The organism is Sphingobium sp. FW306-1B-F04DB, from assembly GCF_058781925.1.
Genome location: NZ_JBYSXE010000001.1, coordinates 319581 through 431225, shown reverse-complemented (window position 1 = coordinate 431225; position 111645 = coordinate 319581). Strand labels below are relative to the sequence as shown.

General features: G+C 65.0%; 115 protein-coding genes and 2 other RNA genes (2 of these 117 running past the window's edge). 70 read left to right on the top strand and 47 right to left on the bottom strand.

Annotation, left to right across the window (positions count from 1 at the left end):
• The 4 genes from ilvD to AC3WJD_RS02085 all read left to right on the top strand — a co-directional run.
• Positions 1-477 carry the end of a dihydroxy-acid dehydratase gene (gene ilvD / locus AC3WJD_RS02100; RefSeq protein WP_492744054.1) on the top strand. It extends 1245 nt beyond the left edge of the window, so 477 of the gene's 1722 nt are visible here — the last part of the coding sequence; its start codon lies off the left edge, out of view; its stop codon occupies positions 475-477.
• A complete protein-coding gene (locus AC3WJD_RS02095; protein WP_492744097.1) occupies positions 464-829 on the top strand; it encodes a hypothetical protein in 366 nt (121 codons plus the stop codon). Before ilvD ends, AC3WJD_RS02095 begins: the two co-directional genes overlap by 14 nt.
• A gap of 8 nt (positions 830-837) precedes the next feature.
• Positions 838-2214: an NAD(P)H-hydrate dehydratase gene (locus tag AC3WJD_RS02090; protein WP_492744052.1), complete on the top strand. Its 1377-nt coding sequence runs from the start codon at positions 838-840 to the stop codon at positions 2212-2214.
• Between the two features lie 93 nt (positions 2215-2307).
• On the top strand, positions 2308-3510 hold the full coding sequence (locus tag AC3WJD_RS02085; RefSeq protein ID WP_492744051.1) for a class I SAM-dependent RNA methyltransferase: 1203 nt from the start codon (positions 2308-2310) through the stop codon (positions 3508-3510).
• A 27-nt stretch (positions 3511-3537) separates the two neighbouring features.
• Here AC3WJD_RS02085 and AC3WJD_RS02080 read toward each other — a convergent pair whose 3' ends face one another.
• The 5 genes from AC3WJD_RS02080 to AC3WJD_RS02060 all read right to left on the bottom strand — a co-directional run bounded on the left by AC3WJD_RS02080 (position 3538) and on the right by AC3WJD_RS02060 (position 9182).
• Positions 3538-4560 carry a bestrophin family protein gene (locus AC3WJD_RS02080; protein WP_492744049.1) on the bottom strand — a complete coding sequence of 341 codons (1023 nt, stop codon included), beginning with the start codon at positions 4558-4560 and terminating at the stop codon, positions 3538-3540.
• Positions 4561-4717: 157 nt separating this feature from the next.
• Complete coding sequence (locus AC3WJD_RS02075) at positions 4718-5143, bottom strand: MAPEG family protein (RefSeq protein WP_492744047.1); 426 nt, start codon at positions 5141-5143, stop codon at positions 4718-4720.
• A gap of 167 nt (positions 5144-5310) precedes the next feature.
• Positions 5311-6516, bottom strand: coding sequence for a type III PLP-dependent enzyme (locus AC3WJD_RS02070; RefSeq protein WP_492744045.1), 1206 nt, complete (start codon positions 6514-6516; stop codon positions 5311-5313).
• Between the two features lie 172 nt (positions 6517-6688).
• Positions 6689-7861, bottom strand: coding sequence for a carboxynorspermidine decarboxylase (locus AC3WJD_RS02065; protein WP_492744043.1), 1173 nt, complete (start codon positions 7859-7861; stop codon positions 6689-6691).
• A 115-nt stretch (positions 7862-7976) separates the two neighbouring features.
• Entirely contained in the window at positions 7977-9182 is a 1206-nt protein-coding gene (locus tag AC3WJD_RS02060; protein WP_492744041.1) for a saccharopine dehydrogenase family protein, read from the bottom strand.
• A gap of 48 nt (positions 9183-9230) precedes the next feature.
• Here AC3WJD_RS02060 and AC3WJD_RS02055 point away from each other — a divergent pair, with 48 nt between their 5' ends.
• Genes AC3WJD_RS02055 through AC3WJD_RS02040 form a run of 4 tightly spaced genes read left to right on the top strand, consistent with a single transcriptional unit; the run spans position 9231 to position 11543 of the window.
• Positions 9231-10208 carry a threonine ammonia-lyase gene (locus AC3WJD_RS02055; protein ID WP_492744039.1) on the top strand — a complete coding sequence of 326 codons (978 nt, stop codon included), beginning with the start codon at positions 9231-9233 and terminating at the stop codon, positions 10206-10208.
• Entirely contained in the window at positions 10208-10399 is a 192-nt protein-coding gene (locus tag AC3WJD_RS02050; protein ID WP_492744037.1) for a hypothetical protein, read from the top strand. The genes AC3WJD_RS02055 and AC3WJD_RS02050 overlap by 1 nt, the downstream gene beginning before the upstream one ends.
• Positions 10400-10401: 2 nt before the next feature.
• Complete coding sequence (locus tag AC3WJD_RS02045) at positions 10402-11187, top strand: dimethylarginine dimethylaminohydrolase family protein (RefSeq protein WP_492744036.1); 786 nt, start codon at positions 10402-10404, stop codon at positions 11185-11187.
• Positions 11184-11543, top strand: coding sequence for a GFA family protein (locus AC3WJD_RS02040; protein WP_492744034.1), 360 nt, complete (start codon positions 11184-11186; stop codon positions 11541-11543). The genes AC3WJD_RS02045 and AC3WJD_RS02040 overlap by 4 nt, the downstream gene beginning before the upstream one ends.
• Before the next feature lie 62 nt (positions 11544-11605).
• Here the strand turns inward: AC3WJD_RS02040 and AC3WJD_RS02035 are convergent, their stop codons facing one another.
• A complete protein-coding gene (locus AC3WJD_RS02035; RefSeq protein ID WP_492744032.1) occupies positions 11606-12262 on the bottom strand; it encodes an alpha/beta hydrolase in 657 nt (218 codons plus the stop codon).
• Positions 12263-12369: 107 nt separating this feature from the next.
• On the opposite strand from AC3WJD_RS02035, the gene AC3WJD_RS02030 reads away from it, so the two are divergent.
• From AC3WJD_RS02030 to AC3WJD_RS02000, 7 genes are all read left to right on the top strand, one after another.
• The gene (locus AC3WJD_RS02030) at positions 12370-13446 is read left to right on the top strand and encodes a cysteine desulfurase family protein (protein WP_492744030.1); all 1077 of its coding nucleotides are present in this window, start codon (positions 12370-12372) and stop codon (positions 13444-13446) included.
• Complete coding sequence (locus AC3WJD_RS02025) at positions 13443-14582, top strand: cysteine desulfurase family protein (RefSeq protein ID WP_492744028.1); 1140 nt, start codon at positions 13443-13445, stop codon at positions 14580-14582. Before AC3WJD_RS02030 ends, AC3WJD_RS02025 begins: the two co-directional genes overlap by 4 nt.
• Complete coding sequence (locus tag AC3WJD_RS02020) at positions 14579-14914, top strand: 2Fe-2S iron-sulfur cluster-binding protein (RefSeq protein WP_492744026.1); 336 nt, start codon at positions 14579-14581, stop codon at positions 14912-14914. The genes AC3WJD_RS02025 and AC3WJD_RS02020 overlap by 4 nt, the downstream gene beginning before the upstream one ends.
• Before the next feature lie 28 nt (positions 14915-14942).
• An RNA gene (gene ffs / locus AC3WJD_RS02015) (signal recognition particle sRNA small type) lies at positions 14943-15040 on the top strand.
• A 127-nt stretch (positions 15041-15167) separates the two neighbouring features.
• Positions 15168-16769, top strand: a complete 1602-nt coding sequence (locus AC3WJD_RS02010; protein ID WP_492744025.1) for a DNA polymerase III subunit gamma/tau — start codon at positions 15168-15170, stop codon at positions 16767-16769.
• Between the two features lie 37 nt (positions 16770-16806).
• Positions 16807-17130, top strand: a complete 324-nt coding sequence (locus AC3WJD_RS02005; protein ID WP_492744024.1) for a YbaB/EbfC family nucleoid-associated protein — start codon at positions 16807-16809, stop codon at positions 17128-17130.
• Positions 17131-17188: 58 nt separating this feature from the next.
• Positions 17189-17458 (top strand): hypothetical protein, encoded by a 270-nt coding sequence (locus AC3WJD_RS02000; RefSeq protein ID WP_492744022.1) that lies wholly within the window; start codon positions 17189-17191, stop codon positions 17456-17458.
• A gap of 6 nt (positions 17459-17464) precedes the next feature.
• Here the strand turns inward: AC3WJD_RS02000 and mtgA are convergent, their stop codons facing one another.
• The 3 genes from mtgA to AC3WJD_RS01985 all read right to left on the bottom strand — a co-directional run bounded on the left by mtgA (position 17465) and on the right by AC3WJD_RS01985 (position 20203).
• A complete protein-coding gene (mtgA, locus tag AC3WJD_RS01995) occupies positions 17465-18166 on the bottom strand; it encodes a monofunctional biosynthetic peptidoglycan transglycosylase (RefSeq protein WP_492744020.1) in 702 nt (233 codons plus the stop codon).
• Between the two features lie 121 nt (positions 18167-18287).
• Positions 18288-19196: an RNA polymerase sigma factor RpoH gene (rpoH, locus tag AC3WJD_RS01990; RefSeq protein ID WP_492744019.1), complete on the bottom strand. Its 909-nt coding sequence runs from the start codon at positions 19194-19196 to the stop codon at positions 18288-18290.
• Between the two features lie 56 nt (positions 19197-19252).
• Positions 19253-20203 (bottom strand): RluA family pseudouridine synthase, encoded by a 951-nt coding sequence (locus tag AC3WJD_RS01985; RefSeq protein ID WP_492744017.1) that lies wholly within the window; start codon positions 20201-20203, stop codon positions 19253-19255.
• 16 nt (positions 20204-20219) lie between these two features.
• On the opposite strand from AC3WJD_RS01985, the gene AC3WJD_RS01980 reads away from it, so the two are divergent.
• From AC3WJD_RS01980 to AC3WJD_RS01935, 10 genes are all read left to right on the top strand, one after another.
• Positions 20220-20627, top strand: coding sequence for a M67 family metallopeptidase (locus AC3WJD_RS01980; RefSeq protein ID WP_492744095.1), 408 nt, complete (start codon positions 20220-20222; stop codon positions 20625-20627).
• A 73-nt stretch (positions 20628-20700) separates the two neighbouring features.
• Positions 20701-21348 carry a histidine phosphotransferase family protein gene (locus AC3WJD_RS01975; protein WP_492744015.1) on the top strand — a complete coding sequence of 216 codons (648 nt, stop codon included), beginning with the start codon at positions 20701-20703 and terminating at the stop codon, positions 21346-21348.
• Positions 21349-21620: 272 nt separating this feature from the next.
• Positions 21621-23966, top strand: a complete 2346-nt coding sequence (locus AC3WJD_RS01970; RefSeq protein ID WP_492744013.1) for a chemotaxis protein CheA — start codon at positions 21621-21623, stop codon at positions 23964-23966.
• Positions 23963-24397, top strand: coding sequence for a chemotaxis protein CheW (locus tag AC3WJD_RS01965; protein ID WP_492744011.1), 435 nt, complete (start codon positions 23963-23965; stop codon positions 24395-24397). Before AC3WJD_RS01970 ends, AC3WJD_RS01965 begins: the two co-directional genes overlap by 4 nt.
• 82 nt (positions 24398-24479) lie before the next feature.
• Positions 24480-24848: a response regulator gene (locus AC3WJD_RS01960; protein ID WP_492744010.1), complete on the top strand. Its 369-nt coding sequence runs from the start codon at positions 24480-24482 to the stop codon at positions 24846-24848.
• An 11-nt stretch (positions 24849-24859) separates the two neighbouring features.
• The gene (gene cheB / locus AC3WJD_RS01955; protein ID WP_492744008.1) at positions 24860-25969 is read left to right on the top strand and encodes a chemotaxis-specific protein-glutamate methyltransferase CheB; all 1110 of its coding nucleotides are present in this window, start codon (positions 24860-24862) and stop codon (positions 25967-25969) included.
• Positions 25966-26811: a CheR family methyltransferase gene (locus AC3WJD_RS01950; RefSeq protein ID WP_492744006.1), complete on the top strand. Its 846-nt coding sequence runs from the start codon at positions 25966-25968 to the stop codon at positions 26809-26811. Before cheB ends, AC3WJD_RS01950 begins: the two co-directional genes overlap by 4 nt.
• 124 nt (positions 26812-26935) lie before the next feature.
• On the top strand, positions 26936-27466 hold the full coding sequence (locus AC3WJD_RS01945; RefSeq protein WP_492744004.1) for a hypothetical protein: 531 nt from the start codon (positions 26936-26938) through the stop codon (positions 27464-27466).
• Between the two features lie 84 nt (positions 27467-27550).
• Positions 27551-28444, top strand: coding sequence for a DMT family transporter (locus AC3WJD_RS01940; protein WP_492744002.1), 894 nt, complete (start codon positions 27551-27553; stop codon positions 28442-28444).
• A 56-nt stretch (positions 28445-28500) separates the two neighbouring features.
• On the top strand, positions 28501-29133 hold the full coding sequence (locus AC3WJD_RS01935) for an N-acetylmuramoyl-L-alanine amidase (RefSeq protein ID WP_492744094.1): 633 nt from the start codon (positions 28501-28503) through the stop codon (positions 29131-29133).
• A gap of 12 nt (positions 29134-29145) precedes the next feature.
• Here the strand turns inward: AC3WJD_RS01935 and AC3WJD_RS01930 are convergent, their stop codons facing one another.
• Both AC3WJD_RS01930 and AC3WJD_RS01925 read right to left on the bottom strand, forming a co-directional pair.
• Positions 29146-30849: a SulP family inorganic anion transporter gene (locus AC3WJD_RS01930; RefSeq protein ID WP_492744000.1), complete on the bottom strand. Its 1704-nt coding sequence runs from the start codon at positions 30847-30849 to the stop codon at positions 29146-29148.
• A 12-nt stretch (positions 30850-30861) separates the two neighbouring features.
• Positions 30862-31137 (bottom strand): helix-turn-helix domain-containing protein, encoded by a 276-nt coding sequence (locus tag AC3WJD_RS01925; protein ID WP_492744092.1) that lies wholly within the window; start codon positions 31135-31137, stop codon positions 30862-30864.
• A 75-nt stretch (positions 31138-31212) separates the two neighbouring features.
• Here AC3WJD_RS01925 and AC3WJD_RS01920 point away from each other — a divergent pair, with 75 nt between their 5' ends.
• The 5 genes from AC3WJD_RS01920 to AC3WJD_RS01900 all read left to right on the top strand — a co-directional run bounded on the left by AC3WJD_RS01920 (position 31213) and on the right by AC3WJD_RS01900 (position 34971).
• Positions 31213-31578, top strand: a complete 366-nt coding sequence (locus tag AC3WJD_RS01920) for a DUF983 domain-containing protein (RefSeq protein WP_492743998.1) — start codon at positions 31213-31215, stop codon at positions 31576-31578.
• 39 nt (positions 31579-31617) lie between these two features.
• Positions 31618-31995, top strand: an RNA gene (gene rnpB, locus AC3WJD_RS01915) — RNase P RNA component class A.
• Positions 31996-32070: 75 nt separating this feature from the next.
• Positions 32071-34035 (top strand): tetratricopeptide repeat protein, encoded by a 1965-nt coding sequence (locus AC3WJD_RS01910; protein WP_492743996.1) that lies wholly within the window; start codon positions 32071-32073, stop codon positions 34033-34035.
• 106 nt (positions 34036-34141) lie between these two features.
• The gene (locus tag AC3WJD_RS01905; protein WP_492743995.1) at positions 34142-34669 is read left to right on the top strand and encodes a J domain-containing protein; all 528 of its coding nucleotides are present in this window, start codon (positions 34142-34144) and stop codon (positions 34667-34669) included.
• Positions 34666-34971 (top strand): hypothetical protein, encoded by a 306-nt coding sequence (locus AC3WJD_RS01900; protein ID WP_492743993.1) that lies wholly within the window; start codon positions 34666-34668, stop codon positions 34969-34971. Before AC3WJD_RS01905 ends, AC3WJD_RS01900 begins: the two co-directional genes overlap by 4 nt.
• 4 nt (positions 34972-34975) lie before the next feature.
• Here the strand turns inward: AC3WJD_RS01900 and AC3WJD_RS01895 are convergent, their stop codons facing one another.
• Both AC3WJD_RS01895 and AC3WJD_RS01890 read right to left on the bottom strand, forming a co-directional pair.
• Positions 34976-35128 carry a hypothetical protein gene (locus tag AC3WJD_RS01895; RefSeq protein WP_492743991.1) on the bottom strand — a complete coding sequence of 51 codons (153 nt, stop codon included), beginning with the start codon at positions 35126-35128 and terminating at the stop codon, positions 34976-34978.
• Between the two features lie 76 nt (positions 35129-35204).
• Positions 35205-35930, bottom strand: a complete 726-nt coding sequence (locus tag AC3WJD_RS01890; protein WP_492743989.1) for a Crp/Fnr family transcriptional regulator — start codon at positions 35928-35930, stop codon at positions 35205-35207.
• A gap of 255 nt (positions 35931-36185) precedes the next feature.
• Between AC3WJD_RS01890 and AC3WJD_RS01885 the strand changes: the two genes are divergently transcribed.
• Positions 36186-36449, top strand: a complete 264-nt coding sequence (locus AC3WJD_RS01885) for a hypothetical protein (RefSeq protein ID WP_492743988.1) — start codon at positions 36186-36188, stop codon at positions 36447-36449.
• Here AC3WJD_RS01885 and AC3WJD_RS01880 read toward each other — a convergent pair.
• The 10 genes from AC3WJD_RS01880 to AC3WJD_RS01835 all read right to left on the bottom strand — a co-directional run bounded on the left by AC3WJD_RS01880 (position 36437) and on the right by AC3WJD_RS01835 (position 40201).
• Entirely contained in the window at positions 36437-36853 is a 417-nt protein-coding gene (locus AC3WJD_RS01880; protein WP_492743986.1) for a SufE family protein, read from the bottom strand. The genes AC3WJD_RS01885 and AC3WJD_RS01880 overlap by 13 nt on opposite strands.
• A gap of 231 nt (positions 36854-37084) precedes the next feature.
• Positions 37085-37318 (bottom strand): hypothetical protein, encoded by a 234-nt coding sequence (locus AC3WJD_RS01875; RefSeq protein ID WP_492743985.1) that lies wholly within the window; start codon positions 37316-37318, stop codon positions 37085-37087.
• Between the two features lie 30 nt (positions 37319-37348).
• Complete coding sequence (locus AC3WJD_RS01870) at positions 37349-37606, bottom strand: hypothetical protein (RefSeq protein WP_492743984.1); 258 nt, start codon at positions 37604-37606, stop codon at positions 37349-37351.
• Between the two features lie 30 nt (positions 37607-37636).
• Complete coding sequence (locus tag AC3WJD_RS01865; protein WP_492744090.1) at positions 37637-37909, bottom strand: hypothetical protein; 273 nt, start codon at positions 37907-37909, stop codon at positions 37637-37639.
• 66 nt (positions 37910-37975) lie between these two features.
• Entirely contained in the window at positions 37976-38248 is a 273-nt protein-coding gene (locus AC3WJD_RS01860; RefSeq protein ID WP_492743983.1) for a hypothetical protein, read from the bottom strand.
• 25 nt (positions 38249-38273) lie between these two features.
• Positions 38274-38561, bottom strand: coding sequence for a hypothetical protein (locus AC3WJD_RS01855; RefSeq protein WP_492743981.1), 288 nt, complete (start codon positions 38559-38561; stop codon positions 38274-38276).
• 29 nt (positions 38562-38590) lie between these two features.
• Entirely contained in the window at positions 38591-38971 is a 381-nt protein-coding gene (gene pspC / locus AC3WJD_RS01850; protein WP_241631325.1) for an envelope stress response membrane protein PspC, read from the bottom strand.
• Between the two features lie 44 nt (positions 38972-39015).
• Positions 39016-39285 (bottom strand): envelope stress response membrane protein PspB, encoded by a 270-nt coding sequence (gene pspB / locus AC3WJD_RS01845; protein WP_492743977.1) that lies wholly within the window; start codon positions 39283-39285, stop codon positions 39016-39018.
• 4 nt (positions 39286-39289) lie between these two features.
• Positions 39290-39961: a phage shock protein PspA gene (gene pspA, locus AC3WJD_RS01840; protein WP_492743975.1), complete on the bottom strand. Its 672-nt coding sequence runs from the start codon at positions 39959-39961 to the stop codon at positions 39290-39292.
• Between the two features lie 87 nt (positions 39962-40048).
• On the bottom strand, positions 40049-40201 hold the full coding sequence (locus tag AC3WJD_RS01835; protein ID WP_492743973.1) for a hypothetical protein: 153 nt from the start codon (positions 40199-40201) through the stop codon (positions 40049-40051).
• A gap of 176 nt (positions 40202-40377) precedes the next feature.
• Here AC3WJD_RS01835 and pspF point away from each other — a divergent pair, with 176 nt between their 5' ends.
• The 3 genes from pspF to AC3WJD_RS01820 all read left to right on the top strand — a co-directional run bounded on the left by pspF (position 40378) and on the right by AC3WJD_RS01820 (position 42752).
• Complete coding sequence (gene pspF, locus AC3WJD_RS01830; RefSeq protein WP_492743971.1) at positions 40378-41403, top strand: phage shock protein operon transcriptional activator; 1026 nt, start codon at positions 40378-40380, stop codon at positions 41401-41403.
• A 59-nt stretch (positions 41404-41462) separates the two neighbouring features.
• Positions 41463-42032: a tetratricopeptide repeat protein gene (locus AC3WJD_RS01825; protein WP_492743969.1), complete on the top strand. Its 570-nt coding sequence runs from the start codon at positions 41463-41465 to the stop codon at positions 42030-42032.
• A gap of 96 nt (positions 42033-42128) precedes the next feature.
• Positions 42129-42752, top strand: a complete 624-nt coding sequence (locus AC3WJD_RS01820; protein WP_492743968.1) for a superoxide dismutase — start codon at positions 42129-42131, stop codon at positions 42750-42752.
• A 128-nt stretch (positions 42753-42880) separates the two neighbouring features.
• Here AC3WJD_RS01820 and ispZ read toward each other — a convergent pair whose 3' ends face one another.
• The 4 genes from ispZ to dapF are packed head-to-tail and all read right to left on the bottom strand — an operon-like array spanning position 42881 to position 46471.
• Entirely contained in the window at positions 42881-43489 is a 609-nt protein-coding gene (gene ispZ / locus AC3WJD_RS01815) for a septation protein IspZ (RefSeq protein WP_492743966.1), read from the bottom strand.
• Positions 43486-44412 (bottom strand): signal recognition particle-docking protein FtsY, encoded by a 927-nt coding sequence (gene ftsY, locus AC3WJD_RS01810; RefSeq protein ID WP_492743964.1) that lies wholly within the window; start codon positions 44410-44412, stop codon positions 43486-43488. The genes ispZ and ftsY overlap by 4 nt, the downstream gene beginning before the upstream one ends.
• The gene (mtaB, locus tag AC3WJD_RS01805; protein WP_492743962.1) at positions 44409-45668 is read right to left on the bottom strand and encodes a tRNA (N(6)-L-threonylcarbamoyladenosine(37)-C(2))-methylthiotransferase MtaB; all 1260 of its coding nucleotides are present in this window, start codon (positions 45666-45668) and stop codon (positions 44409-44411) included. The genes ftsY and mtaB overlap by 4 nt, the downstream gene beginning before the upstream one ends.
• Positions 45665-46471 carry a diaminopimelate epimerase gene (gene dapF, locus AC3WJD_RS01800; protein ID WP_492743960.1) on the bottom strand — a complete coding sequence of 269 codons (807 nt, stop codon included), beginning with the start codon at positions 46469-46471 and terminating at the stop codon, positions 45665-45667. Before dapF ends, mtaB begins: the two co-directional genes overlap by 4 nt.
• Here dapF and AC3WJD_RS01795 point away from each other — a divergent pair.
• On the top strand, positions 46470-47048 hold the full coding sequence (locus tag AC3WJD_RS01795; protein WP_492743959.1) for a DUF924 family protein: 579 nt from the start codon (positions 46470-46472) through the stop codon (positions 47046-47048). The two genes, dapF and AC3WJD_RS01795, sit on opposite strands and share 2 nt — an antisense overlap.
• Here AC3WJD_RS01795 and AC3WJD_RS01790 read toward each other — a convergent pair.
• Complete coding sequence (locus AC3WJD_RS01790) at positions 47023-48657, bottom strand: putative bifunctional diguanylate cyclase/phosphodiesterase (RefSeq protein ID WP_492743957.1); 1635 nt, start codon at positions 48655-48657, stop codon at positions 47023-47025. The genes AC3WJD_RS01795 and AC3WJD_RS01790 overlap by 26 nt on opposite strands.
• 234 nt (positions 48658-48891) lie before the next feature.
• Between AC3WJD_RS01790 and ffh the strand changes: the two genes are divergently transcribed.
• From ffh to AC3WJD_RS01755, 7 genes are all read left to right on the top strand, one after another.
• Positions 48892-50364, top strand: coding sequence for a signal recognition particle protein (ffh, locus tag AC3WJD_RS01785; protein ID WP_492743955.1), 1473 nt, complete (start codon positions 48892-48894; stop codon positions 50362-50364).
• Between the two features lie 32 nt (positions 50365-50396).
• Entirely contained in the window at positions 50397-50969 is a 573-nt protein-coding gene (gene rpsP, locus AC3WJD_RS01780) for a 30S ribosomal protein S16 (RefSeq protein ID WP_492743953.1), read from the top strand.
• A gap of 3 nt (positions 50970-50972) precedes the next feature.
• A complete protein-coding gene (gene rimM, locus AC3WJD_RS01775; RefSeq protein ID WP_492743951.1) occupies positions 50973-51449 on the top strand; it encodes a ribosome maturation factor RimM in 477 nt (158 codons plus the stop codon).
• Positions 51450-51480: 31 nt separating this feature from the next.
• Positions 51481-51750 carry a hypothetical protein gene (locus AC3WJD_RS01770; RefSeq protein ID WP_492743949.1) on the top strand — a complete coding sequence of 90 codons (270 nt, stop codon included), beginning with the start codon at positions 51481-51483 and terminating at the stop codon, positions 51748-51750.
• Entirely contained in the window at positions 51747-52487 is a 741-nt protein-coding gene (gene trmD / locus AC3WJD_RS01765) for a tRNA (guanosine(37)-N1)-methyltransferase TrmD (RefSeq protein WP_492743947.1), read from the top strand. The genes AC3WJD_RS01770 and trmD overlap by 4 nt, the downstream gene beginning before the upstream one ends.
• Position 52488: 1 nt before the next feature.
• Positions 52489-52866: a 50S ribosomal protein L19 gene (gene rplS / locus AC3WJD_RS01760; RefSeq protein ID WP_492743945.1), complete on the top strand. Its 378-nt coding sequence runs from the start codon at positions 52489-52491 to the stop codon at positions 52864-52866.
• Between the two features lie 101 nt (positions 52867-52967).
• On the top strand, positions 52968-55190 hold the full coding sequence (locus tag AC3WJD_RS01755; protein ID WP_492743943.1) for a S9 family peptidase: 2223 nt from the start codon (positions 52968-52970) through the stop codon (positions 55188-55190).
• 119 nt (positions 55191-55309) lie between these two features.
• On the opposite strand, the gene AC3WJD_RS01750 is transcribed toward AC3WJD_RS01755, so the two are convergent.
• Entirely contained in the window at positions 55310-56236 is a 927-nt protein-coding gene (locus tag AC3WJD_RS01750; RefSeq protein WP_492743941.1) for a LysR substrate-binding domain-containing protein, read from the bottom strand.
• A gap of 126 nt (positions 56237-56362) precedes the next feature.
• Between AC3WJD_RS01750 and AC3WJD_RS01745 the strand changes: the two genes are divergently transcribed.
• From AC3WJD_RS01745 to AC3WJD_RS01730, 4 genes are all read left to right on the top strand, one after another.
• Positions 56363-57232 (top strand): pirin family protein, encoded by an 870-nt coding sequence (locus tag AC3WJD_RS01745; RefSeq protein WP_492743939.1) that lies wholly within the window; start codon positions 56363-56365, stop codon positions 57230-57232.
• A gap of 144 nt (positions 57233-57376) precedes the next feature.
• Positions 57377-58018 (top strand): hydrolase, encoded by a 642-nt coding sequence (locus AC3WJD_RS01740; RefSeq protein ID WP_492743937.1) that lies wholly within the window; start codon positions 57377-57379, stop codon positions 58016-58018.
• Between the two features lie 3 nt (positions 58019-58021).
• Positions 58022-58333, top strand: coding sequence for a cysteine hydrolase family protein (locus tag AC3WJD_RS01735; protein ID WP_492743935.1), 312 nt, complete (start codon positions 58022-58024; stop codon positions 58331-58333).
• Positions 58279-58695, top strand: a complete 417-nt coding sequence (locus AC3WJD_RS01730; RefSeq protein ID WP_492744088.1) for an isochorismatase family protein — start codon at positions 58279-58281, stop codon at positions 58693-58695. The genes AC3WJD_RS01735 and AC3WJD_RS01730 overlap by 55 nt, the downstream gene beginning before the upstream one ends.
• 52 nt (positions 58696-58747) lie before the next feature.
• On the opposite strand, the gene AC3WJD_RS01725 is transcribed toward AC3WJD_RS01730, so the two are convergent.
• Positions 58748-59569 carry a DUF2189 domain-containing protein gene (locus AC3WJD_RS01725; protein WP_492743933.1) on the bottom strand — a complete coding sequence of 274 codons (822 nt, stop codon included), beginning with the start codon at positions 59567-59569 and terminating at the stop codon, positions 58748-58750.
• 177 nt (positions 59570-59746) lie between these two features.
• Between AC3WJD_RS01725 and AC3WJD_RS01720 the strand changes: the two genes are divergently transcribed.
• Positions 59747-60775 (top strand): aspartate-semialdehyde dehydrogenase, encoded by a 1029-nt coding sequence (locus AC3WJD_RS01720; protein ID WP_492743932.1) that lies wholly within the window; start codon positions 59747-59749, stop codon positions 60773-60775.
• A 47-nt stretch (positions 60776-60822) separates the two neighbouring features.
• Here AC3WJD_RS01720 and AC3WJD_RS01715 read toward each other — a convergent pair whose 3' ends face one another.
• The 3 genes from AC3WJD_RS01715 to AC3WJD_RS01705 are packed head-to-tail and all read right to left on the bottom strand — an operon-like array spanning position 60823 to position 63914.
• Entirely contained in the window at positions 60823-62373 is a 1551-nt protein-coding gene (locus AC3WJD_RS01715; RefSeq protein WP_492743930.1) for a DHA2 family efflux MFS transporter permease subunit, read from the bottom strand.
• Between the two features lie 16 nt (positions 62374-62389).
• Complete coding sequence (locus tag AC3WJD_RS01710) at positions 62390-63469, bottom strand: HlyD family secretion protein (RefSeq protein WP_492743928.1); 1080 nt, start codon at positions 63467-63469, stop codon at positions 62390-62392.
• Positions 63462-63914 (bottom strand): MarR family winged helix-turn-helix transcriptional regulator, encoded by a 453-nt coding sequence (locus AC3WJD_RS01705; RefSeq protein ID WP_492743926.1) that lies wholly within the window; start codon positions 63912-63914, stop codon positions 63462-63464. The genes AC3WJD_RS01710 and AC3WJD_RS01705 overlap by 8 nt, the downstream gene beginning before the upstream one ends.
• 83 nt (positions 63915-63997) lie before the next feature.
• On the opposite strand from AC3WJD_RS01705, the gene AC3WJD_RS01700 reads away from it, so the two are divergent.
• The 5 genes from AC3WJD_RS01700 to AC3WJD_RS01680 all read left to right on the top strand — a co-directional run bounded on the left by AC3WJD_RS01700 (position 63998) and on the right by AC3WJD_RS01680 (position 69148).
• Positions 63998-64648: a DUF2238 domain-containing protein gene (locus AC3WJD_RS01700; protein ID WP_492743925.1), complete on the top strand. Its 651-nt coding sequence runs from the start codon at positions 63998-64000 to the stop codon at positions 64646-64648.
• A 105-nt stretch (positions 64649-64753) separates the two neighbouring features.
• A complete protein-coding gene (locus tag AC3WJD_RS01695; protein ID WP_492743924.1) occupies positions 64754-65200 on the top strand; it encodes a GFA family protein in 447 nt (148 codons plus the stop codon).
• 134 nt (positions 65201-65334) lie between these two features.
• Complete coding sequence (locus AC3WJD_RS01690) at positions 65335-66027, top strand: alpha/beta fold hydrolase (protein ID WP_492744086.1); 693 nt, start codon at positions 65335-65337, stop codon at positions 66025-66027.
• A gap of 67 nt (positions 66028-66094) precedes the next feature.
• The gene (locus AC3WJD_RS01685) at positions 66095-67924 is read left to right on the top strand and encodes a M2 family metallopeptidase (RefSeq protein ID WP_492743922.1); all 1830 of its coding nucleotides are present in this window, start codon (positions 66095-66097) and stop codon (positions 67922-67924) included.
• A 54-nt stretch (positions 67925-67978) separates the two neighbouring features.
• Positions 67979-69148 carry a GGDEF domain-containing protein gene (locus AC3WJD_RS01680; protein ID WP_492743920.1) on the top strand — a complete coding sequence of 390 codons (1170 nt, stop codon included), beginning with the start codon at positions 67979-67981 and terminating at the stop codon, positions 69146-69148.
• Here the strand turns inward: AC3WJD_RS01680 and AC3WJD_RS01675 are convergent.
• The 3 genes from AC3WJD_RS01675 to AC3WJD_RS01665 form a co-directional block, all read right to left on the bottom strand.
• The gene (locus AC3WJD_RS01675) at positions 69145-70587 is read right to left on the bottom strand and encodes an AMP nucleosidase (RefSeq protein WP_492743919.1); all 1443 of its coding nucleotides are present in this window, start codon (positions 70585-70587) and stop codon (positions 69145-69147) included. The two genes, AC3WJD_RS01680 and AC3WJD_RS01675, sit on opposite strands and share 4 nt — an antisense overlap.
• 68 nt (positions 70588-70655) lie before the next feature.
• Positions 70656-70943 carry a hypothetical protein gene (locus AC3WJD_RS01670; RefSeq protein WP_492743917.1) on the bottom strand — a complete coding sequence of 96 codons (288 nt, stop codon included), beginning with the start codon at positions 70941-70943 and terminating at the stop codon, positions 70656-70658.
• A 105-nt stretch (positions 70944-71048) separates the two neighbouring features.
• A complete protein-coding gene (locus AC3WJD_RS01665) occupies positions 71049-71531 on the bottom strand; it encodes a peroxiredoxin (RefSeq protein ID WP_492743915.1) in 483 nt (160 codons plus the stop codon).
• A 140-nt stretch (positions 71532-71671) separates the two neighbouring features.
• On the opposite strand from AC3WJD_RS01665, the gene AC3WJD_RS01660 reads away from it, so the two are divergent.
• The 12 genes from AC3WJD_RS01660 to trxA all read left to right on the top strand — a co-directional run bounded on the left by AC3WJD_RS01660 (position 71672) and on the right by trxA (position 92398).
• Complete coding sequence (locus AC3WJD_RS01660) at positions 71672-72232, top strand: YqgE/AlgH family protein (RefSeq protein ID WP_492743914.1); 561 nt, start codon at positions 71672-71674, stop codon at positions 72230-72232.
• Between the two features lie 175 nt (positions 72233-72407).
• Entirely contained in the window at positions 72408-72866 is a 459-nt protein-coding gene (locus AC3WJD_RS01655) for a hypothetical protein (RefSeq protein WP_492743912.1), read from the top strand.
• A 119-nt stretch (positions 72867-72985) separates the two neighbouring features.
• Positions 72986-74395 carry an adenosylhomocysteinase gene (gene ahcY / locus AC3WJD_RS01650; protein WP_492743910.1) on the top strand — a complete coding sequence of 470 codons (1410 nt, stop codon included), beginning with the start codon at positions 72986-72988 and terminating at the stop codon, positions 74393-74395.
• 156 nt (positions 74396-74551) lie between these two features.
• Positions 74552-77638 (top strand): TonB-dependent receptor domain-containing protein, encoded by a 3087-nt coding sequence (locus AC3WJD_RS01645; RefSeq protein WP_492743908.1) that lies wholly within the window; start codon positions 74552-74554, stop codon positions 77636-77638.
• A gap of 119 nt (positions 77639-77757) precedes the next feature.
• Entirely contained in the window at positions 77758-80973 is a 3216-nt protein-coding gene (locus AC3WJD_RS01640) for an amidohydrolase family protein (RefSeq protein WP_492743906.1), read from the top strand.
• Between the two features lie 79 nt (positions 80974-81052).
• Entirely contained in the window at positions 81053-83407 is a 2355-nt protein-coding gene (locus AC3WJD_RS01635; RefSeq protein WP_492743904.1) for a sensor histidine kinase, read from the top strand.
• Positions 83404-83847 (top strand): tRNA (adenosine(37)-N6)-threonylcarbamoyltransferase complex ATPase subunit type 1 TsaE, encoded by a 444-nt coding sequence (gene tsaE, locus AC3WJD_RS01630; protein WP_492743902.1) that lies wholly within the window; start codon positions 83404-83406, stop codon positions 83845-83847. The genes AC3WJD_RS01635 and tsaE overlap by 4 nt, the downstream gene beginning before the upstream one ends.
• Positions 83844-84833 carry an aminoglycoside phosphotransferase family protein gene (locus AC3WJD_RS01625; RefSeq protein WP_492744085.1) on the top strand — a complete coding sequence of 330 codons (990 nt, stop codon included), beginning with the start codon at positions 83844-83846 and terminating at the stop codon, positions 84831-84833. The genes tsaE and AC3WJD_RS01625 overlap by 4 nt, the downstream gene beginning before the upstream one ends.
• Positions 84830-85597, top strand: a complete 768-nt coding sequence (locus tag AC3WJD_RS01620) for a nucleotidyltransferase family protein (protein ID WP_492743900.1) — start codon at positions 84830-84832, stop codon at positions 85595-85597. The genes AC3WJD_RS01625 and AC3WJD_RS01620 overlap by 4 nt, the downstream gene beginning before the upstream one ends.
• Positions 85590-88571: a double-strand break repair protein AddB gene (gene addB, locus AC3WJD_RS01615; protein WP_492743898.1), complete on the top strand. Its 2982-nt coding sequence runs from the start codon at positions 85590-85592 to the stop codon at positions 88569-88571. Before AC3WJD_RS01620 ends, addB begins: the two co-directional genes overlap by 8 nt.
• The gene (gene addA / locus AC3WJD_RS01610) at positions 88564-92004 is read left to right on the top strand and encodes a double-strand break repair helicase AddA (protein WP_492743897.1); all 3441 of its coding nucleotides are present in this window, start codon (positions 88564-88566) and stop codon (positions 92002-92004) included. The genes addB and addA overlap by 8 nt, the downstream gene beginning before the upstream one ends.
• 73 nt (positions 92005-92077) lie before the next feature.
• Complete coding sequence (gene trxA / locus AC3WJD_RS01605) at positions 92078-92398, top strand: thioredoxin TrxA (protein WP_492743895.1); 321 nt, start codon at positions 92078-92080, stop codon at positions 92396-92398.
• Here trxA and AC3WJD_RS01600 read toward each other — a convergent pair.
• Both AC3WJD_RS01600 and argJ read right to left on the bottom strand, forming a co-directional pair.
• A complete protein-coding gene (locus tag AC3WJD_RS01600; RefSeq protein ID WP_492743893.1) occupies positions 92395-93189 on the bottom strand; it encodes an inositol monophosphatase family protein in 795 nt (264 codons plus the stop codon). The two genes, trxA and AC3WJD_RS01600, sit on opposite strands and share 4 nt — an antisense overlap.
• Positions 93190-93194: 5 nt before the next feature.
• Positions 93195-94427, bottom strand: a complete 1233-nt coding sequence (gene argJ / locus AC3WJD_RS01595; RefSeq protein ID WP_492743891.1) for a bifunctional glutamate N-acetyltransferase/amino-acid acetyltransferase ArgJ — start codon at positions 94425-94427, stop codon at positions 93195-93197.
• 110 nt (positions 94428-94537) lie between these two features.
• Between argJ and AC3WJD_RS01590 the strand changes: the two genes are divergently transcribed.
• The 5 genes from AC3WJD_RS01590 to mazG all read left to right on the top strand — a co-directional run bounded on the left by AC3WJD_RS01590 (position 94538) and on the right by mazG (position 100587).
• On the top strand, positions 94538-95140 hold the full coding sequence (locus tag AC3WJD_RS01590; RefSeq protein ID WP_492743889.1) for an energy transducer TonB: 603 nt from the start codon (positions 94538-94540) through the stop codon (positions 95138-95140).
• A gap of 123 nt (positions 95141-95263) precedes the next feature.
• Positions 95264-95542 (top strand): hypothetical protein, encoded by a 279-nt coding sequence (locus AC3WJD_RS01585; protein WP_492743887.1) that lies wholly within the window; start codon positions 95264-95266, stop codon positions 95540-95542.
• Between the two features lie 118 nt (positions 95543-95660).
• Positions 95661-98405, top strand: a complete 2745-nt coding sequence (gene secA, locus AC3WJD_RS01580; RefSeq protein WP_492743885.1) for a preprotein translocase subunit SecA — start codon at positions 95661-95663, stop codon at positions 98403-98405.
• Between the two features lie 68 nt (positions 98406-98473).
• Positions 98474-99748 carry an MgtC/SapB family protein gene (locus tag AC3WJD_RS01575; RefSeq protein ID WP_492743883.1) on the top strand — a complete coding sequence of 425 codons (1275 nt, stop codon included), beginning with the start codon at positions 98474-98476 and terminating at the stop codon, positions 99746-99748.
• Positions 99749-99837: 89 nt separating this feature from the next.
• Positions 99838-100587, top strand: coding sequence for a nucleoside triphosphate pyrophosphohydrolase (gene mazG, locus AC3WJD_RS01570; protein WP_492743881.1), 750 nt, complete (start codon positions 99838-99840; stop codon positions 100585-100587).
• A gap of 75 nt (positions 100588-100662) precedes the next feature.
• Here mazG and AC3WJD_RS01565 read toward each other — a convergent pair whose 3' ends face one another.
• From AC3WJD_RS01565 to AC3WJD_RS01525, 9 genes are all read right to left on the bottom strand, one after another.
• The gene (locus AC3WJD_RS01565; protein ID WP_492743880.1) at positions 100663-100866 is read right to left on the bottom strand and encodes a DUF2093 domain-containing protein; all 204 of its coding nucleotides are present in this window, start codon (positions 100864-100866) and stop codon (positions 100663-100665) included.
• Entirely contained in the window at positions 100863-102164 is a 1302-nt protein-coding gene (gene hflX, locus AC3WJD_RS01560; protein ID WP_492743878.1) for a GTPase HflX, read from the bottom strand. Before hflX ends, AC3WJD_RS01565 begins: the two co-directional genes overlap by 4 nt.
• Before the next feature lie 3 nt (positions 102165-102167).
• Positions 102168-102668, bottom strand: coding sequence for an RNA chaperone Hfq (gene hfq, locus AC3WJD_RS01555; protein WP_492743876.1), 501 nt, complete (start codon positions 102666-102668; stop codon positions 102168-102170).
• 113 nt (positions 102669-102781) lie between these two features.
• Entirely contained in the window at positions 102782-104170 is a 1389-nt protein-coding gene (ntrX, locus tag AC3WJD_RS01550) for a nitrogen assimilation response regulator NtrX (RefSeq protein WP_492743874.1), read from the bottom strand.
• Between the two features lie 4 nt (positions 104171-104174).
• Positions 104175-106355 (bottom strand): sensor histidine kinase, encoded by a 2181-nt coding sequence (locus AC3WJD_RS01545; protein ID WP_492744083.1) that lies wholly within the window; start codon positions 106353-106355, stop codon positions 104175-104177.
• A gap of 188 nt (positions 106356-106543) precedes the next feature.
• On the bottom strand, positions 106544-107989 hold the full coding sequence (gene ntrC / locus AC3WJD_RS01540; RefSeq protein WP_492743873.1) for a nitrogen regulation protein NR(I): 1446 nt from the start codon (positions 107987-107989) through the stop codon (positions 106544-106546).
• Entirely contained in the window at positions 107989-109119 is a 1131-nt protein-coding gene (locus tag AC3WJD_RS01535) for a two-component system sensor histidine kinase NtrB (RefSeq protein ID WP_492743871.1), read from the bottom strand. Before AC3WJD_RS01535 ends, ntrC begins: the two co-directional genes overlap by 1 nt.
• Positions 109095-110093, bottom strand: a complete 999-nt coding sequence (gene dusB, locus AC3WJD_RS01530; RefSeq protein WP_492743869.1) for a tRNA dihydrouridine synthase DusB — start codon at positions 110091-110093, stop codon at positions 109095-109097. The genes AC3WJD_RS01535 and dusB overlap by 25 nt, the downstream gene beginning before the upstream one ends.
• Before the next feature lie 140 nt (positions 110094-110233).
• Positions 110234-110746 carry a hemerythrin domain-containing protein gene (locus tag AC3WJD_RS01525; RefSeq protein ID WP_492743867.1) on the bottom strand — a complete coding sequence of 171 codons (513 nt, stop codon included), beginning with the start codon at positions 110744-110746 and terminating at the stop codon, positions 110234-110236.
• Between the two features lie 696 nt (positions 110747-111442).
• Here AC3WJD_RS01525 and AC3WJD_RS01520 point away from each other — a divergent pair.
• Positions 111443-111645: the 5' end (the start) of a DUF6766 family protein gene (locus tag AC3WJD_RS01520; RefSeq protein WP_492743865.1), read on the top strand. The gene runs 454 nt beyond the window's last position; the window shows 203 of its 657 coding nt (coding positions 1-203); it begins with the start codon at positions 111443-111445; its stop codon lies off the right edge, out of view.

The window sequence follows — 111645 nt, the reverse complement described above, 5'->3', positions numbered from 1 at the left end:
TGCGAGGAGGAAGCCTTCGAGGCGGTCGAGCACCGCAAGATCCAGGAAGGCGAGGTCGTCGTCATCCGTAATGAAGGGCCCAAGGGCGGTCCCGGCATGCGCGAGATGCTCTCGACCACCGCGGCGCTCTACGGTCTTGGCATGGGCGAAAAGGTCGCGCTCATCACCGACGGCCGCTTTTCGGGCGCGACGCGCGGATTCTGCATCGGCCATGTCGGTCCCGAAGCCGCCGAGGGCGGCCCGATCGCGCTCGTCGAGAATGGCGACATCATCGCGATCGACGCCGAGGCGGGCACCATCGACCTCAAGGTCGACGAGGCGGTGCTCGCCGAGCGTCGCGAGGCATGGACGCCACGCACCAACGATTATCAGTCGGGCGCATTGTGGCGCTATGCGCAGAATGTCGGTCCTGCCTATAAGGGGGCGGTGACGCATCCCGGGGCAAAGGCCGAAACGCACATCTATGCGGATATCTAGCGCACTCCTGCCGATATCGCTGCTCGCCGCGTGCGGCGGGCAGGGCGGCGACGAGGATGCGCGCGCATCCGCCGCCGATGCGAACCGGATCGAATGCGCGGCGGCCGGCGAAAAGGCGTTCCGCCGCGACTGCACAGTCGCGCGCAGCACGGACGGGGACGGGGCGCTGATCCTGACCGTCAGCCACTCCGACGGCCATTTCCGGCGGTTGCGCGTCGTCGATGACGGGCGCGGCGTGATCGCTGCCGACGGCGCGGAGGAGGCGCAGGTAGCGGTGCGCGGTGAGGGCGGTATCGAGGTGACCCTGGCGGGCGAGCGCTACCGACTACCCGCGACGATCAAGGGACAATGAGGCCGATCTTGCGCCCCATTCTGACTGCCGCCGAGATGCGCGCCGCCGAAGAGCGCGCGATCGCCGCGGGCACCGGAGTCGACGAGCTGATGGATCGTGCGGGCCGCGCGGTCGCCGAAGCCGCATGGCGCTTCGGCGGAACACGACCGGTGCTTGTGCTTTGCGGCCCCGGCAACAATGGCGGCGATGGCTATGTCGCCGCGCGCTACCTCAAGGCGCGCGGCGCCAAGGTGCGCGTGGCGGCGACGGGTGAGCCCAGGAGCGTAGCGGCAATCAACGCGCGCCAGGGCTGGGAAGGCCCCGTCGAGGCGCTGGCCGAGGCTGAGCCCGCACCCGTGCTGGTCGATGCGCTGTTCGGCACGGGCCTCACCCGCCCGCTCGACGATGCGATCGCGATACCGCTCGCGCGCCTGGTCGGGGCCGCACATTTTTCGATCGCGGTCGATGTGCCGAGCGGCCTTGCCACTGACGACGGCACCTTGCTCGCGCCCGTCCCGCATTTCGGACTGACGGTGGCGCTGGGTTCATTGAAGCCCGCGCACCGCCTCCAGCCCGCCGCCAGCCATTGCGGTGCGGTGATCGTCGGCGATATCGGCATCGCGATCGAGAGCTGCGGCCACGAACTGGCGCAACCCGTGCTGCGTGCTCCCGGCGTGGAGGATCACAAATACAGCCGGGGATTGGTCGCGGTGATCGCGGGAGCGATGCCGGGGGCGGCACGCCTGTCGGCCATCGCGGCGATGCGCGCGGGCGCGGGCTATGTGCGCCTCCATGGCGGCTCGGGCGGGCCCGATGCGCTCGTCCACCTGCCCGTCGACAATCTCGATGCGGCGCTCGACGACGATCGCATCGGCGCGGTGCTGATCGGGCCGGGGCTCGGGCGCGATGCCGCTGCGAAGCGGCGGCTCGACGCGGCGCTCGCGTCGGGACGATCGCTGTTGCTCGACGCCGATGCGCTCCACCTGCTCGGCAAGGTCGGATTGAAGCGGCTGGCGCGCCTGGAAACGCCCGCGATCCTGACGCCGCATGGCGGCGAGTTCGCGGCGCTGTTCGGCAAGGGACAGGGCAGCAAGATCGACCGCACCGTAGAGGCGGCGCGCACGGCAGGGGCGGTGGTGGTCCACAAGGGCGCAGATACGGTGATCGCAGCGCCCGATGGCTCGGCCGCCGTCGCGCCGCCCGCCTCGACCTGGCTTTCGACCGCAGGAACGGGCGACGTGCTGGCGGGCGTGATCGCTGCGATGCGTGCCCGCGGCATGAATGCGGCGCGCGCGGCAGAGGCCGGCGTGTGGCTCCATGCCGAGGCGGCGCGGCGTGCCGGTCCCGCATTTATTGCCGATGAGCTTGCAACGTATCTGCCGGGCGCTATTGCAGCCTGCCTGTAGCAGTCGTTGGCACGAGCCGTTTGTCCCGAGCGAAGTCGAGGGACGTGTCTCGACTTCGCTCGACACGAACGGATGATTCCCCTGGCAGCCAATATGACCGACACCTCCGAAATCCTCCGCATCGCTGCGCGCGGCGATGGTGTGACCGCCGATGGTCGATATTTCGCGCTGACGGCGCCGGGGGACCGCGTCGCCGATGGCGCGATCATCCCCGGCCCGCATCATGCGCCGCCCGCATGTCCGCATTACCCCGAATGCGGGGGCTGCCAGCTCCAGCATCTCGACGAGGAGAGCTTCGCACAGTTCGTCACCGAGCGCGTCACCAATGCGCTTTTGGGGCAGCAACTCGCTCTGCCGAAGGTCATGCCCGCGCATATCTCGCCGCCCAATAGCCGGCGGCGCGCCAGCCTGCGCGCCGAACGCCGCGGCCGAAAGGTGCTGATCGGGTTCAATGCGGCCAAGAGCCATCGCATCGTCGACATGGCCGCATGCGCGATCCTGCACCCCGCGCTGTTCGCGCTGATCGCGCCGCTGCGCGCGCTGCTCGGCCCGATGCTGCGCGAGATGCGCGCCGCCGGCGTGAAGATGGCGCTGACCGATCAGGGCGTGGATCTGTTGCTCGAGGGGATCGAGGCGGAAGGGCTCGCCGCGGCGGAAGGGCTGTCGCGCTTTGCCGAGGATCACGCTCTTGCGCGGCTTTCACTCGATGATGGTTTCGGGCCCCAGACGCGCTGGGAGCCCGAGCCGGTAACGGTGACCCTCGGCGGCGTTACGGTGGGCGTGCCGCATGACGCCTTCCTTCAGGCGACGCAGGATGGCGAGGCCGCGCTCATCGCCGCGGTCCGCGATGCGATCGGCGATGCGCCCACCGCCGCCGATCTCTTTTCCGGGCTCGGCACTTTCGCGCTGTCGGTGGCCGAGGGGCGCAAACTCTATGCAGCCGAGGCGGCACGCGATGCGGCCTTTGCACTGAAGGCCGCGGCCGGGCGCGTACAGGCGCCGGTCTTCGTCGAGCATCGTGACCTCTACCGCCGCCCCCTCACCACCACCGAGCTCGATCGCTTCGGCGCGATCATCCTCGACCCGCCGCGCGCGGGCGCCGAGGAACAGGTCAGGGCGCTTGCCGCGTCAAAGGCGCCGCGTATCGCCTATGTGTCGTGCAACCCCGCCACCTTCGCACGCGACGCGAAGATGCTGGTCGAAGGGGGCTATAGTCTCGAGCGCGTGACCCCCGTCGGCCAGTTCCGCTGGTCGACGCATGTCGAACTCGCGGCGGCGTTCGTCCGGGAGCGCTGATGCTCAACACCCAGCTCCCCGGGAAACCTATAGCAAGATGTCGTGCTTCGCTTCGAGGTGCGGGAGGTCGCTCTCCTCGCACAGCATGAACCGCATCTCGACCTCGATCCTGCGGGCAATGGACGAAATGGGGACATCGTTGGTCCCTCCTTCAAAGGGGTTCGAGGAGTTTTCTCCAACCTTTTCGAGCGAAACGAAAATCCAGCCAACAACCGCGCTAAATGGTACGTTGAGCCATGCCGTCCAATGCTCGATGCCAGCAGGTTTCCCCAGATCCTGAGCATAGGGAAAGAGGCCAAAGGGGACGATTGCTGCGAAGATCGCGACCAGCAGAACCGCGATGGAATAGAAATTGCGCGCGTAGGGATAACTTTTCACACGCTTGAGTGCACCCTGCACACGAGAAAGGTCATCGAGCGCGTCCGTCAGCACGATCATGATATATTCGCTGATGAGATCCTTGCGATGCAGATCGCGTATCGCCTCATACTGCCAGTGAAGAATAAGCGCTTCCTTGTCGCTCCGATGTGACATCACCTTCTGCAATTCGGCATCCGACAAATATTGCGCCAGCTCGTCCTTGAGGCTGGATTGGCTTTCGGGGCTCGGCAATCGGGCAAGGAACCGCGCATTCCCGGCTTCAAAAGTGTTTTCCCAGACCTTCGTCTGGCGCAGGAAGAAGCGCAGCGCGGTGAGCCAGGCAAAGTGGCGATAGAACAGCTCCCTCAGAAGCGCCGTGGCCTCCGCGGACTCCATCTTTCCGACCGCAGAAGTCAGCTTGTTGGCTAGGATGAAGCTGTTCGAAATGAGCTGGCCGGCGAGCGAAAGCGCTTCGCTGGAGCGCGCGTAGCATTGCTGGTTCTTGAATCCGAGGATGATCGCCAGCGCGGATCCCACGATCGTCAATATCGGCGCGGGTATCGTCAGAAAGGTCCACTGCGACAATTGGAGGAACAAGGTGACGAGCAGCGACCATAGGATGAGGTAGCCGAATTCCCATCGCGTCCAGACGAGAAATTCCGTGAACTTGTAGCGTCGGCCTATGTGCATGACTCAAGTTCCTCGACCAAAGACCAAATAGGCCGTGAACCGCGACGCAAAGCAATGCCTGGCTTTGGCCCTGCAGAAGACGGGATCGGCCCGGGGTCAGGAGGCAAGGCCTTCCGAAGCTCCCGGACCGAACGGTTCACGTGTCGCTGCGTCGGCCTCAGTGCCCGAACACCGTCATCGCCGCGTGCAGCGTCAGCGCGATCAGGCACAGCGTTGACAGTGCGAAGATCGAGAAGCGTACCATGATGTTGTTCACAAGTGCTTGCACAAGGCTGTGGATAATCCTGAGGACAATATAGCCCCAGGCGATCTGCGCGTTGATGCCATCGCCCTGGCCGACCATCGCAAGCGTCAGCGCGATCGCATAGAAGATCGTCGGCTGTTCCATCAGGTGGTTGTAGTTATCGGCCTTCCAGCGGACATTGGCGGGCAGGCCCTCGGTCAGCGCCCTGGGGGGGAGCGTGCGATCAAGGACGACCTTCGCCTTCTGCATCGCGGGAATCCGTGTGGCGTACATCCACACCCACATGACGAGCGACCAGGCGACGAGCACCACCACGGGCGCGAGGATCTGACTGTGCATGAAGAAACACCCCTCCTTCGTTTTCGAAGGAGAGGGTGGTTCACGCCGTTTTGGTAGTCAAATGAAACTTATATGGCAGTCGTCATTGCGAGGCGCGAAGCGGCGAAGCAATCCAGAGGTGCTGTGCTGGATTGCTTCGCTCCGCTCGAATGACGCGGGCCTGAAGATCAAAGCCGCTTGATCGACACCACTGTGCCTGGCTTGCGCACGGGGGCTTCGTTCTCGTCCTCGAGATAGAGGCTCGCCATCGGCTCGTCGTCGACGACCGAGACTTCGGTCTCGCCGAAGCCGTTGAAGCCGGTGCGCATCGCGCAGCCATAGGCGCCGAGCATGCCGATCTCGATATAGTCGCCGGCCTGCGTGTCGGCGGGCAGCATGAACGGGCCCGCCATGTGATCGAGATCGTCACAGGTGGGGCCGTAGAAGCTGAACGCCATGTCACGCGTCTCGCTGGCTTCCTCGCGGATAAGATCGACCGGGAAGCGCCAGCCGACATGCGCCGCATCGAACAGCGCGCCATAGGCGCCGTCGTTGATGTAGAGCTCGTCGCCGCGGCGCCGCTCGACGCGGACCAGCAGGCTCGCATATTCGGCGCACAGCGCGCGGCCCGGCTCGCACCAGAGCTCGGCCGAATAGCTGATCGGCAGGCTCTCGAACGCGTCGTGGATCGCGCTGAAATAGGCCTCGAGCGCGGGCGGTTCCATCCCCGGATAGATCGAGGGGAAACCGCCGCCGACATCGACGAGGTCGACGGTGACCGCCGCCTGGACGATCGCCTGGCGCACGCGCTCCATCGCCTCGACATAGGCCTGGGGCGTCATCGCCTGCGAACCCACATGGAAGCAGATGCCGAGCGTGTCTGCGGCCTGGCGCGCGGCGAACAGCAGCTGCGAGACCTCAGCGGGATCAGCTCCGAACTTGGCGGCGAGGCTGAGCTTGGAATGATCCGAGGACACGCGCAGCCGTACCGCGAGCGTGAGATCGCTCGCGTGCCGCGTCGCGCGCTGGATCTTCTCCAGCTCTTCCGTGGTGTCGAGCGAGAAGGTCTTCACGCCGTGCGTGAAATAGGCCTCCGCGATCGCCTCCTCGGCCTTGACCGGGTGCATGAAGCACAGCTCGGCCTCGGGCAGCGTCCGCGCGACCAGACGTACCTCGGCGATCGACGCCACGTCATAATGCGTGATGCCGTTGTCCCAGAGGATCTGGAGCAGGTCGGGCGACGGGTTCGCCTTCACGGCATAGAGCGACCGTCCCGGAAACTTCTCGACGAAGAAACGGGCGGCACGCTGTGCGGCGTGCGGACGAAGGAGCGTGACCGGCTGAACCGGACGAAGGGCGGTAGCTAGCCCCAGCGCGCTATGATGCTTGTGCAACTCAAGGGACCTCCAGTGGGTAGTTTCCAACAAAGCTGCCTTGCGGTGGAAGTCCCATGGGGCAGCGGAGGCGCGATATATGATCGGGGGGGCGGGGTGTAAAGTGCGTTTTGAACGATTTGTGCGGAATGTTGCAATTAGATGACAAATCGCGCGGCAGGCCGGCCCCTTGTCAGGACAGGCGGTCCCGGAAATCCGTGTAATCGAACCGCCGCACCACCCTCAGCGAGTCGTTTTCGCTGTTCCACAGCGCGATCGCAGGAAGCGGTACGCCGTTGAAGGTGTTGGTCTTTACCATCGAATAATGACCCTGATCGAGGAACGCGATGCGCGTACCTGGTGAGGGCGATTCGGCGAAGGTGTAGTCGCCGATCACGTCGCCTGCGAGGCAGGAGGGCCCCCCCAGCCGCATCGTGACGCCCTCGGCAGCCTCATCGAGCATCGCCGGGCGATAGGGGGCCTCGATCACGTCGGGCATGTGGCAGGTCGCCGAAATGTCGGTGATGCCGATGGGCACGGCGTTCTCGAAGGTGTCGAGTATCTCGCCCACGAGGATGCCCGCGTCGAGCGCCACTGCTTCGCCGGGTTCGAGATAGATGGTGAGCCCCGTGCGCTCGCGAATGTCCTTGAGGAACGCGATCAGGTCCTCGCGCTGGTAATCGGCGCGCGTGATATGGTGCCCGCCGCCGAAATTGAGCCATTTCAGCTGCTTGAAATAGGGCGCTATCTTCGGTTCGAGCGATTCCCAGGTGCGGCGGAGCGGCTCGAAGTCCTGCTCGCACAGCGTGTGGAAGTGCAGCCCGTCTATCCCCTCCATATGCTCGGGGCGCAGTTGCGATACCGGGAAGCCGAGCCGCGATCCGGGTTGCGCGGGATCATATTTGGGCACCTCGCCCTCGCTGTGCTCGGGGTTGAGCCGCAAGCCGAGATCGAACGTCTCGCCCGCCGCGCGCGCAGCCGCGATCTCGTGGACGAAGCGCGCATGCTGCGCAGGGGTGTTGAAGACGACGGTGTCCGAAAGCCGGAAAATTTCGGGCAGGTCCTTGGCCTTGTATGCGGCCGAATAGGTCTCGACGATGCCGTGATAGTGATCGCGGCCGAGTTTGGCCTCCCAGAGCCCCGAGGCGCAGACGCCGTCGAGATATTCCGCGACGACGTCGCCCAGCGACCACATCGAAAAGGCCTTGAGCGCGAGCAGGACCTTTACGCCCGCGCGATCGCGGACGTCCGTGAGCACCGCAAGGTTGCGACGGATCGCCGCCTCGTCGACGACGAAGCAGGGGCTCGGCACGCGCCCAAGGTCGAAATGCGCGAAAGCGCCCGGATCGCCGGCTCTGGTTTCCATCAGGCTGCCTTTCACCACATAGCCGTGTCATCCCCGCGAAAGCGGGGATCCAGCTCTTCTTCAGCATCGTCTGGATTCCCGCTTTCGCGGGAATGACACAATGTTTGTCGTTGGATCAGAACGCCAGCGGCGCGGGAAGTTCCTTCACCTGCCACGGCAGGCCATGCTTGTTGAGCATGTCCATGAAGGGATCGGGATCGAACTGTTCCATGTTGAACACGCCTTCGCCCTTCCACTTGCCCTGAAGCATCAGCGCGGCGCCGATCATCGCGGGAACGCCCGTGGTGTAGCTGACCGCCTGGTTGCCCGTTTCGGCATAGGCGTCCTCATGGTCGCAGATATTGTAGACGTAGAAGGTCTTCTGCGATCCGTTGGCAGCACCCGTCGCGATCGTGCCGATATTGGTCTTGCCATGCGTCGTCGGCCCGAGCGAGGCGGGCTCGGGCAGCACTGCCTTCAGGAACTGGAGCGGGATGATCTCCTTGCCCTCGTAGATCACGGGGTCGATCCGCGTCATGCCGACATTCTGCAGCACCTCGAGATGCTTGAGATAGGCGTCGCCGAAGGTCATCCAGAAGCGGATGCGCTTGATCTCGGGATAGTGCTTCGCGAGCGATTCGAGCTCCTCATGGTACATGAGGTACATGTTCTTCGGGCCGACCTGCTCGAAATCGAAGCTCTGCTTGTGGCTGAGCGCGGGGCCCTCGACCCACTCGCCATTCGCCCAGTGCCGCGAGGGCGCGGTCACTTCGCGGATGTTGATCTCGGGGTTGAAGTTGGTCGCGAAATGCTGGCCGTGGTCGCCGCCGTTGCAGTCGAGAATGTCGAGCGTGTCGATGCGGTCGAGCAGGTGCTTCTTCGTGTGGCTCGTGAAAACCGAGGTCACACCGGGATCGAAGCCCGAGCCGAGCAGCGCCATCAGACCGGCCTGCTTGAAGCGGTCCTGATACGCCCATTGCCACGAATATTCGAACTTGGCCTCGTCGCGCGGCTCGTAATTCGCGGTGTCGAGATAGTTCACGCCCGCGTTGAGGCACGCATCCATGATCGCGAGGTCCTGATAGGGTAGCGCGAGGTTGACGACGAGATCGGGCTTGATCTGTTTGAGCAGCGCGGTGGTGGCCGCGACGTCGTCGGCGTCGATCTCGGCGGTGTCGATGGTGACGCCTGTGCGTTCCTTGACCGATTCGGCGACCGCGTCGCATTTGAACTTGCGGCGGCTCGCGAGCGTAATGCTCCAGAAAATGTCGGTATTCATCGCCATCTTGTGGACTGCGACCGACCCGACGCCGCCCGCGCCAATGACAAGGACCTTGCTCAATTCTGTCTCCATTTGCCGGAAAATTTGGGGGCTATATAGGGACGTACCATGACAGGGCAAAGTCCACACAGAAAACCGTCGCGCCAGGGCGTGCTCAGCGCAGCCGCAAAGGTTGCGGAGATCGTTCCCGAAACCCCGCTGCTGCCGCTCGAAATCGGGGGAAAGACAGTGTGGTGCAAGGCCGAATGCTTGCAACCGATGGGCGCGTTCAAGCTGCGCGGCGCGTGGCACAGGCTCACCGACATCGATGCATCCGACTGGGGCGCGGGCGTCGTCGCCTTTTCGTCGGGCAACCATGCGCAGGGCGTCGCCTGGGCCGCGCGCCGGCTGGGGATGGAGGCGGTGATCGTGATGCCCTCCGACGCGCCCGCCAGGAAGCTCGAGGCCACCAGGGCGCTTGGCGCGGCCGTGGTGCTCTATGACCGGATGACCGAGAGCCGCGAGGAAATTGCGGGCGCGCTCGCGGCCGAACGCGGCGCGGTGCTTGTGCCAAGCTTCGACGATCCTTGGGTGATCGAAGGGCAGGGCAGCGTCGGCATCGAGATCGCCGCGCAAATGCAGCGGCTCGTGGGCGAGGTGCCCGAACGGATCGTGATTCCTTGCGGTGGCGGCGGGCTTTCGGCGGGGATCGCGCTTGCGTGTCCCGATGCCGATATCCGTATCGCCGAGCCCGAGGGCTGGGACGATATGGCGCGCTCGCTCGTGGCTGGCGAGATCGTCCCCGTGGAGCCCAATCCGCCCTTTACCTCATGCGATGCGCTCCAGACGCTGCGCGTTTCGCCGCTCACCTTCGAACCGCTCGCGGCCTCAGGCGCGAAGGGCGTCGCAGTCACCGAGGCGGAGATCGCCGAGGCGATGCGCGTGGCGTTCGGCCAGCTTCGGCTTGTCGTCGAACCCGGTGGGGCGGTGGCGCTCGCCGCGGTGCTCGCCGGCAAGGTCCCGATCGCCGAGCGCACCGCCGTGGTGCTGTCGGGCGGCAATGTCGATCCGTCGGTGTTCGCGCGCGTGCTTGAGGGCACGCGCTGATGGACGCGCTGTTCGTGGCAATCGCGCATTTCTCGATTTCGGTGGGCCCGGCGCTGCTCATGCTCGCCGCATTTGTGCTGGCATTGGGCGGTCTGCGGATGATCCGGACGGGTGGGGACAGGAAAAAGGGCATATTGATGATCGTCTGCGCAGCCGTGTTCGTCGCCAATGTCATGATCTGGACGCTCTGAGCATGGCGCGCGTGTTCGACTTCGATTCCGCAATCGTGCGCGCGCCCGCACCGAGCGTCGTGAACGGCCTCAGCGCATCGGGCGGCGAGATGCCGTCCTATGAGGGCGTGCTGGCCGAGCACCGCGCCTATATCGCCGCGCTCGAGGCTGCGGGCGTCGTGGTGGACGTGCTGCCCGCGCTCGACGCCTATCCCGACGCGATCTTCGTTGAGGACCCCGCTTTTGTGCTGCCCGAAGGCGCTGTCCTGCTCCGCCCCGGCGCATCGACGCGGATGGGCGAGGTCGCCGAGATCGAGCCGGCATTGAAGCGCCATTTCGATGAGGTCCTGACGCTGCCCGACGGCTTTGCCGATGGCGGCGATATCCTCATCACTCCCGCCGAAATCCTGATCGGCCTGTCCGCGCGCACCGACCTCGCGGGCGCGGAGGCCTTCGTCGCGCAGGCCGCAAGGCTCGGCCGCCGCGCGCGCATCGTCGAGACACCCCCCGGCACGCTCCATTTCAAGACGGCGTCGTCGCTGCTTGCCGAGGATTGCGTCGTCGCGACGCCAGCGCTTGCCGCGACGGGGGTGTTTGCCGGTCTCGACGTGTTGGTGACGCCCGAGGGCGAGGAAGCCGCGGCGAACCTGCTGCGCGTCAACGATACGGTGCTGGTGGGCGCGGCCTATCCGCGGGTCGCGGAACTGATCGCTGCACGTGGGTTGAATGTGATTGCGCTGGATGTCTCGGAGATCGCGAAGATCGACGCGGGCCTGTCGTGCATGTCGCTAAGGTGGCGCCATCCATGACCCGGGAACCGGCAACCTATCGCGGAAGTTGCCATTGCGGCGCGGTGCAGTTTTCGATCGAGACGGACTTTCCCGAATTGACCACATGCGATTGCTCGATCTGCGCACGGAAGAACGCGCTCATGGTGAAGGTGCACGAGAGCAAGTTCGAACTGTTGTCAGGCGCTGACAATCTTGCCGAATATCAGTTTCATACGCGGACGGCTCGGCACTATTTCTGCCGGACGTGCGGTATCTACCCGTTCCACCGGAAACGGGTGACCCCTGATTATCTGGGGATAAATGTTTTCTGCCTCGAGGGATTTGATCCATCGGGCATTCCCGTCAGGGCAACTATCGGCAGGGAGATGCCCTGACCTCGCTTCCCGGGACCACCCACGGCCTCTGGCGGACATCCACAGACGCCCGCCTCAGCACGTCACTTGATCGGGCAGTTGGGATCCAGCCGCATGTCGAGATAATTGTCGACCGAGCGCATCAGGTCGTCGAGCTCGTGCTCGAAGAAATGGTTGGCGCGCGGGATCTCGTCGTGATGGATAGTGATGTGCTTCTGCGTGCGCAGCTTGTCGACGAGCTTCTGCACCGCGCTCGGCGTCACCACCTCATCGCTCGCGCCCTGGACGATGATGCCCGAAGCGGGGCAGGGGGCGAGGAAGGTGAAGTCGTACATGTTCGCGGGCGGCGCGACCGAGATGAAGCCACGGATTTCGGGACGACGCATCAGCAGTTGCATGCCGATCCACGCGCCGAAACTGAAGCCCGCGATCCACGTGGTCTGCGCCTCGGGGTGGAAGCTCTGCACCCAGTCGAGCGCGGCGGCGGCGTCGGAAAGCTCGCCGATACCGTTGTCGAACGTGCCCTGCGACTTGCCGACCCCGCGGAAGTTGAAGCGCAGCGTCGCGAAGCCGCGGCGCTGGAAGGTCTTGTAGAGCGCCTGCGTGATCCGGTCGTTCATCGTGCCACCGCCCTGCGGGTGGGGATGGAGGATCATGGCGACGGGGGCGCGCGGACGCGGCGGGGGGCTGAAACGGCCTTCGAGACGGCCTTCGGGGCCGGGAATAATGACTTCGGGCATAGCACCTGCGGGCGAAAAGATGGGTATGCGAACAGCAAAGGCTGTGCACGGACGTGCAAGCCTATATAGAAGCGGGTCAGGGTTTCGCAATCAAAACGGGTGATCCGGTGTCCGACCGTCTCTATCTGGATCATGCGGCGACGACGCCGGTGCTGCCTCAGGCGCGGCAGGCGATGGCGGACGCGCTTGTGCGCTGGGCCAATCCTTCCTCTCCCCATGCCGAGGGACGCGCCGCGCGCGCGGCGCTTGAGGACGCGCGCGGACGGATCAAGAAGGCGCTCGGCTGGGAGCATGAACTGATCTTCACCAGCGGTGCGACCGAGGCGATCGGCATCGCGCTGCGCCGCGCCAATGCCGACGCGCACATCGTTTCTGCGGTCGAGCATGACGCGGTCCACCGCGCGGTTCCCAAGGCGTTCTTCCTTCCCGTACAAAGCGACGGTACCGTCGCCCGCGACGCATTGGTCGGACGGCTCGGCGCGCTCGGCGCGGCGCGGCCGATCGTCGCGATCCAGTCGGTCAACAACGAGACGGGCGTGATCCAGCCGCTGCACGATCTGGTACCCGTGGTGCGCGGCGCGGGCGGCATCGTCTTTGCCGATTGCTCGCAGTCGGCGGGTAAGATGGCTTTGCCCAACGCCGACCTCATCGCCATTTCAGCGCACAAGCTCGGCGGACCTCCGGGCATCGGCGCGCTGCTGGTGCGCGACCTGCGCGATATCGAGCCCGATGGCGGTCAGGAAAAGGGCTATCGTGGCGGTACCGAGAATCTGCCCGCGATCCTCAGTTTCGCCGCCGCGCTCGAGGCGTCCAATGCGTGGGTGCGCCGTGCCGAGGACCTGCGCGCGCATCTCGACGGCGCGATCGAGGCCTCGGGCGGGATCATCGCCGCGCGCAAGACTTTGCGGCTCGCGACGATTGCGACCTATCGCATGCCCGGCATGGCCTCGGCGGCGCAGCTCATCCAGTTCGATATGGCGGGGATTGCGGTTTCGGCGGGCTCGGCCTGCTCGTCGGGCACGCTCAAGATCAGCCATGTGCTCGCCGCGATGGGCTGGGACGACAAGGAGGCGGGCGAGGTCGTTCGCGTGAGCTTCGGCCCCGACACCAGCCGCGCCGACGTCTATCGCTTCATCGAGCAGTGGCAGCGACTAGCGCGCGAGGCGAGGGCGCGCGCGGCATGAGCAAGGCCATGAGCAAGGCGATCTATCTGGACTATCAGGCCACCGCCCCGCTCGCACCCGAAGCACGTGAGGCGATGCTGCCCTGGCTCGGCGACAAATTCGCCAACCCCCATTCGCCGCACAAGCCGGGGCGCGAAGCCGCCGCTGCGGTCGAGGTCGCGCGCGACGAGGTGCTGGCGACGCTTGGCGGTTCGGGCGGCCGGCTGCTCTTCACGGGGGGTGCTACCGAGGCGGCAAACCTCGCGATCCAGGGTGCTGCGCTGAAGTCGCCTCCGAAGCGCCGCAAGATCGTGACGATCGCCACAGAACATGCCTGTGTGCGCGACACCGCTCTGTGGCTGGGCGCGCACGGCTATGAGAGCGTGCTGCTGCCGGTCCATGCCGACGGGCTCGTCGATCTCGGTGCGGCAGCGGAGGCGATCGACGAGAGCACCGCGCTGGTCGCCGCGATGCTCGTCAACAACGAGATCGGCGTAATCCAGCCGATCACCCGGCTGTCCGAAATGGCGCGGGAAAAGGGTGCGCTGTTCTTCTGCGACGCGGTGCAGGGCTTTGGCCGAGTGCCGCTGTCGATCGACGTCTGCGACATGGTCGCGCTGTCGGCACACAAGATCCACGGGCCAAAGGGCGTGGGCGCGCTGTGGTTGCGCGACGGCGTTGCGATCGAACGGATCCAGCATGGCGGCGGCCAGGAAGGCGGCCTGCGATCGGGTACGCTCTCCCCCGCCTTGTGCGCGGGATTCGGCGCGGCGGCAAAACTGATGCGCGCGCGCGCCGGGCATGATGCGGTCCACATTGCGGAGCTCGCCACCACGGCGATGCGGCGTTTGGCCGATTGGGATATAAACGGTTCCGTGACAGATCGTTACCGTGGCAACCTCAACATCCGTCTGAATGGTCTCGACGTCGCGCGGCTGATCTCCGAGCTGCGTGAGGTCGCGCTGTCGGCGGGGTCCGCCTGCGCGAGCGGATCGGGGCGGCCAAGCCATGTGCTCTCGGCATTGGGGCTGACCGAGGCCGAGGCGCGGTCGAGCATCCGCTTGGGATTCGGCCGCTACACCACGCTCGACGAACTTGATCACGCACTGTCGCTGATCATCGAGGCCGCCCAGCGCCAGGGCGCGATCGCGGCATGACGCGCGTGCGCTTCATCAGCGCGGACGGGCAGACCGTCCGCGAGGTGGCCGGCGCCCCCGGCGACAATCTGCTCACGCTCGCGCAGAATGACGGCCAGCCGCTGGAGGGTACGTGCGAGGGGCAGATGGCGTGCTCGACCTGCCATGTGATCGTCGACGCCGCCGACTTCGCGAAGCTTCCGCCGGCCTCCGAAATGGAAGAGGACATGCTTGATCTCGCCGCGGGCGCGACGCGGAACAGCCGGCTTTCCTGCCAGATCTGGCTCGACAAAAGCCTCGAAAGCCTGACGGTCCGGATCCCGGGTGAAGTCCGCAACATGCAGGGGCGTTGATTTGCGCGGGCGAATCGCCCATATGGCCCCCGGGAGTCGGGCGGACGCAGCACTCGCCAACCCGGTCAGGTCCGGAAGGAAGCAGCCGTAACGAATTCGTTGCGGGTCGTTCCGGCTCCCACCCTCTCACGGACTTTAATAGCGACGTCATCCCAGCGAAAGCTGGGATCTTTCGTCTGTTGAGCCGCGATTTCGTCAGGAGATGCCAGCCTGCGCTGGCATGACGAAGGTGGAATGGGCTAGGCTGATCACCATGTCCGAATCTTCCCAGCCCTATCGCGTCCTTGCGCGCAAATACCGGCCGCAGAATTTCTCCGAGCTGATCGGGCAGGATGCGATGGTCACCACGCTCGGCAACGCGATCAAGCGCGACCGGCTGGCGCACGCATTCCTGCTGACCGGCGTGCGCGGCGTGGGCAAGACCTCGACCGCGCGACTGATCGCCAAGGCGCTCAATTGCATCGGGCCCGACGGGCAGGGCGGGCCGACGATCACGCCTTGCGGTGTGTGCGAACCCTGTGTGGCGATCGCGGAGGGGCGGCACATCGACGTGGTCGAGATGGACGCTGCGTCGCATACCGGCGTCGATGACGTCCGCGAGATCATCGAGGCGGTGCGCTATGCCGCGGTTTCAGCGCGCTACAAGGTCTATATCATCGACGAAGTCCACATGCTGTCGAAGAACGCGTTCAACGCGTTGCTCAAGACGCTCGAGGAGCCGCCCGCGCATGTGAAGTTCCTGTTCGCCACGACCGAGGTGAACAAGGTGCCGGTCACCGTGCTCTCGCGCTGCCAGCGCTTCGACCTGCGCCGCATTGCCGCCGAAAAGCTCGCCGCCCATTTCGGCAATGTCGCCAAAGCCGAAGGCGTCGAGGCCGAGCCCGAAGCGCTCGCGCTGATCGCGCGCGCCGCCGAAGGGTCGGCACGCGACGGTCTCTCGATCCTCGATCAGGCGATCGCGCATGCCGATATGGAGGGAAGTCATGGCGTCACCGCGGCGCAAGTACGCGACATGCTTGGCCTTTCCGATCGCGGCGCGATCCGCCGGCTGTTCGGCGAGTTGTTGACCGGCGATGCGCACAAGGTGCTGAGCGGCTTGCGCGACCAGCATGATCTGGGCGTCGATCCCGTCGCTATTCTTCGGTCGCTGCTCGAGACGGTCCATGGCGTCACGCTCGCCAAGGTGGGCGGCAGCGACGATCCCGCGCTGTCCAACGAGGAGCGCGAAGCACTCGTCGAATGGGCGGGCAAGCTGTCCTTCGCATCGCTCCATCGGCTGTGGCAGCTGCTGCTCAAAGGGCATGACGAGGTCGTCCGCGCCGCATTGCCGATCGAGTCCGCGGAAATGGCGCTGCTGCGTGTCATCCACGCCGCGCAACTGCCCGATCCGCGCGAGCTGATGAAGAAGCTGGCGAGCGGCGAGGCGGTAGCAGCGACGCCATCGGCGACGCCTGCGAGCGCGCCGGCACATGAGACAGTGCAGCAGCGGCTACCGGCCAGTTTCCCCGCAATGATCGAGCTGCTCGCAAATGGCGGCAAGGCGCATATGGCGCAGCAACTCCACGATTATGTCGGGCTCATCCGCTATGCGCCGCCCGCGCTCGAAATCCGTCCCGCAAAGCCGATGCCCAGCGAGTTCAACCGCGAGCTCGCATCCGCGCTCAAGGCGCTGACCGGCGAAACCTGGGAAATCGCCTCGCCCGACGGACCTGCCGAGCCCACATTGCTCGAACAGGACCAGGCGCGTGAAATGGCGGCGCGCGACGCGATTCTAGCGACACCCATCGTAAAGGCCGCCTTTGACGCCTTTCCAGAAGCCGAACTGCTGGAATACAAGGCTGTCGTGCGCGGCTGAATCGCTCGAACGAATTTCAATATAGGGTTCTAGTACAATGAAAAATCTGGATGAAATCCTGAACATGGCCAAGAATGTTCAGGAAGAGTTGCAAAAGGCGCAGGCCAATCTCGACACGATCGAGGTTGAGGGCGTCTCGGGAGGCGGGCTGGTCAAGGTCAAGGCGAGCGCCAAAGGCCGGATCATCGGCGTGTCGATCGACGACAGCCTGATGAATCCGTCCGAAAAGCAGATGCTTGAGGATCTGGTCGCCGCCGCGTTCAACGACGCGCGCGCCAAGGCGGATGCCGCCTCGAGCGCCGAAATGAGCAAGATGACGAGCGGCCTGCCGCTGCCCCCGGGCTTCAAGCTGCCTTTCTGAAGCGGAACGATCCGCGACCTTCTTGCGTTGCCCATGGCATAATCAGGAGGGTCGCTTCATGTCCGAAGAGCGTATCACTGAAAACAAGGGCGCCACGCCCGGCACCACCACCACAGTCATCGAACGCCGCAGCGGGGGTGGCATCCTGCTGGGCGTGACCCTTGTGCTCGGCGCAATCCTGGCCTTTTTCCTGTTCAGCATGAACAAGGAAGAGGCACGGCAGAGCGATGCCGTGTCGCAGGCAGCGCAGGACGTGGGCGAGGGTGCAAAAAAGGTCGGCGACGCTGCCGATCGCGCTGCCGACGAATATACGGGCGACAAGAAGTAGCCCGCCTTAGCGCAGGCAGCTGTCGAGACCGTCGCGGCGTACGACGCCGACCCAGCGCGCCAGGCGGTTGCCGTGGCGACGCGTGAAGCCTGCAGGCGAAATCGCCGCCCGCTTCTTGGGCTGCGGCAGGACGGCGGCGATACGCGCGGCTTCCACCGGGGTCAGGCGGCTCGCATCATGCCCGAAATAGCGCTGCGCGCCGGCATTGGCGCCATAGGTGCCGATGCCCGTCTCGGCGATGTTGAGATAGACCTCCATGATCCGCTGCTTCCCCCAGATCAGTTCGATGAGGACGGTGAAATAGGCCTCGAGCCCCTTGCGGAAAAAGCCGCCGCCTTGCCAGAGGAACGCGTTCTTGGCGGTCTGTTGGCTGATCGTCGATCCGCCGCGGATGCGGCCGCCGCGCGCGTTGCGCCTCATCGCGTCCTCGATCGCGTCGGCATCGAAGCCGCGGTGCGAGCAGAACTTGCCATCCTCTCCCGCGATCGCGGCGCGCGCCATGTTCGGGTCCATCCGCGACAGGCTCATCCAGTCCTTGGTCAGCCCGCGCCCCGAAAATACGTCGCCTATCATCGTCGCGGTGATCGGCGGCGGCACGAATCGGTAGATCACCACCCAAGCGACTGAAACGCCAAGGAAAATCAGGATCGCCCGAACGATCCACCAGGTGACACGGGAGGGAAGCGAACGCGCTTTAGATCTAGCCATGCCGGGCTGTTAGCAAAGCCGAACCGGATTCGTCATCCATCAGACTCAGAAAAGGGCGGTGCAACGGACCGCCGCAGCACCTTGCGTCCCACCCTCGCGGGCGGGAACGTATCGACCGGATTTACGCCAGCGAAGGCAGCAGGCGCCTTTCGCCGGCGATGCGCATCATCGCCTTTTGCAGCTTCTCGAAGGCGCGGACCTCGATCTGGCGCACGCGCTCGCGCGACACGCCATAGACCTGGCTCAGTTCCTCGAGCGTCTTGGGTTCTTCCGCCAGGCGACGCTCCGCGAGAATGTGCTTCTCGCGATCATTGAGGTCCTCCATCGCCGCCACAAGCATTTCATGGCGTACGTCCTTTTCCTCGGCGTCAGCGATGCGTTCATCCTGGAGCGGATCACTGTCCTGCAGCCAGTCCTGCCACTGGCCGTCGCCATCCTCGCGCATCGGCACGTTGAGAGACGTATCGCCGCCCATCGCCATGCGACGGTTCATGCTGACGACGTCGTCCTCGCTCACGCCGAGATCGGTCGCGATCTTCTGGACGTCGTCGGGATGCAGGTCACCGTCCTCGAACGCGTCGAGCTTGTTCTTCATCCGGCGAAGGTTGAAGAACAGCTTCTTCTGCGCCGCGGTGGTGCCCATCTTCACGAGGCTCCACGACCGCAGGATATATTCCTGGATCGAGGCGCGGATCCACCACATCGCATAGGTCGCGAGGCGGAAACCGCGATCGGGCTCGAACTTCTTCACGCCCTGCATCAGGCCGATATTGCCTTCCGAGATCAGTTCTGACGTGGGGAGGCCATAGCCGCGGTAACCCATCGCGATCTTCGCCACGAGGCGCAGATGGCTGGTTACGAGCTGCGCTGCAGCTTCGGGATCCTGATGCTCCTGATAGCGCTTCGCGAGCATATATTCCTGCTCGGGCGCTAGGATCGGGAATTTCTTGATTTCCGCCAAGTAGCGGTTGAGGCTCTGCTCACCCCCCAAGGCGGGGATCGTCGCGGGGACGTTGGTGTTGGCAGCCATGACTTCACATACTCCCTGAATCAGTGCCCCGCTGGGAGGCTACTGCGCTTGGACTCTTATACACGTAATGCCCTGAACAGTTCCTGCATATCGACAGGAATTTCGCTATCGAAGGCTAAAGCGTTACTACTGATCGGATGAATGAAGCCGAGATGGGCCGCATGCAGCGCCTGCCGGTGGAAACCGAGTTCCTTCAGCACCGCCCGATGTGCCGGCTTGGGACGGCCATAGACTGGATCGCCGAGCAGGCTGTGGCCGATCGACGTCATATGGACTCGCACCTGGTGCGTACGGCCGGTCTCGAGCCTGCATTCGACGAGTGCTGCGTCCTTCAGCATCTCGACGGTGCGATAATGCGTCACCGCGCGCCTGCCGGTTTGTACGATCGCAATCTTCTTGCGGTTCTGCGAAGACCGCGCGAGCGGCGCGTCGACCGTGCCCGATGCCGGATTGGGGCGCCCGCTCACGATTGCCCGGTAACGGCGCTCGATGCTGTGCGCGGCGAATTGCCTGGCAAGTCCCTCATGCGCGCGATCGGTCTTGGCGGCGACCAACAGCCCCGATGTGTCCTTGTCGATGCGATGGACAATGCCGGGGCGTGCAACGCCGCCAATGCCCGAAAGGCTGCCGCCGCAATGGTGGAGCAGCGCGTTGACCAGCGTCCCGTCGGGATTGCCCGCGGCCGGGTGGACCACGAGCCCCGCGGGCTTGTCGACGACGATCAGATGCTCGTCCTCAAAGGCGATGATGAGCGGGATGTGCTGCGCCTCGTTGTGCGCGGGCTCCGGGAGGGGGATATCGAGCGCGAACGCGGCGCCAGCACTGGCCTTGATTGCAGGATCACGCACGAGCACGCCATGCTCGTTGCGGACATTGCCGCCCGAGATCAGCGCCTTGATCCGCTCGCGCGACAGCGTTGGCACCGCCGCGGCGAGCGCACGGTCCAGCCGCCAGCCGCCCGCATCCGCGGAAATACGAGCCTCGACAGTGGAAATCCCCCGATTCATCGCGCACAATGTGGGTATGGCCGTGCGCATATCAAGATCACTGCTCGACTGGATTCGCGCCGAGGCGGCGGCGATGCCCGAACGCGAGGTGTGCGGCCTGCTGCTCGGCAGGCCGGGCCAGATTCTCGATGTCCGCCCCGCGCACAATATGGCGCCGCACGCCGAGAATCGCTTCGAGATCGATCCGCAATTGCTGTTCGATCAGGCACGCGCCGAACGCGCGGGGGGCACGACGCGGATCGGCCATTATCACAGCCATCCCAACGGCCGCGCCGAGCCTTCGCGCACCGATGCCGAGGCGGCCGCCGGTGAGCCCGCACAGCTCTGGATGATCGTCGCTGCAGGCGACGCGACATTGTGGCGCGCCGACGCGCCCAACGGGCTACACGGCCGCTTTGCGCGCGTCGATCTCGAAATCGGGTGAGCCCGCCGGTTGCAACATCGTCCTGCGTCCGCCAGAAGGGCAAAAAATTTCTTACTTTCCCGAGGGGCATGGGATGTCTTCGATCGATGCGGTGGATTTTGCGAGTTTGCTCTGCTCCCGGCTATGTCATGACCTGTTGAGCCCGGTGGGAGCGCTCAACAACGGCCTAGAACTCCTCGCCGATGAGCATGACCCGGAGATGCGTCAGCGCTGCCTCGATCTGCTCGCTGAGAGCGCGCGGACCTCGGCCAACAAGCTCAAATTCTTCCGGCTCGCCTTTGGCGCCGCTGGCGGCTTCGGCGAAGAGGTGGACGCGCGCGAGGCCAAGGGCGCGATCGAGGGGCTTTTCGGTATAGATGGCCGCATCGAACTCGGCTGGATGGTCGGCGAGGCGGCGCTCAGCAAGACCGCGATCAAGGTGCTGCTCAATCTTTCACTCATCGCGGGGGATGCCCTGGTTCGCGGGGGCCGGCTCGATGTCGGCGCGGAACGCAGCGACGCGGGTACCGAGATCGTCATCCGCGCCGAAGGACCGCGGCTCGTGCTCGACCCAGAACTGCGCAAGGCGCTGCTTGGCGAGGTCGCGGACGACGCCTTGACGCCGCGCGCCGCCGCCGCATGGCTCGTCCATCGCATCGTCACCGACACCGGCGGGGAAATCCAGGTCTCGGCGCCCGAGGACCCCTTCCTGCTCTTTGGCGCGGTCATCGCGGGACGCTGACACGCCTAGATAATTGTCAACAATTTCAAAGCGTTGCGTGGCGCGTTGATGCGCGGAGCCGGCTTCGCGAAGAGGCGGGCGTGACCGCCTTCTCCACCCCGACCCCGGCGGGAAAATGCGGTCCGCCGCTGAGATAAATGGGGAAAAGGGCTGTCGTGCCATCATGCCGGCAGCCCTTATTGTTGCCGCCTGTCCTGACGAACAAGGCTAACCGCTTTTTAACCAGCTCTGCCGCAAGACGGCGCCTCGATACGCGCCGGAGCGGATGGGGCATGGACGACATTCTTGCTGAATTCATCGCGGAGACCCGGGAAACGCTTGAGGCGGTCGCGGGCGAACTCGTCGCGTGGGAGGCCAGTCCCGGCGATCGCGAGCGGCTCGACACGATTTTTCGCTTCGTCCACACGGTCAAGGGAAGCTGCGGCTTTCTCGATCTTCCGCGCCTCGAAAAGCTGAGCCACGCCGCCGAGGACGTGCTGTCCGAAGTGCGCGACGGCAAGCGGGCCGCCGACAGCCATCTGGTGAGCGCGGTCCTCGCGGTCATCGACCGTATCGGCGAGCTTGCCGAGGCGATCGAGACGGGCGAGGCGATTCCCGATGGTGACGATCTGCTGATCGCTGCGTTGCGTGCCGAACAGCCCGCCGAAGCGGTGGAGGTCGAGGCGCAGGCGGTTCCCGTCATGCGCGGCAGTACGCGCAGCATCCGCATCTCGCTCGACCTGCTCGACCGCATGATGAGCGGCGTGTCCGACCTCGTGCTCGCGCGCAACGAACTTTCGCGCCGGCTGCAGGATGCGGGCGTCGACCCGGCGATCGAAGGGTCGTTCGATCGGCTTTCCACCTGTGTCGGCGACATGCGCGACGCGATCACGCGGACGAGGATGCAGCGGATCGAGAAGCTGTTCAGCTCGATCCCGCGCATGGTCCGCGACATTGCGGGCGAACTGGGCAAAAGCGTCGACCTCCAGATCGATGGCGGCGATGTCGAACTCGACCGCGAGATGATCGAGCTCATCCGCGATCCCCTGACACACATCATCCGCAACGCGCTCGACCACGGCATAGAGACGCCCGCCGCGCGCGAGAAGGCGGGCAAGCCCGGCACGGGGCGCCTGCGCGTCTCGGCGCGCCAGTCGGGCAACCAGATCGTGATCGAGGTGAGCGACGACGGCCGCGGCATCGACACCGACCGGTTGGTCGCCAAGGCGGTCGCCGCGGGCGTTGTCACCTTCGATCGCGCCGACAAGCTATCGCGCGATGCGCAGCTGGCGCTGATCTTCGAGCCCGGTCTCTCGACCGCAAAAAGCGTGACCGCGATTTCGGGGCGCGGCGTCGGCATGGACGTCGTCCGATCCAATATCGAACGCATCGGCGGCATCGTCGACCTCGACAATGCGCCCGGCAAGGGGCTTGCGATCTCGATCCGGGTGCCACTGACGCTCACCATCATTCCTGCGCTCACCGTCAGCGCGGGCGACCAGCATTTCGCGATCCCGCGCTCGGCGATCCAGGAGATCGTGCGCGAGAACAGCAGTTCGGTCACGCTCGAACAGGTCGGCACCGCGCAGGTGGCGCGGATTCGCGACCAGCGCATCCCGGTCGTTTCGCTCGAGGCGGTACTCGGGCTCGAGGAGGACGAGGAGCAGGGCGTCCGTTCGCTCGTCGTCCTCAATCCCAGCACCGGCGCGAGCTACGCGATCAGCGTCGGCGCGCTTCACGATCATCAGGAACTCGTCATCCGCCCCTCATGTCCCGCGATCATGGCGACCGGCGTCTATGCGGGGATGACGCTGCCCGACACGGGGCGTCCGATGCTGCTGCTCGATCCCGCCGGCATCGCCGAGAAATCGGGCATTCTCGCGATCAGTTTCGACGATGTGGCGCCCACGGAAGCCGTGCGCGACGCGGAGGATGGCGAGCGCGTCTCGATGCTGCTGTTCCGCGATCTCGACGGCGCCGAACGCGCGGTCCGTCTCGGCGTGGTCGAGCGGATCGAGGAGGTTGCGGGTAACCAGATCCGCTTCGCCGCGGGCCGGCTGCGGCTTGCGATCGAAGACCGCATCATCCCGCTGGTCGGCTTCGATACGATCGCCGAACGCGAATCGGTGGGCGTGCTGCGCCTCAACGACGGCACGCTCGAACTTGCCTATGCGATCGACGAGGTCATCGACATCATCGCGTTGCCGAGCGAGATCGTCCGCGCCAAGGCCGACGGGATCGTCGCGGGCGTCGCGCTCGTCGACGGGCGCCAGGTCGAGATCCTGGATCCTTATTGGCTGTTCACCGAAGCGACGGGCAACGCCGCGATCAGCGCCGAGAAGCCCGTTTGCCTGCTCTCCAACGGCGACGACATCTGGACGCGCGAGGTGCTGCGACCGCTCGTCGAGGCGGCGGGCTATCGCGTCGCCTTTGCGGGCGATCTCGAGCCCGCGGCGGCCGATATCGTGATCACCAGCGACAGCGAGCCCGTCGATGTGGCGCTTCCGCCGGGTCGCCTGCTCAGGCTTCGCAATGACATGGGCGCGCGCGACGGGGACCCGGAAAGCGTCTATCGCTATGATCGCGCGGGGCTGATGACCGCGCTTCAGGCCAGCCGCGGGGGGAGGGCAGGCGCATGAACGATCTCTATCTGATCGCGCATATCGGCGGGCAGCGCGTCGCGTTTGCCACAGCGGCGATCGACTCGGTCGTGCACGTGACGCACACCACGACGGTTCCGCTTGCGCCACCGCATTTGAAGGGACTCGCCGCGCTCAGGAGCCGCGTGATCACCATGATCGACACGCGCGCCGCGCTCGGCCTTGGTGCGGCCGAGCCCGCGTCCGTCCTCACAACCGTCGTCGTCAATCTCGACGGCCACCAATACGGGCTCGTCGTCGACATGGTCGAGGATGTCTGCGCGATCGGGGGAGCGCCTGCGGCCGTGCGCTCGCGGCTCGGCGCGGGCTGGGCACGCGCGTCGCTGGGGCTGCTCGATCATGATGGTGCGTCGCTACTGCTGATCGACCCGGCGGTGCTCGTCGCGGGCAATCTCGCGATCGCGGCGTGAGCGGTTCTTAACCCGGCGCTTACGCTTTCGCGCTATCCAGTCTTTCGACCAAGCTCACAGGTCCAAAAGGGTTGCAGGAACAATGTCGAAGAAGTGTCTGGTCGTCGACGATTCGAAGGTGATCCGCAAGGTCGCCCGTCACATTCTCGAAACGCTCGACTTCACCGTCGACGAGGCGGTGGACGGGCGCGACGCGCTCGACCAATGTCTTGAAACCCCGCCCGATGTGGTCCTGCTTGACTGGAACATGCCGGTCATGAGCGGCATGGAATTCCTTCGCGCGCTACGCCAGAGCGACCTGCCCGTGCGGCCCAAGGTCGTCTTCTGCACCACCGAGAACGGCATGGGGCACATCCGCGCCGCCATCGAGGCTGGCGCCGACGAATATGTCATGAAGCCCTTCGACCGCGAAACGCTCGAGAGCAAGCTGCAGATCGTCGGGCTTGCCTGAGCGGAGCATTTGTGGCGAGCCAGCCCCTTACCGACGCCAATGAACCGGACAACGAGGTTGCTGAACGCAAGATCCGGTTGATGATCGTCGACGATTCGGCAGTCGCCCGTGCGGTGCTTGCGCGTATGATCTCGAACAATCCGGCCTTCGCGATCGTCGATCAGGTGGCCAGCGCACAGGAAGCGCTCGAGAGCCTGAAGCGACACAACGTCGACGTGATCCTGCTCGATATCGAGATGCCGGGGCGCAACGGCATCGCCGCGCTTCCAGAACTCATCGAAATGAGCCGCGGCGCGCGCATCCTCATCGTCTCCGCGCTTGCCGAGGACGGTGCCGCCGCGACGGTCGAGGCGCTGACGCTCGGCGCCGCCGATACGCTGGCCAAGCCCGGCCGCAACGCCTTTGGTGGTCGCTTCTCCGAAATCCTCTGCGAACGCCTGATGCGGCTCGGCAGCGCGGGCGGTCCCGCCACGCAGGGCCATCTGCGCATACCCCAGCCGCTCGAAGCGGTGGTGGCGGTCAGCGAGCCGCGCGCCGATCTCGGGCCGATCGAATGCGTTGCCATCGGCGCATCGACGGGCGGGCTGCATGCGATCACTGAATTCTTCCGCGCCTTGCCCGGTGATTTCGACGTGCCCATCCTCATCACGCAGCACCTGCCAGAGGTCTTCATGCCCTTTTTCGCGCAGCAGCTTCAGGGATCGACGGGGCGCAAGGCGGTGGTTGCGCGCGAGGGGATGCCCGTCGAGCGCGGCGTGCTCCACATAGCGCCCGGCAACGCGCACCTTTGCGTCGAGCGGCATGGCGCGCGCGTGGTCGTGCGCCTGAGCCGCCAGCGCGTCGAATCGCGCTGCCTGCCATCGGTCGATCCGATGTTCGATTCAATCGCCGAGGTCTATGGCGATGGCGCGGCCGGTGTGGTGCTGAGCGGAATGGGGCGTGACGGCTGCGTCGGTGCCGCACGGCTCGCCGCGACAGGGGCGGAGCTGCTTGTCCAGAACATCGACTCCTCGGTGGTTTGGGGGATGCCCGGAAGCGTGGCAAAGGCGGGCATCGCCACCGCGGTGCTCCCGCCCGCAGCGATCGCGATGCATCTCGCGAAGAGGCGCGTCGCCCAATGAGCGAAGTCAATTCGGCCGCGATCCGGACACTGGCGGCAATGCTCGAGGCGCGTACGGGCCAGCAACTCGTGACCAGCCGGGTGTGGCGGATCGAGACGTCGCTCAAGCCGCTGCTGCGCGAGCGCGGCATGACCTCGACCGACCAGCTTGTCGCGGCGATGCTCAAGGGAAGCGAGCATGGCCTTGCCGACCGCGTGATCGAGGCGCTGCTCAACAACGAAACCTTCTTTTTCCGCGATCACGGCGTGTTCCAGCTTCTCGATCGCGAGGCACTGGAACTGCTGCGCGCCGCGCGCGAGTCGCGCCGGCGGCTGCGGATCTGGTGCGCCGGCTGCTCAACGGGGCAGGAGGCCTATTCGATCGCGATGATGATCGCCGATGCGCCCGCGCGCTGGCAGGGCTGGACCGTCGACATTCTCGGCACCGACATCTCCTCAGGCGCGATCGAGCGTGCGCAGACCGGTATTTTCTCGCAGTTCGAGATCCAGCGCGGATTGCCGATCACAATGATGATGCGTTGGTTCGATCAGGAGGGCGAGAGCTGGTATGCGAGCGCCGACCTCAAGCGTCGCGTCCGGTTCCGTCGGCACAACGTCCTCGAACAAGCCCCGATGCCGGGGCGTTTCGACCTCATCCTGTGCCGCAACGTGCTTCTCTATTTCCCCGCTGCGGTGCGCACCGCGGCGTTTGACCGGCTTGCTTCGGCGATCGAACCCGATGGTGTGCTGATGCTCGGCGCAGGTGAGACGGTACTTGGCCAGACCGCCAAGTTCGCCTCGGAACGCGAGCTCCGGGGGCTCTATCGCCCCGCAGCGGCGGCAGAATCGATCAAGGCAGCCTGATCGCTTCGCATCGGCGCCGCGCCCCGCCTTCGATCTGCCGTGGCCGACGCCTCAGACTCCGCTGGCGCGGTTGCCCTGAGGTGTTCTACCATTGCTCGCTGTTCGCGTAAGCGGGAGAGCCGCCATGACGATTTCGCGCTATGGGTTTCCCGGCCTGGCCGCAGCGCTCTTGTGCCTTGCCGCCTGTGGTGGCTCCGAATCCTCCGCCGAACGCAATCGGTCGTCGCCGGCGACAGCTGCTTCGAACGCAGCGGCCTCTCCCAACAACAGCGCTGGCGGAATTGATGTGACCGCCAAGGGCTTTCCATTCCGGCAGGGGAGGTATGCCAGCGATCGCGTATGTCATGAGGATAACTCGACCACGGTCGAATATTTCCGAGGATATCGGCATGAATGGGGGGCGGACCAGCCTTCGATATTCGAAAAGATCATAAAGGTCGGCCCAGACCAATATCGCATTACCGAATCGATCGAAGGCAATGACGATGACATCTTCCGGACGATAAACGAATACGAACGAACGGGGCCTGACAGTTTCCGCATGACGGCACATGTGCATTATGACCTCGACGATATGGGGAACGTGACTCCCGTCCAACGCGACACCGTCTATGACTATAAGTGGTGCGGCCCCAACGAACCCGATGATGATTGACCGCGACAGCAGGTGCTGCGGCCCTGCGCGCGAAATTCCGTTGATGGGCTGGCCTTTATGCGCGACTGGGCTATGGCCGCTCGCGTGATACACAGCCAACCCACCGGATTCGGGCCGCGCGACATCTTCGTCGCGATGATGATGAACGTGCTGTGGGGGCTCAACATCATCGCGGTGAAGATGGCTGTCGAGGCCACCGGGCCGTTCACGGCGGCATTGGTGCGCCAGGCGATCGTCTTCATCGTCTGTGCGTCGGCGCTCAGGGTCGTGCCGGGCCGCATGCGCGAACTGGTCGGGCTCGGAATTCTTTCGGGCGGCATCTTCTACATCTTCATCAACTGGTCGCTCGCGGTTGCCGACAATGTCAGCGCGCTGGCGATCGCGGGGCAACTCGGCGTGCCCTTTTCGCTGATCCTCGCGGTCATCTTCCTCGGCGAGCGCATCCACATCATCCGCATCGGCGGGATAGCGCTGTCCTTTCTCGGCGTGGTGCTGCTCGTCTTCGATCCCTCGGCGGGGGGTGAGGTACCCGGGCTCGTGCTGACCGCGGGCGGCAGCTTCATCTGGGCGCTGTCCTCGCTCATCCAGCGCCGTATGGCGGGGGTGCCCGTGCTCACCATCTATGCATGGATGGGGTTGGTCGGCACGATCGTGCTGCTGCCGCTCACTATCTGGCAGGAGCCGGAGATCCTCCGCGCGCTGCCTGCGTTGCCCCTGCGTGATTTCGGCTGGATCGCCTTTTCGGCGATCGGCTCGACGATCTGCGGGCATGGCGCGATGTCATGGCTGCTCCAGCGGCATCCGATTACGAGTGTCGTCCCGTTGACGCTCGCTGCCCCCGTGATTTCGGTCATCGTCGCGTCGCTTTTCTTTGCCACGCCGCTCACGCCGATTATGATCGCGGGCGGTTCTATCGCACTGGTCGGCGTCGCGATCGTGACGATCCGCACCGCGCGCGCAAAGGAGCATCAGGGTTGAACGCGTATATCGAGACGCCCTCACCCAATTTCGACGAGCGTGCGCTTCCCGTGTCGATGATCGTCCTGCACTATACGGGGATGCAGGACGCCGCCTCCGCGATCGCGCAACTCGCGAATCCCGACGCAAGGGTTTCGGCGCACTATGTCGTCGCCGAGGACGGGCAGGTCATCCGCATGGTGCCCGAAGACAAGCGCGCCTGGCACGCCGGCCGCTCGCACTGGCGCGGCGTCACCGACATCAACAGCGCGTCGATCGGGATCGAGGTCGTCAATCCCGGCCATGAGTTCGGCTATCGGCCGTTTCCCGATGAGCAGATCGATGCGCTGATCCCGCTCGTTGCCGAGATCATGGCGCGCTACCAGATCACACGCGGCAATGTCGTCGGCCATTCGGACATCGCGCCCGCGCGAAAACGCGATCCCGGCGAACTTTTCCCCTGGGGGCGTCTTGCGCGGCACAGGCTGGCACTACCGCGCCCGACCAAGAATTTGATGGACCCCAACTGGTCCGACGCGGGCTTTCTGCTCGCGCTCGAGCGCTTCGGTTACGAAGTCACCGATCCCATGGCGGCGGTCGTCGCGTTCCAGCGGCGTTTCCGGCCCGAGCTGATCGATGGCGAGATCGATGGCGAGACGCGCTCGATCCTGCTCGCGCTGCTGCTCCCCAAGCCGCAGGGCGACGATTAGGGATCGCGACGGTTAGGCGCGCTTCGACCGCGTCATGGCGATCGCCGCCGCATAGTCGTGCGCATGGCGCACCAGCTTGCCCGATCGTCCGAGCCCGCTGCGCTTGAGCAGGCGAAAAGGCTGGCTCTGGACGCCCGACAGAATCACTTCCGTATCGTCGGCGCGCGCCTGCGCCACGAACTCGCGCAGCGCCGCGGTGCCGCTCGCGTCGAGATAGGGCACCAGCTCCAGCCGCAATATGATCGCGCGCGGCATGCGGCCCATTCGCTTGAGCGCGTCGAGCAGTTCGCCCGCGACGCCGAAGAAGAACGGGCCCGTGATGCGGAACACCTCGACATCCTCGGGCAGCAGGTCGCGCTGGGTGGCGTCCTCGCTCTCGTCCATGCGCGCCGTGGTAACTGTCACCGTCTCGCTCATCCGCGCCATGAACAGCAGGCTGGCGATGGTCACGCCAACGCCGATGGCCACGGTCAGGTCGACCAGCACGGTAAGGAGAAAGGTCAGTAGCAGTATGCCACGCTCGCCGATCGGCATGCGCAGCAGCGCGACGAAGCGCTCGGCCTCGCTCATCCCCCAGGCGACCATCAGCAGGATTGCTGCGAGCACCGCCATCGGCACGAAGCGCATGAGGTCGCCCGCGAAGAGCATGAAAATCAGCAGGAAAACGGCGTGGAGCATGCCGGCGACCGGGGATCGTCCGCCCGCCTTCACATTGGCGGCGGTCCGCGCGATGGCGCCCGTCGCGGGCAGCCCTCCGAACAGCGCCGATGCGATGTTGCCCGCGCCCTGGCCGATCAGTTCCTGATTGGATCGGTGGCGGAACCCCGTCATTCCGTCGGCGACGACGCAAGACAGCAGCGCTTCGATCCCCGCGAGGAAGGCGATCGTGAAGGCGGCGGGCGCCACCTCCTGCACCTTGGTGAATGAAAATGCAGGGGGGGCGGGCATGGGCAGCCCGTGCGGCATGTCGGGAAAACGTGATCCGATCGTCTCGGCGGGCAGGCCGAGCAGCGCCACCGCCGCCGATGCGAGCACGATGACGATCAGATAGGCGGGCAGCTTCGGCGCAAGCCTGCGCAACGCCAGGATCAGCGCAAGGCTGCCAAGGCCGATCGCGGTCGTCACCGGATTGATCGTCGCGGCCGCCTCGGCATAGGCGATCCACTTGGGTGCGAAGTCCGCGGGCAGGTCGGCGATGGCGAGGCCCAGGAATTCCTTGATCTGGCTCGATGCGATGATCACTGCGATCCCGGCGGTGAAGCCCGTGATCACCGGATGCGGTATGTATCGTATCAGCCGCCCGAGCCGCATATAGCCCGCCGCCATCAGGATCACCCCGGCCATCAGTGTCGCAAGCACCAGTCCGTCATAGCCATGCGCGGCGATCACGTTGAACACCACGACGACAAACGCGCCCGTCGGTCCGCCGATCTGGACGCGCGAACCACCCAGCAGCGATATGAAGAGGCCAGCGACGATCGCGGTGATGAGCCCCTTGTCGGGGGTCGCGCCCGAGGCGACCCCGAGCGCCATGGCAAGCGGCAGCGCAACGATCGCGACGGTCAGCCCGGCAAAGGCATCGCTGCGGAGCCGATCCAGACCATAGCCCTCGCGCAGCACTGTGAAGAGCTTGGGGGTAAATCCACCCGGCTCGTGCGGCGCGCTGTCCGCAGCTTTGCGCCGGGCGTTGGCGCGGTCGGCCATGGTCTCGAACATCGGCACCGCGCCTCAGTCCCCCGGCTGCCGCCGCCGCTCCGCGGGATCGCGCAGCCTTACGCCGCGGCCAGTGCCCGTGCTCGGCCGGTTTTCGCCGATCAGCTCGATCCCCTCCGCCTCCAGCGCTTCGACGACCTTCATCAGCGTGTCGATCACCCCTCGCACCACGCCCTCGGATGCTTCCATGCGCTGGATCGTGGGCAGCGACACGCCCGCGCGCTCGGCGAGCTCGCGCTGGTCGAGGCTCAGAAGCGCGCGCGCCGCGCGAAGCTGGCTTGATGTAATAATTTAAATCACTCCTGATGTATGAAACGTCAATACTAATATTTGTGCCAGCGCGTCAACCATGGTAGGAGCGCCGCCATGTCCGACCGCAATCTCCGTCAGGCCGCGCTGCGCGGGCTGAAGGGCCAGTGCCCCTCGTGCGGTGAGGCGCGGCTCTTCGCGCGCTTCCTCAAACCGGTGGAGGGCTGCCCCTCGTGCGGGCAGGACTGGCGACATCACCAGGCTGACGATTTTCCGGCCTATCTGGTGATTCTGCTGCTGGGCCATCTGCTCGTGCCGATCGTGATCGAGGTCAATTTGCTCCTCGACCCGCCGATGCTGTTCCAGATGTTGTTCTGGCCGATGCTGTGCGGCGTGTTCGCGCTGTTGCTGATCCAGCCGATGAAGGGCGTGGTGATCGCGTGGCAATGGGCACGGCGGATGCACGGCTTCGAAAAGGGCTGAGCTTGGCATTCGCAGTGATTGGGACTATCTCGCAACGCGCCAGAGGGTTGGGCGGCCGCGGCTCCTGCGTGCAGGAGGCGAGGAAAGTCCGGGCTCCACGGAAAAACGGTGCCGGGTAACGCCCGGCGGCCCGAGCGCAGGCTGGGGTCAGGGACAGTGCCACAGAGAGCAGACCGCCACGCTTCGGCGCGGCAAGGGTGAAAGGGTGCGGTAAGAGCGCACCGCGGGACCGGCAACGGAACCGGCATGGTAAACCCCACCGGGAGCAAGACCGAATAGGGGCGGCACATGGGCCTTTTTCCGGCCCGTCGCCCGGGTTGGTTGCTTGAGGCGCGGAGCAATCCGCGTCCTAGAGGAATGGCCGCACAGCCCGCGCAGGCGGGTGGACAGAACCCGGCTTATAGGCCCTCTGGCGCATTCAATTTTCTACTTCCAGATCATGATGTTGTTCCACTAAAGTCGTTCTGGGGCGAAAACGTCTCAGGGGGAATTATGAAGAGTTTTGCGGCCTTCCTTGGCGCAGCCGTGCTGACGACTTCGGCGGTGGCTCAGCAGCCGAGCATCCAGCAGCAATTCGACGCGGCCAGTGAGGCGCTCAAAGCCGAGAAATGGGCGGACGCGGTTGCCGGTTTCGACGCGCTTGAGCCGCGCCTGACCAAAAATCGACGCAGCCTTGCGATCGTGCGCGTTCGCAAGGCGGAAGCGCTCTACCAGCTCAAGCGCGATGCCGAGGCTGCTGCCGCGGTCAAGGCCGGACTTGCGGACCTGCCGGCCGACGACGCCAGCCTGCGTAACGACCGCTTCCTGGCGCTCATGCTGCTCGGTAACATGGATTCCCGTGCGCTCGATTACGCCAGCGCGCTGTCGCGCTATCGTGAGGCGGAACGCTTCGCTGATGCTCCGCAGAACAAGGTGCGCGCGATCGTGGCGATGGTGCAGAGCGGTACTTTCGTCGATCCCGATTCCGCATTGCTCAACGCCGAGCGCGTGCAGGCGATCGCCACCACGCTGTCACCCGACAAGACGACAGAGGCGCGGCTTGCCGACATGAAGGGACGCGTGCTGCTCAATCTCGGCCGTTTCAAGGAAGCTCAGTCGGAATTCGACAGATCGGTAAAGGCGTTGGGCGGGCTGTCGCTCAGGGTCGATCAGGACGATGTTATCGCGCGGTCCGACTACGCGATCGCAGCGATGCTTGCCGGGGATGATGAGCGCGCCCGCAGATATCTTGCCTATACTGGAGCCGGCCGATTGCCCAAGGATGGGCTCGTGATGGGCCCCGATACGCCTGCTCCGCCATGCGGCGGCCCCGACGGGCTCCGACCGGATGACGTTGGCGTCGTGGAATTCGGCATCGGCACCGATGGCAGCGTGGTAGCGCCGCGTCCGGTCTATTCCTCGCGGCGTGGCGCCAGCGCGCTCGAATTCGCGCGCGCCGTGGCCGACTGGTCCTGGGCGCCCGAGAAGGTCAGGGACATCCCACCGCTATTCCGGATGTTGACGCGTATCGAAATGCGATGCTCCACAGTGTCTGCACGTCCGTCGATACCGTCATTGCTTCGTCCCGGGCTCAATGCCTGGCTCACCGAAAAGGCGGTCGATCCGGTCAGGATCGAGGCGACCTCGAATGCCCGACGCCTCCCGCTACTTCTGGCCGAGCTGGGCCGTCGCGAGGCGGCATCCGGCGCCAACGCGCTTCAACTCGTTCCAGTCCTCGCGGAACTGGCCGGTTCGTCGGCGCTGGGTGCCAGCGAGTCGCTCGTGCATGCGAAGCGGGCATTGATGATCGCGGATGCCTCGGACGCGCCGCCGGTTGCACGGCTTTATCTGTCACACCTGCTATGGGCCAGCGCGGCGAGCGCCGATCGCAGCGCAACGAGCTACGGGCGTGCGATCGAAGCAGCGATGCAGGACGCGCGCATCGAAAAAGATGCCGTTGCGCGCGCTGCACTGCGTCTCATGCTGGTCGATAGCCGTGGCCAGAAATGGGACACGGACGACGAGGCATTGCTGCGTTCGGTGATCAATGATGGCGGGCTTGCCACGAACGATTCTTTTCGTGTGGGGGCATTGATCCGGCTGGCCTCGCAGCAGTTTCGCCAGGGCGATGATGAGGCTGCGCGCGCCACTTTCAAGCTCAGTGGCCTTTCGTCGGACCAGTGCGCGCTTGTCGACGCGCCGCCCGCCTTGAAGAAAGGCAGCATCAGCGACACCGATTTTCCGCAGGAGGCGCTGACATGGGGTTTCAGTGGCTGGACCTCCGTCCAGTTCGACATCGCCGCGGACGGCAAGACGATGAATCACCGTGCCTTGTTCGCCTATCCACCGTTTGTGTTCGGCGACGTAACCGCGGGCTATTTCAGGCGCTTCGAGTATGAGCCAAGCTATCGCCCCGGGCAGACGCTCGGGTGTGGCGGAAAGATGCAGCGGGTGACCTATCGGCGTCATGGGGGATAGTAGGCGATCTTGACGGACGTGCTGTAAGGCGGGTTTCGCCGCGAAGCCGAGTCCGTGTCGCCGCTTCGCGCTTGTGCAAGGCGAACGTGCCATTATGTAGGCTGCAATGGCCCGTTCCTCCCGATCCTATGACTGGGGTTTTCCCCGCTGGCGCGGCTATGAAGCGACGCGCGAGGCGACGAAGGTGCGGCTGTGCGACCGGCACGGGTGCGACAAGCCCGGCGACCGCCCCGCGCCCAAGGCGCCCAACAGCCCCGAGCGCTGGTATTTCTGCGAGCAGCACGCCGCCGAATATAACAGCAACTGGGACTATTTCGCGGGGCTTACCGCCGAGGAGGCAGCGGCGCGCGAGGCGCGCGAGCGCGCCGATTTCTCCGGCTTCAAGGAAGCGCAGCACTATGGCTGGGGCGGCCCGGGCGACGGCAGCCGCTCGCGCGACGAGCTTCATGCGCTCAAGGCGCTCGAGCTCGACGACGATGCCGATTTCGAGGCCGTGAAAAAGGCGTGGCGCAGGCTCGCCAAGGAAAATCACCCCGATGTGAAGCCCGGCGACGCCGCGGCCGCGGTGCGCTTCCAGGCGATCCAGGCCGCGTTCGAGGTGCTCCGCAGGGCCGAGGAGCGGCGCCCGCGTTGACGCGCCACGTCCGATCCAATTGGGAAACCGCCCTGCTCGTCTGCCGGAAATGCTCGAAGCGTCAGCGCGGGGGCTTCGGACCCAAGGGCAAGACGCCGCTCGCCAAAGCGCTCAAGAAGGAAATCGGCGGCAAGAAGGGGCGCAAGGCCGCAGCGGGCGTCGTCGAGGTCAAGTGCCTCGGCGTCTGCCCCAGGCACGCGGTGACGGTGGTCGATGGCCGCCACCCGCATGAATGGCTGCTGGTCAGGCCGGGAACCGAAATCGCGGATATCCTGGCAGAGCTGGAGCTGGCGAAGGATTAGCGCATCAATACGGCGCGATCCGCTTGGCACGGCGCGCATATTCATCGGCGAAGCGGATATGGATCTTGCGCACGCACTGGTCGCGAGTCGCGTGCGCCAGCCGGCGCTCCTCACGTTCGCGGCGCAGATAATAATCGTGGTCGTCGATTCGGTGCACGGCGTCTCTCCCGCGATTTCGGCGTTTTAGGCAGGGAGCGACGCGCGCGCACTAATCTAGATCATGTGCGCCGTCGTTAGTCGGGCGTGCCGTCGACATAGAGATAGGCGTCGTCGAAATCGCCATATTGCCTGAGTCGCTGCCAGTCGCCGATGTGCACGGCGCCCCCCCGGAATTCGAGCACCCCCTCGTCGCGCAATTGACGCAGCACGCGGTTCACATGCACGGGGGTCAGCCCGCACGCCTCGGCGATATCCGATTGCGTGATCGGCAGTTTGAAACGGTAATCGGCGGACAACCCGACCAGATGCAGGCGAACATATACCTCGCAGAAAAAGTGCGCGACGCGTCCCAGTGCCCCCAGCCGGCCGAGACTGAAGATCCATTCGCGGTGCATCGCGGCGTCGAGCAGCGTGCTGAACCACAGCATCCGCATGAGGTGTGGATGATTGCGCGTGAGGGTCAGCAAGGTATCGCGCGAAAACGTCGCCACCTTCGCCGCTGAGAGCGTGGCGACATCATGGTCGAGCTGCTCGAGCGGAAAGCCGTGGAGGTCTACGAAATCGCCGGGCACATGCAACGCCACGAGCTGCCGTTGCCCGTCGCGCCCGTCCATATAGCGGCACATGAACCCCTCGACCAGCAACGTGCTGCGCGTCACGATATCGCCCTGGCGCACGAGCACATGGCGCGCGGGAAGCGTACGCACTTCGGCGACGGCGTCCTCCAGCGCCTGCTTTTCCGCTTCCGACAAGCGATCGCGTCGGCGGCGTTCGAGGAATTTCGCGGTCACCTCGATCAAGATCGGCCCTTTCCGCAGCTATGGGTTTCAATCGTTTCGACAACGCACGGATGCCCGCCGGGTGCCATCGCAGCCAGTGGTATCGCCAGAAGCGCAACTAAGGCAGAATAATTTTGAGCGGCTTGATCGAGGTTAATCGGGATCAGCGCAGGCTGTGCCAGTTTCGCGGCGCCCCAATTGACCCGGGGGCATGACCACGGGAGGGCGGGCCATCCTTTGCGACCCGGGATGGCCCTCCTCTTTGCGGGAGCGGCGATGCCAGATTCCGGATCATCCCCCGACACTTCGCCGCTGGCGCAGAGCCAGGTCTATGCGGAGCACGCATCGCGCGCGCTCGCCGAGGCGCAGGCTTCGCCACTCCCCAACGTCCGGCTCCGCTTCGTCATCGCGGCCAAACGCTGGATCGCGCTCGCGCGGCAGGCGCGCCGGATGGAGTTGCGCAATGCGGAAATCAGGCCCGGCGGGCCGCTAGCCGACGCCAATGAGGATCAGGACGCCAATGAGGATCAGGTGGCGTAGCGCTCGGCGGTCTGGCGGATCAGCGCGATCATGTTGGGAATGCCCTGCGTACGGTTGGAACTGAGCTGGTTCCGGAGGTCGAAAGGCTCCAGCGCGTCCTCGACGCTGAGTTCGAGCAGCTCGGCGGGTGTCCGATCCTGAACGATCTGGAGAATGAGCGCGATGATCCCCTTGGTGATCGCCGCGTTGCTGTCGGCCAGAAAGTGCAGGCGCCCGTCCTCGATGCGTGTCGGATACACCCACACCGCCGCCGAACATCCGCGCACCAGCGTGGCGTCGGTCTTGAGCGCGTCGGGCATGTCCTCGAGCGCGCGGCCGAGCTCGATCAGCAGCCGATAGCGATCGTCGGCGTCGAGGAATTCATACTCTTCCTGGATTTCGGTAATGGCGTTCACAACGGTCATGTCGTGCGCGCTAGCAGGGCATGCAAGGGGCGGTCTAGCGTCTTTCGGTCTGGTTGGCCGGCATTGCGAGCGCAGCGAAGCAATCCATGCCGGACGTCAGGGGCTTGATTGCTTCGTCGCTACGCTCCTCGCAATGACGGTAGGAACTTGCGTCGCACGAAACCTGAGCAGCGCGTGGGGCAGGGCGGCGCTCCGCCCAGCCGAACATGCCCGCCGCCTTGGGTTCGGCGCTCAAAGCTCGACGCCGGCGGCGATGGCTTCGAGCTTGCGAATCCGTTCCTTCAGATCCGCGATCTCGATGCGTGAGCCCGCCGTAGTCGGCTGCGCCTCGAGCCGGGCCTGCTGAAGTTCAGCGCGCTTGAGGTCAAGCCAGCCGCGCCATCCACGCAGCGCCGCCGCCGTTACCATGCCGATCCCCGCGAGCGCGGAAAGCGCGATGGTCAGGTAGAAAGTCGGGTCGGTCATTGTTTTTCCCCATCCTGGCGGGGCCGGGCGTCAGGCCCGGTCCCGTTCGCGCAGTTTCTCGATCTCCCGGTCGAGCGCGCTGGTGTTGTCGGTCGCGAGCCTTTCGAGCACCGCAACCCTTTCCTTCAATGCCTTCACCTCGTCACGCAGGCGTTGGGTGTCGGGATCGTGAAGGACCATGTCATTGCCCTTCCAGTCCTTGCCCACCTTGTACCGGGCGCGGAGGATGCCGCCGATGGTGACGATGAAGACGATCGCCACGACCATCGAGAAAGGATTGTCGAACATTTACTGTCTCCCTGAACCGTCAAATCTCAATCAGTTGCTCTTGCCGCGCAGCGTTTCGATTTCGCGCGTCAGCGTATGGGCTTCATCGGTCACGATCCGCTCGACATTAGCGAGCCGGTCCTTGATCGATCCAATCTCGGCGCGAAGCTGCGCGTTTTCCTGCGTCAGCAGCTTCACGCGCTCGATCGCCTCTTCGTTCTTCCTCGGATAGACCGCCTGACCCCATGCGCCGTCGAGCGGATAGCCGTTTTTGATGCGGAGCCAGGTAGTGATGACCCATCCCGCCACACCGGCTACGCCCATGATCGCGATCAGGGGGAAGAGGCCCTGAATGAATGTCAGCTTCTCGTTCATTTTCCACTCAATCCCTTAGTTGAGCCGCTCGTCGCGGAGCAGTTCGATTTCTTGTGCGAGCGTCGCGTTGCCCTCGGTCGCTATGCGTTCGAGGACGCGGACGCGCTGTTCCAGCCGGTCTATATGGGCGGCCTGCGCCGCAGCCTTGTCGGCTGCCATTGCCGCTGCGTGGTCAAGCTGCTTTTCCTTCAGCTTGATCCAGTGCCGGAAGATGCTGGCGCCAATGCCTCCGATTACGGGGATTCCCACCACGATCACGAAGAAGAGAAGAAAGGTGGTCGACGTCATCCTATTGCTCCCAGGGCTGTCATGTTCAGCGCAATGCGTCGATTTCGCGGGCGGTCCGGTCGGCGGGGTCGGTGGCGATCCGCTCAAGCACCGCGATGCGCTCCTCAAGCCGTGTGATCTGGCCCTTCAACTGCTCGTTTTCGTGCGAAAGAAGCTCGATTTTTCGATCAGCGTCGGGGTCTTTTCGATCAACGGTGCCGCCCCATTCGTTCTCGATCGGATAGCCGTGCTTCGCCCTGATCCAGGTGGAGAGCAACCAGCCCCCCATGCAGATCGCGACGATCGCGACGATGAAACCCGGTCCCTGAAACATTGTTTTCCTCCCTGTTGACAGGCACTTGCTTAACGCAGGCTGTCGATTTCATCGGCGAGACGCGTGTTACGGCTCGTATAGTAGAGCTCGACATCCGCCAGGCGCCGGTCGATGTCGCGGAACTTGGCGCGAACATCGCGCGTGGTTCGCGCGGGCGACTGGCGCACGCCTTGCCAGAATTTGGCGTCCTCGGCGCTTTCATAGAGTCCCAGCGGTTTGGGATTGGCGACCCAGGCCGCGACCCAATAGGCGATCAGCGTCCAGGGGAAGCCACCCGCCAGCGTCAGCAGCACGGTGCCGATGCGGACCCAGGTGACGTCGACGCCGGTGTAATCGGCGATCCCCGAGCAGACGCCCAGCCACTTGGCGTTCTGCTTGTCGAGGTAGAATTTTGTGCGGCTCGCGGACATTTTCGGTCTCTCCCTGTGCGATGCGTTTGATGGTGGAGCGCCGGTCAGCGGCGCTGTTCCAGCCGGGTGATGGTGGTCGGGCCTTCGATGTCGCCCGATTTCCAGTTGGGATTATCGGCGGTGATGATCCGTTCGACGGTGTTCAACCGCTCCTCGAGCCGCCGCGCGGTGTCGTGAAGCTCGTCGAGCAGGTTTTCATCCTCGCGCGTGATGCTGGCACCCCTTTTCCATTGGGTCACGTAGTGGAGGATGATCCAGGGCATTCCGATGAACAGGATGCCGACGACGATGATGGGGACAAGCGTGTCTTCCATCGTATCAGCCCTCCGAACCGGCAGCCTTGGCCTTCAGCGCGGCAAGTTCAGCCTCGACCTTCTCTGAAGAACGCAGCTCGGCGATCTCTTCCTCGAGCGTCTTCTGCGGCGCGCCCAGCTGCAGCGAGTCGGCGCGGCCTTCGGCCAGGTCAACGCGGCGTTCGAGCAGGTCGAAGCGCGAGAACGCCTCTTCGACCTTCTGGCCGGCATAGGCTTCGCGGACCTTGGCGCGGGTGTGCGCGCTTTCCAGGCGGGCGACGATCGAGTTCTGGCGCGCGCGGGCCTCGCGCAGCTTGGCCTGCAGCTTCGAGATATCCTCTTCCGCGGCGCGCAGCGCGTCGTCCAGCACCGTGATCTCGCTCTGGAGCTGCTCGGACATGTCGGCGGCCTTCTGCTTCTCGACCAGCGCGGCCTTGGCCAGGTCCTCGCGATCCTTGGACAGCGCCAGCTCGGCCTTTTCGGTCCAGCTTTCCTGAAGCTTGTCGAGCTTGACGATGTGACGGCGCATTTCCTTCTGATCGGCGATCGTGCGGGCGGCGGAGGCGCGGACCTCAACCAGCGTCTCTTCCATCTCCAGGATGATCATGCGGACCATCTTCGCCGGGTCTTCCGCCTTGTCGAGCAGGTCGGTGACATTGGCGGCGATGATGTCGCGGGTTCGTGAGAAGATGCCCATTTTATAACTCCTGAGATGAAATTCTTGGCGGATCCGAAGGGGGCGCCGGGGCGGAGCAAGGGGTTTCCGCCCCGGCGGGTTGTGTCGTCAGGCAAAGGTCCGGACGACGGGGGTAGGGGCATCGGCCTTGTCCGCCGCCCGGGCGGGGCCGACTGCGCTCAACACACAGGTGGCGCTGAACAGGACGGTGCAAACGATGGCGGTCATGGTGCTGCCAAACTTGCTGTTGGTGATGTTCATTGTGGGTCTCCCTGAATCTTGGCCTGAGTTGCTATGCGTCACTGAGTTGCTCCAATCTTTGCAGGAGGCATGCCAATTTTGAAAAATGGCGAAATTCTGTCGATTTTGCTCATTATGCGTTCCGTTTGCACCATTTTTCATTGCCAAGAATTGGGAAATTTCACTAAGTCTCGGCCATGGATCGTGATAACGCCTTTCTCGGTCAATCGACCGCCTTTCTCGACTCGGTCGAACGCACCAGCCGCGCAGCTGCGCTCAACCGCCCGGTGCTCGTCATCGGCGAGCGCGGCACTGGCAAGGAGCTTGTCGCCGAGCGCCTCCACCGCCTCAGCCCTCGCTGGGACGGCCCGCTCGTCATTATGAACTGCGCCGCGCTTCCCGAAACGCTGATCGAGACCGAACTCTTCGGCCACGAGCAGGGCGCGTTCACCGGCGCGATGCGCGCGCGGCAGGGCCGCTTCGAGGAGGCCGATGGCGGCACGCTCTTCCTCGACGAACTCGGCACGCTCTCGATGGCGGCGCAGGAACGGCTGCTGCGTGCCATCGAATATGGCGAGGTGACGCGGATCGGTTCGAGCCATCCCGTCCGCGTCGACGTCCGTATCGTCGCGGCCACCAACGAGCACCTGCCCGGACTGGTCGAAGAGGGACGGTTTCGCGCCGACCTGCTCGACCGGCTGAGCTTCGAGGTACTGACGCTGCCGCCGCTACGTGCGCGCGAAGGTGACGTGCCCGTGCTTGCCGACCATTTCGCGCGCCGGATGGCGGCCGAGCTCGACTGGCCCTATTGGCCCGGCTTTTCCGAAACGGCCTCGGCGATGCTGGTCGCGCATGACTGGCCCGGCAATGTCCGTGAACTGCGCAATGTCGTCGAGCGCGCGGTCTATCGCTGGGCCGATCCCGAGCGGCCGGTAGATACGATCACCTTCGATCCCTTTGCGTCACCCTGGCGGCCTCGGGCCATGCCCGGCGCGCGGGCAGAGGTTGCGCCGGCGGCCGAGCGGCCCGAGGCACCTGTCCCCCCGTCGCAGATCGAACCGCATGCGGTAAATGACCTGAAACAGGCGGTCGAGGCGCATGAGCGCCAAATTCTCGAGGCGACGCTCGCGCGACACCGCTTCAACCAGCGCGCGACCGCCAAGGCGCTCAATCTCAGTTATGATCAGCTGCGTCACGCGTTGAAGCGGCACGAGTTGCTCTGAATTCGCCGACCCGGGCGAAAGCTGCTATATTCGCGGCGATAACAGGAGAGGAGGACGTCATGCGCTATGCATGGAAGTCGGCCATCCCGGCGATCGTGATCATCGCCTGCCTGGGGTCTCCGGCGCTAGCTTCGAAAATGGTGATCGGGGGCGGTATGGCCCGCCAATGCTATCTGGACGCCGAAAACCAAAGGCCCAGCCGCCTTGCGATCGACGGCTGCACAGAGGCGCTCCAGACCGAGGCGCTGACGCCCGACGATATCGTGGCGACCCATGTCAATCGTGGCATTCTGTATCTGCAGCTGGGCGATTACGGCACGGCGATCGAAGATTTCGATCAGGCAACCAAACTCGATCCCGAAGAGCCCGAAGCCTATCTCAACAAGGCACTGACGCTGTTCAGGACCGAGGACCGCTGGCGGGAATCGCTGCCGCTGTTCGATGTCGCGCTAGAGAAGAAGACGCGCCGGCCCGAGATCGCCTATTACGCACGCGGCCTCGCCAATGAAATGGCGGGGAATATCCGGCAGGCCTACAATGATCTGCGCATGGCGGTCGAGATCGCGCCCAAGTGGGAACCGCCCATCCGCGAACTGGCGCGATACCAGGTGAAGCCCAAGGGGTCCTGATCGAAAAAATTGATCGCGCCGGCAGGCAAAGTTGGGAGACCAATTTGTTGCTGATGCGTTAGGAGGGCGCGTTTTCAACCCCCCAAGAGGTGAATCATGCCCTTCCAGCTTCCCGATCTCCCTTATCCCAAGGACGCGCTCGAGCCGCATATGTCGGCCGAGACCTTCGACTATCACCACGGCAAGCACCACAAGGCCTATGTCGACAAGGTCAATGGCTGGATCGACGAAAAGAAGCTCGCCGGCCTCAGCCTGCTCCAGGTCATCGAAAAGGCGAAGAAGGACGGCGACAAGGGCTTATTCAACAATGCCGCGCAGATCTGGAACCACAGCTTTTTCTGGCAGTGCCTGAGCCCCAAGAGTGGCAAGCCTTCGGCAAAGCTGCAGGCGATGATCGACGAGGCTTTCGGCTCGACCGACGCGCTGATCGCCAAGCTCAAGGAGGAATCGGTCGGCCATTTCGGCTCGGGCTGGGGCTGGCTCGTGCTCAAGGGCGGCAAGCTGGCGGTCACCTCGCTCCACGATGCCGATACGCCGGTGGTTTATGACGACGTCAAGCCACTGCTCACGCTCGATGTGTGGGAGCACGCCTATTATGTCGATTATCGCAACGCGCGCCCCAATTATCTTGATGCGGTGCTCGCCAACCTGATCAACTGGGACTTCATCGAGCAGAATCTCGACGGCGAAGGCGCGAGCCGCGCGGATCAGGCGCAGTAATCAAAATCCTCCCCGAAAACGGGGAGGGGGACCATGCGGAGCATGGTGGAGGGGCTGGGCCGGAATCCGGTGGCAGCCCCTCCGTCGTGCTGAAGCGCGCCACGTCCCCGTGCCGGGGAGGATTTGCGTCAGCCCTGTGGCGGGGCGGTCTCGGCGGCTTCCTCGCCGCTGACCGAGAGGCCGTGACGCATCATCATCGGGACGTTGGCGATCGCGAAGAGCAGCGACAGGACGGTGATTCCCCAGACCTTGAGCGTGAGCCACAGGTTGAAATCGAGCGTCATCCGCATCGCCTCGTTGAGCAGCGCCATCGCCGCGAAGAAGATCGCCCAGTTGCGCGAGAGCTTCATCCAGCCGGCATCATCAAGCCCGTCATAGGCGGCCTGGAGCAGCACCTTGAGCAGTGGCTTGCCGATCAGCAGCCCAAAGAACAGCGTGCCCGCGAACATCGTGTAGATGATCGTCGGCTTGATCTGGATGAACTTGGGATCGTGGAACCAGACGGTCAGCGTCCCGAAGCCGATCACGAGCACCGCCGAAAGCCAAAGCATCGGTGACACCTTGCCGAGCTTCAGCTTCGACACCAGCACCGCGATCGCGATCGCCACCATGAAGGCGATCGTGCCCATGATGACGCCGCCCGCGAACTTGTACGCGAGGAAGAAGATGAGCAGCGGCCCGAAATCGAGCGCGAGGCCGAGCCCCCCATGCTGCTTCTGCCTGGTATCCTCTGTCATTCTCCGCTTCCCGCAATCGCGCGCGCCAGCTCCGCCGCCTCGAACGGTCGCAGGTCGTCAATGGTTTCGCCGATGCCGATCGCATGGATCGGCAGGCCGTACTTCTCCGCCGCGGCGACGAGAACGCCGCCCCGCGCGGTGCCGTCGAGCTTGGTCATCACCAGGCCGGTGACGCCTGCCACCTCCTTGAACACCTCGATCTGCGAGAGCGCATTCTGCCCCGTGGTCGCGTCGAGCACGAGCACGACGTCGTGCGGCGAGGCGGGGTTGAGTCGGCCGAGCACGCGGCGAATCTTCGCGAGCTCATCCATGAGCTCGCGCTTGTTCTGGAGGCGCCCGGCGGTGTCGACGATCAGCACGTCGGTCCCGATCTCCGTCGCCTGCTTGACCGCTTCATAGACGATACCCGCGGCGTCGCCCCCCTCGGGGCCGCTGACGATCGGCACGCCGATACGGTGCGCCCAGACCTTGAGCTGGCCGATCGCGGCGGCGCGGAAGGTGTCACCCGCGGCGAGCATCACGCTGTAATCCTGTTCCTGGAACAGGTGGGCGAGCTTGGCAATCGTGGTGGTCTTGCCCGATCCGTTGACGCCGATGACGAGGATCACCTGCGGGCGCGGGAACGCCTCGATCTCGATCGGTCTGGCGACGGGGATCAGGACCTTCTCGATCTCCTCCGCGACAAGTGCCTTCACGCCCGCCTCGTCGATGTCCTTGTCATGGCGGCCGTCGGCGAGCCTCTCGCGCACGCGCGCCGCCATGCCGGGGCCGAGATCCGAGACGATCAGCGCTTCCTCGATCTCGTCGAGCGTCGCCTCGTCGAGCGCCGATTTGGTGAAGAGCCCCGTCAGGTTCTCGCCGAGCCGGTCGGAGGTGCGTTTGAAGCCGCTGAACAGTTTTCTGTGCCAGGGGGTCTCGCTCATGCGGGCACGCCCGTCAGTGTCGTCCCGTCAAGGCCGGTGATTGCGAGGTCCATGATCGTTCCAGTGTCGTTGCGGCGGAAACGGGGATCGAGCCGTACGCGCGCGAAGTTCTCGGCATGGCCCGACAGGCCGTCCAGTTCGATCAGCACCTTCTGTTTCGTTCCCGTCTGCGATTCGAGCCAGCGCCTTTGCCTCAGCGTTGCCGTTTCACGCAACCGTCGCGCGCGATCCTTGATCACGGCGCGGTCAAGCTGTGGCATCCGCGCGGCGGGCGTGCCGCGGCGCGGCGAATAGGGGAAGACATGACCATACACGATGTCGCAATCATCGATCAGCGCACGGGTATTCTCGAACATCGCCTCGTCCTCGGTGGGGAAGCCCGCGATGATGTCGGCGCCGATCGCGATTTCGGGCCGGGCGGCCTTCAGCCGTTCGACGATCGCGACCGCCTGTCCGCGGCTATGACGGCGCTTCATGCGCTTGAGGATCAGGTCATCGCCCGCCTGGAGCGAGAGATGGATGTGCGGCATGATCCGCGGCTCGTGCGCGAGCAGCTCGAACAGCCGGTCATCGATCTCGACCGAGTCCATCGAGGACAGCCGCAGCCGGCGCAGCGCGGGGACGTGGCGCAGAATCCGCTCAACGAGCTGGCCGAGGCTCGATCCGCCGGGCAGGTCGGGCCCGTAGCTGGTGAGGTCGACTCCGGTCAGCACCACCTCCTGATAGCCCTGATCCACAAGCGCCTTGATCCGGTCGATTGCCGCGCCAGCGGGAACCGAGCGGCTGTTGCCGCGGCCATAGGGGATGACGCAGAAGGTACAGCGATGGTCGCAGCCATTCTGCACCTCGACAAAGGCGCGCGCATGTTCGGCAAAGCCCGAGGCGAGCTGTGGCGCGGTCTGGCGGACCGCCATAATGTCGGCGACGCGGACTTCGGTCGGGCCGTCGGGGAAAGAGAAGAGGAAGCTCTCCGGTGTCATCTTCTCGCGATTGCCGATGACGCGCGATACCTCGGGCATGGCAGCGAAACTCTCGGGCTCGATCTGCGCGGCGCAGCCCGTGACAATCACGCGCGCATCGGGGCGCGCGCGCTTGGCGCGGCGGATCGCCTGGCGCGTCTGGCGCACCGCCTCGGCGGTCACGGCGCAACTGTTGACGATGACCAGATCATCCGCCTCGGCCGCAAGCGCGCGGATCGCCTCGCTTTCGGCGATGTTGAGCCGGCAGCCGAGGGTGATCATTTCGGGGCCGCTCATGCGAGCCAGCCTGTATCGATCTCGCCCGAATAGACATGGGTGGCGGGGCCGGTCATCCGGATCGTGTCTCCCCGCCGCCAGTCGATGGTGAGGTCGCCGCCCGGTAGTGTCACCGTCACCGGACCCTCGGCCAGACCGAGCCGGATCGCGGCGACCGCGGTGGCGCAGGCGCCCGTGCCGCACGCCTGCGTCAGCCCGACGCCGCGCTCCCAGACGCGCAGGGAGATCGCATTGCGGCTGCGGATCGTCGCGACATTGACGTTGACGCGCTCGGGAAAGAGCGGGTCGGTCTCGATCACCGGACCGACCCGATCGAGTGGCACGGCATATGTGTCGGGCACGAAGAAGATAACGTGCGGATTGCCGACATTGGCGGCAGTGGGCCGCTCGAGACAGTCCCAGCCGACGGGCATGTCGCGCGTATCCATCGCATAGGCGAGGGGGATGGTCTCCCAGTCGAAGCGCGGAAGTCCCATGTCGATCGTGGCACCGGTGCCGTTGGTCCTGCCGTGGAGGATACCGGCGAGCGTCTCGATCTTCACGTCCTCGCCAAGCAGCCGTGCGACGCAGCGCGTCGCATTGCCGCACGCCCCAACCTCGCCGCCATCGGCGTTGAAAATCCGCATCCGTGCATCGGCGACGGTGGAGGGCTCCACAAGGATCAACTGATCACAGCCGACCCCGGTGCGCCGGTCGGCAATGGCGCGCACCTGCGCGTGATCGAGCGCGACCGGCGCGACGCGCGCGTCGATCACGACGAAATCGTTGCCAAGCCCGTGCATCTTGTGAAAGCGTACGCCCATGACCCGCGATCTAGGCGTGAGCCGCCCCGAAGTCCACAGATGGGCCCGTCAAATCCTCGACTTCTGGCTGATCGAAACGCCGCCGGAGCGCCGCTTTGCCAAAGATGATGCGCTCGATCGCGAAATCACGGAGCGTTTCGGCGCGCTGCATGCAGGCGTGAAGGCCGATGGCGCTGCGGGGTGGCGTGACGATCCCGAGGCGCTGCTCGCCGGGGTCATCCTGTTCGACCAGTTTTCGCGCAACATGTTCCGCGGCGACGCCAGGGCTTTCGCGACCGATGCACTGGCGCGCGATCTGGCGAGGCTGGCGCTCCGGCGGGGCTGGGACAAGACGATGGCGCCAACCGAGCGGCAGTTCCTCTACATGCCCTTCATGCATTCGGAGGATGGCGACGATCAGGCGCTTTGCGTCCGCCTGTTCGCCGAACTGGGCAACGCCGAGGCGCTCGACTTTGCGCAGCGCCACGCCGATCAGATCGTCCGTTTCGGTCGGTTTCCGCAACGCAACGCGGCGCTTGGCCGGCAAAGCACCGCCGCGGAGCTTGAACTGCTCAGCCGGCCTGACGCCACTTTTTGACTGCCTCGGTGCGACGGGAGGCTGCAGGCAGCAGATTCTTGTCCGCGAGCAGCTTGCGGACCTGATTGATCGGCATCGGCTTGCCGAAATGCCAGCCTTGGCCCTTGTGAACACCCAGCACGCGCAGGCGCTGCTCGATCTCGGCGTCCTCGATCCCTTCGGCGGTGACGGGCAGGCCGAGGCTGTCGCCCAGCCGCGTGATCGCGTTGACGATCGCGGCGCTTTCGGGGTTGTCGTTGATCGACGAAACGAAGCTGCGGTCGACCTTGATGCGATCGAAGGGCAGCGCGCGCAGGTGCGCGAGTGAACTGTAGCCCGTGCCGAAATCATCGAGCGCGAGCTTGATCCCCTGATTCTTGAGGCTGCCGACGATCGATTGTGCGAGCGTGAGGTTTTCGAACAGCGAGCTTTCGGTGATCTCGACCTCGAGCCGGTGCGCGGGATAGCCCGTTTCGACCAGCAGCTTGACGAGCTTCTGCGCGAGCCAGGGGTCCTTGAGCTGGCCAGGCGAGATGTTGACCGACAGCGTGAGCGACGGATCCCAGTCGCGACCATGCTCCATCGCCTGACGGATGATCGACATCGACAGGTCGCCGATCATGCCCGTTTCCTCGGCAACCGGCACGAATTGTTCGGGTGAGACGAGGCCCTGGGTGGGGCTGTCCCAGCGCGCGAGCACCTCGAATCCGTGAAGCCGACCGGTGGTGAGGTCGATCTGCTGTTCGTAATAGGGCACGAACTCACCCTTGGGGATGCCACTCCTGAGCCCCGCCTCGATCGCGTTGCGCACCTGCAATGCGCGCTCCATCGATGCGTCGAACCAGCAATAGCGGTTGCGACCCGAATTCTTTGCTGCGTACATCGCGATATCCGCGCGGCGCATCAGCGCCTCGATCGTGTCGCAATCATTTTCCGAGCGCGCAACGCCGACCGACACGCTGATATGCGTGTGGATCCCGGCTGCGTCGAAGGGTTGCGAGAGGCGCGAAACGATCTTTTCGGCGACCCGGTTGACCGCCTCGGGACTCGAAGGGTCGAACAGGAAGGCGCAGGCGAATTCGTCGCCGCCAAGCCGCGCCGAAAGTGCCACCGGCGGCATCGCGTTCTCGATCTCGGCAGCCACCGATTTGAGCAGGGCGTCGCCCGTGGCATGGCCGTGCATGTCGTTGACGTTCTTGAAATTGTCGAGGTCGAGCATCAGCATCGCGACCGATTTTTGCCGACGATTGGCGCGCGCGAGCATCGCGGCGCCCGATTCCGCCAGCGAACGGCGATTGAGGAAACCGGTAAGCGGATCTTTCGAGGCGAGTTCGCGCGCACGCTCCTCGGCGGCGCCGCGTTCCTTCACCTCGCGCGACAGGTCGGCGTAGCGGCGCCAGCCGAACAGGATGAGCGCGATGTTTAGCAGCAGCGTGCCGACCAGCGCCTGGTCGGCGCCGCCGCCCATGCCCGAAATCTGCCTGACCGCGTCGCTCAGCACGGTGCTGCCGGTACCGACGAACAGCAGGATCGCCGCGAGGGTGACGCCGCCAGTGATGATGTCGCGTCGCGCGTTGACGACGGCGGAGCCGCGTCTCCTCACCGTTGCGGCCTGACGTGCTTGGGCCATTGGTCCTGTCCCCATTTCCCCATATCTCTCCGCTTCTGGCCAAAAAGCGTGTAGATCAGGTTAAGCGTCGACGGCTCTTGCGCGGGGCGCGCATTTCCACTATTTGCCCGCCCAAATCGTTCCGACCATGGACGAACCGCACGCGCCCAAGGGCGCACGCCGGCCGACGAGGTTTCGTCCGCCGGCGTATTTTGCGTTTTGTCCGTCGGCCGGAACGGGAAAGGAAACTGGACGATGTTTGAATCCTTGAGCGAAAGGCTCGGCGGCGTATTCGACAAGCTTCGCGGGCGCGGCGCGCTGGGCGAGGCCGACGTGCGTGCGGCCATGCGCGAGGTGCGCATCGCGCTGCTCGAAGCCGATGTCGCGCTCCCCGTCGTCCGCGATTTCGTCGAGAAGGTCACCGAACAGGCCGTCGGCCAATCGGTGCTGAAATCGGTCACGCCCGGCCAGCAGGTCGTCAAGATCGTCAACGACGCGCTTGTCGAGATGCTCGGCGCCGAAGCGTCGGAGCTCGAACTGGCGGTAACCCCGCCCGCGATCGTGATGATGGTCGGCCTTCAGGGCTCGGGTAAGACCACCACCACCGCCAAGCTTGCCAAGCGCCTGACCGAAAAAGACCGCAAGAAGGTCCTGATGGCGTCCCTCGATGTCAACCGTCCCGCAGCGCAGGAACAGCTGGCAACGCTGGGCGAGCAGACCAGCGTCGCAACGCTGCCGATCGTGGCCGGGCAGCAGCCCGTCGACATTGCGCGCCGCGCACTTCAGGCCGCGAAACTCCAGGGCTTCGACGTGCTGATGCTCGACACCGCAGGCCGTCTCCACGTCGATCAGACGCTGATGGACGAGATGAAGGCGGTCGCGGACGTTGCGCAGCCGCAGGAAATCCTGCTCGTCGTCGACTCGCTCACAGGCCAGGACGCGGTCAACGTCGCCAAGAGCTTTTCCGAACAGGTGCCGCTGACGGGTGTCGTGCTTACCCGCATGGACGGCGATGCGCGCGGCGGCGCCGCGCTTTCGATGCGTGCCGTCACGGGCAAGCCGATCAAGTTTGCGGGCGTGGGTGAAAAGCTCGACGCGATCGAGGCATTCCATCCCAGCCGCGTCGCGGGCCGCATCCTCGGCATGGGCGATGTCGTCAGCCTCGTCGAGCGCGCCGCCGAGACGATCCAGGCCGACGAGGCGGAAAAGCTCGCCGCCAAGATGGCCAAGGGCCAGTTCGATCTGAACGACCTGCGCGCGCAGCTCGACCAGATGAAGCGCATGGGTGGCCTCGGTGCACTCGCCTCGATGCTGCCGGGCATCAAGAAGGTGCAGAATGCGATGGCCAATGGCCAGGTCGACGACAAGATCCTCGTCCGCCTCGACGCGATCATCGGTTCGATGACGCCCAAGGAGCGGACCAAGCCCGAACTGATGAACGCCAAGCGCAAGATCCGCGTCGCCAACGGCAGCGGGACGACGGTGCAGGAGGTCAACCGCCTCCTCAAGATGCATCAGGAAATGTCCACCGCGATGAAGAAGATCAAGAAGATGGGCGGTCTTAAGGGCCTTGGCGCGCTGCTCGGCAAGGGCGGCATGGGCGGCCTTGGCGGGATGCTCGGCGGTGGCGGCGGTCAGCCCCCCGCGGGCCTTCCGGGGCTCCCCGGCGCTGGGCAGGGCGGCATGCCCCAGCTTCCCCCGGGTTTCGACAAGTTTCTGAAGAAGTGATTGTTAGAGTTTAGAAAGAAGGAAGAAATACAATGGCAGTTTCCATTCGCCTTTCGCGTGGTGGTTCCAAGAAGCGCCCCTATTACCGCATCGTCGTCGCCGACGCGCGCAGCCCGCGTGACGGCAACTTCATCGAGAAGATCGGCACCTACAACCCGCTTCTCGCCAAGGACGACGCCAACCGCGTGACGCTCAACGGCGAGCGCGCCAAGCACTGGCTCTCGGTCGGCGCGCAGCCCACCGATCGCGTTGCCCGCTTCCTCGACGCCGCCGGCCTCAAGGAACGCGCTGCGCGCAACAACCCCAAGAAGGCCGAGCCCGGCGAGAAGGCCAAGGAGCGCGCCGAGGAGAAGGCCGAGAAGCTGAAAGCCGCCGAGGAAGCCGCAGCCGAGGCTGCTGCCGCGCCCGCGCCGGCTGAAGAGCCCGCCGCCGAAGAGGCCGTTGAGGTTGTCGCCGAGGCCGTCGAGGCCGCGACCGAAGAGCCGACTCCCGAGACCGAAGCTGCCGTCGAGGCAGCCACGGAGGAAGCTCCGGCAGCCGAAGAAGCTCCCGCAGCCGAAGAAGCGCCCGCCGAAGAGGCTGGCGAAGAAAAGGCCGAGGGCTGATCCTTGTCCGCTCGCCCGGTCACGCTTGCCGTCATCATCGGCGCGCATGGCGTGACGGGCGAGGTGCGCCTCAAGTTGTTCGCCGAAAGCGTGGACAGCCTGAAGGCGCACAAGCGCTTCAATGAGGGGGCGCTGACACTGAAGAGCGTGCGCGATGGCCCCAATGGCGCCATCGCCCGCTTCGCCGAGATCGCCGATCGTACCACCGCGGAGAAGCTTCGCGGTACCGAGCTCACGATCTCGCGCGATGCCCTGCCGCCGCTGGCCGAGGGCGAATATTATCATGCCGACCTGATCGGGCTCCCCGCAGTCTCCACGGCCGGCGAAGTGCTCGGCATCGTTGTCGCGGTGGAGAACTTCGGCGCGGGCGACGTGATCGAGATCGAACGCCCCACGGGCAAGCGCTTCATGGTGCCGATTTCGGCGGTTCCCGAATGGGGCGAAACGTTGATCGTCGACGCAGCCTTTGCGGATGCGTGAGAAGCTGGTCTAAGCGGCAATCATGGAACTGATGGCAATTCTCTTTGCCTTCGTGCTTGGCGCCGGCCCGGCAGCGCTCGGCTTTTTCCTTGCCGGACGCGCGGGACGCGCCCGGGGGCGGGCGATTCTCGCGCTGCTGTTCAGCCAGACCGTGCTGCTCTTCATGTCGCTGTCCGCGGTGATGGCGGAATATGACATGCAGGGCCTGACCGCGGCGCTGACCTTCTGGCTCGCCGGGCTGGCAGCTTCGCTCGTCGTCATCACCACGCTCGAGAAGCGCCATGGCTGGCGGCTGCCGTGACCTTCGCCGCCCAGATACTCACCCTCTATCCGGAGATGTTCCCGGGGCCGCTCGGGCAATCGCTCGCGGGCCGCGCGCTGTCCGAAGGGCGCTGGTCGTGCGACACGATCCAGATCCGCGATTTCGCGACCGACAAGCATCGCTCGGTCGACGATACACCCGCGGGGGGCGGGGCGGGGATGGTGCTCAAGCCTGATGTCGTCGCGGCCGCGGTCGATCATGCGCTGGCGCGCCAGCCTGATGCACCGATCCTGGCAATGACGCCGCGCGGACGGCCGCTGACTCAAGCACGTGTGCGCCAACTGGCGGCGGGGCCGGGGGTAACCGTTCTGTGTGGCCGTTTCGAGGGTTTCGACGAGCGCCTGTTCGAAGCGCGGGCGATCGAACCCGTCTCGATCGGCGACTATGTGCTGTCGGGCGGCGAGACCGCCGCGATCGTGGTGCTAGACGCTTGCATTCGGCTGCTTCCCGGGGTAATGGGCGCGGCTTCGAGCGGAGACGAGGAAAGCTTCGAAAGCGGCCTCCTCGAATATCCGCATTATACCCGGCCCGTCGAATGGGAAGGGCGCACGATCCCCGAAGTGCTGCGATCGGGGGATCATGCGAAGATCGCCGCCTGGCGGAAACAAAGGGCGGAGGAAGATACACGGCTAAGGCGGCCGGACCTTTGGGAGCGCCACAGTGGCGCTCGGGACCAGTCGCCCTCTGGTGCGCAGCGCGAGAAGAAGGACAGATGAGATGAACCTCATCCAGCAGATCGAAGCTGAACAGATCGCCAAGTTCAACGAGGCGAAGAAGATCCCCGAATTCCGCCCCGGCGACACCGTCAAGGTCGGCGTGAAGGTCGTCGAAGGCGAGCGTACGCGCGTCCAGAACTACGAAGGCGTGTGCATCGCGCGTTCGAACAAGGGCATGGGCTCGTCGTTCACCGTCCGCAAGATGTCGTTCGGCGAAGGCGTCGAGCGCGTTTTCCCGCTCTATTCGCCCAACATCGATTCGATCGAAGTCGTCCGCAAGGGCGCCGTTCGTCGCGCGAAGCTCTATTATCTGCGTGGCCGCACCGGCAAGCGCGCTCGTATCGCGGAACGCCGCGAGGTTCGCGACACCGCGGCCTGATCGCCACGGCGTAAAGGCTTTGAGACGGGCGTCGGTAGCGATAAGGCTGCCGGCGCCCGTTTCATTTCGGGTGGGTTTTTAGAATAGTCAGGGATTTGAGGATGCTGGGTAGATGGTTGCTGGCGGGCGTAGCATTGGTTTCGGTTCAGATGTCTCCCGCCATGGCTGAGCCTGCCCGACAGCAACTGACGCTCGAGCGCATCTTCGGCAGCCCCGACCTCAATGGCCCACGTCCGCGCGCATTGAAGCTCTCGCCCGACGGCACGCTGGTGACGCTTCTGAAGAACCGCGCCGAGGATCGCGACCGCTATGATCTCTGGGCGATCGACACGAGGACCGCGAAGGCCTCGATGCTCGTCGACTCCGCAAAGATCGGCAGCGGCGCCGAGCTTTCCGAGGAAGAGAAGATGCAGCGCGAGCGCGCGCGCATCGGCGGCACGCGCGGGATCGTCGCCTATGACTGGGCGCCCGACAGCAAGAGCCTGCTCGTGCCGCTCGATGGCGACCTCTTCCTCGCGACGCGCGACGGCAAGGTCCGCCGCCTGACCGAGACCAAGGCGGGCGAACTCAACGCGACGATCAGCCCCAAGGGCGGCTTCGTCTCCTTCGTGCGCGACCAGAACCTGTTCGCGCTCGATCTGAAGAACGGACAGGAGCGCCAGCTTACCAGGGACGGCGGCGGCACGCTGAGCTGGGGCGTTTCGGAATTCGTCGCGCAGGAAGAAATGGACCGTACCAAGGGCAGCTGGTGGTCGCCCGATGACAGCCGCATCGCGGTTGCGCGCGTCGAGGAAAGCGGCGTGATGATCGTCAGCCGCGCCGCGATCGGTGCGGAGGGCACCAAGGTTTATGACCAGCGCTATCCGCGCGCTGGCACGCCCAACGCAAAGGTCGATCTCTATGTCATGCGCGCCGCCGGCTCGCAGCAGGTGAAGGTCGATCTCGGGAGCGACCCCGATTATTACCTCGCGCGCGTCGACTGGTTGCCCGATGGCAGCGCGCTCATCGTCCAGCGCGAGAACCGCGCACAGACCCAGCTCGATCTGCTCAAGGTCGATCCCGCGACGGGCAAGGCCACCCCAATGTTCGCCGAGACGAGCAAGACCTGGATCAACCTCAGCAACGACCTGCGCGCATTGAAGGACGGCAGCCTGATCTGGACGTCCGAGCGCAGCGGCTTCTCGCACATCTATCACTGGAAGGACGGCCAGTGGACGCAGCTGACCAGCGGCGACTGGGCGGTGAAGGAAGTCGCCGGCGTCGATCAGGCGAAGGGCCGCGTCTATTTCCTAGGGAATCGCGAAACTCCCGTCGAGCAGCATCTTTATGCAGTCGACATCGCGAAGCCGGGGCAGGTGACGCGGCTGACCGAGGCAGGCTGGTGGAACGGCGCGGTGATGGACGGCGGTGCGACGCGCGCGATCGTGACGCGCTCCAGCCCCAACCAGCCCGAGCAGGTCTATCTGGCCGACAGCAACGGCAAGCGCCTCGCGTGGATCGAGGAGAATGCGCTGAAGGGCAACCATCCCTACGCCCCCTTCGTCGCCAACCATGTCGCGCCGAAGTTCGGAACGTTGAAGGCTGCCGACGGCTCGACGCTCCACTACAAGCTGCTGACGCCGAAAATTGAACCGGGCAAACGCTATCCCGTCTTCGTCCAGGTCTATGGCGGGCCCGGCGGCGGTCGTCAGGTCACCGCGGCCTGGGGTGGCGGGCTGCACCAGTATCTGGTCGACAAGGGCTGGGTGGTGTTCTCGGTCGACGGCCGCGGTACCCCCGATCGCGGCAAGGCGTTCGAGGACCAGATCCACAAGGCGATGGGCACCGTCGAGGTGCAGGATCAGCTGACGGGCGTCGAATGGCTGAAGCAACAGCCCTTTGTCGATCCCAGGAAGATCGCGGTCTATGGCTGGTCCTATGGCGGTTATATGACGCTGAAGCTGCTCGAGGCCGCGCCGGGCACCTACGCGGCGGGTATCTCGGGTGCGCCCGTGACCAAATGGGAGCTTTACGACACCCATTATACCGAGCGCTATATGGGCAATCCCGCGACCGACGCGGCGCCCTATGCCAAGTCGGGCGCGCTGGGCGACGCGACGAAGATCGTCGATCCGCTGCTCCTCATCCACGGCATGGCCGACGACAATGTCGTGTTCGAGAATTCGACCGCGCTGATGGCAACGCTGCAGGGAGCGGACAGGCCGTTCGAGACGATGGTCTATCCCGGCCAGACGCACCGCGTTGCGGGGAACGGCGTCAGCGTCCACCTCTGGCGCACGATCGGCAACTTCCTCGATCGCGCGGTGTTGGGCAAGAACGACTGAAACGCTGCGTTCAGTGCTCCGGGCTTGACCCGGAGCCCATGTCCGAAGCGATGGTGCACTTGTAAACATGGGCTCCGGGTCAAGCCCGGAGCACCGACGCGGATTTATTGCACAATGTTCTAAAGGTCAGCGACCGGCCCGATCGCGCGTCTCTGCGCGGCGCAGGCGTCCCCGAGAAAATCGACGAGCGCGCGGACCGAGGGCAGGAGCCCGCGCCGCGAGGGGAACACCGCGTGGATGATCCCGCTCCTCGGCCGCCAGTCGGGGATGAGGTCGATCAGTCTTCCGTTGCGGATGTCCTCCCACACCATCATCGTCGGCAACTGGACGACGCCGACGCCCGCGAGCGCCGCTTCGCGCAGCGCCGCCATGTCGTCGGTCACCAGCCGAGGGCTGTGCGGCACCAGCGCGGCAAGCCCGTCGGGGTGTTCGAGGCACCAGCTATGCTCCTGATGCGCCGGACCGAGGTCGAGGCTGGGAAGATCGTTGAGGTCGGCGGGGAGCTGCGGCGTCGCGCGTCCGACGAGCAGGGCCGCGCTTGCGACGAGGCTCTGCGTGCTTTCGTCGAGCTTCTTCATGACGAGTTCGCTCTGTTCGAGCGGCGGAAAGCGCACGCGGATCGCCAGGTCAAAGCCCTCGCCGATGACGTCGACGCGGCGGTTGGTGCTCTCCAGATGGACCGCCACGCGCGGGTTCTCGATCATGAAGCGCGCAATCAGCGCGCCGAACTGGAAATTGACCAGTGCCGTGGGGCAACTCATGCGGATCACGCCCTGCGGTTCGGATCGGACCTGCTCGATCACCTGCTGCGCCGCGTCGGCTTCGACGAGCATGGCGAGGCAGCGCTGATAATATTCCTGCCCGACATCGGTGACCGAGAAGCGCCGCGTCGAGCGCTGGATCAGCCGCACGCCCAGCCGGTCCTCGAGCTGTCCGACGCGGCGGCTGAGCTTGGATTTCTGCATGCCCAACGCGCGCGCTGCGGGCGCAAAGCCGCCGTGATCGACGACCTGGACGAAATAATAGAGATCGTTGAGATCCTGCATTGTCCTGTTTTTAGGACGCAGCGTGCGATAGAGCAATCTACCGCCGCGATCGTCCGAATATTATAACCATCTCAAACGCGATCGATCGACATTCCGATGTCGGTCGCGCCGCCCAGGAGATGTGAGATGAAGAAAGTTCTCGGCGTATATTCGAACCCCAACCAGCACTGGGTTGGCGACGGCTTTCCCGTCCGTTCGTTGTTCTCGTACAGCACGCTTGGGAGTCATGTGAGCCCCTTCCTGCTGCTCGACTATGCCGGCCCCGCCTGGTTCGACCCCGCGGACAAGCCGCGCGGTGTCGGCCAGCACCCGCATCGCGGCTTCGAGACCGTGACGATCGTCTATGACGGCGAGGTCGAGCACCGCGATTCGACGGGTGAGGGCGGGGTGATCGGTCCCGGCGACGTCCAGTGGATGACCGCTGCGGGCGGAATCCTGCACGAGGAGTTCCATTCGCAGGGCTTCACCAGAACGGGTGGCCCGTTCAGGATGGTCCAGCTCTGGGTCAATCTGCCCGCGAAGGACAAGATGGCCGAGCCCGGCTACCAGTCGATCCTGAGCGCGGACATTCCTTCGGTCGAGCTGCCCGACGGCGCAGGTCGCGTTCGCGTGATCGCGGGCGACTTTGAAGGCAGCAAGGGCCCGGCGCGTACGTTCACGCCGATCAATGTCTGGGACATGCGGCTCAACCGCGATGCCTCGGTAACGCTGGGCCTGCCCCGCGGGCATACCAGCGCGCTGGTCGTGCTCTCGGGCCATGTCACGGTGAACGGCACGCAAGCGGCTGGCGAGGCGGAGATGGTACTGCTCGATCGCGATGGCGACAGCGTCACGATCGATGCCGATGGCGATGCGGTGATCCTCGTCCTCACGGGCGAGCCGATAGACGAGCCCATCGTCGGCTACGGCCCGTTCGTGATGAACAGCGAGGCCGAGATCAAGGAGGCCATCGCCGACTTCAACAATGGCCGTTTCGGCCGGATGGCTGCGGCATAGCAATAATCGACCCCGGTTCGATCAATGCGAACCGGGGTCTCCCTTTTGTAGCGCACAGGGGCGGAAATGCTCGTCCTGGCCCGAACGGCGAAGCAGCCCGCGCTTCGCCGAACCCGGCGAGCGCCTGAAGGAAAGGAAATCAACATGACCAGCGAAGCCATCCGGGATCCGCTGAAAGACCATCTGCTGACGCCGCAGAATTCCGCGTTCATCATCATCGATTATCAACCGGTGCAGGTGAACTCGATCGCCTCGATGGACCGGCAGCTGCTGATCAACAACATCGTCGGCGCCTCGCGCGCAGCGGTCGCCTATGGCCTGCCGATCGTCCATTCGACGGTCAATGTCGAAACCGGCCTCAACAAGCCTCCCATCCCGCAGATCCGCAAGGCGCTCGAGGGGATCCCGACGATCGACCGCACCACTATTAACTCGTGGGAGGATGTCGAATTTCGCAGGGCCGTCGAGGCGACGGGCCGCAAGAAGCTCATCATGACAGCGCTGTGGACCGAGGCGTGCCTGACCTTTCCCGCGCTCGACGCGCTCGCGGAAGGCTATGAGGTCTATGTCGTCGTAGATGCGGTCGGTGGCACCTCGGTCGCCGCGCATGAGGCGGCGCTGCGTCGTATCGAGCAGGCCGGCGGCAAGATGATCAGCGTACCCCAGCTCTTCTGCGAGCTCCAGCGGGACTGGAAGCGCGGTGAAACCGTGCCCGCCTTCGTCGACCTGTTTATCCACACCGGTGGGACCGCCGGAATCCAGTTTTCATACGACAAGGAAGATTGAGCCATGACTGCCCCCGCAAACTTCAATGGCGCACGCCCCGTGATCGATCCCGATGACGCGGTAATGCTGCTGATCGATCACCAGAGCGGCCTGTTCCAGACCGTGGCCGACATGCCGATGCCCGTGCTGCGCAACCATGCGACCGCGCTGGCGAAGATGGCGCCGCTGACCAACATGCCCGTGATCACCACCGCCTCGGTGCCGCAGGGGCCCAATGGTCCGCTGATCCCCGAGATCCACGAGAACGCGCCGCACGCGCAATACGCAAGGGCGAGATCAACGCATGGGACAATCCCGATTTCGTCGCAGCGGTAAAGGCAACGGGTCGCAAGACGCTGATCATCGCGGGCACGATCACCAGCGTGTGCATGGCCTTCCCCGCGATCGCCGCGGTGCAGGAGGGCTACAAGGTTTTCGCGGTTGTGGATGCCTCGGGCACCTATTCGAAAATGGCCGAGGAGATCACGCTGGCGCGCGTGGTCCAGGCGGGCGTGGTGCCGATCGACACCGCCGCCGTCGCCTCAGAGCTGCAGAAGACCTGGCACCGCGACGACGCGCAGCAATGGGCAGAGGTCTATACGAAGATCTTCCCGCCCTATGCGCTGCTGATCGAGAGCTACATGAAGGCGCAGCAGGTTGCGAACGAGCACGAGCAACTCGATTCCGCGCGCGGATAGCGCTCGCACGAAGGGCCGGCCGGGCGCTTTCCCGGCCGGTCCCGACGCTCTGTCAGTGATGCGGCTGTGAGGGCAGGCCGCTACGATCGATCACGCGCGTGTAGAGGTGCCAGGTCGCATAGCCGAGGATCGGCAGGATCGCCGCCAGTCCGATGAACACCGGGATCGCGCCGATCACGAGCAGCGCCGCGACCATCAGGCCCCAGCGCATCATCGGCCCGAAGTTCTCGCGCACCGCCTGGATCGAGGTCCTCATCGCGACACCAGCATCGACGTCCTTGTCGACCAGCATCGGCAACGCGATCACGCTTACCGCCATTGCGACGAGCGCGAAGCCGAGCCCGATCAGATTGCCGATGATCATCATCGCCCAGCCTTTGGGCGTCGTGAAAAGCTGGGTGACGAAGGTGCCGATCGAGGTCGACGCCTCGGTGCCGAAGAACACCCCGTAGATGGCCGCGGCCGCGAAGACCCAGGCGATGAAGATCGCGATCAGGATCGCGGCGACGCCCATGATGCCGTCGAGCGCGTCGCTCTTGCGCACGTCGAAGAAATGCCGCCAGCGTGCATCGAGCCCGGCCTCGTGGCGTCGCGCCAGCTCATAGAACCCCGTGCAGGTAAGGGGGCCAAGCAGTGAAAGGCCCGCGGCAATGGGAAAAAGCAAGGGAAGCATGTCGTTGCCGAGCGCCCCGACAGCAGCGACGACGCCTATCAGCGGATAGATAAGACCCGCGAAGAACAGGTCGCCACGCTTCGCCATGAAGTCATTGTAGCCTTCGCGCATCGCCCAACGGAGATCATCCGTGCCGATCTTGCGGATTGGAATGTCGATGGGAGTTGCGGATGATCCACTTGCAGCACGCGTCACGGCCATGATCCATCTCCTTGGCTATGCGTCGAAATCTTCCCCGTCTCTGAGACTCGTGGCCGGCAACATAGCACAGCTTTTGATGCGCGTTGATGTTCTTTACTTGCGCAGGCTCGATCCGGGGGTGGACAAATGCTGCAGCCGCGCTATTTCCGCCAGCCTTACCGAATTGGAGTGTGTACGATGGGCTACCGGGTTGTGGTTGCCGGTGCGACCGGCAACGTCGGACGTGAAGTTCTCAACATCCTGGCGGAACGGCAGTTCCCGCTGGACGATATCGCGGTCCTCGCTTCTGCGCGGAGCCAGGGCGACGAGATCGATTTCGGTGAGACCGGACGAAAACTCAAGGTCCAGAACATCGAGCATTTCGATCCCAAGGGCTGGGATATGGCGATCTTCGCGATCGGCTCCGAGGCGACCAAGGTCCATGCGCCGCGCTTTGCGGCCGCGGGCTGCACGGTGATCGACAATTCGTCGCTCTTCCGCATGGATCCGGATGTGCCGCTGATCGTGCCCGAGGTGAACCCCGAGGCGATCGACGGCTATACCCGCAAGAACATCATCGCGAACCCCAATTGCTCGACCGCGCAGATGGTCGTCGCATTGAAGCCGCTGCATGACGCCGCCCGGATCAAGCGCGTCGTTGTCGCGACCTATCAGTCGGTCTCGGGCGCGGGCAAGGCGGGGATGGACGAACTGTTCGAGCAGAGCCGCAACATCTTCGTCGGCGACCAGGCCGAACCCAAGAAGTTCACCAAGCAGATCGCGTTCAACGTGATCCCGCACATCGACAGCTTCCTCGATGATGGTTCCACCAAGGAAGAGTGGAAGATGGTGGTCGAGACCAAGAAGATCCTCGATCCCAAGATCAAGGTTGTCGCCACCTGCGTCCGCGTGCCCGTCTTCGTCGGGCATTCGGAGGCGATCAACATCGAGTTCGAGGACGAGCTGTCGGCAAGCCAAGCGCAGAAGATCCTGCGCGAGGCGCCGGGCGTGATGCTAGTCGACAAGCGCGAGAACGGCGGATACGTCACCCCCGTCGAGTGCGTAGGCGACTATGCGACCTTCATCAGCCGCGTCCGCGATGACTCGACCGTCGAAAACGGCCTGTCGCTCTGGTGCGTGTCGGACAATCTTCGCAAGGGCGCGGCATTGAACGCGGTCCAGATCGCCGAGCTGCTTGGGCGGCGCCACCTGAAAAAGGCGGCCTGATCCGACGAACCTCGAAATGAAGAGCCCCGGTGCACGCCGGGGCTTTTTCATTCCATCACGATCTTCTCGACCGGCTTGCCCTTTGGGCGCCGTAGCAGGAAGACGAGCGGCAGCGAGGCAAGCGTCACAATCGCCATCAGGTAGAAGTCGTCGATATAGGCGATCATCATCGCCTGACGTGTCACCTCGGCATTCATCGCCGAAAGCGCGGTATCACCAGCGCTGCCCAGTATGCCCGCCAGCGATGGATCGATCGCACCCATGCTGAAGGGCGTGACGTTCCCCACAAGATCCTGATGGCTGACCTGCGTGTTGCGCGCGAGATAGGTCGTGACCATCGAGATTCCCGCCGACGAGCCGAGGCTGCGCAACAGGTTCAGCAGGCTTGCGCCGTCGGTGCGCCATTGCGCGCTGAGCGTGGCGAACGCCATGGCATTGAGGGGCATGAAGACGAGCCCCATGCCAAGGCCCTGGACGAAGCCGCTGAACACCACCGAATGCCAGCTCATCCCGAGCGACCAGTGCGCCATTTCCCACAGCGAATAGGCGCTGAGCATCAGGCCGGAGCCGATCAGCCAGCGCGGATCGACGCCGCGGCTCATGAGCTGTCCTCCGATCGCCATCATCAGCAACACACCCACGCCGCGTGGCGCGAGCAGCATGCCCGTGTCGATGACGGGATAGCCGAAAAGCTGCTGAAGCATCGGCGGCAGCAGTGCCATCGGCGCCATGGTGGTAATCCCGACGACGACCATGAAGAGCAGCGCGGTCACGAGGTTGCGGTTGACGAGCAGATGGCGGTCGAAGAGCGGTTTCCTGCCCGTCAGCAGATGGACCATGAACGTCCAGAAGGCAGCCAGCGCGATCCCCGCCTCGGCGATGATCTCCCAGCTCTGGAACCAGTCTTCCTGCTGTCCGCGGTCGAGCATCAGCTGGAAGCTGGCCAGCGCGATCGCGAGCAGTGAAAAACCGATCGCGTCGAACGAACGTGCGGTCCGCGGCCGTGACGGAAGCAGCGCCCAAAGCAGCGCGAAGGTCACGATGCCGACGGGCAGGTTGACGTAGAACACCCAGCGCCAGTTGTAGTTCTCGGTCAGCCAGCCGCCGAGCACGGGGCCCATGATAGGCCCGACCATCACGCCCATACCCCAGACCGACATTGCCTTGGCGTGACGCTCGGGCGGATTGATGTCGAGCATCACAGTTTGCGACAGCGGGCCGATAAAGGCCGCGGAAACGCCCTGGAAGACGCGGAAGATCACCATTTCCTCGAGACTCGTGGCGATCCCGCACAGCATCGAGGCAAGGATGAAGCCGCCAACCGCGGACAGGAACAGGTTGCGCGAGCCGAAGCGCTCCGAAAGCCAACCAGTGACAGGCGTGGCGATGGCCGCCGCGACGATATAGCTCGTCAGAACCCAGCTGACGGTGTCCATCGTCGCACCAAGGCTCGTCTGCATGTGCGGCAGTGCGACATTGGCGATCGTGGTGTCGAGGATCTGCATCACCATCGCCGCCATCACGCCGACGGTGAGCCAGCCGCGATGCTTCACGGGCATTGCGGCATGGCCGGGTGCTGCGCTCGCGGGCCCGCTCATTCAGCCAAAACCCGATCTAGCGGCCCGAGCCGCCCTTGGTATCAACGGTGACGTCGGCCGACAGTCCCGCGATCATCTCGCGCGCGGGCGCGCCGTCGATCGCGATGCGCACGGGAACGCGCTGCGTGACCTTGACCCAGTTTCCGGTCGCGTTCTGGGCCGGAAGCACCGAGAATTTGGAGCCGGTGCCGGCGCCTATGCTGGCAACATGACCCTTGATCTTCAGCTCGGGATAGGCATCGAGGCTGATCTCGGCGGGCTGACCGACCGTCACGTGATCGAGGTCGGTTTCCTTGTAATTGGCTTCGACCCACGCCTGATGGCTGACGACGAGGCTAAGGGCGGGAAGACCGCTGGGCGTGATGTTGCCCACCTGCAGGCGGTTGGTCTGGCTGATGATGCCGTTGCTCGGCGCGCGCACCACGGTGCGCTCGAGATCGAGCGCCGCCTTGGCGCGTTGGGCGAGCGCCGCCTGGATCGCTGCCGGCGTGCCCGAACCGGCTGAGCCACTGCCGATCTGCGCGCGTGCGCGTGCGGCGTCGGCCTGGCCGGTGGCGAGCTTGGCCCTGGCTGCCGCGAGCTGCTGGCGCGCGGCATCGAATGCGGTGCGCGTGGTGAAGCCGCGCTGCATCAACGCCGCCTGCCGGTCGTAATTCGCCTGCGCCAGCTGGATATCGGCGCGCGCGCTTTCGATGTCGGCGGCGGCCCCGCCCATGTCGGTCGACATGGTGCTGACCTGCACGCGCGCGGTGGCGAGTGCCGCGTCGGCCTGCGCCAGCGCGATGCGATAGGGCTCCGGATCGATCACGAACAGCACCTCGCCAGCCTTGACCCGCTGGTTTTCCTTCACGCGCACCTCGACGATGCGGCCCGATACATCAGGACTCACCGACACCATGTCCTGCTGCACATAGGCATTGTCAGTCGAGACGAAGCGGCCGCTGGTCAGCCAGAGATAACCACCGCCCGCCGCGATGAGCAGCGGCACCGACAGCATCAGCACGGGGCGCAGCCAGCGCCGGCTTGGCCTGTCGGTCGTCGCGGCGGCAACGGGGGTGGCGTTTTCGATCACGAGGGGTTCGCCGGAATCAGCCATTAGCCCGGGCTCCGTCACTTTCTGTATTCTTGCGGGAGAGGTTCTGGCGGACGCGTGCGAGCAGATCGATGAGCTCTGCCTGCTCGCGATCGTCCAGTCCTTCGAGCGCTTCGACGAAAAGCAGTTCGGCACACGCCTTCAACTGATCGAGCAGCGGCTTGGCCTTGTCGGTCAGGAAGAGTTGCCAGGCGCGGCGGTCATGGGGGTCAGCGCGGCGTTCGACGAGCGCGGCCTCCTGCAGCCTGTCGACCATGCGGCACAAGGTGATCGGCTCGACCTCGAGCAGTTCGGCGAGCCCGCCCTGATTGATGCCTTCGTGGCGAACGAGCGCGGTCAGCACGCGCCATTGGGGGCCCGTCACGCCGATCGAGCGCGCCCGGCCGTCGAAATTGCGGCGCATCAGCCGCGATGCGTCGGCCAGCAGGAATCCGATGGATTCGGTCATGTCACGCGTATAATAACGATGCTTATTATATGCAATGCTTCGGCCTTGCGGAGATCGCGGAAGCGCGTGCATGTCATGCAACCATGATCAAGTCCTTGATTCTCGACTGGTATGTACTGAGCTCGGCACAAGCGCGCGCGCTGCTCGCGCTGGGGTTGATGCTGGTGCTCGCGCAGATCGGACAGCCCTATCCCTCGACGGCATGGCTGCATCATGTGCCGACCGCGCTGCTCGTCATCACGGCCCCGAGCCTATTGCGGCGGTGGCCAATGTCAGATGGAGCGGTAGTCGCGCTCGCATTGTTCTTCGCGCTGCATACGCTGGGCGGGCGCTACACCTATTCCAACATTCCCTATGACAGCTGGACGCATGCACTCGTAGGACAGAGCATCAGCTCGGCCTTTGGCTGGGAGCGCAATCACTATGATCGGCTCGTCCATTTCGCTTTTGGCGCACTGTTCTACGCGCCCGTGCGCGAGGCTGTGCTGCGCTATTCGCGCGCGTCACGGCTGCTTGCGGCACTGTTCGCCTTTGGCTTCGTCCTCGCCGTGGGCGCGCTCTACGAAATTTTCGAAGGCATCCTGACGCTGATGGTCGATCCGGCGGTAGCCGACGACTATAACGGCCAGCAGGGCGATGTGTGGGATGCGCAAAAGGACATGGCGCTCGCCTTTCTCGGCGTTATCCTGGCTGCGATGTTCGTATGGTCAGGTGAAAGGAGGCGTCATGCTTGAAGCCGATCTCTTCCGGTCGTTTCGCAGCCCCTACAGCTATTTCGGGCAGGACCGGATCGATCTCGGGCTTTGGCGGATGGAGGCGGCGGGGCTGAAGGAGCGCGTATGAGCGCGATTTTGGGCGGATGCCAGTGCGGCGCGGTGCACTATGCCGTCGCTGACGGGCCGCTCTTCATCTATGCCTGCCATTGTCGCGAATGCCAAAAGCAGAGTGCGAGCGGATTCGGGTTGTCGCTGCCCGTTACCAACGAGCAGCTGACGGTGACGGGTGAGTTGGCCTTCTGGGAACGTGACACCGACAGCGGCTCACGGACGCGTTGCGCCTTTTGCCCGGCATGTGGCACGCGGATCTATCACCAGTCGGCAGGATCGCCCGACAGGGTGACGATCAAGGCGGGGTCGCTCGACGATACATCCTCTATTAGACCGATCGCGCATTTGTGGGTTTCGCGCAAACAGCCCTGGCTTGCACTCGATCCCGCGGTGCCCGCGCATGAAACCCAGCCCGACCGCCTGCGCGCCTGGCGTCGCGCCGTGATGCAAGGGGGCTAGCGATGCGGGCAGGGTAGCGCCTATGAAGCGCGATCTTTCCACCCGTACGGACAGTTCCCTTGGCCACCGCACCCGACAACTTCACCACGCACCGCTTCACCAGCTTCGACGGCACCGAACTCGCCTGGCACGAAATGGGCGAGGGCAGGCCGCTCGTTCTGATCCATGGCTATTTCTCCAACGCGATGACCAACTGGGTACGCTACGGCCATGCCCGGTTGATCGCCGATGCCGGCTTTCGCGTCATCATGCCCGATCTGCGCGCGCACGGCGAAAGCGCCAGGCCGCACGACGCCGCCGCCTATCCGCCCGATGTCCTCGCGCGCGACGGCTTTGCGCTGCTCGAGCATCTGGGGCTCAGCGACTATGACCTTGCGGGCTATTCGCTCGGCGGGCGCACGAGCGTGCGAATGCTCGTCCAGGGCGCGGCGCCGCGGCGAGCGGTGCTGTGCGGCATGGGACTCGACGGCATCCTCGATACGCAGGGCCGGGGCACCTATTTCCGCCGCGTGCTGACCAATCTGGGCAGCTTCGAGCGCGGCACCTCCGAATGGATGACCGAGGCATTCCTCAAGACGACCAAGGGCGATCCCGTGGCCTTGCTCCACATCCTTGATACCTTTGTCGACACGACGCGCGAGGAGCTTGCGGACGTCGATGTGCCCGCGCTCGTGATCACGGGCGTGGATGACGACGACAATGGTTCGGGCCAGGCGCTGGCAGAGGCGATCCCCGGCGCGGTCTTTCGCTCTATCCCCGGCAACCACATGAGCGCGGTGACGCGCCCCGAACTCGGGCAGGCGATACGCGGCTTCCTCAAGCCTTGACCCGTCATCGGGCGCGGTACAGTCTGCCCTCCATAGAAATCAGGGAATCCAAGAGGGGCCACAACCAATGAAGTCGATGATTTCGGCGATCGCGCTGACTGCGATGCTCGTCAGCGCGCCTTCCGTGTTTGCACAGAAAAATGACAAGCCCGCCAAGGCGCTGACCGCTGCAGACGCCGATGCGTTCGTCGCCGCGGCCGACAAGGAGCTGTTCGACTATACCGTCGAGGCCAGCCGCGTCGCCTGGGTCAACAACACCTATATCACCGAGGATACCGACGCGCTTGCCGCCAAGAGCGGCGCCGAAGGCACCGAAATGGCGGTCCGCCTCGCGCTCGAAGCGGCCAAGTACGAGAAGGTCTCGGGCCTCTCGGCCGATACGCGGCGCAAGCTCGATATCCTGCGCGGCGGCATCGTGCTGCCAGCACCGACCACGCCCGGCGCCGCGACCGAACTCAGCGATATCGCGACGCGACTCAACTCGACCTATGGCAAGGGCCGCGGCACGCTCGACGGCAAGGAGATCAACGGCTCTGACATCGAGGCCGCGATGGGCGAGATCCGCGATCCCGCCAAGTTGAAGGAGATGTGGACGAGCTGGCACGACAATGTCGGCGGCCCGATGCGCAAGGATTATGAGCGCATGGTCGCGATCGCCAACAAGGGCGCTCAGGAGCTTGGCTACAAGGATGTCGGCGCGATGTGGCGTTCGGGCTATGACATGCCCGCCGACGACTTCGCCAGGCTGACCGACCGGCTCTGGGGGCAGGTGAAGCCGCTCTATGACGAGCTCCACTGCTACACGCGCTCCAAGCTCAACGAGAAGTACGGCGATTCCGTACAGCCCAGGACCGGCCCCATCCGTGCCGACCTGCTCGGCAATATGTGGGCGCAGGAATGGGGCAATATCTACGATATCGTCGCGCCCAAGGGGGAGGGCGACGTCGGCTACGACATCGGCGACCTGCTCAAGAAGCGCGGCGACGATCCCGTGAAGATGGTGAAGATCGGCGAGGGCTTCTATAGCTCGCTCGGCTTCGCGCCGCTGCCAGACACCTTCTGGAAGCGCTCGATGATCGTGAAGCCGGCCGACCGCGAGGTCGTCTGTCACGCTTCGGCCTGGGATGTCGACAACAAGGACGATCTGCGCATCAAGATGTGCACCAAGGTGAATTCGGACGATTTCGTCACGATCCATCATGAACTGGGGCACAACTACTATCAGCGCGCCTACAACAAGCAGCCCTTCCTCTATCTCAACGGCGCCAATGACGGCTTCCACGAGGCGATCGGCGATTTCGTCGCGCTGTCGATCACGCCCGACTATCTCGTCAGCATCGGCCTGCTCGATCCCGCCAAGGTGCCTTCGGAGGACAAGGATCTGGGGCTGCTGCTGCGACAGGCGATGGATAAGGTCGCGTTCCTCCCCTTCGGCCTGCTGATCGACAAATGGCGCTGGGGCGTGTTCAACGGCACCATTCCCGCCAAATATTACAACAAGGCGTGGAGCGATCTCAGGCTGCAATATCAGGGCATCGTCCCGCCCGCCGAGCGCAGCGAAGCGAAGTTCGACCCCGGCGCGAAGTACCACATCCCCGGCAACACGCCCTATACGCGCTATTTCCTTGCGCGCATCCTCCAGTTCCAGTTCTACAAGGCCGCGTGCGAGCAGGTGGGATGGAAGGGGCCGCTCCATCGCTGTTCCTTCTACGACAACAAGGAAGTCGGCGCGAAGCTGAACGCGATGCTCGAAATGGGCGCGTCCAAACCGTGGCCCGAGGCGCTTCAGGCGTTCACCGGCAGCCGCGAAATGGATGGGTCGGCAATGCTCGACTATTTCAAGCCGCTGATGAGCTGGCTCCAGCAGCAGAACAAGGGCAAGCAATGCGGCTGGTAAGGCCCAGCTGATGATCGTTCGGGGGGAATATCATCGGAAAGCGGGGCGGGCTTCGTGACAACGCCGCTCGTCATCCTGTTCGTGTTGATCACGACCAGCGCCATGCTCTGCGTGGCGCTGACGCTTGCGTGGCTGCATTTCGGGCGACAGCCACATGCGCTGAGCTGGGCGCTCGCCTATGGCGGCGGTGCGCTGCAATGGGGGCTCAACGCGCTCACGCTGGTGCTATTTCCGGGCAATCCCTTGGTGATCGTCCTGAACACCGTCCTGATCCTGGCGACGAGTTCGTTCATCGCAATCGGCAGTCGTCAACGTGCCGGGTTACCTGCCCATGTCGGCCGTTTCGCGCTTGCCGTCGCGGCTACGGGCATCGTGCTGCTGATCGCGATGACGGTCATCCGGCATTTTGGCCTGCGCGTGATGATCGCCAATCTCTTCGTCGCCATAATGATCCCGATCGCCATCGCCGCAATCTGGCCGCGCGGCCGCAAGGCGCGCCCGCCTGAAATCGCCTTCGTGGTCATGCTGGTGATTTTCGGAGTCTTCCAGTTCGGGATTGCGATGCTGGGGCTGACGATCGGTGAGGAGGCGGACCAATACTGGATCGACCGCTATCGCATGGTGTTGGTTCTTGGCCTGCCGCCGATTCATATCGGCACCGGCATCGCGGCGCTGTTCCTGCTCGCGGGCGATCTCGCAGACAGCGTGCGGGCACTGGTGACGCGCGATCCGTTGACGGGAAGCCTCAATCGCCGCGGCGTCGAGCAGGCGGCGGTGGGCGCGATCGCCAATGCGCGCCGCCATGGCCGCCCGCTCACCGTGATCATAGCGGATATCGATCGCTTCAAGACGATCAATGATCGCTTCGGCCACACAGCGGGCGATCGCGCGCTGATCGCGTTTGCCGATCATGTCCACGCCTCCGTCCGCGAGGAGGACCTGCTCGGTCGTATGGGCGGTGATGAGTTCTGTCTCGTGCTGATCGACACGACCCCGGAAGACGCGGCCGCCGCGATCGAGCGTACGCGCCGCGAGGTCGAACAGATGCCGGTGGCGGGCTTGCCGGGGCTGAAGATGACCGCCAGCTTCGGCATCGCTGCCTTTTATCCGGGCGATGTCGGCTTTGGCGATATGCTGCACCGTGCCGATATCGCGCTGCTCGAGGCGAAGCTCGCAGGGCGCAACCGCATCACCGTCGCACCGCCGCCGGGCATCTCTGCTTAGCGAAACGGCGGTTCATTAAAGGCGCGCAGCTTGCGGCTGTGCAGCTTGGCGCCCTCGCGCCGCAGTTCGTTGCATGCCTCGATGCCGATGCGCATGTGTTCGCTGATCGCGCGCTCGTAGAAGCGGTTGGCCTGTCCGGGCAGTTTGAGTTCGCCATGGAGCGGCTTGTCGGACACGCACAGCAGCGTCCCATAGGGCACGCGGAAGCGATAGCCCTGGCCCGCGATCGTCGACGATTCCATGTCGATGCCGACCGCGCGCGACTGTGAGAAGCGGAGCGCGGACTTCGAGTAGCGCAATTCCCAGTTGCGATCGTCGGTGGTGACGATCGTGCCCGTCCGCAGCCTGCGCTTGAGCGTATCGGCACCTTCACCCGAGATCGTTTCGGCCGCGCGTGCCAGCGCCTGCTGGACCTCGGCGATCGGCGGGATAGGGATCTCGGGCGGCAGCATGTCGTCGAGCACATGGTCGTCGCGCAGATAGGCATGCGCGAGCACATAGTCGCCGATGCGCTGGCTGGGACGCAGCCCGCCGCAGTGCCCGATCATCAGCCATGCCTCGGGTCGCACCACCGCGAGATGATCGGTGATCGTCTTGGCGTTGGAGGGGCCGACGCCGATATTGACCACACTGATCCCCATGCGGCCGGGTGCCATCAGGTGATAGCCGGGCATCTGATGCTTGCGCCACGCGCTGTCCGCGATAACGCGCTCGGGATCGGCGGTCTCGGGCGTCACGAAAACGCCGCCCGCGCCCGACAGCGCGGTATAGGGCGTTTCGGGCCCGAGTTGCGTGCAGGCCCAGCTGACGAACTCGTCGACATAGCGGTGATAGTTGGTGAACAGGATGAATCGCTGGACATGCTCGGCGGGGGTGCCGGTATAGTGGCGCAGCCGCGCCAGCGAGAAATCGGTCCTGAGCGCGTCGAACAGCGCAAGCGGTCGTGCCTCGTCGGGCAGGCCGTTCCACACGCCGTCGGCGATCTCGTCGCCGATATGCGCCAGCTCGGTGGCGGGGAACCAGCGGCCGAGGTCGATCGCACTGATATCGTCGAGCGACAGCCCGTGCCCCGCCTCGAGCACATAAGGGAAGGGGATTTCCTGGCGGCCGGGAACCGCCTCGACTTCGACGTCGTAGTCCTCGATCAGCAGTTCGAGCTGCTCGACCAGATAGTCCGCGAAAAAGGCGGGGCGCGTCACGCTGATCGCGTAATCGCCCGGTGTCACAAGCCGTCCGAAAGAGCGGGGTGGCACATGGTTGTCCGCAGTGCCGCGATAGCGCAGCCGAATCTCGGGATAGGCAAAGGCGCCGTGGCTCCGTGTCCCCGGGTGCGGCCGCTCGCCCGAGCGGATGAAAGCGGTCAGCGCCGCGCGAAGGCGGTCCACCGATGCGTTGTACAGCGCGTCGAGTTCAGCGACGATCGATTGTGCCTTGGTCATCCAAAGCAACTATCCGAGCGTTTGTTACGCTGGCAAGCCCCTTCGCACCAACAGGCGCATTCATGCGCTCATTCGACGGGCAGCGCCTCGGGCAAGACGTCCGGGTCGATCGTTGCGAGTTCCGGTTCTTCCGAGTTCCTCCGCGCGGCAAGTCGCGTCGCGCCATAGGCGGTGGCGGCTACTGTCGCGACGACTCCGGCACCGATGGCGGCCGCCGCCCACGGATGTTCCTGTGCAGCATGAAGGGCGTTGTCGAGATAGGCGCGACCCTTCTCGCGCGCCTGTTCAAGCGTCGGACGCTGCTGCGCCGTTTCGCCTTCGAAGCTGATCACATGTTCGGGTGTGCTGATGACCATGATGCGTCTCCCGTTCAGAACTTCGTTCAACCAACGGAAGAAACAGGCTTTCGTTCCGACGTCCTGCGGCGGGGTGGCGCATGGGTACGCCACCCCGTAGCGACTTCAGAGCTGCCCGAGCATGTGTTCGGCCGAGCTCACCTTGTATTCGCCGGGCCCCTCGACATTTAGTTCTTCGACGACGCCGTCATTGACGATCATCGAAAAACGCTGGCCGCGCGTGCCCAGCCCGAACTTCGAGCCGTCCATTTCGAGCCCGACCGCCTTGGCGAAGCTGCCATTGCCATCGGCGAGCATGGTCACCTTGCCGTCCGCGCCATTGGCCTTGCTCCATGCGCCCATCACGAAGGCGTCGTTGACCGCGGTGCAGGCAATCACTTCGATTCCCTTGGCCTTGAGCTCATCGGCCTTTTCCACATAGCTGGGCAGGTGCTTGGCCGAGCAGGTCGGGGTGAAGGCGCCGGGCACCGAGAAGAGCGCGACCTTGCGTCCCTTGAAGAAGCTCGCGGTGTCGGCCGATTCGAGCCCGTCGGGTCCGGGGACCGTGAAGGTCGCCTCGGGAAGCGTGTCGCCCTGCTTGATCGTCATGCATCATTCTCCTTGGGATTGATCGGTTGCGCCGCGAGCGGCCGGACGCGCGGCATATAGGCCGTCCAGTCGGCGCCTGCCAGCGTTCGAACGCCGATGGGGCGGTTTTATCATCTGCGTGACACGCCTATATTACAGCGATGGATATGCCCCCCTATCTGACCGGTCAGCTGCTGCTGGCGTTCCCCGGAATCGGGGATCCGCGTTTCGAGCATGCCGTGATCGCGATGTGCGCGCACGATGACGCGGGCGCGCTGGGCATCGGCGTCGGCATGGTCGCGGACGGGATCGGTTTCCACGAATTGCTCCGTCAGTTCGATATCGATCCCGGTGTCGCGCCCGATTGCCCGATCCATCTGGGCGGCCCCGTCGAGCCGCAGCGCGGTTTCGTGCTCCACAGCCTCGATTGGGCGGGGCAGGACAGCATCCAGGTCGCCGATCGGTGGGGCCTGTCAGGCACGATCGACATCCTGCGTGCGATCGCCGAAGGCAAGGGCCCTTCGCAATGGATCGCCGCGCTCGGCTATGCGGGCTGGGCGCCCGGCCAGCTCGAGGACGAGCTGACCCGTCATGGCTGGTTCGTGACCCCGGGAAGCACCCGGCTACTGTTCGAGGTCCCCCCGGCGCAGCGCTGGGGACAGGCCTATGCCGATGCGGGCGTGGACAGCAGCCTGCTCGCGCCGATGGCGGGGCAGGCCTGACCACGCCAGGGTTTACCTTTCGTTTACCACGTTGATTTACCTCATTGCAGGCGAGCTGTGACAGGCTTGTAATCCTGCCCGCGCTCGCAATGCCGCGAAAATGCGCCGGGTCGCAGGACGCATGGGGGACGGCATGGTTCGGAAAGCCCTGGGATCAATTTGTTACGGATTAACAATGATTGCTCTTGCGGCACCGCTGCATGCGCAGGCGGCGGGGTGCTGGAGCGACAACTCGGTCGCCGCGGCCAAGGTCCGCGATCTCGAGACGATGCTGATGGTCTCTGCGCTGCGCTGTCGTCTGAAAGGGCAGGATTTCCTGCCGCAATACAACGCATTCGTTCGCGCCAGCCGGCCCGCGCTGGTCGACGTCAACGATCGGTTGCGGGGGCATTTCGCGGGGGTGGTGGGCCCGGCAGGTGCGCTCAACGCCTATGACAGCTACGTCACCGCAATCGCCAACAGCTATGGCGCAGGCGTCGAAGGCCTCGACTGCACCGACATGGAATCGATCCTTGGCGCAGCGCAGGCTGCGGGCCATTCGATCACGACACTTGAGGCGCTGGCCGAGCGTGCGCAGTCCAATCCGGCGTTGCCCGGCGGCCGCTGCAACCTGGTTATCGCGCGCGCGCCGTGAACATATAAAGAGATCTTTATATTTGCTTTCGGAGGCGGCCGGGGGTATTTGCCCCGCAATCGGCCGCCTTTTCTCATTGTTGTGCGGCCGCCATCGAATCAGCCGTCAGGAGAAATTTTGTGGCCACCGCACCCGTTGCCGACACCAACGATTACGTCATTCGCGACATCGCGCTCGCCGATTTCGGCCGCAAGGAGATCGAGATCGCCGAGACCGAGATGCCCGGCCTGATGGCGCTGCGCGAGGAATTCGGACCGGCACAGGCGCTGAAGGGCGCCCGCATCACCGGCTCGCTCCACATGACCATCCAGACTGCGGTGCTGATCGAGACGCTGACCGCGCTCGGTGCCGACGTCCGCTGGGCCTCGTGCAACATCTTCTCGACGCAGGACCACGCCGCCGCCGCGATCGCCGCGTCGGGCGTGCCCGTCTTCGCGGTGAAGGGCGAGAGCCTTGCCGAATATTGGGATTATGTCGGCCGTATCTTCGACTGGGGCGATGAGCCCTGCAACATGATCCTCGACGATGGCGGCGATGCCACGATGTTCGCGCTCTGGGGCGCGCGTATCGAGGCAGGCGAGGCGCTGCCCGAGCCCGAGAATGACGAGGAAGTCGAGTTCCAACGCGCGCTCAAGGCATTCATCGCCGCCAAGCCCGGCTATCTCACCGCCACCGTCAAGGCGATCAAGGGCGTTTCGGAAGAGACCACCACTGGCGTCCACCGCCTCTACGAACTCGCCAAGAAGGGTATGCTTCCCTTCCCGGCGATCAACGTCAACGACTCGGTCACAAAGTCGAAGTTCGACAACCTCTATGGCTGCAAGGAATCGCTCGTCGACGCGATCCGCCGCGGCACCGACGTCATGCTCGCGGGCAAGGTCGCCTGCGTCGCGGGCTTCGGCGATGTCGGCAAGGGTTCGGCCGCCTCGCTCCGCAACGGCGGCGCGCGCGTGCTCGTGACCGAGATCGATCCCATCTGTGCGCTCCAGGCCGCAATGGAAGGCTATGAGGTCGTGACGATGGAAGAGGCGACCAAGCGCGCCGACATCTTCGTGACCGCCACGGGCAACGCCGACGTCATCACCGCCGATCACATGAAAGCGATGAAGAACATGGCGATCGTCTGCAACATCGGCCACTTCGACAGCGAGATCCAGATCGCCGCGCTGTCGAACTACAAGTGGACCGAGATCAAGCCGCAGGTCGACGAGGTCGAGTTCCCCGATGGCAAGAAGATCATCGTGCTGTCGAAGGGCCGTCTCGTGAACCTGGGCAATGCGACGGGCCATCCGAGCTTCGTCATGTCGTCGTCCTTCACCAACCAGACGATCGCGCAGATAGAGCTGTGGACCAATTCGGACGCGTACAAGAACGAAGTCTATGTCCTCCCCAAGCACCTCGACGAGAAGGTCGCGATGCTCCATCTCGAAAAGCTCGGCGTGAAGCTGACCAAGCTTTCGAAGAAGCAGGCCGACTATATCGGCGTCTCGGTCGACGGTCCGTTCAAGCCGGACCATTACCGCTATTAAGCCAACCTATTGAAGCGGCCCTGTGGCGATCTTGCCACAGGGCCGTTTGTTTTGTTCCGACCCGATCCTACCTGCTTAAAGCGGGGTAGCGAATTGTGTATAGTGCGCGCCTCCTGCTGGGAGGGAGACAACTGAGGCTTTTCAGGGGAGCTCAGCATGTCTGGACGCGCGCGCACCACTCTCATCCACTGTGCATCATTTCTCGCATTGGCGATCGCCTGTCAGCCGGCGCTGGCGCAGGACCAGCCGCCCCCGCCACAGGGCGACGCGGCACCCCAGCAACAGGACGAGGCCGAACCGGTCGAAGAAGGCACGATCATCGTCACCGGATCGCGCATCGCGCGGGCGGGCTTCGACACCGTTCAGCCCGCGATGGTGGTCAGCGCCGAGCAGATCGACCAGCGCGGCTACACCAATATCGGACAGGCACTCTCCGAGCTTCCAGCCTTCGGCGTGCCGGGCAACAGCAATGTCGGCGCGCAGGCGGGCTCGTTCGGCGCGGGCCAGACCTTTGCCGATTTCTTCTCTCTGGGCAGCCAGCGCACGCTGACGCTGGTCAACGGGCGGCGTTTCGTATCGTCCAACACCTCGTCGATCTTCGGCCCCGTGGACTCGGGGGGCCAGGTCGACCTTAACGTGATCCCCGAAACGCTGGTCCAGCGGATAGAGACCGTCGCGATCGGCGGCGCGCCGATCTACGGCTCCGATGCGATCGCGGGCACTGTCAACATCATCACCAAGCGCGATTTCGACGGCTTAGAACTGCGCGCCCAGACCGGCACATCCGAGCGCGGCGACGCGGCCGAATACCGCATCAATGGCCTTTGGGGCATGAATTTCGCCGAGAATCGCGGCAATATCACCGTCTCGGCCGAATGGAACAAGGGCAGGGGGCTTCCGACCTCGGCGCGGCCGCGGATCACCGGCGGCAGCGGTCCCTTCTTCACGACCGCCTCCGATCCCGATTCGTCGTTCCTCCAGCAGCTGTTTTTCGGGCGCAGGATCAATGTGGTGGCGCGCTCGGGCATTCCGCTTGCCGGCGATTTCATTCCCGAATTCTCGGGAATCTTCGATGCGCAGGGCAATGCGCTGATGTTCAACGATGCCGGGCGTCTGATCCCGATCGACTTCGGCAACCGGACCGGCAGCCTCATCGAAAGTGAGGGCGGCAACACCTTCGCGATCCAGGATCATGAGAATTTGATCACCAATACCGAGCGTTACCTCGGCAATGTGCTCGCGAGCTACAAGATCACCGACAATATCCGCTGGTTCGGCGAGGCATGGTATTCGCACAGCAAGGGTACCAACATCGCGACGCAGCCGGTGTACAATACCTTCCTTTTCGGGCCTGCGGGCAGCTCCGATGGCCAACTCATCCTGAACGTCGACAATCCCTTCCTGCATCCAGATGATCGCGCGATCATCGCCGACAATCTTGCCGCGATTGGCGGGCTTGACGAGGACGGCGACGGCGTCGGGGATGGCGATCTGACGCGCTTCCTGATGGCGCGCGCGAATGTCGATATCGCCAATGGCCGCGCCGCGACTACGGTCGAGCTCTATCGTTTCGTGACGGGTTTCGACGGCACCTTCGATATCGGTGAGCGCACCTATAACTGGGAAGCGTCGGTCAATTACGGCCATTCCGAGACCAAGGGGCGCGAGCGCGTTCTGGTGCAGCAGAACTTCCTCAATGCGCTCGACGCCGTGACCGACGCCAGTGGCAACATCATCTGCCGGCCCGGCTATGTGAACGCCAATATCCCGACCTTCAGCTCGACCTGCGCGCCGCTCAACCTGTTCGGGCTCAACCGCTACAGCCAGGAGGCGTTCGACTATATCACGGCGAACGCCAACCCGACCGCGGTCAACCAGCAGCTCGTTTTCAACGCGAACGCCAATGGGCCGCTGTTCAAGCTGCCGGGCGGCGATGTCGTGATATCGCTCGGCTATGAGCATCGCGAGGAGAAAACCAACTTCGACCCCGGTGCCTTCTATTTCGGCGAGCTCCAGCCCGACGGGTCGCGCACGCAGTTTGGCCGCTCCATCCCCATCGATCCGGTGAAGGGCAAGTTCGATACCGACGAGGTCTTCGGCGAACTGCGCATCCCGATCATCTCGTCCGAGATGGACAGCTTCGTCCATTCGCTCGAGTTCGAGGGCGCCGTCCGGTACATCGACCATTCGCTGGCGGGGGGAGACTGGACCTGGACCGCGGGCGGCCGCTTCGCGCCGATCGAGGACATCACGCTGCGCGGCAATTTCACGCGCTCGGTGCGCGCGCCTGCGATCACCGAAATCTTCAATCCGACATCACAGGCCTTCGACACCGCCAACGATCCCTGCGATGCGCGCTTCGTCAATGCCGGGCCCAATCCCGCGACACGACGCGCGAACTGCATCGCGGCGGGCATCGTCGATCCCGACAATTTCACGTCGAATATCGTCGATTTCACCTCGCAGATCTCGGTGTCAGGCAATCCCGATCTCACCAACGAAAAGGCGGACAGCTGGACCGTCGGCGCGGTGCTGCGACCGCGCTTCGTTCCCGGGCTGACGGTAGCAGTCGATTGGGTCGATATCTCGGTCAAGAACGCGATCGTCTCGCTCAATACCGAGCAGACTCTGGAAGCCTGTTATGATGCGGTCAGCTTCCCGATCGCGGTGTGCGACCAGATCGATCGCGATTTCGGCCCGCAGCCGCCGGGCACCGACCCCGGTCAGATCACCTTTGTCCGCACGGGCTTCGCGAATGCCGCCTCTCTCGATTTTGAGGGGCTGACAGCGGAGATTGCCTATCGCCGCCAAGTGGCGACTGAAACCACATTGGGGCTCTCGCTCAACTATCTCTATGTCAACAAGCTCGAGACGCGCGTGGGATCCGGCGATATCGACACCGGTCGCGGCGAGATCGGCGATCCCAAGCACAGCTTCACTTTCAACATCAATGTCGATCACGGCCCGCTCAACGCGCTCTGGCAGACGCAATATTTCGGCAAAAGCGTGTGGGATGCGGACGCTGCCCCCAATGACTTCGAGATCAACGGAGTGGGGGACTGGTGGTTGTTCAACGCCTCTGTCGGCTATGAGGTGAACGACAATCTCGAGGTGCGCCTCGTGGTCGACAATGTGTTCGACGCGGATCCGCCCTATCCCGCGCCCGCCGGGGGCGGCACGATCACCTATTTCTCGGGTGTCCTCGGCCGCTATTTCCGCGCCAGCGCCAAGATCAAGTTCTGATCGACTTCGGTGACGTTCGTCGAAAACTGGGGCGGCGCCATTGGCGTCGCCCTTCCTTTTTGTCATCAGCGGGTTAGGACAGCTGTCAACAGCGCGACCGCGCACAGGGAGGATCCTGCATGAAATATCACGTGACCGCCGTACTGGCGGCGCTCTGGACGCTTTCGCCCGCCATGGCTCAGGAAAAGCCGGACGGGACGACTCCCAAATGGGACGTGAACGCGCCTCCCGGCGCCACCATCCGCCAGCTGCCGATCGACGTGACCGAGGGGACATGGATGAACGTCGACGTCAGCCCCGACGGGCGCATGATCGCCTTCGACCTGCTCGGCGACATCTACATCATGCCGATCGGCGGCGGCACGCCCACGCGCATCGCGGAGGGGCTCGCCTTGGAGGTGCATCCGCGCTTCTCGCCCGACGGCAGGCGTATCGCCTTTACCTCGGATCGCGGCGGCGGCGACAATATCTGGGTGATGAACACCGACGGATCGGACAAGCGCCAGCTGACCAAGGAGGACTTCCGCCTGCTCAACCAGCCGAGCTGGAGTCCCGACGGGCGCTTTGTCGCGGCCAAGAAGCATTTCACGACGGGGCGCTCGCTAGGTACCGGCGAGGTCTGGGTCTATCATGTCTCGGGGGGCAGTGGCGTCGCGCTGGTCAAGAAGCCGGACGAGAAGCACCAGAAGGAACTCGGCGAGCCGATCTACGCGCCGGATGGCAAGCACATCTATTATGTGCGCAATACGACGCCCGGCCCGATCTTCGAATATGCCCAGAATTCGAACGCGCAGTTGTTCGCGGTCGAACGCTACGACATGGAAACCGGCGAGATCGAGACAATCGCTGCCGGCCCGGGCGGCGCTGTTCGCCCGACGCCATCGCCCGACGGCAAGCAACTTGCCTTCGTCCGCCGCGAGCGCGCGAAATCCAAACTGTATGTAAAGGACCTCACAACCGGCGAGGAGCGCAAGATTTACGATGCGCTCGATCAGGATCTGCAGGAAACCTGGGCGGTGCAGGGCGTCTATCCGAACATGGCGTGGACTCCGGATTCGAAGAGCCTCGTCTTCTGGGCGGGCGGCAAGATCAACCGCATCGACCTCGGCTCTGGGCAGGTGCATGACATCCCGTTCCACATCGCCGACAGCCGTGGCGTCATCGATCCGCCGCGGCCGCCAGTCGAGATCGCGCCCGACAGTTTCGCGACGAAGATGCCGCGCCATGCAACGGTGTCGCCCGACGGCCGGCGGGTAGTATTCGAGACGCTCGGCAAGCTCTGGATCAAGGATATGTCGGGAAGTGCGCCTCGCCGCCTGACCAAATCCCACGGTGGACGGGAAGCCTATCCGACATGGTCCCTCGACGGAAAAACCCTCGCCTATGTCGACTGGACCGATGCGGGCCTCGGCCATATCCGCACGATCAGCCCTTCGGGTGGCGGCGCGCGGACGGTCACGACGCGTCCCGGCCACTATGCCCGCCCCCGCTTCTCGCCCGACGGGAAGACGATCGTGTTCGAGGTGCGTGAGGTCAGTGAGCTCGAATCCCCCGCCTACGCGCTTGATGCCGGGGCCTATCGCGTGCCCGTCTCAGGCGGCGCGCCCGTCCGGATCGCCAAGGGGCTCGCTGCGCCACAGTACGGCGCGGACAATGAGCGCGTGTTCATGACCGAGAATGCGGACGACAAGCGCCAGCTCGTCAGCACCGATCTCAATGGCGAGGCGAAGCGCGTCCACGCCTCGGGTGAACTCGCGACGAGCTATGACGTGTCACCCGACGGCCAGTACTTCGCGTTCCGCGAGAATTACGAGGCATTCGTCATGCCGTTGCTGCCGGGCAAGCAGGATGTCGGCACGACGGCAAAGGGAGGCGCGCTCCCCGTGACGCGCGTCAGCGCCGAGGGCGCGGATTTCATTCACTGGAGCAATGACGGCGCGCAACTCCACTGGAGCCTTGGTCCGACGCTCTACACCGCGCGTGCCGACGCCCTGTTTGCGGGGGCGCCGCCCGCGGGCGAGGCCAAGCCCGCCAAGTTCGACGCGCCCAAGACCGGCGTTTCGCTCTCGATGACCGTGGCGGCTGACAAGCCGCGCGGCACCGTGGCGCTCACGGGCGCGCGGATCGTCACGATGCGCGATGCCGCCGGCGGGATTATCGACGATGGCGTCATCGCGATCGAGGGGGACCGGATTGTCGCGGTCGGGAAGCGTGGCGAGGTGCAAGTGCCGGCGGGCGCCAAAACTGTCGATGTTGCGGGCAAGACGATCATTCCGGGGCTCGTCGATGCGCATGCGCATGGCCCCTATGGTTTCGACGAATTTACCCCCGAGCAGAACTGGGCGTCGATGGTCAATCTCGCGCTCGGCGTCACGACCACGCACGACCCGTCGAGCAGCGCGTCTACCGTCTTCCCCGCGTCCGAGATGCAGCGCGCCGGCAAGTTGCTGGCGCCGCGCACCTTCTCGACGGGCGAGATCGTTTATGGCGCCAAGGCGGCGGATGTCTATGCGCAGATCGACAGCCTCGAGGATGCACGCGCACATATCCGCCGGCTGGAGGCGCAAGGCGCACACAGCGTCAAGAACTACAACCAGCCGCGCCGCGAACAGCGCCAGCAGGTCGTGACCGCGGCGCGCGAGGAGAATATGCGTTCGGTCGCCGAGGGCGGCTCGCTCTTCGGGCAGGACATCACGATCATCGCCGACGGCAACACCACGCTCGAGCACAATATCCCGCAGAACGTGCTCTACAAGGACGTCGTCGACTTCTTCGCAGGGTCGAAGGTCGGTTACACGCCGACGCTGGTTGTCACCTATGGCGGGCCCGCGGGCGATCCCTATTGGCGGCAGGCGACCGATGTCTGGACGCATCCGCTGCTCCAGCGGCATGAACCGCCGCAGGTGCTCGCGGCCGCCAACGCGCGCCGCACGAAGGCGCCCGAGGAAGACTATGTCGACGACGACAATGCGCGCGAGGCGAAGAAGCTCGCCGACCGCGGCGTGCTCGTTTCGATCGGCGCGCACGGGCAGGAGCCCGGCATCGCCGCGCACTGGGAGCTGTGGTCTTTCGTCCGCGGCGGCATGACGCCGGTTCAGGCGCTGGGCGCGGGGACGATCGTGTCGGCGCGCTCGCTGGGCTACGACCGCGACGTCGGCTCGCTCGAGGTCGGCAAGCTCGCCGATCTGGTCGTGCTCGATGCCGATCCGACGCAGGATATCCGCAACTCGGACAAGGTCTCGAAGGTGATGCTCGGCGGCCGTCTCTATGATGCGGCGGCGCTCAATGAAGAGGTGACGGGAAGCTTCAGGCGCAAGCCCTATTACTGGGAATAGCATCAGCTTGCCGTTTGCAGCGCGGCGTCGTTCTTCTTAAGGACGGTGTGATGCTTTCGACTGCGCCAGACCAGACCGCATGATGGACGATTCGCCGTTCGTTTCGATCGCGATCGGTGTGGCGCTTGCGCTCTGGCTGGGGCTTGCGGCCTGGGCGCTCTACACGGGGCTCAGGATGCGCGGCCGTGCGGCGCGTGCCGAGGAAGCGGTCGAGCATCTTGGCGAGTTGCTCCAATCGGCACCCGCGCTGCCGATGATCGTCCGGCCCGATGGCCGGGTCGAGGCATCCGAGCGGCTGGGCGACTGGCTCGGACTGGGGCGGATGCCCAATTTCGTCGCCGACCTGACCGCCGACGATGTCGGTCTGTCGGAAGAGGACTCGGCCGCGCTGGCGCGTGACGTTGCGGTTGCGCAGAAATCGGGCAAGAGCTTCACCCGCGCCGCGCGCGCCCAAGGGTCATCGCGCACGCTGCTGATCCGGGGTGCGGTCGCGGGACCGGGTGTCGCCGAGCCGGGCAGCGTCATCCTCTGGTTCTTCGACGCGACCGAAAGCCAGACCGAAATCGGCCGGCTGGGCACGGAGGTGACGCGGCTTGCGCGCGCCTTTGAAGCACTGGCCGGGCTGATCGAGGCATCGCCCTTTCCAATGTGGCATCGCGGTTCGGATCTGCGCCTGACGCTGGTCAACAGCGCCTATGTGAAAGCGGTCGAAGGCGCCGACGCCGCCGACGTGATCGACCGCGGGCTCGAGCTCGTCGAATCGAGCGGCGGCCGTACCCCGCTCGCCATGGCCGCAGCGGCGCGCGAGGCGCATCAGGTGATGACGCGCACCGTGCCCGCGACGATCGCGGGGGAGCGCCGCATGATGCGCGTCGTCGACGTGCCGATCGGCGATGCAGGTGTTGCAGGCTTCGCGATCGACATCGAGGAGACCGAGCAGGTTCGGGGCGCCTTCCGCCGCTTCGCGGCCGCCCAGCGCAACATGCTCGATCGGCTCTCCGCGGGCGTTGCGCAGTTCGGCCCCGATCGCGCGCTGGTTTTCTGCAACCAGCCTTTCGCGCGGATTTTCGCGATGAAGCCCGAATGGCTCGCCGACCGCCCCGAATTCGATCGTGTGCTCGAACGCATGCGCGAGGCCGATCGTATTCCCGAAAGTCGCGATTTTCCGGGCTGGAAGGCCGAACGCCGCGGCTGGTTCTCCTCGATGGAGGGGGCAGTAGAGGAAAGCTGGCTGCTGCCCGGCGGCACCCATTTGCGCGTCGTGGCGCAACCGTTGCCCGATGGCGGGCTGCTGCTCATCTTCGAGGATCGCACCGAACAGGTCCAGCTCGAAAGCGCGCGCGATACGCTGCTGCGCGTCCGCACCGCGACCTTCAACAATCTGTTCGAGGCGATCGGCGTGTTTGCGGCCGATGGCCGGCTCAACATGTGGAACGACCGCTTTCGCGAGATCTGGGGTTTCGAGGAATCCTTTCTCTCGACGCACCCGCGCATCGACCGGCTGACCAGCGTTGCAGCCGAACAGCTCGCCAATCCCGCGCGCGCCAAGCTGATCCGCGAGCTGGTGCGCGTGGCGACGGTGGAGCGCCGCCAGCGTAACGGACGTGTCGCACTGAAGGACGGGCGGCATTTCGAGTTCGCCGCGGTGCCGATGCCCGACGGCAATGCGCTCTTCACGATGCTCGACATCTCCGACAGCCGCCGCATCGAACAGGCGCTGCGCGACCGCAACGAGGCGCTTGAGGAAGCCGATCGCGTCAAGACCGCCTTCGTCGCGAACATGAGCTATGAACTGCGCACACCGCTCACCTCGATCGGCGGCTTCGCCGAGATGATGAAGGAAGGCTATGCGGGCGACCTCAGCGAGCAGGCGCGCGATTATGTCGGCGCGATCCTCGACTCGGTCGCGCGGCTTGGCGTGCTCATCGACGGCGTCCTCGACCTGACGCAGAGCGACGCCGGTGGTTTTCCGATGGACATGTCCCTTGTCGACCTGCACGCGCTCGCCGCCGATGCTGCCAGCACTCAGGCACCGGTGATGGCAGACAGGAAGCTCGATTTCGCGGTCGAGCTCGATCCCACGCTCGGTCTTGTCATGGGTGATGCCAAGCGGCTCGGTCAGGCGATCGGCAACATGCTCAAGAATGCCATCGCGCTCACGCCCGAAGGCGGGCGCGTTCTGCTCCACGGCAGCGGTGACGACGCGGTCGCGCGCATCATCGTGTCCGACAACGGGCAGGGCATCGGCGAGAAGGAGCAGACGCGCGTCTTCGATCGCTTCAGCCGTGCGGCGGAGCGCAAGCCCGATGGCGATGACGCCTTTGGTCTCGGCCTCCCGCTGGCACGGCAATATGCCGAGGCGCATGGCGGGACGTTGACGCTCTATTCGGAGCCGGGCGAGGGGACCGTGCTGACTCTGGAGCTGCCGCGGTGATCCTGCCCGACGAAGCCTCGACATTGGCGCTGGGCGCGGCGCTTGCCGGCGTGGTGCGCGCGGGCGACATCATCGCGCTGTCGGGGGATCTCGGCACGGGCAAGACGACGCTCGCGCGCGGGCTGCTCGCCGCACTCGGGCTTGAGGAAGAGGCGCCGAGCCCGAGCTTCGCGATCGTCCAGCCCTATGCGCCGCCCGAGGTCCGCCTGCCCGTGGCGCATGTCGATCTCTACCGGCTCGACGATCCCGAGGATGCGCTCGAACTCGGCCTCGACGACATGCTTGAGGACAGCCTGTTGCTGATCGAATGGCCCGAGCGGCTGGGCTCCGCGCTCTGGCCTGACACGCTGCGGCTTGGCTTCGAACGCACCGCGGATGGCGCACGCGTCTTGACAGCCACGGTGCCGCCGTCATGGGAAGGCCGATGGCCACCGAGATGATTCCACCCGCCGCCGCGCCCGCCTTTCTATCCGCTCATGGTTGGGATGGTGCGCAGATCCTGCCGCTTGCCGGCGATGCGTCCTTCCGTCGCTATTTCCGCGTCGTCGAGCCGGGCCGTCAGGCGGTGCTGATGGATGCGCCGCCGCCGCATGAGGATCCTCGCCCCTTCATCCAGATCGCGGAACATCTGACCGGGCTGGGTTTTGCCGCGCCGCAGATCCTTGCGACCGACCTCGACAACGGCCTCGTGCTGCTCGAGGATTTCGGAGACGCGCGGATGCGCGAAGTCGTCGACGCGGCGCCCGAAAGCGAGCGGCGCATCTATACCGACGCGGTGACCTTGCTGGCGCGGCTTCACCGCCACAAGGCCGCGGACATCGCGCCCTATGATCGTGCGCAATATCTGCGCGAGGCCAGCCTGCTGACCGAATGGTACTGTCCTGCGGTCGGCCTTGACGTCGATGCGGCAGGCTATGAGACGGCGTGGGACGAGGCGCTTGGCGATCTCTATCGTGACGATGCGCGCGGTGTGACGGTGCTGCGCGACTATCATGCCGAAAACATCATGCTGATCGACGGCCGCGAAGGCGTTGACGGGCTCGGCCTGCTCGATTTTCAGGACGCGCTTGCAGGGCATCCGGCCTATGACCTCGTCTCGCTTCTCCAGGACGCGCGCCGCGACGTTGCGCCCGAGCTGGAGGCGGAGATGATCGCGCATTATCATGCCGAGGCCGGCCGCAAGGGCAGTTTCGACGCGGCCTATGCGCTGCTCGGCGCGCAGCGCAATGCCAAGATCATCGGCATCTTCACGCGGCTCTGGAAGCGTGACGGAAAGCCGCGCTACCTCTCATATCTCCCGCGCGTCTGGGGGTATCTCGAGCGCGATCTGGCGCATCCCGCGCTCGCACCTGTCGCGCGCTGGTTCGACGCCAATATCCCCGGGGACAAGCGCGCCGCCGCATGGAAGACAATGGCCGACGCATGACCAGGCCCCAGCCCAGAAAGCAGCTGTCGCTCCGCCCCGATCCGGGTGGCCCGCCGCTCAGGACCGCGATGGTCATGGCGGCCGGGCTCGGCAAGCGCATGCGCCCGCTGACCGCGACACGCCCCAAGCCGCTCGTTGAGGTCAACGGCAAGGCGTTGCTCGATCACACTTTCGATCATCTCCGGGTGGCGGGTATCGAGCGCGCGATCGTCAATGTCCATTATCTTGCCGATGCGCTCGAAGCACATCTGAAGAGCAAGGTAAAAGACATTGAAATCGTTATCTCCGATGAGCGTGACCAACTTTTGGAAACAGGTGGCGGGTTGGTCAGGGCGTTGCCGCTGATCCCCGACGATCCGTTCCTTTGCGTCAACAGCGACAATTACTGGGTCGATGGCCCGGCAGACGCGATCCGGCTGCTCGCTGCGCGTTGGCACAGCGATGAGATGGACGCGCTGCTGCTGCTGATCCCGCAGGCGCGCGCGAATTGCCACTCGGGCCAGGGTGATTTCCATATGGATGCGACGGGCCGGCTGAGCCGGCGCAGGTCCGGCCGCGTCGCGCCCTTCGTGTATATCGGCATCCAACTCGTGTCGCATCGGCTGCTACGCGATGCCCCCAAAGGTGCATTCTCCACGAATGTGCTGTGGAGCCGTGCGATGGAAGAGGGGCGCCTGTTTGGATTGGTCCATCAGGGGTTGTGGTTCGATGTCGGCACGCCAATGGCGGTGAAGAAGACCGAGGCACTGCTCGCGCATGCGTGAGCGGGGGACACCCTCCGTCTATACCATTCCGCCTCACCGGGCCTTTGCCGATGCGTTGGCCGAGGGGCTTCTCGCAAGCTGGGGCAAGGATCCGATGGCGCTCGCGCGCAGCATCGTGCTCGTGCCCAACAACCGCGCGGCGGATGCGATCACGCGCGCCTTTGTGCGGCGCGCCGAAGGCGGGCTGCTGCTCCCGCGGCTGATCCCGATCGGCGACCCCGAACTCGATGAGCGTCTGGGCAGCGCGCTCGATCCGATCGGCAGCGGCGAGGCCATCGCACCCGCCGTGGAGCCGATCCGGCGACGCATGATGCTTGCCAGGCTTGTCCAGGAGGAGCGCGCGCGCACGGGCGAACCCGTCGACGCCGCCGAAGCCGTCCGGCTCGCAGCCGAACTGGCGCGGACGCTGGACCAGCTGCTCGTCGAATGCGTCGAGCCGCGCCGGCTGAAAACGCTCGAGGTCGCTGCTGAGCTTTCGGAGCACTGGCAGAAATCGCTCGCGGTGCTTTCGATCGTCCTCGATCGCTGGCCCGTCGAACTTGCGCGGATCGGTCGGATCGACATGGCCGAACGCCGCAACCTGCTGCTCGAACGCGTCGCGCGGCGCTGGCGCGAGGCACCTCCGCCGGGTTTCGTCGTGGCCGCGGGCATCACCACCAGTGCGCCGATGGTCGCGCGCGTCCTCCGCGCCGTCTCGTGGCTGGAAAGGGGCATGGTCGTGCTGCCCGCGCTCGATGATGCGATGCCGCAGGACGAATGGGACGCACTTGGGCCCTTCGAGCGCGATCCTCTCACCGGTTTTCGCAAGCCATCGATCGAGACGCACCCTCAGTTCCACCTCAAGCTGCTGCTCGATCGCATGGACGTTGCGCGTGGCGAGGTTGTCCGCTGGCGCTGGGGCGGGGGGCATGATTCCAGCGCCGCGCGGAGCCGCGCGATCTCCAATGCGATGAAGCCGGCTCTCTTCACCGGACGCTGGAGCGAGCCCGAGCTGGACACGCGCCTGTCGGGGGTCAGGGCACTCGAGGTCGCGACACCCGCCGAGGAGGCGCAGGTGATCGCGATCGCGCTGCGCGAGGCGCTGGAAACGCCCGGCCGTACCGCGGCGCTGGTCACCCCCGACCGTGCGCTCGCGACGCGCGTTTCGGCGCATCTGCGTCGCTGGGGCGTCGAGGCCGACGATTCGGCGGGGCGTCCGCTGTCGGGCGAGCCTGCGGGCACATTGTTGCTCGCGCTGGCCGAGGGGGTTGCAGAGGATTTCGCGCCGATCGCGCTGCTCGCGCTGCTCAAGCATCCGCTGGTGCAGGCGGGCGAGGGGCGGCTCGACTGGCTCGACAAGGTGCGCCTGCTCGATCTGGCGTTGCGCGGTCCCCGTCCGCCCGCGGGACTCGATGGCATCAGCCGGTATCTGGCGGGCGGCAGTGAGCGCGAACGCAAGTCGCGTGGGCGCGCACTTCCCGGCTGGCAGCCAATCCGGGCGTTGCTCGATCCGTTCTCTGGCGCGGTTGCCAATGCCCGGTCGCTGGTGGCGCTTCTGGCCGCGCTGCGTGATGCAGCGACGATGCTGACGGGCGATGCGGCGTGGTCGGGCACGGCGGGGCGTGCGGTGGCCGAACTGCTCGCCGAACTCGAGGCACATGCGGTCGATGGCCCTGCCCAGGCCGCGATCGAAACGTTGGCGCCGCTGCTCAAGGGCATGATGGACGAGGTCGCGGTCCGCCCGCCACAGGGCGGTCATCCGCGTATCTCGATCTGGGGGCTGCTCGAGACGCGGCTGCAACAGGCCGATCTTGTCATACTCGCGGGTCTGAACGAAGGCAGCTGGCCCGCGCTCCCGGCGCAGGACCCCTGGCTTGCGCCGCGCATCCGTTCGGAACTGGGGCTTGCCAGCCGCGAGCGCCGCATCGGGCTTTCTGCGCATGATTTCGCAAGCGCGTTGGGTGCGCCGCAGGTGTTGGTGACGCGCGCACGACGCGATGCGCGCGCACCTGCGATCGCCTCGCGCTTCTGGCTGCGGATGGAGGCGATGGACCCCGGCTTTCGCGCCGACCGCAATGCCCCGCGCTTTGCCGACTGGGCGGGGGCGATCGACCGCCCCGCGGACTTCGCGCCGGCAAGGCAGCCCGCGCCCGCACCGCCGCCGAGCGATCGCCCCAAGGCGCTCAGCGTCACGCAGGTCGACCGATTGAAGGCCGACCCTTACGCCTTTTACGCGCTCAAGATGCTCGGGCTGCGTTCGCTCGACCCGATCGATGCCGAGGCAAGCGCTGCCTGGCGCGGTACCGCGATACATGACGTGCTCGAGCGCTGGGCGGGTGAAGGCTGGCGGCCCGACCGCCTGCTTCCGCTCGCGGAAGAATTTTTCACCCGGTCAGAGGTACATCCCCTCCAGCGCGCCTTCTGGCAGCCGCGTGTGATGGAGGCGCTGGGCTGGATCTCTGGCGAGATCGAACGGGGCAGGGCGGAGGGACGTGAGCCCTGGAAGGCCGAAATCTCGGGCAAGGCTGTGATCGCGGGCGTCGAACTCGACGGCCGTGTTGACCGGATCGATCGCATCGACGGCGGCGGGATCGCGATCGTCGACTACAAGACGGGCAAGGCGCCCAGCGACGTCGCGGTGCGCGAGGGTTTCGCGATGCAGCTGGGGCTGCTCGGCCTGATCGCCGAGCGCGGCGGTTTCGAAGGTGTGAGCGGCACCGCCGAGATCTTCGAATATTGGTCGCTCGCCAAGAGCGGCGGCCAGTTTGGCAGCCGGCGGTCGCCTGTCCATCCCGAGGGGAAGGGCGGCAAGCTTGCCTCGGGCAGCTTCACCGCACATGCCGCCGCCAGGTTCGCGGAGGCGGCCGAGCTCTGGCTGACGGGCGCTGCGCCCTTCACCGCGAAGCTGCACCCTGAATACGCGCCCTATGCCGATTATGACCAGCTGATGCGGCTCGACGAATGGTATGGGCGCGGGGAGGGGAGCGATGGCTAGCGGGCATCGTCCTATCCAGCTCCAAGGCAACCAGAAGCTCGCATCGGAACCGCTTGAAAGCGTGTGGCTTTCGGCATCGGCGGGGACGGGCAAGACGCAGGTGCTCACGGCGCGCGTGCTGCGGCTGCTGCTCAATGGCGCCAATCCGGCGGGCATCCTCTGCCTGACCTTCACCAAGGCGGGTGCGGCCGAGATGGCCGATCGTATCCATGCCAAGCTCGCCTCATGGGTGCGGATGAAGGGCCCTTATTTGGGCGCCGAACTGCTCGCGCTCGGCGAGAAAGCGACCCCTGACAGCATCGAGGCCGCGCGCCAGCTTTTCGCGCGCGTGCTTGACGCGAGTGGGGCGGGGCTGCGAATCCAGACGATCCACAGCTTCTGCCAGGCGCTGTTGGCGAGCTTTCCGCTCGAGGCGGGGCTGGTGCCCGGCTTCCGCCCGCTCGAGGGGCGCGAGGAGGCCGCACTTCAGCGGCAGGTGATGGCCGACATGCTCGTTGCCGCGGAGGCCGGTGGTGATGGCGCGCTGATCGCGTCGCTCCAGGCACTGAGCCTGAGGCTGGGCGAGGGCGGGGCGGAGGCGTTCCTGTCCAACTGCGCGCGCGCGCCGCATGCGATGGAAGTGCTCGGCGACGATATCGGCCGGGCTGTCCGGCATGCGCTCGATGTGCCCGATGGCGATATCGAGGCCGCGATCGGCGAGGCGTGCGGCGACGGCGCGTTCGACATCGAGAGCCTGCGCGTGCTCGCTGCCGCCAATGCGGCTTGGGGCGGCAAGATCGGGCTCGGACGCGCCGACCTGATCGCGGCGTGGCGCGCCGCCGATACGGATCGCCGCGCCGCCATGCTGCCCGATCTGCTGTCGGTCGTGATGACGCAGAAGGGCGAGCTCAAATCGGTCTCGGCCAAACTGCTCGATATCGAACCCGGCTATGCGGGCCATGCGCAGCGTATCGCCGATGCGGTGCAGAAACTGCTCGGCCTGCGGAGCCGTGCTGGGCTCGCGGCGCTGTTCGCCCAGGGGCTGGAGGCCGGCCGCGCCTATGCACGCGCTTATACCGCGGCGAAGCGCTTTGCGGGCGTGGTCGATTTCGACGATCTCATCCGCAGCACCGTCGCGCTGCTCGGCCAGTCGCACATGGCCGAATGGATCCGCTTCAAGCTCGATCAGGCGACCGATCACATCCTCGTCGACGAGGCGCAGGACACCAACGCCAGCCAATGGGCGATCATCCGCAAGCTCGCCGAAGATTTCTTCGTCGAGGCGCTGCCGATAGATGATGCGGAGCGTGCGCGCAGCCCCGTGTGCACGATCTTCTCGGTCGGCGATTTCAAGCAGGCGATCTTTGGCTTCCAGGGGACCGATCCGATCAACTTCCGCGCGGCCCAGCTCCATTTCGAGCGGCAAGCGGCCGACGCCGAGCGTAATGTTCATGACCTTTCGCTGACCGAATCCTTCCGATCCACCGCGCCGATCCTCGAATTCGTAGACAGCGTGATCGAGGGGCTCGGCGAAGGCGCGCTCAGCGGGATGATCGATCTTGAGCCGCACCGCAGCGCCGTCGCGGGGCCGGGCATCGTCACCTTATGGAGCCCGGTTTCGGCCGAGGGGGAAGGCAACGACGATATCGAGGGTGAGGAAAGCTGGCTCGGCGATTCAACGCGGCGCTTCGCCACGCGGCTTGCGAAACAGATCAGGCGCTGGCTCGACGCCCCGACATGGATCAACAATCGCGGCAAGCCCAAGCGGCTGGAACCGCAGGACATATTGATTCTCGTCCGCCGCCGCAGCGAGCTTGCCTCGCTGATCGTCGCGCGGCTGCATGCGGAGAAAGTGCCCGTCGCGGGGGTCGATCGTCTTCGGCTCAACGCGCCGCTCGCGGTGCGTGATCTGCTCGCCGCGGTCCGCTTCGTGCTCCAGCCAGAGGATGACCTGAACCTCGCCGCGTTGCTGGTGTCGCCCTTGATCGGCTGGAACCAGGACGATCTTTACGCGGCCGCGTTCGGGCGCAAGGGCGGGCTCTGGCGCCATCTCCGTGCGACGCAGGCGGCGGAACGGATCGCCCCGCTCCATGCGATGCTCGGCAGGGCGGACCTGTCCTCGCCCTATCGCTTTCTGGAGGATCTGCTGTCGGGATCGCTCGACGGGCGGCGCAAGCTGCTCCGTCGGCTGGGCGAGGAGGCGCGCGACCCGATCGAGGAATTGCTCAACGCCGCGCTCCAGTTCGAGAATGACGCCACGCCGACGCTGCAGGCCTTTCTCGACCGTTTCGAACGCGAGACCGAGGATATCAAGCGCGACCCGTCAGCCCCGCTCGATGCGGTGCGCGTGATGACCGCGCATGGCGCCAAGGGCCTGCAGGCACCGCTCGTGATCCTCGCCGATGCGACGGTCGATCCGACGCGCGCGGGGGGCGGCTATCGCAAGCTCGACTGGCCGATGGCGGAGGATGCGCATCCGGTTCCCGTATTCCGCCCGCGCGCGGCGGAGACGGTGGGCACGCTCAAACAGGCGGCCGAGCAAGCCGATGCGCGCGACATGGAGGAGCATTGGCGCCTGCTCTACGTCGCGCTCACCCGCGCCGAGGAATGGCTGGTGGTCGGCGGTGCGCTCGGGCCGCAGGCCAGGGGCCAGGCCCCCGACAAGAGCTGGCACACCGCGGTTCGCACGGCTTTCGCACGGATGGAGATCGAGGCGGAGGCCGATCCCGACTGGGGCGGTATCTGGCATTATCGCGGCCGCGCGCCGGAAGCGGTACCGATGCCGGGCGCCGACGAGGCGCTTGCGGACGTCGAAACCGGGGCCCTGCCGGGCTGGCTTCATGCCGCGGCCCCCGCCGAAGCGCGGCCCCCGCGGCCGCTGGCGCCGTCGTCGCTTGGCCTCGACGACGTACCCGATCCCCCGCCGGGGCCCGACATGCGCCGCACCGCCGAGCGCGGGCGCAGGCTCCACGCGCTGTTCGAGCGGCTGCCCGAGGTGCCCACCGTGGAGCGTCGTGATGCAGCGCTGCGCTGGCTCGAACATGGCGCGGGCGTCTCCGACGCCGCTGAACGAGCCGCAATTGCCGATGCGGCACTCGCGATCATCGAGGATCCCGTGCACGCCACGCTGTTCGGCGCTGACGCCCTTGCCGAGGCGCCGATCGCGGCGGTGGTGGGCGGCGATGTCGTTGCTGGCACGGTCGACCGGCTGCTCGTCGACGACGCGCTGGTGCGGGTGGTCGATTTCAAGACGGGGCGCCGCGTGCCCGCATCGGCGGAGCGCGTGCCCGAACATCATCTGCGCCAGATGTCGGCCTATGCCGAGGCGCTCAGGGTGATTTTTCCGGGGCGGCGTGTCGAGGCGCAATTGCTCTATACCGCCGGCCCGGCGCTGATAGACCTGCCCGATGCGCTGCTGGCGCGTTACAAGCCCGGCTTGAACGCCGATGAGTAAAGCTTGGGCGAAAGCGGTTGAGAGCGACGCCGAGGCTGCCTAGATAACGGGCCAACACGAAGGAGATCTGGCCATGGCCACCAAAGCGATCAGTGATGCGAGTTTCCATAGCGACGTGATTTCGGCCGAAGGGCCGGTTCTGGTCGATTTCTGGGCCGAATGGTGCGGTCCCTGCAAGATGATCGGCCCGTCGCTCGAGGAAATCTCGGAAGAGCTGGGTGAAAAGGTGACGATCGCCAAGCTCAACATCGACGAGAACCCCGACGCCCCCGCCAAATACGGCGTCCGCGGTATTCCGACGATGATCCTGTTCAAGAACGGGGCGCCCGCTGCCACCAAGGTCGGCGCAGCACCCAAGAGCCAGCTCAAGGGCTGGCTCGAGAGCGAGCTTTAATCGAACAAGATCCGCGCCGCCTCATCCCACAGTCGGGGTGAGGCGGCGCCGAGCAACCCGGGGCTGAGATCGCCTACCATATAGGCGCGGCCATCGGGGCGGCGCGCGCGGCCGCCCGCCTCGTTGACGAACAGCACGCCCGCCGCATGGTCCCACGGCAGCGCGCGCTCGAAGATCGCGATATCGTTCTGGCCCAGCACGAGACGCGGATATTGCTCAGCGGCGCAGCGCGGAATCTCGACCTCCTTCATCCTGCCGCGTGCGCGCGCCTGTATCTCTGCGCGGCGTTCCGGAGTCATGAAACTCGTCGCCAGCGCGGCGACTGGCAGGTCGGCGCCGCTTTCACGCGCGGTGACTCGTTCGGCATCGATCCACGCGCCCGCGCCAAGCCTCGCATGGCACATGCGCCCGTCGATCGGGTCGAACAGCCAGCCCGCCTGCGTCACGCCATTGTCGACAAGCGCGACGAGCACGCCAAAGGGCGCACGTCCGGCCGCGAAATTGCCGGTACCGTCGATTGGGTCGATGATCCATTTCAGGCCTGTGCCTGCGGTGTCCAGCAATGCGTGGTCCGCTGCGGCGGCCTCCTCGCCGACGATCCCGGCTTCGGGAAGGATCTTCGCCAGCCCCTCGGCCAGCCGCGCCTCGCTCTCGTGATCGACGATCGTGACGAGATCGTCCGCGGCCTTTTGCCGGATATCCTCGGCAGCCAGCTTGCCGAAACGCGGCAGGATCACCTCCACCGCCACCTGTTCGATCAGCGTCGCGACGGGGCGGTGGAGAGGATGCATGCTGCTCAACTCCGATAGTCGGCGTTGATCGAGATATAGCCGTGTGTCAGGTCACACGTCCAAACCGTCGCGCGGCCCGATCCGAGCCCCAGGTCAACCCCGATCTCGACCTCCTTGCCCTTGAGGTGCGCCGTAACCGGCGCCTCGTCATAGCCTTCGAGCGCAAGCCCACCCTCGGCGACCTGCGTTGCGCCGAAGCGGATCGCGAGCCTGTCGCGTTCGGCGGGCTCGCCCGCCTTGCCAACCGCCATCACGACCCGGCCCCAATTGGCGTCCTCGCCCGCGATCGCGGTCTTCACCAGCGGCGAGTTGGCGATCGACAGCGCGATCCGGTGCGCGCTCTCGTCCGAGACGGCGCCTTCGACCTGGATTTCGATGAACTTGGACGCGCCTTCGCCGTCGCGCACCACCAGATGCGCGAGCTGCAGGCACATGTCATCGAGCGCAGCCTGAAAGGCGTCGGCGCCGGGATCGTCGAACGAGGAGAGGGGGGCATTGCCCGCCTTGCCCGTTGCAAAGGCGAGCACGGTGTCGCTGGTAGAGGTGTCGCTGTCGACCGTGATACAAGAGAAGCTCGCGCGGTTGGCGGCGGTGAGCATCTTCTGGAGCAGGGCAGGCTCGACCGCGGCATCGGTGAAGATGAAGCCGAGCATCGTCGCCATGTCGGGTGCAATCATCCCCGACCCCTTGATGATTCCGACCAGGCTCACCGTCCTGTCGCCGATCACCGCGCGCGTCAGCACGGCCTTGGGAAAGGTGTCGGTCGTCATGATCGTCGCAGCCGCATCCTCCCAGACGCAGGGTTCGGCCGAAAAAGCTGCGCCGAGCCCGGCCTCGGCCTTGTCGATCGGCAGCGGCACGCCGATCACGCCCGTCGACGCGACGAATATGTCGGAGGGCTGGCAGCCCAGATGCGACGCCACGCGCGCCGCGATCGCCTCGACTGCAGCGCGTCCGCGATTGCCAGTAAAGGCATTGCTATTGCCCGCGTTGACGACAAGAGCGCGCGCCTGACCCAGCGGCAGCGCGGCGCGGCACCATTCAACCTCGGGTGACGGACATTTGCTCGTCGTCGTCACGCCAGCGACCGCGGTCCCCGCGTCAAGCTCGACATAGGTCAGGTCGCAACGGTCCCAGTTCTTGTAACGCGCCCGCGCCACACGTGGCGTGACGCCAGGGATCGCGGGGAGGTCAGGAAAGCGTTCGGGCGCAAGCGGAGATTTCACGAGTTCTGCCATGGCGCCCCTATAACCGCCTGCGCCTGCCGATCAATGCGGAGGAGATCCGGCTGGCTGGACAACTGGCGAACAGGCGCAATATCAATGATAAAGGGAGAAGGGGGAACCACATGATCATCATCGCCATAGCGGCGGCCTTCGGCGCGGCTATCGAGTCAGCAACGCCGCCAGATATCACGCCGCCGCCCGTGGTTGTTTTGCCATCCAAGCAAATCGCCGGTTCCATCGAAGACGCAGATTATCCGCCGGAAGCGCATCGTGCAGGAGAGTCGGGTACGACGGTCGTCGTGTTCGCCGTCAATCCGCAAGGCCTTGTGACCGAATGCAACATCAAGGAAAGCAGTGGTTCGGCAATACTTGATAAGCAAACCTGCGCGCTGATCGTGCAGCGCTTTCGCTATGAGCCGCCCAAATACGCCAACGGAAAGCCGAGAACCGAATATAAGACTCAGCGCATAACCTGGCGGCTGCCCAGGCCTGCGGGCCCGCCACCCTTCATCTCACAGTTGAAGCCGTCGGCGTTCGACGTGGAAATCGTCGTTTCGCCCGATGGTTCGGTGACATCGTGCGTGCTGCACAAGCTCGACGGGCTGGAGGGTATGCCCGCAGACGCTTGCCCCGCTATCATGAAATCGGGTGGGTTCGCGCCCTTTGATGGGCCGAAGAGCAAACGCTTGCGCTTCCGCATGTCGACGGAGGTGAGTGACGAATGACCTTCTGGCATTTGATGGCACGGCGCGATTGGTGGTGAAATCGGCGCGGCCAAGGGCGCTTTTGATTGGACGAACGCGGACGCGATCACTATGTCGTCGCCGACAATATCTTGGAAGCCACGCTTGGAACTGCTGCTTTTCCTCTCTGCGCTGCTGACCGGCCTTACCGGAGTGATCTCCGGCGAGCGCAAGGCCGAGCCTGCGCCGGTGCAGCGCAGCGCCGCCGCGGTTGCGGTGGATATCGTGGCCGAGATGTCGGCAGAGGCAGCGGCGCCCGCGATTCATGCGTCGTTCGTGCCGCTCGGGCCGCTGGCGATTCCGCTCGCCACGCGGCCTCTCGAACCGGCGCAGACAGCTGCACCGCAGGATCACCATCGCGTCGACGAGCGCAGGCTCGAATAGGTTCGCGACCCGCAGCGCCGCTCGTTCGCGCGCCGCTTTTTCGACCATGCAGTATCATTGCGCCCGCCCGACATGCGCGGCGGGCCCGTTTCCAGATTAGAAGAGACAGGAACATTCCATGATCGGTGGCATCGCCAAGGCCATTTTCGGGTCGTCCAACGACCGTTACGTCAAGTCGCTCAACAAGGTCGTCGGGGAGATCGCGGGTTTCGAGCCCCAGATACAGTCGCTGAGCGATGAGGAGCTTTCCGCTCAAACCACCCGCTTCCGCGAGCGGCTGGAAGCGGGCGAGACGCTCGACGACATTCTTCCCGAAGCCTTCGCAACCGTCCGTGAGGCCGCGGTGCGCGTGCTCGGCATGCGCCATTTCGACGTCCAGATGATCGGCGGCATCGTGCTCCACAGGGGGGAGATCGCCGAGATGCGCACGGGCGAGGGCAAGACGCTGGTCGCGACGCTCGCAGTCTATCTCAACGCACTTCCGGGAACGGGCGTGCATGTCGTCACCGTCAACGACTATCTCGCCCGCCGCGACGCCGACTGGATGGGGCAGGTTTATCGCTTCCTCGGTCTGACCGTGGGCGTGATCGTCCCCAATCTGACCGACCAGCAGCGCCGCGACGCCTATGCCGCCGACATCACCTACGGCACCAACAACGAATTTGGCTTCGATTATCTGCGCGACAACATGAAGTATGAGCGCGGCCAAATGGTGCAGCGCCCCTTCGCGCACGCCATCGTCGACGAGGTCGACTCGATCCTGATCGACGAGGCGCGAACCCCGCTGATCATCTCGGGGCCGACCGACGACAAGTCCGAGCTGTATATGCGCGTGAACGACGTCGTGAAGACGCTGGTCGCCGAGGATTATGAAGTCGACGAAAAGCAGAAGTCGATCATCCTGACCGAGGACGGCACCGAAAAGGTCGAGCGCCTGCTTGAGGACGCCGGCCTGCTCGAGGGCAGCAACCTGTACGACTATGAGAATACGCAGGTAGTTCACCATCTGAACCAGGCGCTGCGCGCCAACGTGATCTTCAAGCGCGATACCGACTATATCGTCAAGGACGGCAAGGTCATCATCATCGACGAGTTCACCGGTCGCATGATGGACGGACGACGCTGGTCCGACGGGCTTCACCAGGCGGTCGAGGCCAAGGAAGGCGTGACGATCGAGCCCGAGAACCAGACGCTCGCCTCGATCACTTTCCAGAACTATTTCCGCATGTATCCCAAGCTCTCGGGCATGACGGGCACGGCCGCGACCGAGGCCGCGGAGTTCTACGACATCTACAAGATGAACGTGGTCTCGATCCCGACCAACGTCCCCGTCCAGCGCATCGACGAAGAGGACGAGTTCTACAAGAACACGATCGACAAGTTCGGCGCGATCGCCAAGGGGATCAAGGAAAAGGCGGACAAGGGGCAGCCGGTGCTCGTCGGCACCGTGTCGATCGAGAAGTCCGAACTGCTTTCTGAATTTCTCAAGAAGGAGGGCGTCGAGCACAAGGTCCTCAACGCGCGCTATCACGAGATGGAGGCGCATATCGTGGCGCAGGCGGGCCGTGAGGGCGCGGTCACGATCGCGACCAACATGGCGGGCCGCGGTACCGATATCCAGCTGGGCGGCAACCTCGAGTTCCGCGTCAATGACGAACTGGGCGAGATGCCCGAGGGCCCCGAGCGCTATGCCGCGATCGAGCGGATCAGGCACGAGATCGAGGACGAAAAGGCGCGCGTGCTCGCCGCAGGCGGTCTCTTCGTGCTCGGCACCGAGCGCCATGAAAGCCGCCGCATCGACAACCAGCTCCGCGGTCGTTCGGGCCGTCAGGGCGACCCGGGCCTGTCGCGTTTTTACCTGTCGCTCGACGACGACCTGCTGCGCATCTTCGGCCCCGACACGATGTTCGCCAAGATGATGAACGCCAATCTCGCGGACGGCGAGGCGATCGGCTCGCGCTGGCTCTCCAAGGCGATCGAGACCGCACAGAAGAAGGTCGAGGCGCGCAACTACGACATCCGCAAGCAGGTCGTCGAATATGACGACGTCATGAACGACCAGCGCAAGGTGATCTACGAGCAGCGCAGCGACATCATGGATGCCGAGACGGTCGATGACGTGGTGACCGACATGCGCGCCGAGACCGTGAACGGGCTCGTCGCCGATGCGTGCCCGCCTGACACCTATCCCGAGCAGTGGGAAATCGAAACGCTCAAGGAGCGTGTCGGCGACGTGCTTAACCTTGTTCCCGATATCGATGCGTGGACCAAGGAAGAAGCGGTCGATCCCGAGCTGATCGAGCAACGGCTGCAAGAAATGGCGGACGCCGCGATTGCCGACAAGATCACCGATATTCCTGCCGACAGCTGGGCACAGGTCGAAAAGAGTATCCTGCTCCAGTCGCTCGACCATCACTGGAAGGAGCATCTGGCGACGCTCGACGCGCTGCGCGCGGTGATCCATCTGCGCGCCTATGCGCAGAAGACGCCGATCAACGAGTACAAGCAGGAAGCCTTTGCGATGTTCGAGCGGATGCTGAGCGCGATCCGCGAGGACGTGACCAAGGTGATGGCCCACGCCCGCTTCATGCCGCAGGACGAGCCGCCGCCGCTTCCCGAGATGCCCGATTTCGTCACCGAACATATGAGCATGCTGCAGGGGCGCGACGACGGCGACGCTATCAACGCCGGGTCGTTCGGCCTGGTCACGACGCGCATCCCCGAGCTGCAGATGGCATCGGCCGGTGTCGTGGAGGAACTGGGCGGGGATCCTGCCGAATGGGAAGGCAGGGTCAGCCGCAACGCGCCGTGCCCTTGCGGTTCTGGCCGCAAGTACAAGCACTGCCACGGCGCGCCGCAATAATTGCACAGCGACGCGCGTCGATCCGCTGACGGTTGACGCGCGTCGCTCGCACTGAAGATAGTGCGCGCATGGAAGAACTCGAACTGTTCCAGCGCATGGGGCTGGCAATCGCGATCGGGGCAGTCGTCGGCATCGAGCGGCACTGGCGCGAACGTGACGAGGGGGAAGGGCAGCGCACCGCGGGAATCCGCACCTTCACGCTGATCGGGCTGTTCGGCGGCGTCGCGGGTTTCATCGAGCATTACCTGGCCGCGGTGAGGGGGATCCCTTCTGGGATCGTGCTCGCCGCCTTCTTCGCGATGCTGACCGGCGCATTCACGCTCTACCACTATCGCGAATCGCTCGCCGTTGGGAATCGCAGCGTCACATCGGTGGTCGCAGCGATGCTCGTCTTCGCGCTTGGCGCGCTTGCCGTTCTGGGGGACATGGCGCTTGCTTCGGCGGGGGGCGTGGTGCTGCTGGCGATCCTCGCAAGCCGGGAGTTCCTGCACCAGCTGATGCACCGGTTGCGCTGGGCCGAACTGCGCTCAGCGGTCATTCTGCTTGCGTTGACCTTCGTGCTGCTGCCGATCGTCCCCGAAGCGCCGATCGGGCCGTTTGGCGGGATCTCGCCCGCGCGGATCCTCGTGCTTGCCATCATTCTCGCATCGCTTTCCTTCTGCGGCTATGTCGCGGTGCGGCTGCTCGGCTCATCGCGCGGCGAGCTGGTCGCCGGGCTTGTGGGCGGTATCGTTTCGTCGACTGCGGTCACGATCACCAATGCACGGCGTTCGAAAGACTCCGATGCAGCGGTGGCGGCGCTTTGTGCGGGCGCCATAGGTGCGGGTGCGATCTCGATCCTCCGCACCGCCATCCTCGTCGGCACGCTGGCACCCGCGCTGATGCCGCAATTGCTGCCCGGCATGGCCGGCGGTACCGCCGCGATGATCGGCTATGCGGCAATGCTGGCGCGGCGTGGCGCCGGCGAGCATGCCGAGCAGGAGCCGAAAAATCCGTTCGAGCTCGGCGCGGTTATCAAGATTGCGCTGCTGCTCGTTGGCGTCGCGTTCATGGCGCAGGTCGCGAGCCGGATATTCGGCGATGCCGGATTGCTCGTGGTGTCGGCGCTGTCGGGCCTCGCCGATGTCGACGCCGCGACGGTAACCGTGACGGGCATGCTCGACGCAATCTCGGCGCCTGTGGCCGCATTGGCAATCGGCATCGCTCTGGTCAGCAACATGATCGCCAAGGCAGTCTATGCCAGTGCGCTGGGATCCGGGAGGTTCCGCATGCATCTCTGGGGCGCGACCGTGCTCGCGCTTGTATCGGCCGCGCTCTGCCAAGGGCTGGCAGGGCTTGGCTGAGCAGGTAGGGACGTTTCGACCGGCCATTGTATATTTAACATAATGTATATTATCGGACTTTAACATATAACCGGAGCCAGGATCCCCTCATGATATCCCCCCTCGTCGAAATCATGGCGCGTCTGCGCGATCCCGAAACGGGTTGTCCCTGGGACGTCCAGCAGGATTTCTCGACGATCGCCCCCTATACGATCGAGGAAGCGCACGAAGTGGCTGACGCGATCGCGCGCGGCGACATGGCCGAGCTCAAGGACGAGCTTGGCGACCTTCTGCTCCAGGTTGTCTTTCACGCCCGCATGGCCGAGGAAGCCGGCCATTTCGCGTTCGGCGACGTCGTCCAGGCGATCTGCGACAAGATGATCCGCCGCCATCCCCATGTCTTCGGCGATGTCCAAGCCGACGATGGCGCTGCGGTGCGCGGCAACTGGGAAGCGATCAAGGCGGCCGAACGTGGCGGCAAGGACGACAAGAGCGCGATGGCGCATGTCGCACTCGGTTTGCCCGCGCTGATGCGTGCCGAAAAGCTCCAGCGCCGCGCCGCGCGGACCGGTTTCGACTGGCCCGACGAGTCCGGAGCGCGTGCGAAGATCGACGAGGAACTTGCTGAAATAGAAGCAGAAAACACGCAGGATGCGCTCGAGGACGAATTTGGTGATCTGTTCTTCGCCTGCGTGAACTGGGCGCGGCATCGCGGCGTCGATCCCGAGGCGGCGCTGCGGCGCGCCAATCGCAAGTTCGAAGCGCGTTTCCGCGCGATGGAAGACATGGCCGGCGACGCCTTCGCGCCGTTGCCGCTCGACGAAAAGGAAAAGCTCTGGCAGGCCGCAAAAGCGATGTAGCTCCCTGCCCCGGCCGCGACGCTGGACATTTCTGATGGCTCGATCCCCCGCGCCTGTGCTGCGGACGGATGCGCCCTAGGGAGTGTGGCGCTTGAGCCAGGCCTGTGTTGCCGCGGCGGCGCTCGCATAGGCCTCCTGTGCCTCGGCGCTCCAATAGGTGAGCTGATCCAGCGGGATGAGCTCACCCGTCACCGCGCAGCGCACGAAATCGCCCGGCGTGATGATATCGAACTCGGGCGTGTCATAGCGCAGAACGGCGATGCGCGGCGGCGTGTTCATACCCGCGCCTCGAAGCGGCCCCAGTCGCCGTCGGACATGCGCACCTCGAAGCGAATGAGCTCGCCTTCCTCGGCGCGCTCCAGCACCTCGCCATTGGCGTGGAGCCACGCGATCGTCGCGCCATCGCTGTGCGGCACGCGCACCGTGCGCACGCGGTTGCGCTGCGTCAGCTGCGCGGCGGCCGCACTGCGCAGGTCGTCGACGCCTTCCCCGCTGATCGCCGATAATAGCGCAACGTCCTCGCGGCGCGCGGCCTCCCCCATCAACTCCTCGCGCGTGTCGCCCGTCAGCAGGTCGATCTTGTTCCATGCCTCGATCACGGGGACTCCCCCCTCCCCGCTGATGTCGATGCCGATCTCGCGCAGCACTTGCTCGACATCGGCCTTCTGTTCCTCGCTGTCGGGATGCGCGATGTCGCGGACGTGCACGATCAGGTCGGCCGCGGTGACCTCTTCGAGCGTTGCGCGAAACGCGGCGACGAGTTGCGTCGGCAGGTCGGAGACGAAACCCACCGTGTCGGACAGGATCGCCTTGTCGATTCCGGGCAGGCGGATCTGGCGCATCGTCGGATCGAGCGTGGCGAAAAGCAGGTCTTCCGCCATGACGTCAGCGCCGGTCATCCGATTGAAAAGTGTTGATTTTCCTGCATTGGTATAGCCGACCAGCGCGATCACCGGCCAAGGCGCGCGCTTGCGCCGGTCGCGATGCAGGCCGCGCGTGCGGCTGACCTCGGCGAGCTCGCGGCGCAGTTTCGCCATGCGGTCGCGGATCAAGCGGCGGTCGGCCTCGATCTGCGTTTCGCCGGGGCCGCCGAGGAAGCCGAAGCCGCCGCGCTGGCGTTCGAGGTGGGTCCAGCTCCGCACCAGCCGGCCCGCCTGATAGTCGAGATGCGCGAGCTCGACCTGGAGCCGGCCTTCGGCGGTCGCTGCGCGCTCGCCGAAGATCTCGAGGATCAGGCTGGTGCGGTCGATCACCTTGGCCTTGAGCTTGTCCTCCAGATTGCGCTGCTGGACGGGGGTAACTGAAGCATCGACGATGACGAGCTCGGCCGCATCCTGCTGCACCGCGACCGCGAGCTGCTCGACCTGGCCCGAGCCGAACAGTGTCGCGGGCTTGGGCTGGCGCAAGCGGAACTGGAGTTTCTCGACGACATCGATGCCGATTGCCTCGGCAAGCCCCGCCGCCTCTTCAAGGCGCGCGGAGGCGTCCCGGCCCGAACCGCCCGTATCTGGCAGGGCAACGATGGCCCGTGCACCCCGTGCCAGGCCATCATCGTCTCCGCGCTGGAAAACCGCCATGGATCAGTCCGCGTCGTCTCCGCTCTCTTCGGCGAGATTGAGCGGATTGGCAGGCTGCACCGTCGAAATGGCGTGCTTGTAGACAAGCTGCGCCAGCCCATCGCGCTGGAGCAGCATGCAGAACAGGTCGAACGCGACGATCTCACCCTGGAGCATGACGCCATTGACGAGAAACATCGTCACGGGGTCGCCCGACTTGTGCACTGCGTTGAGGAACACTTCCTGCAGCGACTTGGACTTGCCGCGAGCCTCGTTGAATGCCGTCTCGATCGGTGCCAGGTCGATGGGGCCGGCGGGCATCACGGTCGAGATCGCATGCTTGTAAACGAGCTGCGACTGGCCGTCGCGGCGCAGCAGCACCGAGAAATTGTCGAACCAGGTAATGATTCCCTGCAGCTTGACGCCTTTTACAAGGAACATCGTGACCGGGGTCTTGGAGCGTCGGAGGGTGTTGAGGAAGATGTCCTGAAGGTTGTTGGTCTTCGCGCTGGTCTTGTCTGGCATTTGCTACCATTCCTTTTCTTGGCGGATCGTGGTCCGCATGTGCCTGCTCGCACAGGCATGGCTGGGGGCGCTCTATTTATGCGTTTTGGCCCGTCGCGTCCACCGGATCGGGATTATTCTTCCCCGTCATGCTTGGCATCGGCCATGCCGAGCAGCTTGAGCTTGCGGTGCAGTGCGGAGCGCTCCATCCCGATAAAGGTCGCCGTACGCGAGATATTTCCCGAAAAGCGCCGGATCTGGATGCGGAGATATTCACGCTCGAAGGTTTCGCGTGCCTCGCGCAGCGGCGCCCCCATGATCGCCGAGGCGGCGTTGCCGACGCCGGACTCCCCCGGGTTGCCCATCACCTCGGGCGGCAGCATGTCCAGGTCGATCTGGCCGATCCGGTCGCCCGGCGCGAGAATGATCGTGCGTTCCACGACGTTGCGCAGCTGACGGACATTGCCCGGCCAGTCATAGGCCTGGAGCGCGGCGATCGCATCGGTCGCGATCACGGGCGTACGGACGCGGCGCTCGCTCGCATAGCGCGCCACGAAATGCTCGATCAGTGCAGGAATATCCTCGCGGCGCTCCGCGAGCGGCGGCAGGTGCACCGGCACCACATTGAGCCGGTAATACAGATCCTCGCGGAACCGTCCCGCGGCGATCTCCTCGGGCAGCTCGCGGGAGGTGGCGGAGACGACACGGAGCTCAACCTTGACCACGCGTTGCCCGCCCACGCGCGTGAAGCTCTGATCGGTCAGCACGCGCAGGATCTTGGCCTGGGTGGTCAGTGGCATGTCCGCAATCTCGTCGAGGAACAGCGTGCCACCATGTGCCTGTTCGAGCAGGCCGGGGCGGATGAGTTCGCCGCCGTTCTCGACGCCGAACAGCTCTTCCTCGACGCGCTCGGGGCTCATCATCGCCGCGCCGACGACGATGAAGGGCGCAGTCGCGCGGTTGCTCCATTTGTGCAGCAGGCGCGCGGCGACTTCCTTGCCGACCCCGGCGGGCCCTGTGATGAGCACGCGGCTGCCCGTCGCCGCGACGCGCTTGAGCGTCGCGCGAACCGCGTTGATCGCGGTCGAATTGCCCGTCAGTTCCTCTTCGCGCCCGATCTGCGCCCTTAGCGACGCATTCTCCTGCCGCAGCAGCTCGGTTTCGGTGGCGCGCGAGACGAGGTGAAGCAGCTGCGCCGCCTCGAACGGCTTCTCGATGAAGTCGACCGCGCCGTGGCGGATCGCCGCCACTGCGGTGTCGAGATTGCCGTGCCCCGACATCATCAGCACGGGCAAGGACGGATCGCGTTGCTTGATTTCACCGAGCAGCTCCAGCCCGTCGAGCCGCGACCCCTGAAGCCACACGTCGAGCAGGACGAGCGACGGGCGCCGTTCGGAAATGGCCTCGAGCGCTGAATCGCTGCCGCCGGCGCTGCGCGCGGCATAGCCCTCATCCTCCAGCACGCCCGAGACAAGGTCGCGGATATCCTGTTCGTCATCGACTATCAGAATGTCTAGCGCCATGGTCCTAGCTGGTCCTCTTGTGTGTGAGTTGGGTTGGCGTTTTCTCGCCGTCGATCGCGGAGATGTCCCCCTCCCCGCTCATGAACCGCGCGAGCAGCTCGGGGTCGAAGGCCATGCAGATAATCGTCCCGCCCCCCGGATTGTCGACGAATTGCATCGTTCCGAAATGTTCCTCGACGATCTTTTTTACGATGGCGAGACCAAGGCCCGTGCCCCGCGTGCGCGTCGTGACATAGGGCTCGACCAGCCGCTCGCGGTCCTGTGGCAAGCCGATGCCGTTATCGGCGACGCACACGGTCAGTTTCTTACCCTCCGCATCGGGGCAGATCGACAATGTGATCCGCCCTCCGCTCTCCGGCGGTCCGCCTTCGCTTTTCTGTTCAATGGCTTCCACAGCGTTCTTGACGAGGTTGGTGAGTGCCTGGCCGAGTTGGCGGCGGTCACACACGATCTGGTGCGGCGCATCGCCCTGCTCGAGCGCGAAGACGATCTCGGGATGGGCTACCTCGTGCAGGAACAGCGCCTGGCGCGCGATGTCGGTCAGCGACTCCGTCCGGAACACGGGCTTTGGCATGCGCGCGAAGGACGAGAATTCGTCGACCATCCGCCTGAGGTCGGCGACCTGGCGGATGATCGTCTCGGTCAGCCGCTCGAAGGTCGAGGGGTCGTCGGTCACCTGCTTGCCGTAGCGCCGCTGCAGGCGTTCGGCGGCAAGCTGGATCGGCGTCAGCGGGTTCTTGATCTCGTGCGCGATGCGCCGCGCGACGTCGGACCAGGCCGCGCGGCGCTGGTCGAGCAATTGCTGCGTGATGTCGTCGAAGGTCAGAACATGGCCCGCCTCGTCGCGCACCACCTGCACCGCAAGGGTCCGCGCATCGCCACCGATATTGAGCTGGACGATGTCGTTGCGATCGTCCTCGCCCACCAGTTCGGCGAGTTCGGGGGCCAGCGCGTCGATCGCCTTGCCCGTCGCCTCGCCGGGTGCCGACTTGAGCAGCGCCGCCGCCGAGCTGTTCATCAGACGGATATTGCGGTCGCGGTCGACCGAGATCACCCCCGCGCTGACGCCCGACAGCACCGTTTCGATGAAGGCGCGGCGGCTGTCGAGCACGCTCGTCTGTTCCTCGATCGTGCGTGTCATGCGGTTGAAGGCATTGGCGAGACGGCCGATCTCGTCGAGCCGCACCGGTTGCGGCACACGCGCCGAAAGATCGCCCTCGGCGACGCGCTGCGCGGCGTCGACCAGATCGCCCACGGGGCGCACCAGCCGGTCGGCGAGCGCGAGCGCGATCCATACCGCCGCGCCGACGATCAGCAGGGAGATCGCGAGCAGCGCGATGTTGAACTGCAGCTGTAATGCCCGCGAACGCTCTAGCAGGCGCCTGTAGTCGGTCGAGACGGTCTGCGCACGTTCGGCCTGGGCGAGCATCTTGGGGTCGACGACGCGCGCGGCCCACAGATAGGCCTCCTCGCTTACGGGGAGCCGTGTCACCGCCTCGATCCGGTTTCCCGAATCCGTGACCACGCTTGGCTCGCCCTTGCGCAGCCGATCGAGGGTCGCGGGGGTGATCCGCGAGCCTTCGCCGCGATCATAGGGATCGACCATCGCCAGCGTCTGTTCGCCGACGCCGCGCTTGATGACGATGATCGCCGCTTCCGAAAGCTCGCGCTGATAGACGTTCCCGGCAAAACCCTGCTGAAAGAGCGGCGAATCGATGGGTGCCTCGTTCAGATAAGCGACGAGGTCGGACGCCATCGCGATCGTGTTGTTTTCAACGCGCGTGCGGTATTCGCTGTTATATTCCTGCGCGACGATCGCCGCATTCTCCAGCATCCCGCGTGCACGGTCGGAGAACCAGAACTCGACGCCGTACTGGAACAGCAGCGATGCGAAGATCACGACGAGCAGCATCGGCACGCTCGCGATGACCGAGAAGATCGCGACGAGGCGGACGTGGAGGCGCCCGCCGCCGCCCATTGGCGAGCGCGCCGCGCGCTTCTTGGCGACGCGGCGGCCGAGCAGCACCAGCAGGGCGACGCCGGGCACAAGGTTGGCAACGAGCAGCAGCGCGACCAGAACCGGAGAAAGCAACCTTTCGGTCGCGGGTTCGGCGCTGACGACGAAATAGGTCGTGACCGCCACTGTCACCGCGATCGCGAGCGTCGCGAGCTCTATCCAGGGCATGAGGTTGTTGCGGCGCGAGACGACGCGCAAAACGCGTTGCCAGCGCGAGGCTTTCACAGAAATGTCACGATAGCCCACATTCACCGTTGCGTTCTTACAACATTCGCGTTGCAAGACAAACACAGTCTGCGGGCCGGGGGATTATTTCCGGCGCTGCTGCGGCACGGATCGTCGGGCGGTCGCGGGCCTCAGGGGCCGCCGCGGCGAACGCGCGCGGGATCGATCCCGTGATCGGTCAGCTTCTTGCGCAGCGTGTTGCGATTGATCCCCAGCAGGTCGGCGGCGCGGAGCTGGTTTCCGCGCACCGCCGCCAGCGTCAGCCGGAGCAACGGTGCCTCGACCTTGGCGAGCACGCGGTCATACAGTCCGTCAGGCGGCAGGTCGTCGCCGAAGCTCGCGAAATAGCCCGACAGATGGACCTCGACCGCATCCTCGAGGCCCTTGCCGATCAGCGGGATCGGGATGGCCTCGCTCGCCCCGCCCGCCAGTGCCTGGTCGATCTGGCGTGCCGAGATGATTTCCTCGCGGCTGAGCGCGGCGAGGCGGCGCATCAGGTTTTCGAGCTCGCGGACATTGCCGGGCCAGCTATGCGTCGCAAGCCGCGCGAGCGCATCGTCGCCCAGCCTCTTGCGCGAAAGCCCCTCCAGCGCAGCGCGATCGAGGAAATGCCGTGCCAGCTCGGCGATATCGCCCGACCGTTCGCGCAGCGGCGGCAGCGTCACGGGCACCACGTTGAGGCGGTAGTAGAGATCCTCGCGAAAGCCGTTGGCCGCGATCAGCGCGGACAGGTCCTTATGCGTCGCGGCGATGATGCGGACGTCGGCGCGGATCGGGCGCGCGCCGCCGACGGTGGTGAACTCGCCCTGCTGGAGCACGCGCAGCAGCCGGGTCTGCGCTTCCATCGGCATGTCGCCGATCTCGTCGAGGAACAGCGTACCGCCTTGGGCCAGCTCGAACTTGCCCGCGGCCCGCGCTTGCGCGCCGGTGAAGGCGCCCCTTTCGTGGCCGAACAGTTCGGATTCGATCAGGTCGCGAGGAATCGCTGCCATGTTTATGGCAACAAAGGGTTTTTTTCGCCTCGGTCCGAGATCGTGGATCGCGCGCGCAACAAGTTCCTTGCCCGTTCCCGACTCGCCGAAGACGAGCACCGTCAGCTCGTTCGAAACGACGCGCGCAACCGTACGATAGACATCCTGCATCGCGGGCGAGCGGCCGATCAGCGGCAGGTCTTCCTTGATTCCTTCCGGCTCGTCCGCGCCACGATGCGCGCGACTGCGTAGCCCATCGCCGACCGCGCGGCACAATTCGTCGAGATCGAAGGGCTTGGGCAGATATTCGAAGGCGCCCTGCTCGGTCGCGCGCACCGCGGTCGCAAGCGTGTTCTGCGCGGAGAGCACGATCACGGGCAGTTCGGGACGGCGCTGCAGCACGGAGGATATCTGGTCGAGGCCGTTGCCGTCGGGCAAGATCACGTCGGTGATGAGCAGTTCGGGATCGAAGCCGTCGAGCTGGCGCTCCATATCGGCGATGCTCGCGGCCAGCGCGACCGCATGACCCTCGCTGCGCAGCGCTTCGGCCAGCACGGTGCGGATCGCGGCGTCGTCATCGACGACAAGAATGCGGCCGCTGCTCATCAGGATTCCTTTCCGGCGCGCTGGAGGAGAAGGCGAAAGACGGTGCGTTCGGGCGCCCCCTCGCGCGAGAACTGGACGATGCCACCCATGTCGCGGACCAGCTTGTCGACGAGCGCGAGGCCCAGCCCCCCGCCCGATCGCTTGGTGCTGACAAAGGGCTCGAAAAGGTGGTCGGCGACCTCGGGCGCTGGCCCGGGCCCATTGTCGATCACGCACAGCTCGATCGGCAGCGCGCGCCGCCCCTTGCCATCCTTGTCGGGCACCGAGACGCCGTGGCGATAGGCGGTTGTCACCTGGATCACCGGCTGCTGTTGTTTGACGCAGGCTTCGGCGGCGTTCTTGAGCAGGTTGAGCACGATCTGGGTCAGCGCGTCGCGGTGGACGAGCGCCATCGGCAGCGAGGGATCATAGATCGCCTTGATCTCGACATTCTGCGCAAAGCCGTGCCGCGCAAGCTCGCGCGCGTGATCGAGCACCGGATAGATGTTTTCGGCGACGAGTTCGAGCGGGCGCGGGTCGGTGAAGCTCTCCATCCGGTCGATCAGTCCGGTGATGCGATCGACCTCGGAACGGATCAGCCGCGTCATGTCGCGCGCTTCGGGTGCGACCTTGCGTTCGAGCAGCTGCGCCGCGCCGCTGATGCCCGAAAGCGGGTTCTTGATCTCGTGCGCGAGCATCGCGGCGGCGCCCATCGCCGCGCGCGCACCGCTGCCCTGTTCGCGCCTGTGCCCCATCGGATGCGCCGCAGCCCCCGCATGGATCGCGAGGACACGCCAGCCCGCGCGGTCGGGAATGGGGGAAAAGGCGATGTCGGCGAGCAGTTTCAGTCCGCGATCGTTGGAAATCAGGACGTCGAAGGCGTTGAGCGGCGATCCGGCGCGCTCCTGCTGAAGCGCCTCGATATTCTCGGGAAAGCGGACGTGCGCCTCCATCGGCTTGCCGATGATCGCGGTCCGGCTGGCATTGAGCAGCGATTCGGCCGCGGCGTTGACCTCGGCCACCTTGCCCTCGGGATTGATGAGCAGCGTCGGAACGGGAAGCGCTGCAATGAGCTCTGAAGCCGATGGCGCATCCTGGCCGTTCGCCGGCTTGCGGGAAAGCCGGATCAGGCGGCTGCCCGGGAGAGCCATGGCGAATAGAATTCCTCGAGCATCGACAGGACGGTAGTGGCTTCGGGCTGCTGGTTCACACGGTTTCTGAACTCGGCCGAGCCGTTGAGCCCCTTGGTGTACCAGCCGATATGCTTGCGCGCCATGTTGACCCCGGTCATCTCGCCATAATGTTCGAGCATATCGCGGTAATGCGCGGTAATCAGGTAATATTGTTCCTCGATCGACGGATCGGCAAGCCGCTGGCCGGTTTGCAGATAGTGCATCACCTGCCCCAGCAGCCAGGGCCGGCCATAGGCGCCGCGCCCGATCATCACGCCATCGGCGCCAGACTGATCGAGCGCGGTCAGCGCGTCCTCGATCGAGCAGATGTCGCCATTGGCGATCACGGGCAACGAGACTGCGTCCTTCACCTTGCGGATGAAGCCCCAATCGGCGGAACCCTTGTACATCTGGTTGCGCGTGCGGCCATGGACAGTGATCATCCTGACCCCAAGATCTTCCGCGATGTGCGCGAGTTCGGGCGCGTTGAGGCTGTCATGGCACCAGCCCATGCGCATCTTGAGCGTGACGGGCACCGACACCGCCTCGACGGTGGCCTTGACGATGTCGCCTGCGAGTTTCAGGTCGCGCATCAGCGCCGATCCCGCATCGCCGTTGACAACCTTCTTCACGGGACAGCCCATATTGATGTCGATGATGGCGGCGCCGCGATCCTCGTTGAGCTTTGCCGCCTCGGCCATCTCGAGTGGCGAGCAGCCCGCAAGCTGCATCGAGATCGGTTCCTCGACCGCATCCCAGGCGGCCTTCTGCAGCGACTGGCGCGTCTCGCGGATCATCGCCTGGCTGGCGATCATCTCGGTTACGTTGAGCCCCGAGCCGTAGCGGCGCACGATCTTGCGGAACGGCAGATCGGTGACGCCGGTCATCGGCGCCAGGATCACCGGCACGTCGATCCGCACCGGGCCGACATCAATGGGAGCGAGTTTCATCATCATTTGCCTGAAATTTAGGCAGCCCCATAACCGTAAAGGCGTTGCGGGGCAAGCGCGCGCATAGTGTCGACGCAATCGTGCGCGCGGTGCGGCTGACGGTCGCTCGCCCGTCCGCCGCCACGGGTAAGAGGACCGGCGCGTCAGGCGGGGACCGGATTTACCACGCGTGTCCGCGCGACCGGCAACCCCGTTGCCTGCGCCTGCTCCATCAGCGCATGCTTGCGCCCGAGCATGCGGTCGCGCAGCGCCACCAGATCAACATCGGCGCGCCGACACTGCGCGAACATGCCCTCCGACGGCATTTCCTCCTCATGGACATGGTGCTTGATCTCTTCCGACAGCACCTTGAGCTTGGCGTCGAAGAAATCGTCCGCGGGCGAGCCGGCGAGAATGTCGTTGATCAGCACCTTGGCGCCGTCATGCTCTACCCAGGCCTCGGTAAAGGTCTCTTCCTCGATCTTCCCGCGAAAGGCGGGGTAAAAGATCTCCTCCTCGATCATCATGTGGATCTTGAGCTCGTTGCAGATTTGCTCGGCGAGTTCGGCCTTCTTTGTATCCGACCTGGCTTTTTCGAACTGTTCGAACAGGTCCTCGACCTTGCGATGATCGGCCTTGAGCAACGCGATCGCGTCGGTGAATTGCTGGGCAGGCATGTGCAATCTCCTCGATGGTCATCAGAAAGCAAGCGATCCGCACGCGGACATGTTCCATGCCCCTGGCGCGCCGGCGACGTGACGTTCGATCGATGCAGTGCAGCACGGACCCAAATGGTCGCTGGCGGGTTGGTCGTTACGGTCGTCGCTTGATCCCGCGAAGACGGGCAGCACTCTGGTGTCGAGCACGGGGCAGCTTTCGAGGCTGCAAATGACGGATTCCCACATAGACTTCGAATATTACACTCGACGCGAACGCGAAGAGCGTGCCCGCGCGAAGGAGAGCCCGTGTGTATGCGCCCGCCGTGCACATCTTCAGCTGGCGGCGGCATATGCACGCAAAGCGGGCCTGATCGTCGCGAACGATGCCCCCACGCTGAAGGAAGTCGATCCACCCGATCTCAAAGAGCCGGCCGCGCCCAGACATTGGGCCTGATCGGCGCGGCGGCCATAATCGCGGTCATAGATGGATTCGTCGGTGCGGCACAGCGCGGGGCGTTGTCCAGCAGCGACTTTCGAGATCGACATGTGTCATGTCACTCTCCGTTTTGTTCGATGGAGAATGAACGGTCCCAATATGCACGAGGTCCTTTCGTTTCGGGCGTGGCCGGACGGCCCGTCGCATTTCACGGCAACTCCATCTCGTTGTGATCGTTCCGCCTCTGACACGAGGCACGATCATCGGTGGAGGAGCAAATGCGATTGCTACGCGACAATGGCCTGACGATAGCGCTGGCTCTGCTGTTCCTTCTCAGCCTTGTAGGCCAGGCATTTGCGGGCTGGCATTTCCAGAATGGGCAACTCGCGGAACACGATCGGTTGCCGATCACGCTGGCCCAATTCCTGCGCGACCCGCTGTTCCTCTCGAGCGTTTTCGAGAACTGGGAGAGCGAGTTCCT

Coding starts and splice junctions, on each gene's coding strand:
- AC3WJD_RS02095 (WP_492744097.1), top strand. CDS start 464: ATGCGGATATCTAGCGCACTCCTGCCGATATCGCTGCTCGCCGCGTGC.
- AC3WJD_RS02085 (WP_492744051.1), top strand. CDS start 2,308: ATGACCGACACCTCCGAAATCCTCCGCATCGCTGCGCGCGGCGATGGT.
- AC3WJD_RS02080 (WP_492744049.1), bottom strand. CDS start 4,560: ATGCACATAGGCCGACGCTACAAGTTCACGGAATTTCTCGTCTGGACG.
- AC3WJD_RS02075 (WP_492744047.1), bottom strand. CDS start 5,143: ATGCACAGTCAGATCCTCGCGCCCGTGGTGGTGCTCGTCGCCTGGTCG.
- AC3WJD_RS02065 (WP_492744043.1), bottom strand. CDS start 7,861: ATGGAAACCAGAGCCGGCGATCCGGGCGCTTTCGCGCATTTCGACCTT.
- AC3WJD_RS02055 (WP_492744039.1), top strand. CDS start 9,231: ATGACAGGGCAAAGTCCACACAGAAAACCGTCGCGCCAGGGCGTGCTC.
- AC3WJD_RS02050 (WP_492744037.1), top strand. CDS start 10,208: ATGGACGCGCTGTTCGTGGCAATCGCGCATTTCTCGATTTCGGTGGGC.
- AC3WJD_RS02045 (WP_492744036.1), top strand. CDS start 10,402: ATGGCGCGCGTGTTCGACTTCGATTCCGCAATCGTGCGCGCGCCCGCA.
- AC3WJD_RS02040 (WP_492744034.1), top strand. CDS start 11,184: ATGACCCGGGAACCGGCAACCTATCGCGGAAGTTGCCATTGCGGCGCG.
- AC3WJD_RS02035 (WP_492744032.1), bottom strand. CDS start 12,262: ATGCCCGAAGTCATTATTCCCGGCCCCGAAGGCCGTCTCGAAGGCCGT.
- AC3WJD_RS02025 (WP_492744028.1), top strand. CDS start 13,443: ATGAGCAAGGCCATGAGCAAGGCGATCTATCTGGACTATCAGGCCACC.
- AC3WJD_RS02020 (WP_492744026.1), top strand. CDS start 14,579: ATGACGCGCGTGCGCTTCATCAGCGCGGACGGGCAGACCGTCCGCGAG.
- AC3WJD_RS02010 (WP_492744025.1), top strand. CDS start 15,168: ATGTCCGAATCTTCCCAGCCCTATCGCGTCCTTGCGCGCAAATACCGG.
- AC3WJD_RS02005 (WP_492744024.1), top strand. CDS start 16,807: ATGAAAAATCTGGATGAAATCCTGAACATGGCCAAGAATGTTCAGGAA.
- AC3WJD_RS02000 (WP_492744022.1), top strand. CDS start 17,189: ATGTCCGAAGAGCGTATCACTGAAAACAAGGGCGCCACGCCCGGCACC.
- mtgA (WP_492744020.1), bottom strand. CDS start 18,166: ATGGCTAGATCTAAAGCGCGTTCGCTTCCCTCCCGTGTCACCTGGTGG.
- rpoH (WP_492744019.1), bottom strand. CDS start 19,196: ATGGCTGCCAACACCAACGTCCCCGCGACGATCCCCGCCTTGGGGGGT.
- AC3WJD_RS01985 (WP_492744017.1), bottom strand. CDS start 20,203: ATGAATCGGGGGATTTCCACTGTCGAGGCTCGTATTTCCGCGGATGCG.
- AC3WJD_RS01980 (WP_492744095.1), top strand. CDS start 20,220: ATGGCCGTGCGCATATCAAGATCACTGCTCGACTGGATTCGCGCCGAG.
- AC3WJD_RS01975 (WP_492744015.1), top strand. CDS start 20,701: ATGTCTTCGATCGATGCGGTGGATTTTGCGAGTTTGCTCTGCTCCCGG.
- AC3WJD_RS01970 (WP_492744013.1), top strand. CDS start 21,621: ATGGACGACATTCTTGCTGAATTCATCGCGGAGACCCGGGAAACGCTT.
- AC3WJD_RS01965 (WP_492744011.1), top strand. CDS start 23,963: ATGAACGATCTCTATCTGATCGCGCATATCGGCGGGCAGCGCGTCGCG.
- AC3WJD_RS01960 (WP_492744010.1), top strand. CDS start 24,480: ATGTCGAAGAAGTGTCTGGTCGTCGACGATTCGAAGGTGATCCGCAAG.
- AC3WJD_RS01950 (WP_492744006.1), top strand. CDS start 25,966: ATGAGCGAAGTCAATTCGGCCGCGATCCGGACACTGGCGGCAATGCTC.
- AC3WJD_RS01945 (WP_492744004.1), top strand. CDS start 26,936: ATGACGATTTCGCGCTATGGGTTTCCCGGCCTGGCCGCAGCGCTCTTG.
- AC3WJD_RS01935 (WP_492744094.1), top strand. CDS start 28,501: ATGATCGTCCTGCACTATACGGGGATGCAGGACGCCGCCTCCGCGATC.
- AC3WJD_RS01930 (WP_492744000.1), bottom strand. CDS start 30,849: ATGTTCGAGACCATGGCCGACCGCGCCAACGCCCGGCGCAAAGCTGCG.
- AC3WJD_RS01920 (WP_492743998.1), top strand. CDS start 31,213: ATGTCCGACCGCAATCTCCGTCAGGCCGCGCTGCGCGGGCTGAAGGGC.
- AC3WJD_RS01910 (WP_492743996.1), top strand. CDS start 32,071: ATGAAGAGTTTTGCGGCCTTCCTTGGCGCAGCCGTGCTGACGACTTCG.
- AC3WJD_RS01905 (WP_492743995.1), top strand. CDS start 34,142: ATGGCCCGTTCCTCCCGATCCTATGACTGGGGTTTTCCCCGCTGGCGC.
- AC3WJD_RS01885 (WP_492743988.1), top strand. CDS start 36,186: ATGCCAGATTCCGGATCATCCCCCGACACTTCGCCGCTGGCGCAGAGC.
- AC3WJD_RS01880 (WP_492743986.1), bottom strand. CDS start 36,853: ATGACCGTTGTGAACGCCATTACCGAAATCCAGGAAGAGTATGAATTC.
- AC3WJD_RS01875 (WP_492743985.1), bottom strand. CDS start 37,318: ATGACCGACCCGACTTTCTACCTGACCATCGCGCTTTCCGCGCTCGCG.
- AC3WJD_RS01870 (WP_492743984.1), bottom strand. CDS start 37,606: ATGTTCGACAATCCTTTCTCGATGGTCGTGGCGATCGTCTTCATCGTC.
- AC3WJD_RS01865 (WP_492744090.1), bottom strand. CDS start 37,909: ATGGGCGTAGCCGGTGTGGCGGGATGGGTCATCACTACCTGGCTCCGC.
- AC3WJD_RS01860 (WP_492743983.1), bottom strand. CDS start 38,248: ATGACGTCGACCACCTTTCTTCTCTTCTTCGTGATCGTGGTGGGAATC.
- AC3WJD_RS01855 (WP_492743981.1), bottom strand. CDS start 38,561: ATGTTTCAGGGACCGGGTTTCATCGTCGCGATCGTCGCGATCTGCATG.
- pspC (WP_241631325.1), bottom strand. CDS start 38,971: ATGTCCGCGAGCCGCACAAAATTCTACCTCGACAAGCAGAACGCCAAG.
- pspB (WP_492743977.1), bottom strand. CDS start 39,285: ATGGAAGACACGCTTGTCCCCATCATCGTCGTCGGCATCCTGTTCATC.
- pspA (WP_492743975.1), bottom strand. CDS start 39,961: ATGGGCATCTTCTCACGAACCCGCGACATCATCGCCGCCAATGTCACC.
- AC3WJD_RS01835 (WP_492743973.1), bottom strand. CDS start 40,201: ATGAACATCACCAACAGCAAGTTTGGCAGCACCATGACCGCCATCGTT.
- pspF (WP_492743971.1), top strand. CDS start 40,378: ATGGATCGTGATAACGCCTTTCTCGGTCAATCGACCGCCTTTCTCGAC.
- AC3WJD_RS01825 (WP_492743969.1), top strand. CDS start 41,463: ATGCGCTATGCATGGAAGTCGGCCATCCCGGCGATCGTGATCATCGCC.
- AC3WJD_RS01820 (WP_492743968.1), top strand. CDS start 42,129: ATGCCCTTCCAGCTTCCCGATCTCCCTTATCCCAAGGACGCGCTCGAG.
- ispZ (WP_492743966.1), bottom strand. CDS start 43,489: ATGACAGAGGATACCAGGCAGAAGCAGCATGGGGGGCTCGGCCTCGCG.
- ftsY (WP_492743964.1), bottom strand. CDS start 44,412: ATGAGCGAGACCCCCTGGCACAGAAAACTGTTCAGCGGCTTCAAACGC.
- mtaB (WP_492743962.1), bottom strand. CDS start 45,668: ATGAGCGGCCCCGAAATGATCACCCTCGGCTGCCGGCTCAACATCGCC.
- AC3WJD_RS01795 (WP_492743959.1), top strand. CDS start 46,470: ATGACCCGCGATCTAGGCGTGAGCCGCCCCGAAGTCCACAGATGGGCC.
- dapF (WP_492743960.1), bottom strand. CDS start 46,471: ATGGGCGTACGCTTTCACAAGATGCACGGGCTTGGCAACGATTTCGTC.
- AC3WJD_RS01790 (WP_492743957.1), bottom strand. CDS start 48,657: ATGGCCCAAGCACGTCAGGCCGCAACGGTGAGGAGACGCGGCTCCGCC.
- ffh (WP_492743955.1), top strand. CDS start 48,892: ATGTTTGAATCCTTGAGCGAAAGGCTCGGCGGCGTATTCGACAAGCTT.
- rpsP (WP_492743953.1), top strand. CDS start 50,397: ATGGCAGTTTCCATTCGCCTTTCGCGTGGTGGTTCCAAGAAGCGCCCC.
- AC3WJD_RS01770 (WP_492743949.1), top strand. CDS start 51,481: ATGGCAATTCTCTTTGCCTTCGTGCTTGGCGCCGGCCCGGCAGCGCTC.
- rplS (WP_492743945.1), top strand. CDS start 52,489: ATGAACCTCATCCAGCAGATCGAAGCTGAACAGATCGCCAAGTTCAAC.
- AC3WJD_RS01755 (WP_492743943.1), top strand. CDS start 52,968: ATGCTGGGTAGATGGTTGCTGGCGGGCGTAGCATTGGTTTCGGTTCAG.
- AC3WJD_RS01750 (WP_492743941.1), bottom strand. CDS start 56,236: ATGCAGGATCTCAACGATCTCTATTATTTCGTCCAGGTCGTCGATCAC.
- AC3WJD_RS01745 (WP_492743939.1), top strand. CDS start 56,363: ATGAAGAAAGTTCTCGGCGTATATTCGAACCCCAACCAGCACTGGGTT.
- AC3WJD_RS01740 (WP_492743937.1), top strand. CDS start 57,377: ATGACCAGCGAAGCCATCCGGGATCCGCTGAAAGACCATCTGCTGACG.
- AC3WJD_RS01735 (WP_492743935.1), top strand. CDS start 58,022: ATGACTGCCCCCGCAAACTTCAATGGCGCACGCCCCGTGATCGATCCC.
- AC3WJD_RS01725 (WP_492743933.1), bottom strand. CDS start 59,569: ATGGCCGTGACGCGTGCTGCAAGTGGATCATCCGCAACTCCCATCGAC.
- AC3WJD_RS01720 (WP_492743932.1), top strand. CDS start 59,747: ATGGGCTACCGGGTTGTGGTTGCCGGTGCGACCGGCAACGTCGGACGT.
- AC3WJD_RS01715 (WP_492743930.1), bottom strand. CDS start 62,373: ATGAGCGGGCCCGCGAGCGCAGCACCCGGCCATGCCGCAATGCCCGTG.
- AC3WJD_RS01710 (WP_492743928.1), bottom strand. CDS start 63,469: ATGGCTGATTCCGGCGAACCCCTCGTGATCGAAAACGCCACCCCCGTT.
- AC3WJD_RS01705 (WP_492743926.1), bottom strand. CDS start 63,914: ATGACCGAATCCATCGGATTCCTGCTGGCCGACGCATCGCGGCTGATG.
- AC3WJD_RS01700 (WP_492743925.1), top strand. CDS start 63,998: ATGATCAAGTCCTTGATTCTCGACTGGTATGTACTGAGCTCGGCACAA.
- AC3WJD_RS01695 (WP_492743924.1), top strand. CDS start 64,754: ATGAGCGCGATTTTGGGCGGATGCCAGTGCGGCGCGGTGCACTATGCC.
- AC3WJD_RS01690 (WP_492744086.1), top strand. CDS start 65,335: ATGGGCGAGGGCAGGCCGCTCGTTCTGATCCATGGCTATTTCTCCAAC.
- AC3WJD_RS01685 (WP_492743922.1), top strand. CDS start 66,095: ATGAAGTCGATGATTTCGGCGATCGCGCTGACTGCGATGCTCGTCAGC.
- AC3WJD_RS01675 (WP_492743919.1), bottom strand. CDS start 70,587: ATGACCAAGGCACAATCGATCGTCGCTGAACTCGACGCGCTGTACAAC.
- AC3WJD_RS01670 (WP_492743917.1), bottom strand. CDS start 70,943: ATGGTCATCAGCACACCCGAACATGTGATCAGCTTCGAAGGCGAAACG.
- AC3WJD_RS01665 (WP_492743915.1), bottom strand. CDS start 71,531: ATGACGATCAAGCAGGGCGACACGCTTCCCGAGGCGACCTTCACGGTC.
- AC3WJD_RS01660 (WP_492743914.1), top strand. CDS start 71,672: ATGGATATGCCCCCCTATCTGACCGGTCAGCTGCTGCTGGCGTTCCCC.
- AC3WJD_RS01655 (WP_492743912.1), top strand. CDS start 72,408: ATGATTGCTCTTGCGGCACCGCTGCATGCGCAGGCGGCGGGGTGCTGG.
- AC3WJD_RS01645 (WP_492743908.1), top strand. CDS start 74,552: ATGTCTGGACGCGCGCGCACCACTCTCATCCACTGTGCATCATTTCTC.
- AC3WJD_RS01640 (WP_492743906.1), top strand. CDS start 77,758: ATGAAATATCACGTGACCGCCGTACTGGCGGCGCTCTGGACGCTTTCG.
- AC3WJD_RS01635 (WP_492743904.1), top strand. CDS start 81,053: ATGATGGACGATTCGCCGTTCGTTTCGATCGCGATCGGTGTGGCGCTT.
- AC3WJD_RS01625 (WP_492744085.1), top strand. CDS start 83,844: ATGATTCCACCCGCCGCCGCGCCCGCCTTTCTATCCGCTCATGGTTGG.
- AC3WJD_RS01620 (WP_492743900.1), top strand. CDS start 84,830: ATGACCAGGCCCCAGCCCAGAAAGCAGCTGTCGCTCCGCCCCGATCCG.
- addB (WP_492743898.1), top strand. CDS start 85,590: ATGCGTGAGCGGGGGACACCCTCCGTCTATACCATTCCGCCTCACCGG.
- addA (WP_492743897.1), top strand. CDS start 88,564: ATGGCTAGCGGGCATCGTCCTATCCAGCTCCAAGGCAACCAGAAGCTC.
- trxA (WP_492743895.1), top strand. CDS start 92,078: ATGGCCACCAAAGCGATCAGTGATGCGAGTTTCCATAGCGACGTGATT.
- AC3WJD_RS01600 (WP_492743893.1), bottom strand. CDS start 93,189: ATGCATCCTCTCCACCGCCCCGTCGCGACGCTGATCGAACAGGTGGCG.
- argJ (WP_492743891.1), bottom strand. CDS start 94,427: ATGGCAGAACTCGTGAAATCTCCGCTTGCGCCCGAACGCTTTCCTGAC.
- AC3WJD_RS01590 (WP_492743889.1), top strand. CDS start 94,538: ATGATCATCATCGCCATAGCGGCGGCCTTCGGCGCGGCTATCGAGTCA.
- secA (WP_492743885.1), top strand. CDS start 95,661: ATGATCGGTGGCATCGCCAAGGCCATTTTCGGGTCGTCCAACGACCGT.
- AC3WJD_RS01575 (WP_492743883.1), top strand. CDS start 98,474: ATGGAAGAACTCGAACTGTTCCAGCGCATGGGGCTGGCAATCGCGATC.
- mazG (WP_492743881.1), top strand. CDS start 99,838: ATGATATCCCCCCTCGTCGAAATCATGGCGCGTCTGCGCGATCCCGAA.
- AC3WJD_RS01565 (WP_492743880.1), bottom strand. CDS start 100,866: ATGAACACGCCGCCGCGCATCGCCGTTCTGCGCTATGACACGCCCGAG.
- hflX (WP_492743878.1), bottom strand. CDS start 102,164: ATGGCGGTTTTCCAGCGCGGAGACGATGATGGCCTGGCACGGGGTGCA.
- hfq (WP_492743876.1), bottom strand. CDS start 102,668: ATGCCAGACAAGACCAGCGCGAAGACCAACAACCTTCAGGACATCTTC.
- ntrX (WP_492743874.1), bottom strand. CDS start 104,170: ATGGCGCTAGACATTCTGATAGTCGATGACGAACAGGATATCCGCGAC.
- AC3WJD_RS01545 (WP_492744083.1), bottom strand. CDS start 106,355: ATGCCCTGGATAGAGCTCGCGACGCTCGCGATCGCGGTGACAGTGGCG.
- ntrC (WP_492743873.1), bottom strand. CDS start 107,989: ATGAGCAGCGGCCGCATTCTTGTCGTCGATGACGACGCCGCGATCCGC.
- AC3WJD_RS01535 (WP_492743871.1), bottom strand. CDS start 109,119: ATGGCTCTCCCGGGCAGCCGCCTGATCCGGCTTTCCCGCAAGCCGGCG.
- dusB (WP_492743869.1), bottom strand. CDS start 110,093: ATGATGAAACTCGCTCCCATTGATGTCGGCCCGGTGCGGATCGACGTG.
- AC3WJD_RS01525 (WP_492743867.1), bottom strand. CDS start 110,746: ATGCCTGCCCAGCAATTCACCGACGCGATCGCGTTGCTCAAGGCCGAT.